The organism is Olsenella uli (assembly GCF_016900775.1).
Taxonomy (GTDB): Bacteria; Actinomycetota; Coriobacteriia; order Coriobacteriales; family Atopobiaceae; genus Thermophilibacter; species Thermophilibacter uli_A.
Map to the genome: position 1 here is coordinate 57,373 of NZ_JACJKN010000003.1, position 115,343 is coordinate 172,715.

The window sequence follows — 115,343 nt, forward strand, 5'->3', positions numbered from 1 at the left end:
CTACCTCAACTGCTCCGTGAGCCTCTCGCACAGCGCGGTGCGCGGCTTCTACGGCCGCATGTACGAGGCCAAGTTCCTGCTCGGCGCGCTCGCGGCGAGCCTCGCGGGCCACCACAAGGTGGGCTACGTGGCCGAGTCCCCGGTCTTCTCCACCGTCGCCGAGATCAACGCCTTCGCCATCGGCGCCGCCATGGTGGACCCCTACGTCACCGTGTACCTCAAGTGGTTCTCGGCCAAGGACTACGACTGGCGCCGCGAGCTCAAGGAGGAGGGCGTCCACATCATCTCCGGGCGCGACTACGCCAACCCGCTCGCGCCCAAGGAGTCCTGGGGCCTCTACCGCGTGGAGGACAATGGCGCCGAGACCCACCTCGCCGAGCCCGTCTGGATGTGGGGCCGCTACTACGAGCTGCTCGTCCGCTCCATCAGGAACGACACCTGGAAGAAGGAGGGCGAGAAGATCCAGGGGCAGTCGCTCAACTACTGGTGGGGCATGTCGGCCGGCGTGCTCGACGTGCGGCTCGCGGACGAGCTTCCGCGCGGCCAGCGCATGCTCGTGGACGTGCTGCGCCAGTCCGTGCTCTCCGGCCGCGTGCACCCGTTCACGGGCGAGCTGCGCGCCCAGGGCGGCGACGTGGTGCAGGGCCCGGAGGCGGGCCGGCTCACGAGCGAGCAGATCGTGCGCATGCGCTGGCTGAACGAGAACGTGGTGGGCCGCCTGCCCGAGCAGCGCGAGCTCGACCGCGACGGCCTCGTGGAGGTCGAGGCCGCCGGCGTCATCCCGGTGGACCCCTCGACTGTCCTGCTCAAGGACACGAGTCGCTAGGGGGCGGGGCGTGAGGATCCTCTGCATAGCCGACGAGGAGGAGGGCTGGCTCTACGACCACTGGGACGCCGAGCGCGTCTCCGGCGTGGACCTCATCATCTCCTGCGGCGACCTGCCCGCGGTGTACCTCGAGCACATCGTGACCCTCGCCAACGTGCCGCTGCTCTACGTGCAGGGCAACCACGACACCGCCTACGACCGGCACGCCCCCGAGGGCTGCGTCTCCATCGACGGCCACATCCGCGACTTCCGCGGCCTGCGCATCATGGGGATCGGCGGGTCCATCCGCTACAACGACCAGGTCCACGGCTTCACCGAGGCCGAGATGGGCCGCCAGGCGGCCCGCCTGACGCTGCTCGCCCAGGCGACCGGCGGCGTGGACCTGATCGTGACGCACGCGCCCGCGCGCGGGTACGGCGACCTCGACGACCTCCCCCACCGCGGCTTCGAGGCCTTCAACCGGCTCCTCGAGCGCACGCGCCCGCGCTACCTGGTTCACGGCCACGTGCACCTCACGTACGGCCGCATCGCGCGCGTGCGCGAGCACGCGTGCGGCACCACGATCGTGAACGCCTTCGGATCGCACGTCATCGAGATCCCCGACGGCGACATCCCCCAGCGCGGCGGCCTCTTCCGCCCCGAGGGCGTGTGATGGGGGCGGCGCGGCCGAGACCGCGCCGCCCCCTAAGGACGCGCTGGCGAGAAGAGCGATGCCGCCCTACGCCCTGCCGAGGCAGGCGGCGCCCGTCTGGCGGATGTTGGTGAGGTAGACGTTCTCGCGCCCGAAGTAGCCGGCCATATAGTCGACGTAGCCCGCGGTCTCGGCCTTGGGCAGCACGCACATGATCACGCCGGCAAATCCGCCGCCGTGCAGGCGGCATACGCCCGCGCCGATCTTGCGCAGGTAGAGCTCGGTGAGGGCAAGCGCCATCGGGATGGGCTCCTCGGCGGGCATGCCGGGGACCACGGCGTTTTGCAGCCACTCCCAGGAGCTGCGCCCGGAGGCGGTGATGAGGTCGAGCACGTGGGCCTTGTCGCCGGCGTTGATGGCCGCCTCGGCGGCCTCGACGCGACCCACCTCCTCGAAGTAGTGCAGGGCGCGCAGCACCGCGCGGTCGCCGCACTTCTCGCGCAGCTCCGCGAGGCGTGCCAGCACCGCGTCCTCGGTCGTGTCGCAGAGGTTCTTGACGCCGAGCTCGGCCGCCACGGCATGCATCTCGTTGGGGACGGAGGAGTACTCCTCGGAGAGGTCCGCGTGGCCCTTGCCGGTGTTCACGATCACGAGGTCGCAGCCCAGCTCGTCAAAGCCGAAGTCGACCCTCTCGTACTTGACGCCGTCCGAGAAGTCCAGAAGGATCGTGCCGCCCACGGCGCAGGCCATCTGGTCCATGAGGCCCGAGGCCTTGTCCCACCAGACGTTCTCGGCGTACTGTCCAATGCGGGCGTAGTCGGCGCGCTCGATGGCGTCGTCGTTGTAGAGGTGGTTGACCATCTCGCAGACGAGCATCTCGAAGGAGGCCGAGGAGCTCACGCCGGCCGACGGGATGACCTCGGAGGAGCACACGGCGTTGAAGCCGCCGATCTTGAAGCCGCGCTTGGCCGTGGCCTCGAGCATGCCGGCGACGAGCGTGGTGGAGCCGCCGCCGTGGGGGATCTGGTCGATCGCGGCCGTGTCCACGACGATGGCCTCGGGGTAGCCCTCGCTCCAGATGGTGACGATGCCGTCGTCCGTGCGCTGCGCGGCGCCGATGCTGTCCATCGTGATGGAGGCGGCGAGGATCTTGCCGCCGTTGTGGTCCGTGTGGTTGCCGATGATCTCCGTGCGCCCGGAGGCGGTGAAGAACTCGGGGTCGCCGGCGCCGAAGGCCTCATCGAAGCGCGCAGCCAGCGCCGAGAGGCGCTCGGCGGCGCGCGGCGCGTCCTCGCCGTAGACCTTGGTCAGTGCGTCGGTCGTGGGAATGCCCATGGGTGATCTCCTCTCATGCGTGGAAAAGTGACAGGCGCCTTTCCACCTAGCGCACGCCCGCGACGAAGCGCGCGAGCGCCGCCCTGCCCTGATCGTCGTCGGCGAAGACCGCGCAGTGCTCGAGCACCTGCGCGAAGACCTGGCCGATCTCCTCCTCGATGATGCCGTCGAGCGGCGCCGGGTCGGCCCCGGAGACGTTCTCCGGCGCGTACTCGGGGTGCCGCGCCAGGACCTCGGCCGCCCACGCCGCGTGGCTCGCGACCTCCGGCACCGCGGCCGGGTCCTCCCCCGCCAGGATGACCTGCTTCAGGCGGTCCATCTCGCCGAGCAGGCGCGCCGGCAGCACCGCGAGGCCCATGACCTCGATGAGGCCGATGTTCTCCTTCTTGATGTGGTGCAGCTCCTGGTGCGGGTGGAAGATGCCGAGCGGGTACTCCTCCGTCGTGCGGTTGTTGCGCAGCACGAGGTCGAGCTCGAAGCCCTCGCCGCGCCGGCGCGCGATGGGCGTGATGGTGTTGTGCGGGGTGCCGTCGGTCTCGGCGAGCACGCCCACGGAGGCGTCCGAGTAGCCGCGCCAGGCGGTGAGGATCCGGTCGGCCAGCTCCACGAGGCGCTCCGGGTCGTCGGCGTCCAGGCGGATGACCGACATCGGCCAGTCCACGATGCCCGCGCGCACGTCCTCGAAGCCCGGGAAGCCCACCTCCTCGCGCAGGCCCGCGCGCGCCATGGCGAACTCGTAGCAGCCGCCCTGGTAGTGCTCGTGGGTGAGGATGGAGCCGCCCACGATGGGCAGGTCCGCGTTGGAGCCCACGGTGTAGTGCGGGAACATCGTCACGAACTCGAGCAGGCGCTGGAACGTGGCGCGGCTGATCTGCATGGGCACGTGCTTCTCGGAGAGCACGATGCAGTGCTCGTTGTAGTAGACGTAGGGGCTGTACTGCAGGTACCACGGCTCGCCCGCCAGCGTGAGCGGGATGAGGCGGATGGTCTCGCGCGCGGGGTGGTCGAGCCTGCCGGCGTAGCCGAGGTTCTCGGGGCAGAGCTGGCAGCGCGGGTAGGGCTCGTGGTCGCTCTTCTTGGTGAGCGCGGCGGCGATGGCCTTGGGGTCCTTCTCGGGCTTGGAGAGGTTGATCGTGATGTCGAGGTCGCCGTAGCGCGTGGAGGTGACCCACTTGCGGTCGCGCGCGATGCGATAGGAGCGGATGTAGTCGGAGTCGAGCGCGAGCTGGTAGAAGTAGTCGGTCGCGCTCTTGGGGGACTCCTCGTAGCGCTCGCGGAACGTGCGGGTGACCTCGCTCGGGCGCGGGGTCACGCAGCCCATGAGGCGCGTGTCCAGAAGGTCGCGGCTCGCGATGCCGGCGTCGCAGACGCCGCGGGCCACGGCGTCGTCGAGCAGGCCCGCGAGGATCTCCTCGAGCGGCGGCAGCTCCCCGGACGCCGCGACGGCCTCCACGGCCTCGCGCGGGACGTACGAGCCCTCGGGCTCGTAGGAGAGCGCGTCGAGCATGAGGTTGGCGGCATAGGTGACGTCGTCCTGCCCGATGAGGCCCCGGCCGAGGGCGTAGGCGACGAGCTCGGCCACGCCCCTCTCGACGGCGCCTGCCTGGTAGTTGTCCATATTCCTGGGCTCCCTTCTCCGTGGGCTCCCCCCGAACCCCGCGTTCAAAAACAGACCTTTGGGAACGATACCGCAGTTGGGGCCTGGCGGGACCCACTCCCGTGAGCGGCGCAGCGGGCGGCACGCCCCGGCGGGGTCACAAGGGGCCGGCCGAGCATGCCCGGGCGCACGGCTCCTCTCGCCCGCCAGCGCTTTCCGTGCGCAGGGGCATGCTCGGGCCCGGGGCGCGGCCGCGGGGCGTCGCGAGTCCCCCGCGGGCCGGACGTGCGGGGGGCTCGCGACGGTCCTTCTCGCCAAAGCGTCGCCGGGGCCCCGCGCACGGGCCGTGCGGGGCTCCGGCGACGCCTCCCTCGGCCGACGGCCCAACAGGCGAGAAGGGCCACGGGGCGAGAAGAACGGCGAGCGGCGCAAATCCGCCCGCGAGCGGAAATCTCCGGTTCTTCTCCCCCGGCGGCGCAAGGTGCGCTATAGTTGCGCTCAAGCCGATTGGAAACGTTTCCAACCCATCCGCTCCCTCCTCTTCCCTTCCTGCTAGAATGGTTTGGAAACGTTTCCAATCGGCTCCGGGCACAAGGCGTCGGGGCGAAGGCAGGTGAGCCATGGACATCAGGGACATCGCGGGGCGCTCGGGCTACGGCGTCGGCACGGTCTCGCGCGTCATCAACGGACAGCCCAACGTGAGCGACCGCGCCCGCAAGCGCATCCTGGCCGTGATGGCCGAGTGCGGCTACGAGCCCAACTCCAACGCGCGCTACCTCAAGATGCGCTCCCAGACGCCCGTGGCGGTCTTTGTGATGGGCGTCGGCAACCGCATGTTCGACGACATCCTCGGGCCCCTGCAGGCGGCCCTCGCCCGCGAGGAGGAGGAGATCGTCGTCACCTACCTCACGGGCGAGGTCAACGAGGTCAGGGCCGCCATCGACTACCAGCACGCGCGCCACCCCAAGGGGATGGTCTTCCTCGGCGGCGAGCTCGAGAGCTTCCGCGCCTCGTTTCACGAGGTGGAGACGCCGAGCGTCCTTGTGACGGCGAGCGCCGAGGGCCTTGGCTTCGCCAACCTCTCGAGCGTCACCATCGACAACGAGGCGGCCGCGCGCCGGGCCGTGGGGCACCTGCTCGAGCGCGGGCACCGGCGCATCGGGATCGTCGGCGGCAACCGCCTTGGCGGCCAGATCGGCGAGCTGCGCCTGCGCGGCGCCGACGATGCCCTGCGCGCGCACGGCATCGAGCTCGACTACGAGCGCGACTACGAGCCCTGCGACTTCATCGAGCGGGCCGGCTACGAGGCCACGCGCCGGCTCCTCGCCCGCGCGGGGGACCTCACCGCCGTCTTCGCCCTCGGCGACGTCGTCGCCTTCGGCGCGCTGCGCGCCATCGTGGACCAGGGGCTCGGCGTCCCCGAGGACGTCTCGCTCGTGGGCTTTGACGACACCGCCTTCTCCCAGTACGCCGTCCCGCGCATCACGACGATCCGCCAGGACGCCGAGCGCCTCGCCGAGCGCGCCGCGCGCCTCCTGCTGGGCGCCATGCGCGACGGCTCCCCGGCAACCCACGAGCTCGTGGACTTCGAGCTCGTCGAGCGAGAGAGCGTCCGCTCCCTCTGAGCGCAGCGGCCGGCGGGACCGTCCCGCCGAGAAAGGAGGACGCATGAGAACCTCGGGCATCCTCATGCCCATCACGTCGCTCCCCTCCCCCTGGGGGGTGGGCACCATGGGCGGCGAGGCGCGGGCCTTCGTCGACTTCCTGGCGCGCGCCGGCGTGTCAATCTGGCAGGTGCTGCCCATCGTGCCCACGAGCTACGGGGACTCGCCCTACCAGTCCTTCTCGACCTACGCCGGCAACCCCTACCTCATCGACCTCGACGACCTCGCCGCCGAGGGCCTGCTCGAGCGCAACGAGTACGCGGGCGCGGACTGGGGGCGCGACCCGGAGCGCGTGGACTACGGCGCCCTCTACCGCGGCCGCTTCGACGTGCTGCGCCGCGCGGTGCGGCGCCTGCGCGACGCGCAGCCGGAGGCGCTCGCCCGCTTCTGCGAGCGCGAGGCCGCCTGGCTCGACGACTACGCCCTCTTCATGGCCCTCAAGGACCGCCACCACGGCGCCCCCTGGTCCACCTGGGCGGACCCCCTGCGCCTGCGCCGCACAGACGCGCTCGCCCGGGCGCGCGAGGAGCTCGCCGAGGACGTCGCGTTCTGGCAGGGCGTCCAGTGCCTGTTCTTCGAGCAGTGGGGGCGGCTGCACGACTACGCGCGCGCCGCGGGCGTGCGCATCATGGGCGACCTCCCCTTCTACGTGGCCGAGGACAGCGCGGACGTCTGGAGCCGCCCCGAGCAGTTCCAGCTCGACGCCGACCTCAGGCCCACCGAGACCGCCGGCGTGCCGCCCGACGGCTTCTCCGACATCGGCCAGCTCTGGGGCAACCCGCTCTTTGCCTGGGACCGCATGAGGGCGGACGGCTACGACTGGTGGTGCCGCCGCATCGCCTTCCAGCTCAGGCTCTACGACATCCTGCGCATCGACCACTTCCGCGGGTTCGACTCCTACTTCGCCATCCCCGCGGGCGCCACGACGGCGGCGGGCGGGCGCTGGAGAAACGGCCCGGGGATCGACCTCTTCCGAGCGCTGGAGCAGCGGCTCGGGCGCTGCGACATCGTGGCGGAGGACCTCGGCTACCTCACCCCCTCGGTGCACCGCCTGCTCGAGGAGTCGGGCTTCCCCGGGATGAAGGTCCTCGAGTTCGCCTTCGACACGCGCGACGGCTCGGGCGCCACGTACCTGCCCTTCGCCTACCCCACCAACTGCATCGCCTACGTGGGCACGCACGACAACGACACCGCGCTCGGCTGGCTTGAGACGGCGCCGGCCGGCGACGTGGCCCTCGCCCGCGAGTACCTGCACCTCGACCCAGCCGAGGGCGAGGGCTGGGGCATGATGCGCGCCATCTGGGCGAGCGCCGCGGACACCGCCGTGGTGCAGATGCAGGACCTGCTGGGCCTCGGCAGCGAGGCGCGGATCAACACCCCCTCCACCCTCGGCGGCAACTGGGTCTGGCGGGCGCGCCCGGGGTTCGCGAGCCGGGAGCTCGCCCAGCGCGTGCACCGGCAGATGGAGCTCTACCGCCGCCTGCCGCCCATCAAGGTCGTCCCCGACGAGTGCATGCGTGGGGCCGGCGGAATCTGGTGACGACCGCGCAGAGGTGCCGGTCACTTTTGCACGCCCAAGAAGAACGAGGAGGACCACGATGGACATCGAGAAGAACCTGGACCAGACGCTCGCCGAGCTGGGCACCACGCTCGATGAGGCAACGAACGCGCAGATCTTCTGCGCCCTGCTGCGCCTGGTGCGCGACCTGGAGACGGGCATGCGGCCGGCGGCGGGAGACCGCAAGCTCTACTACTTCTCCGCCGAGTTTTTGGTGGGGCGGCTCCTGCGCGCCAACCTCGTGAACCTCGGCCTGGTGGACGAGGTGGAGCGGATCCTCGCGGCGCACGGCACCACGCTCGCCGCCGTGGAGGACTGCGAGCCGGAGCCCTCGCTCGGCAACGGCGGCCTGGGCAGGCTCGCCGCGTGCTTCCTCGACTCCATCGCCTCGCTCGGGCTCCCCGGCGACGGCGTGGGCCTCAACTACCACTACGGCCTCTTCCGCCAGGACCTCGCCGCCGGCGTCCAGCGCGAGGAGCCCAACCCCTGGATCGAGCCCGAGTCCTGGCTGATCGACACCGGGCGCAGCTTCGAGGTGCCCTTCGGCTTTGGACCCCTCGCCGCGCAGATGTACGACATCGAGGTCCCCGGCTACGAGAACGGCGTGGTCAACCGCCTGCACCTCTTCGACGTGAGCGAGCCGGCGCCCGCCCCCGAGCACGGCATCGCCTTCGACAAGGGCGACGTGCGCCACGGCCTCACGAGCTTCCTCTACCCGGACGACTCCGACGAGGCGGGCCGGCTCCTGCGCGTCTACCAGCAGTACTTCATGGTGTCCGCCGGCGCGCAGCTCATCCTGGCCGAGCTCTCCGAGCGCGGGTTTTCGCCCGAGGAGCTCGACGCCCATGTGGCGATCCACATCAACGACACCCACCCCTCGATGGTCATCCCCGAGATGGTGCGCCTGCTCATGGAGCGCGGCATCGCCTTCGCGGACGCGGCCGCCATCGTGGAGCGCACCTGCGGCTACACCAACCACACCATCCTCGCCGAGGCGCTCGAGACCTGGCCCCTGCACTACCTCGAGCAGGTGGCGCCCGGCATCGTGCCCGTGATCCGCCAGCTGGACGCGCTCGCGCGCACCCGCACGGACGACCGTCGCCTGGCCGTGATCGACGACGGCGACGTCGTCCACATGGCCAGCATGGACGTGCACTTCAGCCACGCGGTGAACGGGGTGGCGGCGCTCCACACGCAGATTCTCGTGGAGTCCGAGATGCGCCCCTTCGCCGAGCTCTACCCCGAGAAGTTCTCCAACAAGACGAACGGCATCACGTTCCGCCGCTGGCTCATGGGCTGCAACCCGGCGCTGGCCGCGCTCGTGACCGACGCCATCGGCGACGCCTGGAAGCGCGACGCCGCCCGGCTCGAGGACCTTCTCGCCCTGCGCGATGACGCCGCCTTCGTGCGGAGCCTCCTCGACGTCAAGGTGGCCAACAAGAGGCGCCTGGCCGCGTGGCTCTCCGCCGAGCAGGGCATCCAGGTGGACCCGCACTCGGTCCTCGACATCCAGGTCAAGCGCATGCACCAGTACAAGCGCCAGCAGATGAACGCCCTCTACGCCATCTGGAAGTACCTCCAGATCAAGCGCGGGAACGTCCCCGCCCGCCCGGTCACGATGGTCTTCGGCGCCAAGGCGGCGCCGGCCTACACGCTCGCCAAGGACACGATCGCGCTCCTGCTGGCGCTCGCACGCCTCATCGCGGACGACCCCGAGGTCGCGCCGTGGCTCTCGCTCGTCTTCGTGGAGAACTACAACGTCACGGCCGCCGAGCACCTCATCCCCGCGGCCGACGTGTCCGAGCAAATCTCACTCGCGTCCAAGGAGGCGAGCGGCACCTCCAACATGAAGTTCATGGCCAACGGCGCGCTCACGCTGGGCACCCTCGACGGCGCCAACGTGGAAATCGCGGAGCTCGTGGGACGCGAGAACATCTACCTCTTCGGGCGCTCCTCCGAGGACGTGATCGGCCTCTACGCGCGCGGCGACTACCGGCCCTGGGACCTCTGGCAGGCGGACGGCGAGCTTGCCGAGGTGCTTGACTTCATCTGCTCCCCGGAGCTGCTCGCCCGCGGCGACGCGGGATGCCTCACCCGCGTCTACCGGGACTTCGTCGCCAAGGACTACTTCATGGCCCTGCTCGACGCGCGCGACTACGTGGGCGTCAAGGAGCGCTGCCTCGCCGACTACGAGGACCGCGCCGCCTGGGGCGAGAGGGCCCTCGTGAACGTGGCCAAGTCCGGGTTCTTCTCGTCCGACCGCACCATCCGCGAGTACGACCGCGACATCTGGCACCTCGCATGAATCATGACAAACGACCCTGTCACCCTTGTCAGGAAAGGAGCATGGAGATGACCGTCATCAACGGGAGCGAGGAGTGGTGGAAGCAGGCCGTGGTGTACCAGGTGTACCCCCGGAGCTTCTATGACGCCAACGGCGACGGCCTCGGCGACATCCAGGGCGTCACCGCCCACATGGACTACCTGCGCGCCCTGGGAATCAACGCCATCTGGCTCTCCCCGTTCTACCCCTCCCCGCTCGCCGACGGCGGCTACGACGTGGCCGACTACCGCAACGTTGACCCGCGCCTGGGGACGCTCGAGGACTTCGACGCGATGGCCGCCGCGGCCCACGCCGCGGGCATCAAGGTGATCGTGGACATCGTGCCCAACCACACCTCGACCGAGCACCCCTGGTTCAAGGAGGCGCTCGCCGCCGGCCCCGGCTCGCCCGAGCGCGACCGCTACGTCTTCCGCCCCGGCCGCGGCGAGCACGGCGAGCTGCCCCCCAACGGCTGGAGGTCCACCTTCGGCGGCCCCGCCTGGGAGCCCGTGGGCGACGGCGAGTGGTACCTGCACCTCTTTGCCGTGGAGCAGGCCGACCTCAACTGGAAGAACGCCGACGTCCACGAGGACTTCAAGCGGACGCTGCGCTTCTGGAGCGACCGCGGGGCGGACGGCTTCCGCGTCGACGTGGCGCACGCGCTGGCCAAGGACCTCGACAGCCGTCCGCTCGCCGACTGGCCGGACGACCCCGACCAGGGCGAGCCCGGCGACGAGAACCCGCTCTGGGACCGCCCCGAGGTCCACGAGATCTACCGCGAGTGGCGCCAGGTCTTCAACGAGTACGAGCCCGCCCGCTTTGCCGTGGCCGAGGCGTGGGTCGTCCCCGAGCACCAGTGGATGTACGCCTCCCCCGAGGAGCTGGGGCAGGTCTTCAACTTCCAGCTCTCCAACGCCGGGTGGTTTGCCGACGAGTTCCGCCGCGCCATCGAGAAGGGCCTCGCGGCGGCCGAGCAGTCCGGCTCCACCACCACGTGGGTCCTCTCCAACCACGACATGCCGCGCCACCCCACGCGCTACGGCCTGCCGCAGGTCCGCTCCGCGGTGCACCACCAGCTCGTGAACGACTGGCTGCTCCGCGACGGCAAGACCTACTACGAGGACCGCGACCTCGGCACCCGCCGCGCCCGCGCCGCGCTTCTCATGGAGCTGGGCCTTCCCGGCTCGGTCTACCTCTACCAGGGCGAGGAGCTGGGGCTCTTTGAGGTGGCCGACATCCCCTGGGGCGCGCTTGAGGACCCCGAGGCGGCCATGACGAGCCACGGCGACGCCATCAAGGGCCGCGACGGCTGCCGCGTGCCGCTGCCGTGGAGGGCCGTCGACGAGTCGGGCGACTTCGGCTTCTCCGCGCCGGTGGACCACGCGCCGGCGCACCTGCCCCAGCCCGCGTGGTTCGCGCAGCACGCCGTGGACGTGGAGGAGACCGAGAAGGACTCCATGCTCAAGTTCTACCGCCGCGCGCTCGCCGCGCGCGCCGAGCTGCTCACGGCCACCGGCGACACCTCGCTCACCTGGGCCGACGGCTATGACAACCAGGTCATCGCCTACGAGCGCCCCATGGCCGACGGCCGGGTGCTCACGAGCGTGACCAACTTCGGCGCCTCCGCCGTGGCGCTGCCCGCAGGCGAGGTCCTTCTCGCCAGCGCCCCGCTCGCGGACGGCGGCCTGCCCACCGACGCCACCGCCTGGGTCGCGCGGTAGCGCCTCTCCCGCAAGCCCCCTGCCGGGCCCCGGACGCCCTTGCCGAGAAGGGCGCCGGGGCCCGGCCTTCCCGTGCGCGCCGCCAGGCCGAGGCGTGCCGCCACGAGACATGCTCCACCACGAAAGACCCCCGCCACGAGGCCCCTGCCACGAAAGGCCCGCCATTGGGTATATGACAGCCCTCGCGTCGCCGCGAAGGCCTCCCCTGCGGGAAACTCCCCGCGACTGGGTGGCATCCTTGATGCTGGGTCGGCCCCGCAAGGCCATACGGGCCGCACGCAGGTCTTTCTCGCCACGTTCTTCATGCGACTGGGTGGCATCCTTGATGCCCGGAGGGACATTGCATCAAGGATGCCACCCAGTCGCGGCAGGTTTTGGCGACGCAGCGAGAGCGGCGAGAAGAACGTGGGGCCGGAGGTGTGCTGACAAAGGGGCCGGGGTCGTTTGTCATGAAAAACATGACAAACGACCCCGGCACTCTTGTCAGGTCAGGACTAGTCCACGCGCTCGAAGCGGTACATGAAGTTCTCGTACGGTGAGTTGGGCACCGTGAGCGGCAGGCCCATGTCCATGAGGGCGTCCGCGGAGAACTCGAGCCCGTTGCTCACCATACGGTACGTCGCGCCCGGCGTGAGGCCGCGCGGGACCACGTAGTTGGCCTTGGCGTAGCCGTCCACGCGCGTGACCACGGCGCAGACGAGGGCCTCGGAGCCGTCCTCGGAGACGAACTCCCACGCCGCCACGTCGGAGTACTTGGGGGCGGAAAGGCGGTAGAAGAGGCCCTTGCGGACGAGGTGCTCGATGTCGCGATAGGTCTTGACCTGCGTGCGGATGATCTCGCAGGCGCGGTCGGGCAGGTCCATGAGGTCGAGCTCGTAGCCGAAGGCGCCGCCCGCCATGGCCACGGTGCCGCGCGCGCCCAGGGGCACCGTGCGACCGGTGATCTCGTTGGGGCAGGCGGAGACGTGCGCGCCCACCGCCGAGCACGGGTAGCCGAAGGAGGTGCCGTACTGGATCTCCAGGCGGTTGCGGGCGTCGGTGTTGTCGGACGTCCAGATCTGCGGCGTGTAGTAGAGCATGCCGGCGTCAAAGCGGCCGCCGCCCGCGGAGCATCCCTCGATGAGCAGCTCCGGGTAGCGCGTGCGGACGCGCTCGAGCAGGTCGTAGAGGCCGATCATGTAGTCGTAGAGGACCTTGCCCTGGTCGGTGGCCACGCGGGAGTGCACGTCCACGATCGAGCGGTTGTAGTCCCACTTGACGTACTCGATGCCGCCCTGGTCGAGCACGGCGCAGAGCTGCTCGAAGAGGTTGTCGCGCACGTCGGCGCGCGAGAGGTCCAAGACGAGCTGGTCGCGGCCGAGCACGGGGGCCTTGCCCGGGATGGCGAGCGCCCAGTCGGGGTGCTCGCGGAAGAGGTCGGAGTCCTCGTTCACCATCTCGGGCTCGACCCAGATGCCAAAGCCCAGGCCCACCTCGTTCACGCGGCGCGCGAGGTCCGCCACGGAGCCGCCGAGCTTCTCCATGTTGGGCTTCCAGTCGCCGAGGCCGCGGTGGTCGTCGTTGCGGGCGCCGAACCAGCCGTCGTCCATGACGAGCATGTCGAGCCCGAGGTCGGCCGCCTTCTTGGCCAGCTCCACGAGCTTGTCGCCCGTGAAGTCGAAGTAGCAGGCCTCCCAGGAGTTGATGAGCACGGGGCGCGGGAAGTCGCGCCAGGGGCCGCGGCACACGCGCTCGCGGATGCAGCGGTGCAGGTTGTGCGAGATCTTCTCGAGGCCCGCCTCGGAGTAGGTCATGATGACCTCGGGCGCCACGAGCTGCTCGCCGGGCTCGAGCGGGTAGGAGAAGAGGTCGGAGGCCAGGCCCATCTGCATGCGGGTCTGCTCGTACTGGTCGCGCTCGACCTCGGCGAGGAAGCTGCCGCTGTAGACGAAGCTCATGGACCAGGCGCGGCCGGAGGTCTCGGTGGCGGCGTGGTCGCACAGGACCATCACCGGGTTGTACTGGTTGGAGGACATGCCGCGGCGGCTGCCCACGCTGAAGGAGCCGTTGCCCACGGCGTGGCGAGAAGGACGGCGCTCCATCGCGTGGCGGCCATCGAAGGTGATGACGTCGAAGTCGCCGGTCACGAAGTCGAGGCAGGCCGTCTGGGCCTTCTCCACCGTAAGGCGACCCTCGCCGACGTTTCTGATGACGGCGGCGCGGGTGATGACGTCGCAGGCGGGCATGACGCCGTAGAGGAGCTCGACCTCGAGGCCGATCCGCTCGTCGGCGAGGGTGATCGAGAGGGTCTGCGCACCGTCCTTCTCGCCCTCGTCGTAGACGGCGGGCAGGCCCGGCAGGCCGTACTTGCCGTCGCGCAGCTCGTGGGACTTGTAGCGCAGGTCGCACCCGAAGGTGCCGTCGGCGCCGCGCACCATGAGGAGCGGGCTTCGCATGTCGCCGGCGCCCTGGAAGGGGTACTCCTGCGGCAGGACGTCGAGCGAGTAGGTGCGGTCCGCCACGTCGTGCGGGCAGCCGCACATGCCGCTGCGGTCAGCGTAGGTGATGAGGTAGGACGTGTTGGCGGACGTCTTGGCGCCGTAGTAGAGATGGAGCAGGTAGCCGTGTTCGTCGACCCGCATCTGGTAGGTCGTCCGCTCGGTCGAGAGCGTGAAGATGCGCTCGGGGGCATCGTACGAAAGGGGCATGTGGCTCCTCGCTTTCTCTCATCGCATAAAAGTTCGGGCAGAGTGTAGCGCATGGCGCGAGGTCTTGGAATCGGTTCAGGGGACGCCCGGAACCCATCACAAAATGCATGGATTCCGGGCGCCAGGGGGAACGTTTCGTTACCCGCTCAGGGGAGCTGGGCTACTTCACGGCACCGTTGGTGACGCCGCCGATGATCTGCTTCTGCGCGATGATGTAGAAGATGATCATGGGGAGCATGGCCAGCAGGTAGGACGCGAAGGCCAGGTTGTAGTTCGTGGCGAAGGCCGTCTGGAAGTTCATCTGCGCGAGGGGCAGGGTGTTGACGCCCGAGCCGCCCATGATGACGAGCGGGGTCATGACGTCGTTCCACACGGCGAGGCCGGTGATGACGGCGACGGTGGCGTGCATGGGCTTCATGAGCGGGAAGATGACCTTCCAGTAGGTGGTCCAGGTGGAGGCGCCGTCCACGCGGGCGGCCTCCTCGAGGGCCGTGGGGATGTTCCTCAGGTAGCCCGTGTAGAGCATCATGTTCATCGGCATGTAGAACACGACGTAGAGGACCATGACGCCGACCATGTTGTCCAGGTGCAGGATGGCGGTCTGCTTGACGAGCGGCATCATCAGGATGGCGAAGGGCACGTACATGCCGGCCACGATGAAGTAGTAGGACGCCTTGAAGAGCTTCTTGGAGTCCATGTTGCGCCCGATCGCGTAGGCGGCGAGGCTGTGGACCAGGACGGAGATCACGACGGCCGCCACGGTGATGATGAGCGAGTTGAGGAACGAGTTGAAGAAGTCGGTAACCTGGATGGCCTCGATGAAGTTGTCAAGGGACCACGTGGAGGGCAGCGACAGGATGCCCGCGATGTCGTTGGTCATCTCGGAGGGGTCCTTGAAGGCGATGACCACGGCCATGTAGAGCGGGAAGATGATGGTGATGAGGCCGATGATGAGCAGGATGGTGATGGGCCAGTTGACCCGCTCCTTGACCTTGGTAGGAACAGTGTTGTTAGCCATTAGAGCTGCTCCTCCTTACTGTTCAGGAACTTGGTCTGGGCGATGGAGATCACGGCGATGACGATGAAGAAGATGACGGCGTTGGCGCACTGGAAGCCAAACTGGCTGTTGTTGAGGCCGTTCTGGTAGATGAGGTACGAAATGGACTCAGTGGACTGCGCCGGGCCGCCGGAGGTCATTGCCACGATCTGGTCGAAGGTCATGAGCATGTCCTTCATGACGAGGACCATGTTCGTGGTGATGGACGGCATGATGAGCGGGAAGGTCAGGTAGCGGAACTTGTCCCAGCCGGTCGCGCCGTCGAGCGCGCCCGCCTCGTAGACGTCCTCGGGAACGGAGGAGAGGCCGGTGATGTAGATGATCGTGGTCTGCGCGCAGGCCTGCCAGACGAGGACCACGACGATGGCCACCCACGCCCACTCCTTGCTCGCCAGCATCGACTCGGTGCCGGTGATGGCCGGGACGATGTAGGTGAAGAAGTAGCTGAACACGTAGCCGACGACGAGGCCGCCGAGGATGCGGGGCACGAAGTAGATGCCGCGCAGGGCGCTCTTGAACTTGATCTTGCTCGAGAGGCCGATGGCCAGCATGAGCGAGATCACGTTGACGAGGATCGTGGAGACCACGGAGATCTTGAACGTGAACAGGTACGAGTTGCCCACGCGGGCGTCCTGGAACAGGTCGATGTAGTTCTGCACGCCCACGATCTCGAAGGCGCCGTAGCCCTTGGAGTCGGTGAAGCTGTAGAAGAAGCCCGTGAGCAGCGGAATCGTGTTGAACGCGATGAACAGGACGAGCACCGGAATCAGGATTGCGAGGAAGGTGCGGTTCCTGTCAGAGCCCGCCTTTGAAGCGGCGATACTTGCCATGTGTCTCCCTCCTTATCCCTGAGTCGCCATGTACTCCGCGTACTTGCGGATGACGGTCTTGTTGTAGCGCTGCCAGAGGTTGTCCCAGTTGGCGAGGAACGCGTCGACGTCCTTGTCGAGGAGGAACGCCTGGAGCTGGGCGTCGCAGGCCATGCCCGAGGGGTACGAGTGGTCGGGGTAGTCGATGACCTTGCCCTCGTCCAGGAAGTCCTGGATGTCGTCGAACAGCGGGTCGAGCGTGAAGTCGCCCTCGATGCAGGGGATGGCCTTCTGGTCGTCGCAGTAGGTCTGGAGGTTCTGCGGCTCGTTGAGGAAGTCGATGACCTCGTAGATCTGGTCGCGGTGCTCCTCCTTGGCGGCCAGCATGTTCCAGCAGAGGTCCACGCCGGAGACGATGATGCGGTCGTCGGGGTTGTCGCAGGCGGGCATGGCAAACAGGCCGATGTTCATCTCCGGGTTGGCGGAGAGGATCTGCGGCACGGCGAAGGAGCCGCAGGGGAACATCGCGGACTGGCCGCGCGCGAAGGCGGTGCAGGCGTCCTCGTAGCTGTAGGCCATCGGACCGTCCTCGGCGTAGTCGAGGAGCTTGAGGAGCTTCTCGGCCGGCTCGCGGTAGTAGTCCGCGAACTTGGCCTCGCCGGCGTTGACCTTGCGGATGTGGTCGGACGGGACCAGCTCGACGAGCATGGAGTTCCACGGCGAGAGGATCGTCCAGGTGTCGAGGAAACCAAGGTAGAGCGGCAGGACCTCGCCCTCGGCCTTGATCGTCTCGCAGAGGTCGATGAACTCGTCCCAGGTCTCCGGGAGGTCCCAGCCCTTCTCGGCGAACATGTCCTTGTTGTAGAGCATGCCCGCGGCGTTGGCGATGTAGGGAACGCCGTAGATGCCGTCCATCGGGACGTAGGTGACGCTCTTCATGATCTCCTGGTAGGCCGGCTGGACCTTCTCCATCCCGGGGTAGCCGGAGACGTCGGCCAGGATGTTGGAGTCCACGAAGTCCGCGTAGGAGGCGTCGCCGCCGATGGCCACGACGTCAGGGTAGTCCTCGCGGACGAAGCGCGTCTTCATGATGGTGACGGCGTCGTTGGGGCTCGTGAAGTTGAGGTAGATGTGATCGTTGGACTCGTTGAACTTGGCCATGAGCGCCTCGAAGATGCTCACTGCCTCGCGCTTGTACGAGACGAACTCGATCTCGGTCTTTCCGTCGGAGCGCTCCCCATCGCAGCCCGTGAGCGCAAGTCCTGCGGCGACCGCGCCCGAGAGCCCGATGAACGAGCGACGTGTGAGTGCTCTTTTCTGCATAGGTGAGGCCCTCCTTCCCTAGTGGGCGATGGCCAGCTCGGTCTGCTTGTCGAACAGGTGGATCTTGGCGAGGTCCACGGCGCACTTGATCTTGGAGCCCGTGCGGACGGTGCTCGCGGCGGAGAGGTGCGCGGAGATCTGGCCGCCGTCGACGTCGGCGTAGATCATGGCCTCGGAGCCCAGGAGCTCGTAGACCGTGACGTTGGCCGGGAAGGACTCGGAGAGGGTGCGGCCCTCGGCGTACTCGTGCTCCTCGACGACGTCCTCCGGGCGGATGCCCATGATGACGACCTTGCCCACGTAGCCGCCCTTCTTGAGCGCGTCGGCCTTGGGGCCGGTGAGGGTGATGGTGTTGGCGCCGAAGGTGAGGGCCACGCCCGCGCCCTTCTCGCTCACCTGGACGTCGATGAAGTTCATCTGCGGCGAGCCGATGAAGCCGGCGACGAAGAGGTTGCAGGGCTCGTTGTAGAGCTTGGTGGGGGTGTCCACCTGCTGCATGACGCCGTCCTTCATGACGACGATGCGGGTGCCGAGCGTCATGGCCTCGGTCTGGTCGTGCGTGACGTAGATGATCGTGGCGCCGAGGCGGTCGTGGAGCTTGGAGATCTCGGCGCGCATCTGGACGCGGAGCTTGGCGTCGAGGTTGGAGAGGGGCTCGTCCATCAGGTAGACCTTGGGGGCGCGGACGATGGCGCGGCCCATGGCGACGCGCTGGCGCTGGCCGCCGGAGAGGGCGGACGGCTTGCGGTCGAGGAGCTTCTCGAGGTCGAGGATGCGGGCGGCCTCGCGGACGGCCTTGTCGATCTCGTTGGCGTCGACCTTGCGGAGCTTGAGCGGGAAGGCCATGTTCTCGTACACGGTCATGTGCGGGTAGAGGGCGTAGGTCTGGAAGACCATGGCGATGTCGCGGTCCTTGGGCTCGACGTCGTTAACCACGCGACCGTCGATCTTGAGGGTGCCGGAGGTGATGTCCTCGAGGCCGGCGATCATGCGCAGGGTCGTGGACTTGCCGCAGCCGGACGGGCCGACGAAGATGATGAACTCCTTGTCCGCGATCTCGAGGTTGAAGTCCTTCACCCCCTCATAGCCGTTGGGGTACTTCTTCCCAATGTGTTCAAGTGAGAGACTCGCCATTGCGAACCCTTTCTCCCTGCCCGGCCGCCTGCGGGGACGACCCGGGCCCCACCTTACGATGAGCTTATTGTAGGATGCTACTTTTGCGCTAAAATATGTTCTCAATGGTATGTTTTATCTCCTTTTGCGTGTTTTTGCAGGTAGACACTTGCTCATTTCTATTCACAATTAATTCACCGTTTCGCCGAGCGGGGGCGTTTGGCGGGCAAGCGGCAGGTGCGTTTTACAAAACCGCAGGTAAATAGGCATGCGTTCAGTTTCCCTGACCGGGAATCGATTCCAGTTTCGCTAATCTCCACTTATCTTAATGCGCCTTTTTGACGTTTCACGTATATACAGAATGCGTGAAACCATGCATAATACGACATAGGTAAATCTCCGGTGCCGCGCCGAGCACGCCGGGCCAGAAGACAGGGGGCGCCCATGCCCAGCCACGACCTCGAGTTCTCGACGTTCCCGAAGGCCCACTACGTCGACCTCATGCCCTACCAGTACGGGCGGGAGTCCTGCGAGCCTGGCCACGCCTTCGGCCCCGCGCGCCGCAGCCACTTCCTCTTCCACTACATCATCTCGGGGCGCGGCCTGCTCATGTCGACGAGCGAGGCCGGGGCGAAGAGCGACCATAGGCTCGGCGAGGGCGAGGGCTTCCTGATCTTCCCCAACCAGGTGAACACCTACGTCGCCGACCTCGACGACCCCTGGGAGTACATCTGGGTGGAGTTCGACGGCATCCACGTGCGCGACGAGCTCGAGCTCGCGGGGCTCACCGACTCCTCCCCCGTCTACCGCTCGCTCTCGAGCGAGCTGCGCGACCGCATGGTCGAGGAGATGCGCTACCTCGTCGCCAACCGCGACGCCTCGGCCCTGCACCTCATCGGGCACACCTACCTCTTCCTCGACTACCTGCTGCGCTCCGCCGACCGCGTGGCCGAGCAGCCCCCGAGCAAGATCCAGGGGTTCTACATCCGCGAGGCGATCGACTTCGTGAAGGAGTCCTACCAGGACGACATCACCGTCGAGGACATCGCCCGGCGCGCGGGCCTCAACCGGAGCTACTTCGGCAAGGTCTTCAAGCAGGCGACGGGCAAGTCCCCGCAGCAGTACCTCATCGGGTACCGCATGTCCAAGGCGGCCGAGCTCCTCAAGCTCACGGCCCTGCCGGTGAGCGAGGTGGGACGTGCGGTGGGCTACCCCAACCAGCTGCACTTCTCGCGCGCCTTCAAGGGCGCGTACGGCGTCTCCCCGCGCGAGTGGCGCCGCCAGAACGCGCACGTGTGACGCGGCCGCGACCGGCGCGGCCGGCGCGACTTGGCGAGAAGAGCGCAACGGCCCCGCATGGCTAACCGCACCCGCCGGCAGCCTCACGCAAAGCGGCGAAGGGTCCCCTCCCCGCGCTCGAAGGTCCACACGCCCGCAAAGCCCAGCTCCTCGAGCTCGCGGTAGGCCAGGCGCAGGTAGGAGCCCAGGTGCTCCGGCCGGTGGGAGTCCGACCCCACGCTCACCACGGTGCCGCCGAGGTCGCGGTAGAGCTCGAGGACCTGGCGGGAGGGCTGGAAGCCGCCGAGGCCGTAGCGGATGCCCGAAGTGTTGACCTCGATGCCCTTGCCGTCGTCGATCACGCGGCGCAGGATGGCCGCCACGAGGTCGCGCACGCGCTCGAAGGGGTAGTCGCCAAACGGGTCGTAGCGGCGGATGAGGTCCAGATGCCCGAGGACCGTGTAGTCGCGGAAGCACTCCACCACCGCGAGCAGCTCCTCGTAGTAGGCGCGGTTGATCTCCTCCTGGGTGCGGCCGCGCTGGTAGTCCCCGTTCCAGAACTCGCGGTTGTCCACCTGGTGGATGGAGCAGATGACAAAGTCGAGCCGCTCGCCCAGGGTGCGGACGAGCGCGTGGTTCTGCTTGACCGTGGAGGACTGCACGCCAAGCTCAAGGCCCGCGCGCAGGGTTATGCGGTCCCCCAGCTCCTCCCGAACGCGGTCGAGCTCGGTGAGATAGGGCACGTACGGGCAGTTGGTGACCGGATGGCCGTCCTCGAAGCGGGCGCCGTCCGGCTGGTTCCACTCGGGCTTCACGCCGTAGTCGACGTGCTCGGTGAAGCAGACCTCGTCGAGGTTGAGGCGCACCGCGTCGAGCGCCACCTGGCGAAGCGGGTACGTCGAGTCGTCCGAGAACCCGGTGTGGACGTGGTAGTCGGCGAGCATGCGGTCTCCTTTCTCCTGTGAGGCGAGGATACCAGCGCCCGCAGGGGACGCGCGGAGTTTGGACGTTCTTCTCGCCCCCGCGCCCCTCCACCGCCTCGCGGCGAGAAGAACATGCCACGCCGCCTCGCTCAGCGGCCGCCGGTGCAGCCGCCCGTGGCGACGATGCCCTCGTAGTAGGAGAGCCTGCGCGCGAGGTTGGCGTCATAGTCCTCCACGAAGACGCATGCGAAGAGGGCGTCGAGCACGAAGAGCAGCGACATCCCCGTGGCGAAGGGCGAGACCTTGCGCACGTGGTCCTCCTGCGGCGAGAGGGCCAGCTTGACCGTGGCGAAGCGGTCGAGCGGCGTGGAGCCGGCCGAGGCCACCAAAACGACGGGGACGCCGCGACGCGAGAGCAGCTCGGCCGCCGAGGGGGCCACAAACCCGCGGCCGCCGAAGGAGACGATGATCACGACGTCTTCCTCGCTCGCCGAGGAGGCCGCGAGCCGCTGCTCGTACTCGTCCACGGGGGCGCTGACCATGCGGCCGACCTCAGCCATCTGGAAGCGGAAGTTCTGGGCGAAGGCGGCGTTGCCCGCCGTGGCGAGCACGACGACGCGCCTGGCGGAGAGCACGAGGGCCGCCGCGCGGTCGAGCTCGTCTGGGTCGAGCACGTTGGCCGTCGCGGCGAGCGTCTGGGCGAGGTCGCGCTCTATGCCCGCCACCACCTGGCGCCCGCCCTGCCCCGCGCGGACGGGGAAGTTCACGTCCACGCCCGCGTTTTCACCGCGAAACGCCGGGAGCGCGGCGGCGATCCTGACCTTGAGATCGGCGAGGCCGCCGCAGCCGAGCTTCTCGCAGAGCCGGTAGACCGTCGCCTGCGAGACGTGCGCACGGCGGGCGAGCTGCTTGGCGCTCTCCCCCAGGGCAAGCTCCGGATCGGCGAGAAGGACCTCGGCGAGCGAGCGCTCGCCCTCTGAGAGCGTCTCCTCGAGCCGCATGCGCGTGAGCACGTTCATCATCGCCCCCTACTCCAGATAGCGGCCGCGCAGCTCGGCGAGGTCGGCGTCGGTGAGCCCCAGCGCCTCGCGCGCGTAGCCCTCGATGCCGCCGAACTCGCGCATCACCGCGGCCACCGCCGCGCGGATGAAGCGGACGTTTGCGGCCGTGCGCTCGTCGGAGGGGACGTCGGTGTAGAGGTTGGTGGCGAGGTAGTCCTCCTCCATCGTCTCCATGGGCACGCCGAGAAGGGCCTCCACCAGCATGCTCGCCATGCCGCAGCGGTCGCGGCCCACGTGGCAGTGCCACAGGACCGCGCCGTCCGCAGCCTCGAGGACGCAGCGCAGGAAGGTGCGATAGGCCGCGATGCCGGACTCCCCCAGCAGGATGTGCGGGTAGACCAGCTCCATAAAGCGCGCCGGGTCATCCTCGTCCGCGCGGGCGGCCTCGAGCTGGGCGCGCGCCTCGGCGCTCTGCGAGATGCCGGCGATCGCGTTGCGCAGCACGTCGGCATGCACGTAGCGAACGCCCGGCATGCGCTCCATGCGGTCGGGGAACTCGACGAGCTCGTCCTCGCCGCGCAGGTCCACCACGCAGCGCAGGTGATAGTCCTCCATGAGGCGCCGGCAGTCCGCCGAGGTGGCAAAGTAGAGGGTGCCCGAGCGCAGGAGCAGCCCGGGGCGCACGCGGCGGCCGTCCGCGGTGAGAAGGCCGCCCAGGTCGCGCGTGTTGGGCAGGCCCTCGAAGTCAATGAGGCCGTGCTGGGGTCGTGCGTCGCAGTGCGTGGCATCCATCATGTGCGTCCTTTCCGGGTTGCCCGGCGCCACATTATACGAGTCCGCCGTCACGCTCGCGTAAGGGGCCGGGCGTGCGCCATCTGTGACGTCAGGCGGGTCGTCGGCGGCGCGCCCTCCTTGGCATGTTGCGGGATTGCGGGTTGTGGCATTTTTCGGCCGGCCGGCGTCAACGAATTTGGGGTTATGGCACTGAGTGTCCTGCCATAACCCCAAATCCCGCAACATGCCGAGAAGAACAGCCGGTTGACGCCCCACCGCAGCTGCCACAACCCCCAAACGACAACACCCGTAGGCCGGAAACTGCCATGGCCTCGTTTTTGACAACGCACGGGAAGGGGCGGCGGCGCGCGCCCGCGCGAAGCCGGCGAGCCTCCGCCCCCTCCTTCGAGGGCAGCTCCTCCGGCGGCGTCAGACCTCGCCGGTCTCGAGGATGCGCTCGAGCGCGGCCTCGTCCAGCACGGGCACGCCGAGGGACTGGGCCTTGGTGAGCTTGGAGCCCGCCGCCGCGCCCGCCACCACGTAGCTCGTCTTCTTGGAGACCGAGCCCGTGACCTTGGCGCCGAGGGCCTCGAGCGCGGCCTTGGCCTCGTTTCGCTTGAGGCGCTCGAGCGTGCCCGTGAGCACGAAGGTGAGCCCCGCGAGCGTCTGCGGGCGCTCGGGCTCGCGGCGCTCCTCCTCCAGGACCACGCCCGCCTCGCGCAGGCGCTCCACCACGGCCACGTTCTTCTCGATGGAGAAGAACTCGCGCACGCTGGCGGCAATCTTGGGACCGATGCCGTCGACCTGGGCGATGTCCTCCTCGGTGGCGGCGGCGAGCGCCTGCATGCTCCCAAAGTGGGCGGCGAGCTGGCGCGCCACCGCGGCCCCCACGTGGCGGATGCCCAGGCCAAAGAGCACGCGCGCGAGGCCGCGGCCCTTTGACTCCACGACCTGCGCCATGACCTTGGCCGCGATCACGGGACCGATCACGATGTCCGAGCCGTCCACGGCCTGGCGGCCGGTCCAGACCTCGGCGAGCGCGTCCTCGGTGAGCTTGTCGTAGAAGTCGGCGACGTCGGCGAGAAGGCCCTGCTCCACCATGCGGGAGACGATCTCGTCCCCGAGGCCGTCTATGTCCATGGCCGTGCGGCTGCCCCAGTGGATGAGGCGCTCGGTGGCCTGCGCGGGGCAGTCGATGGAGACGCAGCGGTAGGCGACCTCGCCCTCCTCGCGCACGACGGGGCTGCCGCAGGAGGGGCAGGTCTCTGGCATGTGGAACTCGGGCGCGCCCTCGGGGCGCAGCTCCAGCACGGGGCCCACGACCTCGGGGATGACGTCGCCGGCCTTGTGGACCACAATCGTGTCGCCCACGCGGACGTTCTTGCGCGCGATCTCGTCCACGTTGTGGAGCGTCGCGCGGGCGATCGTGGAGCCGGCCACGGTCACGGGGTCGAACTCGGCGACGGGCGTGAGCACGCCGGTGCGGCCCACCTGCACGCGAATCTCGCGCAGGACGGTGCGCCTCTCCTCCGGCGGGAACTTGAATGCGATGGCCCAGCGCGGGGCGCGCGCCGTGAAGCCGAGCGCCTCCTGCTGCGCGAAGGAGTCCACCTTCACGACCACGCCGTCGATGTCGTAGTCGAGGTCATCGCGGTGCGCGAGGGCGCGCTCGCAGTAGGCGCGCACCTCGGCGGCAGAGGTGCAGCACTTGAAGTGCGGGTTCACGGAGAAGCCGCAGTCGCGCAGCCACTGGAGGAAGTCGTGCTGGGTGTGGACGTCGATGGGCGCCTCGTCGGCCACGGCGTAGATGAAGGTCTCGAGGTCGCGATGGGCCGTAACCTTGGGGTCCTTCTGGCGAAGGCTGCCCGCGGCGGCGTTTCTCGGGTTGGCGAAGGGCGCGGTGCCCGCAGCGTCCGCGTCCTCGTTCAGGCGCTGGAAGCTGTGGCGCGGCATGTAGACCTCGCCGCGGACCTCGACGGAGCGGCCGAGACCGCCGTCGGCCAGGCGCGCGAGGCCGGCGGGGGCCAGGGCGCGCGGAATGTCGCCGATCGTGAGGACGTTGGCCGTGACGTTCTCGCCCGTCGTGCCGTCGCCGCGCGTGGCGGCGCGCACGAACTGGGCGTCGCGGTACGTGAGCGCCACGCCGAGGCCGTCGATCTTGAGCTCGCAGGTGTAGGCCACCGGCCGCTCCGGCGTGGCACCGAGCGCCTCGTCCGTGCGGGCGAGCCACTCGTCCAGCTCGGCGAGGTCCATGGCGTCGTCCATCGAGTACATGCGCGCGGCATGCGTCACCGGCTCGAACTGCTCGGAGACGTAGCCGCCCACGCGCTGCGTGTAGGACTCGGGGCCCGCGAGCTCGGGGTGCGCGGCCTCCAGGGCGAGAAGCTCCTGAAGCAGCCGGTCGAACGCGGCGTCGGTCATCTCGGGGTCGTCAAGCGCGTAGTAGGCGTAGGCGGCGTGGCTGAGGATGCGGTTGAGCTCGGCGTGGCGGGCGCGCGGAGTCGTCGCCGGCTCCGCGGCCGCCGCGGGCCCCGTCGAGGCGCCATCCCCGAAGAGCGACGTCTGGACCTGCACGTTCTTCTCGTCTGCCATGCGTTTCCCTCCTGCGGGCACCGGGTTTCTCGGCCCTCAATGGTAGCGCAGGGAGCAGTTGGCGCGGCGCGAATCCCGGGAGACCGGACAACCTGGGGGCTGGGGCCACCCCCTGCCCCGCAGCCCGCTTCAAGAGTGCCAAAAATGCCGTGAAGTGCACCGCGCCGGCAGCGTACGTGGCGGTATATCATCTATAAAATCATTCTGACCTGCGCTTTCTCTTGCGCCGGCAGCGCATCGGAAAGCACCTCGGGCAAAATCCGGTGCACTTCATGGGAAATATGGCAGCTTCCTTTGGAACGAGAGCTCCCGACCAGGCGCCGGGCGCGCCCGGCCCCGGGCAACCGGGATCGGGCGCACGCGACCTGCCAATTGGGGACGTGTTTTTTCTTGCAAATGATTTGGAACAGGTTATGGGCCAGGGGGGCAGCCCCCTTTCCCTCACAAAGAGCGATGATGCGCCCCGGGCCGTCCGGAGGGCGACGGCCCGGGGCGGGCGCGAGGCGGGCGTGGTCCGGCCAAGCGCTACAGCTCGGCCCCGTTGGTCTCGATCACGTGCCGGTACCAGGCAAAGCTGTCCTTGGGGATGCGCGCGAGCGAGCGGATGTCGTCCTCGCCGCGGTCCACGTAGACAAAGCCATAGCGCTTGTTGTAGCCCTGGTGCGTGCTCACCAAGTCCATGAAGCTCCACGGGCAGTAGCCGATGAGGTCCACGCCGTCGCTCAGCGCCAGCCGGGCCTGCTCGAAGTGGCGGCGCAGGTAGTCGATGCGGTACGGGTCGTGCACGTGGCCGTCGGCCGTGAGCTCGTCGCGCGCGCCGAGGCCGTTCTCGGTGATGAGAATCGGCAGCCCGTAGCGGCTCGCCACGCGGCGCAGCGTAGTGCGCATGCCCACCGGGTCGATGATCCAGCCGTACTCGGTTGCCGTGAGGTGCTCGTTGGCCGCCGAGCGATACACGCCCTCCTCGCCCAGCATGACCTGCTGGTCGCCGGCACGCGGCGCGCAGTCGGTGCCGTCGTTGCGCGCGGCCGCGACGGTCGCGGTGGCGTAGTAGTTCACGCCCAGGTAGTCCGGCTTTGCCGCAGAGAGAAGCTCCGCGTCGCCGGGGGCGAACTCCGGAGCCACCCCCTTCTCGACCATGTACGCCCACGCGATGGGGTTGTAGCGGCCAAAGCACGCCACGTCGAGATAGTTCCAGCAGCGGATGGACTCCCAGTTGTCAGCCGCCACCACGTCCGCCGGGTCGCACGTGGCAGGATAGATGGCCGTGATGTTGGGCGCAGGGCCGATCTTGGCGTCCGGCCACATCTGGTGAAGCAGCAGCGTGGCCTTGGCGCTCGCCACGAACATGTTGTGGCTCTGCTGGTAGAGGCTCTTCTTCTCCGGCAGCACGCCCATCGCCGCGGGATACATCGCGTTGGGGTGGATCACCATGACGTTCTGCTCGTTGATGGTGAGCCAGTGCTTCACGCGGTCGCCGTAGCGCTCGAAGATCAGGCGCGCGTAGCGCTCGAAGGCGTCGACGGACTCGCGGCTGGCCCAGCCCCCGCGCTCGTGCACCGCGAGCGGCAGGTCAAAGTGGAACATCGTGGCCACCGGCGTGATGCCGTGCGCCACCAGGGCATCGATCAGGCGGTCGTAGAACGCGAGGCCCGCCTCGTTGGGCTCGCCAAATCCGTCCGGCACCACGCGCGCCCAGCTGATGGAGAAGCGATACGCCTTGAGGCCCAGCTCGGCCATGAGGGCCACGTCCTCCCCCACGTGATGGTAGTGGTCGCTCGCGACCTTGAAGTCCGTGACGCCGGCGGGCGGCTCATGCAGGTCCTGCAGGCTCATGCCCTTGCCGTCCTCGTCCCACGCGCCCTCGACCTGGTAGGCTGAGGTTGAGGCACCCCAGAGAAAGCCCTCAGGGAACGGCTTGAGGTCCTTGTAGAACATGGTTGCTCCTTTTCTGCGGCGCCCCGCCCGGGGACGGGGCGCCTCTTGGCGAGAAGAACGGTGGCTCAAAGGGGGTCGCCCCCTTTGAATCAGACCGTAAGGTCCAGAAGCTCGTCGCCAACGGCGACGGTACCGGAGGCCGTCGTGGCAATGGCGGAGAAGTCCGGCGTGTTGGTCACGATGACCATGGTCTCCGTCGAAAGTCCGGCTGCCTCGATCTGCGTCAGGTCGACGTCCATGAGCGGCTGGCCCGCGCTCACGCGGTCGCCGGGGGCCACGTGCGCCGTGAAGGGCCTGCCGCCGAGGTTCACCGTGTCGATGCCGATATGGATGAGAATCTCGGCGCCCTGGTCGGAGACGAGGCCCACGGCGTGGCCGGTGTCCGCGACGAGGCTCACGGTACCGGCGCAGGGCGAGACGAGCGCACCATCCGCGGGCACGACCACGCAGCCGTCGCCCATGCCCTTGCCGGCGAAGATCGGGTCGGAGCAGCTCTCCATGGGGAGCACCTCGCCGGCGATCGGCGCCACGAGCGTGCCGCTGGCGAGCGCGGGCGCCGGGGCCGGCTCGGCGGAGGCGGTCGGCTCGGGGAGCCCGCCCTTCTCAGCGGCGGGCTCGTCATCCCTCTCGAAGCGACCAAAGAGCACGAAGGTAAGCCCGCCGGAGACCACCACGGCGATGACCATGGCAATGATGATGTTGATCAGGTGCTGCATGGTGCCGTCGCCGATGTAGAGCAGGACCGCGGGAAGGCCGCCGGAGCCGGTGGCAAAGCGGTGGGTCTGCGTGAGACCGGCATAGAGGCCGCCGCACGCGCCGCCGATCATCGCAGCCACGAGCGGGTACTTCTTGGGCAGGTTGGTGCCGTAGAGGATGGGCTCGGTGATGCCCATGAAGGCGGTGATGGCACCGGGCATTGCCACCTTGCGGTCCTTCTTGGAGCGAAGCGCCACCACGAGACCGGCCGAGGCCTGGGCCATGTTGGAGACGATGTTGCCGGGGCCCCAGATGGAGTCGTAGCCGAGGTCGGCCATCTGGATGGGGCCGAGCGGGGCGATGCCGTTGTGAATGCCAAACATGACCATCACCGGGCAGAGGCCGCCGATGAGCACGGCCGGGACCCACGCGGCGTTCTCGGCAAGGAACGTGAAGAAGATGGAGAGCCACTCGCCCACGATATAGCCGATGGGGCCGAGAACGGAGAAGGCCAGCGTGCCCATGACCAGGAACGTGAGCATGGGGACGAAGACGAGGTTCACCGACGCGGGGACATGCCTGTTGAGCCACTTCTCCACGAAGGACTGGACGAACACGACCAGGATGATGGGGATGACGCTGGAGCCGTAGGAGGCCAGCGTGAATGGGATGACCTCAAAGAAGCTCACCGGCTCGGCCGCGGAGACAAACGCGCTCCAGCTGGGATGAAGCAGCATCGCGGCCACGCCGGCGGCGAGAACCGGGTTGCACTTGAGCTTCTGGGCCTCGGTGAAGGCGAGCAGGATCGGCAGGAAGTAGAACACGCCATCCGCAAAGATGTTGAGCATCTGGTAGGTCTGCGAGTCCGTGCTGATGAGCTCGAAGGTGGTGAGCAGCGCCATCACGGCCTTGACCATGCCGGCACCGGAGAGGGCCGGGATGATGGGCTGGAACGTTCCGGCAACGAAGTCGATCACCCGGTCGAAGGCGCCCTTCTTCTCCGCAGGGGCTTCGGCGTCCTTCTCGCCCGTGTCGACGAGCTTCTCAACCTCCTCGAAGACGTCGGCGACGTGCGGGCCGATGCACACCTGGAACTGGCCCGCCCCGTGGATGACGCCCACGACGCCGTCGTGCGCCTTGATGGCCTCCTCGTCGGCCTTGCCCTCGTCGGCGAGGGTGAAGCGCAGGCGCGTCTGGCAGTGGTACGCCTGCGTCACGTTCTCCTTCCCACCCACGAGCCGCACGATGTCTCGCGCCAGCCCCTCGTACTTCTTGGACATGGTCCCTCCTTGCAATCGTGGCGCGACCCGTGCCGCACCGTGTTGAGGGAGACAATAAAAGCGCTGGTAAATGGGCTCAATAGTTTCCGGAGACGATGGAACGAGGTTTCGCGGCGAGAAGGGCGGGCGGCCCGGAACGTGAAACGGGATGAAACTTTGCCGCTCGCCAGGACGGGACGTCGGCGAGCGGCGGGACGTCTCAGCGCCGCTCCGAGATCTCCTTGAGGACGGCAAGGCGCTCCTCCTCGAGCGCGTGGCCGCCGACGAGCTTGGTCTGGAGGTTCTTCTCGTACTCACGGGCAAAGTAGCAGGAGAACAGGACGTTCAGGAGATAGCTCACCGACTCTTCCGTGGAGAAGTTGGCGATCTTTGAGTACAGCCGCTCGCGCGAGGCGATGGTGAGTACGCACGGGACGGTCTTGCGCAGGTAGTTGTTGCCGCCGCTCGTGAGCACGATGAGCCGCACGCGGTTGGCAATCATTGCCCCGACCTGCGCCATGGGGTTGGCGTCGGCGTTGTTGCCCGAGTAGGAGATGATGATCGCGCAGTCGTCCGGGCCAAGGCTGCGCGCCACGATGCCCATCTCCCCGGGGCTCACCGCCGTCGCCTGCCTGCCGATGGCGAGGAGCTTGCGGCAGAAGGACTCGCCGCAGTAGTGATTGGGCGTGCGCCCGAAGACCCATACGCGCCCGGCTCGCTGGAGATGGCGCACGGCCATGGCAAGCATCCCGCGATCGAGCTGCGCGTAGGTGGCGGCCACGGACTCGGCCATGAGGTTGCCGATGTTCTCGAGGATGCGCGCGTCCGAGTCCTGCGCCGTGAACGGGAAGTTCACGTCCACGTCAGCCGCGTGCTGGCGCTCGAAGGCGTCCTCGCGCACGAACTCGCGGATGAAGTCGCGCCAGCCGTCGAAGCCGAGCGCCTTGGCAAAGCGCGTGACGGAGGCCTTTGAGGTGTAGGTCTCGCGTGCGACGTCGGCGATCGTGAGCTCGGGGAGCCGGGCATGCTCGCGCAGCGCGTACTCGGCGAGCGTCCGGCGCGAGTCGTCATAGGTGGCGGCGACTTCCTCGATACGATGGACGAGATACATGGGGACTCGCTTTCGTGGGTCAGCCCATGAGCGCCATGAGCACGGGGACGATGACGAACGACGCGATGGTGGAGACGATGGTGCCCTGGGAGAGCAGCTCGCCGGGACGGCCGTACGCGGAGGCGATCGCCGCCGCCATCGAACCTGTGGGCATGGCAAGCATCACGATGAAGACCCCAAGCGAGAGCGGGTCCGGCACCATCGGGACAAGCAGCAGATAACACGCTGCAGGCACGAGCAGAAAGCGTATGGCCGAGAAGCCCCAGAGGCGCCCGTTGCCCAGAACCCGCCGCAGGTCGGCCTCGGCGATGGCGAGGCCGACGAGCATCATGGCCAGGGGTGACGTCGCGCCGCCCACCATGTCGACGGCCTGGGCCACCGGGCCGGGCAGCGACACGCCCGAGAAGAACACGACAAGCGCAATGACGCTCGCGACCATGGGGACGTTGAGGACGTTCCTGAGCATGCCCGCCAGGCGAGAAGAGCGCGCGGAGGCCACGTTCTTCTCGCCGTTCTTCTCGACGTTCTTCTCGCCGCCTGAGGTCAGGACCCCGACGCCGATGCTGTAGAGGAAGACGTTGGAGACCGCGATGAAGATGCTCCCGAGAAACACCGACCCGCCCCCAAAGAGCGACTCGAGCACGGCAAAGCCGATGAAGCCGGTGTTGGTGAGGACCCCCATGAAGAGGTAGAGCGGCCGCTCGTCACGTGGCACCCGCAACGCGAGGCACGCCAGCGCGGCCGCGGCGAGCATCACGAAGAAGATCGCCGCGCCAAGGACGAACGACCAGGTGATCTGCTCGGTACCCGCCGAGCTGTCGACCTCGCCCACCGACGCCAGAATCGTGCACGGCAGGGTCACGTTGAAGATGAGCGCCGAGAGCTTGGGGCGCACCTCCGAGGTGAGAAAGCCCGCTCGTGCCGCAGCGTAGCCGATGAGCGTCACGAGCACGAGCGAGCCCATGCTCCCGATGACGGCGAGGGTGTCCATGCGCGGCCGGCCTACTTTGCGTTGGGGTTCGTGGTGCCCGCGAGGGGCCTCTCGCCGGGGCGGGCCGCCGGGCCCACGAGCTCGTGCGCCACGTAGGGCTCCTCGAGGTAGGCGACCTCGCCTGCCGTGAGTGTCACGTCGAGCGCGGCGACCGCGTCGTCCACGCGCCCGGGCTTGGAGCAGCCCACGATGGGCGCCTCCACGCCGCGCGCCCAGTGCCAGGCGAGCGCGATGCGCGACATGGGGACGCCGCGGCGCTCTGCCAGCTCGGCCACGCGCGCGACGATGGGCATGTCGCGCTCGCGGTCAGCGTCATACTTGTTGCGCATCGTGGCGTCGGTCGTCGAGCGCTTGGACGCGGAGTCCCACGTGGGGCGGCACAGGTGCCCGGACGCGAGTGGGCTGTAGGGCGTGAGCGCCATGCCGAACTGGCGGCAGACGGGGATCATCTCGCGCTCGTCCTCGCGGTAGAGCAGGTTGTAGTGGCACTGCATGCTCGCGAACGGGGTCCAGCCGTTCTGGACGGCCGCGACCTGCATGTTGTGGAGCTGGTAGGCGTACATCGCGCTCGCGCCGAGGGCGCGCACCTTGCCCGCGCGCACGAGGGCGTCGAGCGCCTCCATGGTCTCCTCGATTGGCGTCTCATAGTCGAAGCGGTGGATGATGTAGAGGTCCAGGTAGTCCGTACCCAGGTGCGCGAGCGTGCCGTCAATCTCACGGTTGATCGCCTCGCGCGAGAGCCCTCCCTCGTTGAAGAAGACCTTGCTGGCGAGAACCACCTGGTCGCGCGGCACGCCCAGCTCGCGTAGGGCGGCACCGATGTACTCCTCGCTCGTGCCGTGCGCATAGCAGTTGGCCGTGTCGATGAAGTTCACGCCCAGCTCGAGCGCGCGGGCAATCACCGCGCGCGTCTCGTCCGGGCCGATCGTCCACTGGTGGAAGTCCGCCGAGGGCGCGCCGAAGCTCATGCCGCCGAGGCACAGCCGCGGAATCCGGATGCCGGAGTGTCCGAGCGTCGTGTAGGTCATGTCTGCCATAGAGCTCACCTACGCCGGGTACTGCTCGTCGGTGACGGGCTCAAGCCACTCGTTCGTGCAGTTCTCGCCCGGCGCCTCGAAGGCGATGTGGGAGAACCAGGAGTCGCGCGCGGCGCCGTGCCAGTGCTTCACGCCGGCGGGGATAACCACGACGGTGCCCGGCGTGAGCTCCTGCGGGTCCTTGCCCCACTCCTGGTACCAGCCGCGGCCGTCCGTGCAGATGAGAATCTGCCCGCCGCCCTTGTCGGCGTGGTGGATGTGCCAGTTGTTGCGGCAGCCCGGCTCGAAGGTGACGTTGGCAAGCCCCACGCCGCACTCCGCGGCATTGGTCAGAGGCTTAAGGTACGAGTTGCCGATGAAGTACTGGGCGTACGCGTCATTGGGGTTGCCCAGGCCGAACATCGGGGTGAAGTCGTTCTTCTCGCTCATAGTTTCTCCTTTGCTGGGCGCGCAAAAGTGCCTGTCACTTTTGCGCGGCGTTGTCGATGCAGGTGAGGGCGTTCAGGCTGCGCGGGTAGCCGATGTAGGGCAGGATCTGCATGACCACGCGATACAGGAAGTCCTTCGCGCGCCCGAGGTTGAGGTTGGCCCCGGCGTGCGCGGTGGCCTGCGGCTCGCAGCCGCCCTGCGCCACGAGATAGCAGAACGTGACCATCTCACGGTCCAGGTCCGAAAGACCGCCGCGCGTGTAGTAGTCGCCGAAGCAGTTCTCCGCGAGCCAGCGGTTCACCGTCGCGCGCTCGGCGGGGCCGGTCTTCCAGCTCTCGCGCATGTGCCCGCCAAAGTAGTCGACCTGCTTCTGGTTGCCGGCGGCACCGCGGGTCTCCAGTGTCGTGGTGCCCTGCGCGGGCAGCGGGAGCCCCACGCCCCTCTCGGCAAAGACCTCGTTCATGGCCGAGAAGAACGGGCGGGTCCGGCCGATGCCCAGGTACGCCGTGCCCTGGTAGACGACCTCGCGGGCCTCGACGGGGGTCACGGCCTCGGCGTCGAGCGCCTCGGCCAGCGTGGCGCGGAACTGCTCTGCGCCCTGGCAGCCGAGAAGCGCCGCCAGAACCGCGAGGTAGCGCTCGCGCGCCGGAAGCTCGGCCGCGGGCTCGCCGGGGACCTCCTCGCCCGCGAAGTACGCGAGGCGCTCCGCGAACTCCGGGTCCGTCGGCGCCAGCTGCGCCATGCCGCAGGCCAGCGCGCCCGCGCCTTTCGTGCCTGCCGTGTCTGTCATGGCTGCTCCTCTCTCAGTCGCTTATTTGCTCGAATCAATGCGAACGTCGTGGGTTCCCGAGAGGTCGCGCAGCGCGTCGAGCGGGCCCGCCGCGCGGCCCAGCGTGACCTGGCCGCCGTAGCGCGCGGAGTTCTCCTCGTCATCGAAGAAGAGCGCGAGCCAGTCGCCCTCGGGCTTGTAGTTGAGGTCTCCGTCGCACCAGCCGGGGTGAACGTCGGTGGCGGGATGCGGCAGCGAGAAGGGCAGCTGGCCGCAGCACCCCACGCTCGAGACGCTCATGGGGAGCTCCAGCGGCAGACGGGCGACAAGCGCGCGCGAGGCGGCGGATCCGTCCAGCTCAACCGGCACGGCAACCTCGCCTATCCGCAGCTCAACCCTCACGTCCGCCTCCCGCGTGCAAAAGTTCCTGCCCCCTTTACACATTCTCCGTCGTGGGAAGTTGAGCTACAATTGCTTATATCGAATATCGTGATATGCCTTTCGGTAATGGACCTGCCATGGAACTCCACACCCTTCGCTACTTCCTCGCCGTGTGCGAGCACGGGACGATGTCGCGCGCCGCCGAGGCGCTGCACGTGACGCAGCCCGCGCTCTCCCGGCAGATCGCCGCGCTGGAGCGCGAGCTCGGGACCCCGCTCCTCGAGCGCCACAGCCGCAGCGTCACGCCCACCGAGAAGGGCCTCTACCTGCGTCGCCGCGCGCAGGAGATCGTGGGCCTCGCGGACCAGACCGCCTCAGACCTCACGCACGGCGAGGGAATCGTGGAGGGGGACGTCTTCATCGGCGCCGGCGAGTCCGAGGGCCTGCGCGTCATTGCCCGCCACGTGCGCGCCTTTCGCGAGAAGTACCCCGGCGTGCGCTTCCACCTGCACAGCGGCAACGCGCCGGACCTCATCGAGCGCCTGGAGCACGGCGTCGACGACTTCTCCGTGCTCATGAGCTACCCGGACGTGGACCGCTACGCCCACCTACGCCTCTCCCCCACCGACGCCTGGGGCGTCCTCCTGCGCGAGGACGACCCGCTGGTCGCGCGCGAGGCCGTGAGCCCGGCCGACCTGCTCGACGCGCCGCTCGTCGTGCCGGAGCGTCACGCCAGGGGGGACAAGCTCACCGGGCTTCTCGCCACGTGGTTCGGCGAGCGCGCCGGCGAGGCAACCATTGCCGCAACGTACAACCTCGCCTACAACGGCGCGCTGCTCGCGCGCGAGGACGTGGGCCGCATGCTCTCCTTCGATGGGCTCACGACGGTGGGCCCGGGCACGGGGCTGGAGTTTCGCCTGCTCTTCCCGCCGCTGGTCTCGGTCATCGACCTTGCCTGGAAGCGCGACGTCCCCCTCGGCGACGCCGCACGGCGGTTCCTGGAGCGCCTCCGCCCGTAGCCTCGCGGCGGCGCAGGCCCGAACGCAGGGCCAAGACTCACGCCGCGGCGATCGCGAGCGTGCCCGCCACCAGAAGCGCAAGACCACCAAGCTCGCGACGCCCCACCCGCTCGTGCAGCACGAGCGCGGAGAACGCCACCGTCACGAGGATGCTCAGCTTGTCGACGGGCACGACCACGCTCACGGGGCCGTTCTGGATGGCGTAGTAGTAGCAGAGCCAGCTCGCGCCCGTGGCCACGCCGGAGAGCGCGATGAAGGCCGCCTCTCGCCGATCGATGCCCCCGAGCTGGCGCTGCTTGCCGCGCGCGAGCACGATCGCCCACGCCATCACCAGCACCACGCCGGTGCGCAGCGCCGTCGCGAGGTTGGACTCCACGCCCTCCACGCCCACCTTGGCGAGCACCGACGTCAGCGCCGCGAACACGGCCGAGAGCACGGCAAAGACGGCCCAGCGCCGGTCGCGCGGGCCGGCGTCGCGAGGCGCGCCGTCCTTCTCGCCCGCCGTCATGAGGAGCGTCCCGGCCAGAAGCAGCGCCGTGCCCGCGAGCTTGAGGGCCAGCCCCTCCATCTCGCAGAAGAGCGCGATGGCGAGAAAGACGGTGAGCGCCGTGCTCGACTTGTCGATGGGCGCCACGCGGCTCACGTCCGCAAGCGAGAGCGCCCGGAAGTAGCAGAGCCAGCTCGCCCCGGTCGCAAGCCCCGAGAGCACGAGGAACAAAGCCGAACGCGGCGTGACCTGAGCGAGCGTGCCGGCAGAGCCCACCACAAGCACCATGAGCCAGGAGAAGGCCAGCACCACGCAGGTGCGCAGCGCCGTCACCAGGTCGGAGTCAGTCTCGCGCACACCGAGCTTGGCAAGGATCGCCGTCACGCCCGCGAAGAGCGCCGAGCCAACCGCCGCAATGAGCCACATGTCGCGCCTCCCCCAACGAGCCCACACCGTTGTAGCACACGACGTGGCGCTCGCGGGCGGCGGGACCGCACCTCCCTACAGCGAGCGCCCCAGCTCGAAGGCACGGCGCGGGGCGTCGGTCGCGCGCGTCATGGCCGGCGTGCCGCAGCCACGTCCGAGCACGCGCCCACAGTCGCGCATATCGAGGTAGCGCACCAGCGTTTCGTAATGCGCCTCGAGCGCGTCGAAGGTCCAGCTGTCCGCGTTCCACGCCACGGCGAGAAGGACGGAGCGCAGCCGCCGCGCCGTGATGGCCGAGTTCTCGGAGCAGAAGCGGTCGATGACGGTCTTGAGCTGGGCGGACATGCCGTAGTAGTAGAGCGGCGTCGCCAGGGCCAGCACGTCGGCCGCGAGGATCTTCTCGAGGATCGCGGCCATGCCGTCGCGCTGAACGCACGGGCGCGCGCCGTAGCCGCAGGCCACGCAGCCCGCGCACGCGTTCACGCCCGTCCGCGCTACGTCGATGCGCTCGACCGCGTGCCCCGCCTGACGCGCCCCACGCGCGAACTCCTCGCACAGGATCGCGGTCGAGCCGTCGCGGTTGGGGCTCCCCTGCAGGATGACGATGTTCATGTCTCCCCCTAGAGCCCGAGGCCGGCGGCCCACTCGGCCGCCTCGTCGCCAGCGCCGGCCGAGAAGCGCTCGCCCTCGCGCCATTCGCCGGAGCCCGCAAGCCCCGCGAGAAGCTCGGCGCTGCCCCCGATGCCCGAGGAGCCCGACGTGCAGAACGGCACCACGGTCTTGCCGGCAAAGTCATTGCCCTCCGCAAAGGTGCGCAGCGGCCAGGCCGCCTCGCCCCACCAGATCGGGTAGCCAAGAAGGACCGTGTCGTAGTCCGCCCAGCCGTCGGGTGTGACCTGGGCGAGCTCAGGCCGGGCGTCCGCGCGCTCGACGCTCGTGCGGGAGGCGTCATCGCCGTAGTTGAGGTCGGCCTCCGTATAGGGCTCGGCCGCCTCGATGGCAAAGACGTCCACGCCCAGGCGCTCGGCGATCGCGGCGACAACGCCCTCCGTGTTGCCCGTCGCCGAGAAGTACGCGACGAGCACGTTGCCCGCCGGCGCGGCATCCGCCGCGGGGGCGTCCTCGACCGGCTCCGTTGCCGGATTCGCCGCGGGCGCCTCGTCCTTCTCGCCAGAGCAACCGGCGAGCACCGCGGCCGCCGCGCCGGCGGCAGCTGCAAGGAAGTTCCTTCTCGTCAGCATGTTCTTCTCCCCTTCCGTCCGTGCGCTAGGTGCGCGTCACCTCGATGGTCCCCGCCATGCCCGCAATCGCCACCGTGCCCGCCGTGGCGTGCCCCAGCTCATAGAGGCTGCCGTTGCGGGAGAAGTCGTCGTAGAACATCACGACGTCGCCCCACGGCTCGTAGTAGGCGAGCACGCCGGCCCCGCCCGCGGCGAGCGGCGCGTCCGAGCAGTCAAGCGCCTCGGGCGGGTAGAAGGTCTGCTCGTTGCTGCCAAACGGCGTCACCTCGAGCGTCAACGGCAGCTGTCCCACGAGCCCGCGCGCCGCGACGCTGTCGTTAAGCTCGTAGGTCACCGTCTGACCTGCGCAGGTCACGTTGATGGTCATGGTCTCCTCCTCCGGGGCCTCGTCGAGGTCCACCAGCTCGTAGGTCTGCGTGCCCAGGCCTATGGCCTCGGCGTGGTCCAGCGTGTGGGTGCCGTTCCTGCTCTCGATGCGCTCCACGAGCGCCGCACCATCCGCCGCCGCATAGACGAGGTCCACGCACGCGCGGTCGAGCGCCACCGGGTCCGTCGAGGCCAGGATGCCGATGTCGGCCATCTCGGGCTCGGCGGGGTGGGAGTCGCAGTCGCAGTCCACCGAGAGGCGGTTCATCACGTTGACGTAGGCCATCGCGCCGCCCACGCCACCGAAGTAGTCGCTCACGGCCTTGGCCGCCTCGGCCATGGACTCGAGGAAGTCGTCCTGCGCGGGACTGCCCCAGCCCGTAGTGGAGGCGCCCGCGCTGTGGATGAGCATCTTGCCCTCGCGCGCCGCGATGCCGATGGAGCAGTTCTTGATGGCCCCGCCAAAGCCGCCCATCGCGTGCCCCTTGAAGTGCGCGAGCGAGACCACGGAGTCGTAGTTCGCCAGATGGGCGCCCACGAGGTCCTCCGTGAGGTGCGTCCCGCCCATGACGGGCAGGCTCATCGAGCCGTCCGCGTCCATGATGTCCACGCCCGCGATGGCCGTGAAGCCGTGGTCGGCGGCCGCCCGCAGGTGACTCTCCGTGGTGCCGCGCGCCCCTCCGTAGGCGGTGTTGCACTCCACGATCGTGGCGTCGAGGCCCTGCACCAGGCCGGCGATCAGGTCCGGCGAGAGGAAGTTGTGCCCGCCCGGCTCGCCGGTCGAGAGCTTCACGGCAACGTTGCCCGCGGGCGAGAAGCCCAGGGCGTCGAAGGCCCGGCGCAGGCCGGCGGGGCTGATGTCGCGCGTGAGGTAGACCGTCGCCGGTGCCGCGGCCTCGGGGGCAGCGGCGTTGTCAGCGGGCTCGGCCTCAGCCTCGGGCGCATCCGGCGCGGATGCCTCGCACCCCGCAAGAGCGGCCGTTGCCGCAACGCCGGCAAACGCTCCCATGAACGTCCTTCTCGTCAGTCCAGACATGTCGTCCCCCCTTCGGCGGGGCGAGAAGAACCACGAACTCGAGGTCCTTCTCGCCTGCTCGCGCTAGTCTGTGGCGGCCTCGCCCTTGCGAGCCCTGGCAAAGCTCAGGCAGTCGGCGACCTTCCCGCCCGTGCTCAGGTAGGTGTACGTGGGCATCTCAAAGAGCACGGGGCTGAGCGCCGCCACGTCCACCCTGCCGTCCTCGGTCACGATCGCGTCGTCCGCGTAGGTGCCAGCCACCGAGCAGATGAAGTTCTCAAAGTGGTCGACCTCGTAGACGTCCTCCACGCGGCACTCCATGGAGAGCCTGGCGTCGTCGATGAGCGGGGCGCCGGCCTCGCCCGCCGTCCAGGCGAAGACGTCGGCCTTGCTCTGGCGCGCACCGCTCACGCTGCCACAGAAGTCGGCCTTGGCCAGCCAGGACTCGTCCACCACGTTCACGGAGAGCACGCCCGTCTGCTTGATGCGGCCGTTGATGAAGTGCGCGGCTGCTAGGCTCACCATGACCTTGCTGTGGCTGGGGATGCCCGTGTGCGCGACGAGCGTCCAGGTGGGCTCGTCGCCGTTCATGGCGCCGACCACCACGACGGGCATGGGGTAGAGCGCAGGCTTGGATCCGATGTTTCGCTTCATGGCTTCCTCCTTTACGGGGGCGACCCCAGGCGAGGCCTGTCCCAAAATCTCTGAGAGAAAAACGCGTCCCCCTATTTACACTTCCCAGTTGATGTCGCCAAAGCCTCGGACGTCATCGGCGTAGACCGAGTGCTCGTGCCAGTCGACCTCGGGGTTTCCGCTCATCGTCCTAAAGATCCCGGTCTCGGAGTCGTACGAGGTCACAATCTCCGCGTGGGAGATCACCTCTCCCCCGGGAAAGCCGTCTGAGTAGTAGAAGAAGGCGATGTCGCCGGGGGCGGGCTGCCACTCGTCGCCGGGCAGCTCGTGGAAGCGGCCCTCCCACTCGAAGTACGCGGCCTGCCGCTGGGGATAGACCGTCATCTCGCCGTCGCAGAGGTACTCCGCGAGGCCCGCCTCGCGGAAGGACCACCACACGTACGTCGCGCACCAATAGCCGCGCTGGTAGCAGAGCTCCCCGCCCGCCTCGAGGAGGGCGTCCTCATAGCGCGTGCCGTCCGTGTTGCCCATCTCCCCCTCGGCGACCTCGAGGAGCCGCGCGACCTTCTCCTCGGCAGAATCGCCCGGCGCCTGCCGCGTGGCGGACTGGGGCCTACTCCTGACCTGCGGCGGAGGGGGCGCCCGCAGGGGTCGTCCCCGCGCAGCCCGAGCCAAGAAGCGCAAAGGCGAGCGCGCAGGCAAGCGGTCCCGCCGCGCGGCGCGTAGCCCCTCTCGTCCTGGTTCTTCTCATCCCATGGCCTCCCAACGCTGTGTCCCAAAGGGCCCGTCCCTTTAGTGACTTCCTGTCGCTTATAGATTACGTGACGTCACGTATCTTGTAAAGGGGTTAGATGAGGTCTGGGAACTTTTTCCAAGGCGGACGCTATACTAGGCAGAAGGAGACGTACGGAGGGTTCCATGGCCGATTTCATACGGGCGCGCAGCGCCGAGCAGAAGGGGCAGCGCCTCGAGGAGATCAAGGGCGCCGTCCGCGCCCAGTTCCAGACGCGGCCCTACCACGAGATAACGCTCACCACGATCGCCGACGAGCTCGGCTGGTCGCGCGCCAACCTCTACAAGTACGTGAGCACCAAGGAGGAGGTCTTCCTGCTCCTCGCCGGGGACGAGTGCGACGGCTACTTCGAGGCCCTTCTCGCCGCGCTCCCCGAGGGCTGCGGCCTCGCGCCCGACGTCGTGGCCGAGGTCTGGGCCGGGATCGCCAACGCGCACCAGGAGTACTTCCGCCTGGGCGACCTGCTCACCACGATCATCGAGACCAACGTGACGGTGGAGCGCCTCGCCTGCTTCAAGCGCGGGTACTACGCGCACGTCGGCGCGATGGAGGAGCGGCTCCCCCGCATTCTCGACATCAGGGCCGAGAGCGTCGAGCCGCTGCTCATGGCCATCTACTACCATGCCGTCGGCCTCGTCAGCGGATGCTGGCGCAACCCGCTCGTGGCGCAGGCGCTCGAGGCGATCGGCCGCGAGCGGCGCCAGATCGACTTCCGCGCCGAGATGCGCGACTTCATCGGGATGTGCCTCGCGCACTACGCGGGGTAGCCGCGGGGCCCCGGGGCTTGCCCCTCTCCCGCGCTTCCGCCCCCTCTGAGTGACTGATTTCGAACAAACAGGGGCCCTCAGGGAGGCTCGTCCGTTCAAACGCTGTCACTCAAACGCCGTCACTCAGGTGCGGCGGGCAGCAGGCCCACGCGCGAGGGGACGCGGAACGTCCCCGCCCCAAAGACGACAGGGCGGGGACGTTCTTCTCGCCGGGTTCTTCTCACCCAGCGCCTCCGGCTCGCGGCTAGGCGACGGCGGCCTCGTAGCCCGCCTCGACGACGGCGGCCACGAGGGCGTCGTCGGCCACGGAGTCGGCGGCCTCGACGGTGGCGGTGCCGGCCTCGAGGTTCACGTCCACGGCGCTCACGCCGTCGACGCCCTCGAGCGCCTTCTTCACGTGCGCGACGCAGTGCTGGCACATCATGCCGGTGACGTTCAGGGTCTTGGTCATGGTCTTATCCCTTCTCTCGGTCGCGGGCGCGGACGCGCCGGCGACGCTCTCAACGGACACGGCCACCTCGGTGGCCGGGGTTGCCTCGGACGCCGCGCGCTCGCTCGGCCTCCAGGTGCGCAGACGCAGCGCGTTGGTCACCACAAAGACTGACGAGAAGCCCATGGCGGCCGCGCCGATCATCGGGTTGAGCGTGATTCCCCAGGGCGTGAGCGCGCCGGCCGCCACGGGGATGCAGATCGCGTTGTAGAAGAGCGCCCAGAAGAGGTTCTGCTTGATGTTTCTCATCGTGGCGCGGGAGAGCTCCATCGCCGTGGCCACGTCGGCCGGGTCGGAGTGCATGAGGACCACGTCGGCCGAGGAGATGGCCACGTCGGTGCCCGCCCCGATGGCGATTCCCACGTCCGCGCGGGCGAGCGCCGGCGCGTCGTTGATGCCGTCGCCCACCATGGCCACGGTGCGCCCGGCCTCCTGGAGCTCGCGGACCTTGGCCTCCTTCTGCGCGGGCAGCACGCCGGCGATGACCTCGTCCACGCCCACCTGCCGCGCCACGGCGGCGGCGGTGCGCTCCTGGTCGCCGGTGAGAAGCACCGTGCGGGCCCCCATCGCGCGGAGCCGCGCGACGGCAGAGGCGCTCGTGCGCTTCACGGGGTCGGCCACGGCGACCATGCCGAGGGCGCGCCCGCCAAGCGAGAAGAACAGCGGGGTCTTGCCGTCATCCGCGAGCGTCGCCGCCGCGTTGGCGAGCGAGCCGAGCGCCACGCCACGCCCCTCCATGAGGCGGGCGTTTCCGGCGAGCGCGGGCGCGCCGTCCACCGTCGCCGCAAGGCCGCCGCCCGGGATCTGGTCGAACCCCTCGACGCGCGCGCCCCGCTCGGCGTCCGGGTCCTTCTCGTCCGCGTAGGCGCAGATGGCGGACGCAAGCGGGTGCTCGCTCCTGCGCTCGAGGGCCGCGGCCACGCGCAGCAGCTCGTCCTCGGAGACGCCCGGAGCGAGAAGGACGTCCGTCACGCGCGGCGCGCCCGCCGTCACGGTGCCCGTCTTGTCGAGCACCACGGCGTCCACGCTGCAGGCGGTCTCGAGCGCCTCGGCGGACTTGATGAGGATCCCGTTGGCGGCGCCGCGGCCGGTGCCCACCATGATGGCCGTGGGCGTGGCCAGGCCGAGGGCGCACGGGCAGGAGATCACGAGGATCGAGATGGCGTGCGTGAGCGCCGTTGCCACGTCGCCCGCGAGCGCGAGCCAGGCCACGAACGTCACCGCGGCGATGGCGATGACCACGGGCACGAAGACGCCGGCGATCCTGTCCGCCATGCGCTCGATGGGGGCCTTGGAGCTCGTGGCCTCGTCCACGAGGCGGATGATTCCGGCGAGCGTGGTGTCGTCGCCGACGGCGCGCGCCTCCAGGGCGAGCCAGCCGCGCGTGGAGACCGTGGCGCCGGTCACGCGGTCGCCGGGGGCCACCTCGCGCGGCACGCTCTCCCCCGTGATGGCGGACTCGTCGATGGCAGCCGTGCCCTCCACCACCACGCCGTCCACCGGCACCGACTCGCCGGCGCGCACGATCACGCGCTCCCCCACGACCACGTCCTCGGTGGGGATCTCGCGCTCCTCGCCGTCGCGGACGACCGTGGCCGTCTTGGGCGCGAGGTCCATGAGGGCGGCGATGGCGTCCGTGGTGCGCCCCTTGGCGCGCGCCTCGAAAAACTTGCCGAGCGTGATGAGGGTGAGGATCATGCCCGCGGAGTCAAAGTAGAGGTCGTGGGCGGCGGCGTGGAGCGCGGCGGCGTCGCCCGCGCCCGCGGCCCACGCCATGCGATAGAGCTGCGCCACGGACCAGGCGGCGGAGGCGGCCGACCCCAGCGCGATGAGCGAGTCCATGTTGGGCGCGCGGTGCCAGAGCGTGCGGAAGCCCGTTATGAAGTAGTGCCGGTTGACAAAGAGAATCGGCGCGCAGAGCAGAAGCTGCGTGAGGCCGAGGGCCATGAGGTTGGCCTCGCCCGCGAGCGCGGGCGGCTGCGGCCAGCCGAACATCGGGCCCATGGCCACGTAGAAGAGCGGCACCGAGAAGACCGCGGACACGATGAGCTGGTCGCGCCTCTCGCGGATGGCCTTCTCGGCCGCCGCGCCGAGGCGCTCGGCGGCCGCGGCGCCCCTCTCGCCCGGCCGCGGGCGCCGGGTGGCCCCGTAGCCGGACTCCTCGATGGCCGCCACCACCGCGGCCGCCGTCTCGGGCAAGCCGTCGTAGTCGAGCTCCATCGAGTTCTTGAGCAGGTTCACGTTGGCGCAGGTGACGCCGGGCACCTCGCCCGCCGCCCTCTGCACCCGGCTCGAGCACGCCGCGCAGGTCATGCCCGTGATGTCAAACGTCTCTCTCATCGTTTCCTCCACGTCCCGGGGTGTCCCAGTGAGGGACAGGACGCTTTTGGGACATCGGGTCCATGTCCCAAAAGCGTCCTGTCCCTCACTGGGACATCACATGAACTTGCGGAAGAGGTCCATGACCTCGTCCGTGACCTCGGTGTCGCCGGCCTGGATGCGCTCGACGACGCAGGTCTCCAAGTGGTCGCGCATGACCTCGCGCGAGATGGCCTTCACGGCCGACTCCACGGCCGCGAGCTGCGTGAGGACGTCGCCGCAGTAGCGGTCCTCCTCAACCATCTGCCGGATGCCGTTCAGCTGCCCCACCGCGCGGTTGATGCGCCGCGCAACGCTCGCCTTGAGCTCCGGCGAGCGCGGGGTATGCTTGAGCGCCCCGCAGTGCGGGCAGGCGCGCTGGTCGACGTTCTTCTCGGCGCTTTCCTCGGCCATGGCCGTCCCTCCCGTCAGATACCCCCCTGGGGTGTATGTCTCGATGTACTGTATACCCCATAGGGGTACTTGTCAAACAGCGGGCCGACAGACGGCGGCAATCTGCGTGCGCCGGGCGAGCGTCCCTGCGCACGCGGGGGCGGCGGATGTGCAATGCTGTGGTGAGCCGATTGGAGGACACCATGGCACAGCACCTCGAGACCACACGCCTGACCCTGCGCCCCTGGAGGGAGTCCGACGCCGCCGCGCTCTTCCGCTACGCGCGCGACCCCAGCGTGGGCCCGCGCGCCGGATGGACCGCGCACGGGAGCGTCGAGGAGAGCCGCCAGGTGATCCGAGAGGTGCTCGCCGTGCCGGAGAGCTACGCCATCGTGCTCAAGCGGCGCGCGGGGGACCTTCCCGTGGGCGCGATTGCCCTCATGTTTGGCGCGACGTCAGAGCTCGCGCGGTCGAGCCGGGAGGCGGAGCTGGGCTACTGGGTCGGCCGGCCCCTCTGGGGGCAGGGCCTCGTGCCCGAGGCGGCCGCGGCCCTGCTCGAGCACGCCTTCTCCGACCTGCGCCTCGACGCGGTCTGGGCGAGCTACTACGAGGGCAACGAGCAGAGCCGGCGCGTGCAGGAGAAGCTCGGCTTCGTCCCCGAGCGCATCATCGAGTCGCTGCCCCGGCCGCGCCTCGGCGACGCGGTGCGCGCCCACGTCAACGTGCTCACGCGCGAGCGCTGGACGCAGGTGCGCCACACGCACCGCGGCCTCATCGACGAGCAGCAGGCCGAGAAGCGCGACATCATAGGGAGCCGGGACCTGGTGGCGATCGTCCGCTCGGGCGGGCAGACCGGGGCCGACCGCGGCGCGCTCGACGCCGCGCGCGAGATGGGCGTCGCCCTTGGCGGCTGGTGCCCGGCGGGCGGCCTCGCGGAGGACCTCCCCGACGCGCCCGGCCTGCTCGTCCCCTACCCGGAGCTCCGGGAGACGCCGAGCGCGGGCTACATCCAGCGCACGGCCTGGAACGTGCGCGACTCCCACGCGACGCTCATCGTGTCCCCGGGCGGGCTCGAGCCCAAGAGCGGCACCGAGGCCACGGTCGACTTCGCGCGCGCATACGGGCGGCCCGTGCTCGTGGTCGAGGGCGCGGACGACGTGCCGCGCGCACGGGCGTGGCTCGAGGGCGTCGGCCGCGAGCTCACGCTCAACGTGGCGGGGCCGCGCGCGTCCAAGGCGCCCCAGGTCTATGACGTCACGCGCGAGGTGGTGCGCTCGCTTCTGGCGTAGGGCCGCACGCCGCCTGACCTGGCGAGAAGAACGAGGCGAGGCGCGCGCCGCGCGCCCCGCGGGCCGGCTACGAGCGCCGCGCGAGGACCGCGCCGCCCGCGGCGAGGGCCGCGCTCAGCGCTGTGGCGGGCACGAGCGCCGCCTCGGGCGCGGCCACGGAGAGCCCGAGGCCGAGCGCCGCGGCGCACCCGCACATGAGGGCCACGAGCGCGCCGAGCCTCCGCAGGTACGAGGCCTCGCGACCGAGCAGCCTCTCAACCATGACCATCGACCTCCCCGGACGTTCTCCGTACGTTGCCCATACGATAGGGGCGGCGCGTAACCCGCGCGTAAGCCCCGTGACAGGAAACGGCAAGCCAGACGGAGGCGCGGCGCACGCGCTAAGCTCTTCTCGGCACCCCGTTGAAAGGACCTCCCATGAACGACTTCACGTTCCTCTGCCCCACCAAGTTCGTCTTTGGCCGGGGCGTCACCGACCGCGTGGGCGCGGAGCTCTCCGCCCTCGGCAGGAGGCGCGCGCTCGTGGTCTATGGCCAGGGCTCGGTCGTGCGCACCGGCACGCTCGGCCGGGTGCTCGCCGCGCTCGACGCCGAGGGGATCGCCCACGAGGAGCTCCCCGGCGTCCGGCCCAACCCCGAGGTCGGCCTCGTGCGCGCGGGCGTGGGGCGGGCGTGCGACTTCCGGGCAGACGTCATCCTCGCCGTGGGCGGCGGCTCGGTCATAGACACCGCCAAGGCGATCGCGCTCGGCGTCCCCTACCCGGGCGACGTCTGGGACCTCTTCTCCGGCGCGGCCGCGCCCGTCGCCGAGGGCAAGCCGCCCGTCGCGTGCGTCCTCACCATCCCCGCGGCCGGCTCCGAGGCCTCGGCGAGCTGCGTCATCACCAACGACGAGCTGTGCCTCAAGCGCGGTCTCTCGAGCGAGCTCCACCGCCCGGCCGTCTCCGTCATGGACCCGGAGCTCACCTTCACCCTCCCCGCCTACCAGACGGCGGCCGGCGTCACAGACATGATCGCGCACGTGGTCGAGCGCTACTTCTCGGCGGCGGGGCCCGTCCCCGTGACGGACGGCATCGCCTGCGCGATCGTGCGCTCGCTCGTGGAGGAGGCCCCGCGGGCCCTCGCCGACCCAGCTGACTACGACGCCCGCGCGAACATCATGTGGGCGGGCATGCTCGCCCACAACGACATAGCGGGCCTGGGGAGAAGCGCCGCCCCCGGCGGCCGCGCGGGCGGCTGGGAGAGCCACGCCCTCGAGCACGAGCTCTCGGCGCACGACGCCCGCATCACCCACGGGGCGGGGCTCGCCGTCATCGTCCCCGCGTGGATGCGCCACGTGTGGCCCGCGGGGCCGGAGCGCTTCCTCTCGTTCGGGCGCGACGTCTTTGGGATCGAGCCCGTCGACCCCGCCGAGGACGGGGTGGACGTCACGCCCGAGGAGGCGCGCGCCGACGCCGTCACGGCGACGATCGACGCGCTGCAGGACTTCTTCGTCTCCCTGGGCATGCCGCGCACGCTTGCGGAGCTCGGCATCACGGAGGGACAGGTCCCCGCGCTCCTCGAGACGCTCGAGAAGAACAAGGGGGCGGCGTTCGGCGAGTTCCGGCGCCTGACGATGGAGGACGCGCGGCAGATCTACGAGTCGGCGCTGTAGGCAGCCTCCCGCGACCCCCCGGCCCGCGGCCACTCCCGGGGACCGCAGGCCTTTTTTCTGCTCTTGAGCTGCGACGATGCAAATCCTCTCAAAAACGACGGAGCCGTTTGCAGAGACCGTGGAGACGCACCGCCCACGGGCGAGAAGAACGCGCCTGCCGATAGGTTCTGCAACCAACCAACACCGGCGGGCGCCCCCACCTGCCCCGTCAGCCACCCGTCAGAGAGCGGGAAGACAGCGCCGCGACGCTCCTTGGTACGCTCGCCCGGCCCAACGGGAATCGATCGAGAGGAGCCTGCATGGAGCAGTTCAGGGCAATCGGCAGACAGCGGCGCGAGGGGGTGACGGGGGCCGTGAGGGTCGTCACCCTCGTGGCGGCACTCCTCCTTCTGCTCTGCGTCGCGTGCGGGGCGGCGCCGCAGGAGGCGCTGGCGATCGGCGACGCCGTGACCGTTCGCAGCACGCAGTCGCCGGACAACGTGGAGGGCTTTGACGCCGGCACCCACTACTTCGACGTCATGGACGGCACGGGCACCACCGTCGCCGTGGGCTACTGCATGAACCTCGGGCGGGTGAACCCCGAGGTGCTGGACTACGACGCCGGGTGGGAGTACGCCACGGGCGCGCTCGCCTACATCGCCTACCACGGCTACCCAGGCACCGGCGTCATCGCCGGGCACCAGCTGAGCGAGCTCGGCGCGCGCACCGCCACGGCGCTTGCCGTGTACATGCAGCAGGGCTACATCGAGCCCGGCGTGGAGTGCTACGTCCCGGTGGGCGCCTGGGAGGGCGGCGGGGGCTACAGCTTCGCCGACCGCGGCCCCACCAGCGTCGAGGTGCGCCAGGCCGCGCTCGACCTCTACCTCGAGGCGCAGGCGCACGCCGGCAAGGACGGCCCGTGGAACCGCGCGGTCCGCGTCTACCACGCGCCGCGTGGCGACGTGCAGAACATGCTCGTGATTGAGAGGAGCGCCTCCGCCACGCTCGTCAAGCGCGACGCCGCGAGCGGCGAGGCGCTGGCGGGGGCCGAGTTCGACGTCGTCGCACGGGAAGACGTCATCGCGCCGGACGGGGTCGTCCAGGCGAGCGCCGGCCAGGTCATGGCCCATGTGTCCACGGGCGCCGACGGCACGGCGCGCGTGAGCGGGCTGCCCCTGGGGTCGGGCTCCGCCACCTATGCCTTCATCGAGACGAAGGCCCCCGCCGGCCACGTCCTCGACGCGACGCCCCGGGAGTTCACGGTCTCCACGAACGGCCAGCAGGCCTCCGTCGTCACGGCGACGGTCGAGGCCGAGAACGAGAAGAACTCGCTCGTGGTGTCGAAGGGGGAGCTCGGGCGCGAGGACGTGACCCTTCCCGGGACCGAGTTCGTCTGGTGGAGCGCGGCCGAGGGCGACGACCCCAGCTCAGCGCCCAGCGCCCGGAGCCTCGTCGTGGGCGAAGACGGCACGCTGAGGATCGAGGGCATCGCCCCGGGCGAGTGGCACCTCCGGGAGAGCCGTCCCCTCCCCGGCTACCTGCTCGACACGACGCTCTGGACCGTGCGCGTGGACGAGGCGGGGCTCGTGTCCGGCGACTGGCTCGAGGGCGGCGCCCACGCCACCGCAACGCTCGCCAACGACTACACCAAGGTCGACGTCTCCAAGCGCTCCGTGACCGGGGAGGAGGAGGTTCCCGGGGCCACGCTCACCATACGCGACGAGGCGGGGGAGGTCGTCGAGACCTGGGTCTCCGGCACCGAGCCCCACCGCGTCGAGCGGCTCAAGCCGGGCACCTACACGCTGACGGAGGAGCTGACGCCCAGGGCCTACGACCAGGCGGAGACCGTCACCTTCACCGTCGAGGAGACCGGCGAGGTCCAGACCGTCGTCATGCGGGACGAGCCCATCGAGGTGAGCGGGCAAATCGACAAGCGGCAGGAGATAGCCGACCCCACGGCTCCCCGCACGGAGGCCAACGGCGACGGCGCCAACCGAGCCGGGGTCACGGTCTCCGAGGGCGGGTCGTACGAGTACGGAATCGACTTCAGGAGCACGAGCTCGACCTGGGCCGACGAGCTCACCGTGACCGACTCCCTCGCCGCGGCGGCCACGGGCCTCGCCGAGCTCACGTCGATTGTCACGCCACGCGCGGCCGGGGACTATGACGGCCTCATGAACGTCTGGTACCAGACCAACCTCACCGACCCCGGCCTCGTGGACGAGAGCGGCGCCAACGCCACGCGATCCGACGGCCATGACAACCCCTGGCTCGAGGGGGACGGGCGGCAGCTCGACTACGCGGGGTGGCGGCTCTGGCGCGCCGACGTCCCTGCCGACGAGGCCGTCGAGCTCCCCGTCTCCGAGCTCGCGCTCGCCGAGGGCGAGGTCGTGACCGGCGTGCGGCTCGAGTACGGGCGCGTCGAGGAGGGCTTCACCACCCGGACGGGCGATTGGGATCGGGGCGATATCAAGGACGCCCACGATGACGTCGATGACCTCGCCCCCTCCCATGACGACGGCCTCTCCCCCGCCGTCCTGCGCATGCGCGCCACGGAGGCATACGTCGAGGGGACCGCGCTCGACAACGCCGCGCACGTCGACCTCTACCGCAACGGAGGGGGCGAGGGCCTCGAGGCGCACGACGAGGACGCCGTGACGCAGGCGGCCGCCGCGACGCCCGATGTCCCCCAGGGCCTGCCCGGCACCGGCGAGGACGCGTTCCCCGCGCTGCTCGTCGTTCTTCTCGGCGCGTTCTGCGCGGCCGTGCCCCTGCTGCGCGGACGGCTCCTTCACCAGAGGTAGCCCCGGCGTCCCGGTCGCCCGCGGCCGGGACGCAACAGGTCGCGGACCTCGGGCGCGGGCCTCGAGCGCGGGCTCGCCCGCGCGTGACGGGCCAGGCTCGCGGGCAGCCCGCCGGGACGGGGGCTCGCGACCGCCGACACCGGAGGGGCGGACGGCCGCGGCCCCAGTTCTGTGCAATCGTTGAGTATTCCTCCGGGCTGCCCGGGGACTGGGATAATGTCCTCGTTTGTGCCGTCGAGCAGAAGGAGCCTCATGGAGGACGTCTTCACCAACCTCATCAGCCAGTTCGGCTACATCGGCGTCTGGTTTCTCATCTTCTTCGAGAACGTGTTCCCGCCCATCCCGTCCGAGCTGATCTTGCCCCTCTCGGGCTTCTTCACCACGACGACCGACCTCACGCTCCCCGGCGTCATCATCGCCGCCACCGTCGGCTCGATCACCGGCGCCTACATCCTCTACGGCGTCGGCCGCCTCCTCTCCCGCGAGCGCCTCATGACGTTCTTCGGCACGCGCCCGATGCGCCTTCTGGGCTTCAAGCCCGAGGACATCTCGAGCGCCGTCGACTGGTTCGACCGCAAGGGCCAGGTGACCGTGCTCATCTGCCGCTGCATCCCCGTCGTGCGCAGCCTCATCTCCATCCCCGCCGGAACCGCCAAGATGGGCGTCGTGCGCTTCTCGCTCTATACGCTCGTCGGCTCGGCCGTCTGGAACAGCGTGCTCTGCTCGCTCGGCGCCGCGGCCGGCAGCGCCTGGGAGACGGTGGCCGCCCAGGCGGAGTGGGTCTCCGACGTCGTCAAGTACGTGATCATCGCCATCGTCGTCGTGGCCGTGATCTTTTGGGTCGTCAAGCGCATCATCCCCGCCCTGCGCGAGCAGAAGGGCGCGTGACGCAGGGACGGAGGAGTTGCCTCCGCTCCGCCCCGCGCCACTCAGGCGGCTCCCGGACCCCCGCAGGGGAGGCGGTCCGGGAGCCGCCTTTTTTCTTTGGCCCGGCACATCGCCCCGCTCGGGGAGTCGGGGGCCTGCGACGCCTCCCCCCAGCCATAAAATGAACGTGTTCATAAGCGCCCGGCGAGAAGGGCGGCCATGCCCAAGATCATCGAGAACCTGCGGGAGCGCGTCCTCAAGACCGCGCGCGAGGCCCTCGTCACCGAGGGCTACCAGGCCCTCTCCATGCGCGCGCTCGCCCAGCGCGTGGGCGTTGCCCCCGGCACCCTCTACAACCACTTCCGCGACAAGGAGGAGATCGTCGCCACGCTCGCCCTGGCCGACTGGCAGGGCGCGCTCGCGCGCATGGACGCCGCCGCGGCCCGCGCGACCGACCTCGAGCGCGGCCTCGCCGCCCTCTGCGACGAGCTCAGCTCCTTCTCGAGCGCGTACCGCCCCACCTGGGAGCAGTACGAGGGAGGGCGCGCCGCGGGCTACCTCACGCGCTATCACCGCACGCTCCGCGAGCAGGTCGCCCGGCCCGCTCGCACCGTGCTCGAGCGCTCGGGGCGCGCCGACCTCGCGCCCCTCGCGGACGTGCTCGCCGAGGTCCTTCTCGTCTGCTCGGTCAACGAGGACCTCGGCACCGCATCCGTTGGCAAGCTGGCGGCCGCCCTCGCGGCGGGCGCCCAGGACGTGACAGGGGGACGGAGCGGCGACGACTCCCCCGTCCCCCTGTCGCACGACGAAGGAGGAGAGGAATCGTGAGCAGCTTCAAGGACCTGAGAATCGTCGACAACTTCTACCAGACGTCGGCCTTCTTCCCCATGCCGACGGTGTGCATCTCCACGATGAACCCCGACGGCTCCCTCAACATCGGCTCCTACTCGCTGTGCTTCCCGTACTACATCGCCGGCAAGGACCACTACGCGATGCTGCTGGAGTGCCGCAACACGTCCAACACCTGCGCCAACCTGCTCCGCACGCACAAGTGCGCCCTCAACTTCATCCCCGACGACCGCGAGAGCTTCAAGGAGGCCGTGCGCCTGGGATTTCCCGGCCCCTCCTCAGAGAAGATGGCCGAGCTCGCCTTTGAGATGGAGCCCGGCCAGGCCGACCCCGCAGACCCGCTGCGCCCGCCCGTGATCAAGACCGCGTTCCAGGTCTTCGAGTGCACCTGGGCCGCGGAGCTCGAGGGCGCGGACAAGTTCCGCGCAGAGGACATCGACGACGGTCACCCCGGCCCCTACAACGACTTCAACGGCATCACGTCCAGGTACGGCGCCCACTTCATCCTGCACATCGACAAGATCCTCATGAAGGAGCGCTACTACGACGCCATCGTGAACGGCGTCACCAAGACGAGCTTCCCGCCCGTGCCCGTGGACTACGGCTACCGCGACTCCACCAACTTCTGGTACACGCGCTTCCCCAAGCTCGCCAAGCCCATCGCAGAGCCCGTCCCCGCCCCCAGGGAGGTGGACATCGAGTCCATCCGCTACGCGGCCAACCGCGCGGACGACACGGTCAAGTTCACCGACGAGGCGCTCAAGAACTTCGTCAAGGTGCCGCGCCCGTTCCTCAAGACCGTCCTCAACGGCTGCGTGGCCTGGGCCAAGGAGAACGGCGTCACGCTCATCACCGACGAGCACGTCAAGATCATCAACGACAAGCGCCGCGCCGAGAAGGGCGGGCGCTGACGGCGTGGCGGGGGGACGGAGCGGCGACGGCTCCTCCGTCCCCCTGCCACGCGTGCAGCTTGCGTCGCCCATCCGACCGCTTGCGACAGGTCGGCCGCCCTTCTCGCCCCGCGCGCCTACGCTGGTGGCGTGAGGGCGAGCGCCAATCGTGTCCGCAGACGCGCCAATCGTGTCAGTGTTCCCGGCCTCGGGCTCGGCCTCAATATATTTGAGATGATGCCGAGCCTGTCGAAGGGGAGAGACATGAAACACGAGGACATCATCAGAAAGCTCTCGCTCGCCGAGAAGTGCGCGCTGCTCCAGGGCGGCACCACCTTCGGGAGCTGGCCCAACGAGCGCGCCGGAATCCCGGCGATCGAGTTCTCGGACGGCCCCTCGGGCGTGCGCCACCAGGCCGGCGCGGCCGACCACCTCGGCCTCAACGGCTCCGAGCCCGCCACGTGCTTCCCCACCGCCGTGACGATGGCCAACTCCTGGGACGTCGAGCTCGAGGAGCGCGTGGGCGCCGCGATGGGCCAGGAGGCGGCCGTCCAGAAGGTGGGGACGCTGCTCGCCCCCGGCCTCTGCATCAAGCGCAACCCGCTCTGCGGCCGCAACTTCGAGTACTTCTCGGAGGACCCGCTCGTCTCCGGCAAGATGGCCGCCGCCTTCGTGCGGGGCGTCCAGAGAAACGGCATCGGCGCCTGCCCCAAGCACTACGCCGTCAACAGCCAGGAGGCGCGCCGCCAGGCGTCGGACTCCGTGCTCGACGAGCGCACCCTGCGCGAGATCTACCTCGCCGGCTTTGAGACCGTGGTGCGCGAGGCCGACCCCATGACCATCATGAGCTCCTACAACCTCGTGAACGGCGTCTACGCCAACGAGAACGAGCACCTGCTCCAGGAGATCTTGCGCGACGAGTGGGGCTTCGACGGCGCCGTCGTCACCGACTGGGGCGGCTCCAACGACCACGCCGCGGGCGTGGCCGCCGGCTCGACCTTCGAGATGCCGGCGCCGGGCCTGGGCTCCACGCGCGAGCTCATCGCCGCCGTCGAGGCGGGCACCATCTCCGAGGCCGACGTCGACGCCCGCGTGGACGAGGTCATCGAGCTCGCGCTCAGGGTGACCCCGGCCGTCGAGGCGGCGCCGGCCTCCTTCGACGCGGACGCCCACCACGCGCTCGCCCGCGAGGCCGCCGCGGCCGGCTGCGTCCTGCTCAAGAACGACGGCCCCATCCTGCCGCTGCCCGCCCACGCCAAGGTCGCGCTCATCGGCGACTTCGCCAAGACCCCGCGCTACCAGGGCGCCGGCTCCTCCGCCGTCAACTGCACCAAGGTCGACAGCCTGCTCGAGCTCATCGGCGAGACCGACCTCGACCTCGTGGGCTACGAGCCCGGCTTCGAGCGCCACGGCGGCGAGAACGCCTCCAAGCGCGCGGCGGCGCTCGACCTCGCCCGCCACGCCGACGTCATCCTGCTCTGCCTCGGCCTCGACGAGATCGCCGAGTCCGAGGGCGCCGAGCGCCTCACCATGCGCCTGAACGAGAACCAGGTCGAGCTCGCCCACGCCGTCGCCGAGGTCAACCCCAACGTCGTCGTCCTGCTCTCCGCCGGCTCCTGTGTGGAGACCGACTGGGTGGCCGACGCGCGCGCCGTCCTCTACTGCGCGCTCGGCGGCCAGGCCGGCGCGGGAGCGGCGCTCGACGTGGTCACCGGCGCCGTCTGCCCCTCGGGCAAGCTCGCCGAGACCTGGCCCGTGCGCCTCGAGGACGTGCCCTCCTCGGCCAACTTCCCCTCCGAGGAGAAGAGCGCCGAGTACCGCGAGGGCCTCTACGTGGGCTATCGCTACTTCGACACCGCCCACGTGCCGGTGGCGTTCCCGTTTGGCTTTGGCCTCTCCTACACCTCCTTCGCCTACTCCGGCATCAAGGCCACGGCCGACGCGGTGAGCTTCACCGTCACCAACGCCGGCACGGTGGCCGGCGCCGAGGTGGCCCAGCTCTACGTGGCCAAGCCCGACCACGAGGTCTTCCGCCCGGAGCAGGAGCTCAGGGGCTTTGCCAAGGTCGAGCTCGCCCCCGGCGAGTCCAAGGTCGTCACCATCCCGCTCACCGAGCGCGCCTTCAGCTACTTCAACGTCAAGACCAACCGCTGGGAGGTCGAGGCGGGCACCTACGAGCTGCGCGTGGCCGCCGCCTCCGACGACGTCCGCCTCACCGCCGAGGTCGAGCTCGCCGGAACCGGCGCCCCCAACCCCTACGCCGGCATCGACGTGGCCCCCTACGAGACCGCCGACGTGCTCAGCGTGGACGACGCGCACTTCGCCGCCCTTCTCGGCCACGCCATCCCGACCAACGAGGCCACGATCGAGCGCAACATGTGCTTCCGCGACCTCAACCACGGCCGCTCCCTCATCTTCTGGGTCGTGTGGCTCGTCCTGCGCGCCCTGAAGAACGCCGCGGACAGGTCCGGCCACCCCAACCTCAACGTGCTCTTCATCTGGAACATGCCGCTGCGCGCCCTCGCCAAGATGACCAACGGCATGGTGGACATGGGCCTCGTCGACGCGCTCGTCCGCGAGGTCAAGGGCTACGGCTGGGCGGGCATCGTCCTTCTCGCCCTCTCGGTCGCGCTCGGCTGGGGCGTCGGCCTGGGCATCGCGCTCTGGCTGCTGTGGGTGCTCGCGCCCATCCTCGTTGCCTTCGTCACGAACCTCGTGCGCAACAACGCGCTCGCCAAGAAGATCGCCGACGCCTCGTGCGCCCGCTAGGCGGGGCCCGAGTATCAGAAAGGAACCTGCATCATGAGCTTTTGGTCCAACTTCGCCGAGAAGCACCCCTCCGCCGCGACCTGGATCCGCGAGGGCGGCCTCTTCGTCATCGTCTCCAACGTGATCACGGTCTTCAAGTACCTCATGCTCACGTTCCTGCCGGCCGCCTTCGCCTTTCTCGGCGACGCGTCCTTCGGCTGGCCCGGCATCCCGGTGACGCTGTTCGGCGAGACCTTCCAGTGGAACATCCTGGGCTATGACCAGGCGCACGGCGGCCTCGCCTACTTCTGCGCCTACATGGTCGCCATGGTGATCGGCGAGTGCATCAACTTCCCCATCCAGCGCAGCTTCGTCTTCCGCTCCAAGGGCAAGGTCGGCCCGCAGATCGCCTGGTACCTGGTGGCGTTCATCATCATCACGTGCATCGTGAACTCCATCAACTGCGTGTGGGTCGCCGTAGCCGGCATGTTCGTGCCCGACTGGATCTACAACATCGGCACCACGGTGCTCAACGGCGGCATCTCGATGGTGGTCTTCTTCTTCGTCAACAAGAAGATCTTCCCCGAGGGCGAGGCAAAGCCCAAGGAGAAGTAGGCTCCGCGCCCGCATCCCGGCTCCTTCCTCCTGGCGCCCCGACCACCCCGAGGTCGGGGCGCCCTTCTGTGCGCGGCGACGTCGCGCCCGGAGGCGCCGCCCGCCGCAGGGGCGTGCCGAGAAGTGCCTGTCATCTGCCGCGGTTATGTGTTTTGCTGGCGGTAAGCCTCAACTAACTTTTCTCAGCTCCATCAACTTCTCATATCTGGTAGTTTGAAGAGTGCCGTTATCCCGCGGTGGGCGCAACGTGCCCAACGTCAAAAAAAGGAGCGTGAGCAGTGAGTCAGCAGGAGGCCTGGGCCGGCTTTGTCGGCGGCAACTGGGAGCACGAGATCGACGTTCGTGACTTCATCCAGAAGAACTACACCCCCTACGACGGCGACGAGTCCTTCCTCGCCGAACCCACCGAGAACACCACCAAGCTCTGGGACGAGGTCATGGGCCTCTTTGCCAAGGAGCGCGAGGCGGGCGGCGTCCTTGACATGGACACCGACCTCGTCTCCACGATCATCTCCCACCCCGCCGGCTACATCGACCAGCCGCTCGAGAAGATTGTGGGCCTGCAGACCGAGAAGCCGCTCAAGCGCGCCCTCATGGTCAACGGCGGCATCCGCATGGCCGTGGCCGCCTGCAAGCAGAACGGCTACGAGGTCGACCCGGAGATCGTGAACATCTACACGAACTACCGCAAGACCCACAACGCCGGCGTCTTTGACGTCTACACGCCCGAGATGCGCGCGTGCCGCCACAGCCACATCATCACGGGCCTCCCCGACGCCTACGGCCGCGGCCGCATCATCGGCGACTACCGCCGCGTGGCCCTCTACGGCGTCGACCGCCTCATCGAGGAGAAGAAGGCCGAGCACGCCGGCACCCAGAAGACCATGAACGAGGCCACCATCCGCCACCGCGAGGAGCTCGCGGAGCAGATCCGCGCCCTCCAGGAGCTCAACCAGCTCGGCAAGATCTACGGCTTCGACATCTCCCAGCCCGCCAAGAACTTCCAGGAGGCCGTCCAGTGGCTCTACTTCGGCTACCTCGCCGCGGTCAAGGAGCAGAACGGCGCCGCCATGTCCATCGGCCGCAACTCCACGTTCCTGGACATCTACGCCGAGCGTGACCTCAAGGCCGGCGTCATCACCGAGGCCGAGGCCCAGGAGATCATCGACCACCTCGTCATGAAGCTCCGCATGGTCAAGTTCGCCCGCACCCCCGAGTACAACGAGCTCTTCTCCGGCGACCCGCAGTGGGTCACCGAGTCGATCGGCGGCATGGGCGTTGACGGCCGCTCCATGGTCACCAAGACCGCCTTCCGCTACCTGCACACCCTCGAGAACATGGGCACCAGCCCCGAGCCCAACCTCACGGTGCTCTGGTCCACCCGCCTGCCCGAGGCCTTCAAGCGCTACTGCGCCAAGATCTCCATCACCACGAGCTCCATCCAGTACGAGAACGACGACCTCATGCGCGTCTACCACGGCGACGACTACGCGATCGCCTGCTGCGTGTCCTCCATGCGCATCGGCAAGGAGATGCAGTTCTTCGGCGCCCGCGCCAACCTCGCCAAGTGCCTCCTCTACGCCATCAACGGCGGCCGCGACGAGAAGACCGGCGAGCAGGTGGGCCCGAGGTTCCGTCCGGTGGAGGGCGACTACCTCGACTACGACGACGTCATCGTCAAGTACCGCGACATGATGCAGTGGCTGGCCGAGGTCTACGTCAACTCCCTCAACATCATCCACTACATGCACGACAAGTACTGCTACGAGCGCCTGCAGATGGCCCTGCACGACGAGCACGTGCACCGCTGGTTCGCCACCGGCATCGCGGGCCTGTCCGTCGTGGCCGACTCGCTCTCCGCGATCAAGTACGCCAAGGTCAAGGTCATCCGCGACGAGACCGGCCTGGTCACCGACTACGAGGTCGAGGGCGACTTCCCCAAGTACGGCAACGACGACGACCGCGTGGACCGGATCGCCCACGACGTGGTCGAGGTCTTCATGAAGTACGTCCGCGAGACCGACACCTACCGCAACTCCGTCCCCACCACCTCGATCCTCACGATCACCTCGAACGTGGTCTACGGCAACGCCACCGGCAACACGCCCGACGGCCGCCGCGCCGGCGAGCCCTTCGCCCCGGGCGCCAACCCCATGCACCGTCGTGACACCCACGGCGCCGTGGCGTCGCTCGCCTCCGTCGCCAAGCTCCCGTTCAAGGACGCGCAGGACGGCATCTCCAACACGTTCTCCATCGTCCCGAACGCGCTCGGCAAGGAGGGCGCCGTGATGTTCGACGAGCTCGACCTCGACGCCCTCGGCGTTGACATCCAGATCGAGAACCCCGCCCCCGACTGCGGCTGCTGCTAGCCTTTTCGGGCGGATTCGGTAAATGTCACTGCTTTGGTGACACTTATCGGATACACTGTGGTTACAGGAGGGTCGCCCCGTCCCGGGGCGACCACGCGAGAAAGGACCCCATCATGAGCGCTTCTGCCGAGCAGGTCGACAACCTCGTCAGCATGATCGACGGCTATGTCGAGGAGGGCGGCCACCACCTCAACGTCAACGTCTTCACCAAGGAGACCCTGCTTGACGCCCAGGCCCACCCCGAGAAGTACCCGCAGCTGACCATCCGCGTCTCCGGCTACGCGGTGAAGTTCAACTCCCTCACCAAGAAGCAGCAGGACGACGTCATCTCCCGCACCTTCCACGAGGCGATGTAAGGTCAACCTGACCTGTCCTTGAGGCGGGCCGGGAGGTTGCTCCGCAGAGTGCTTCGCGCCTTTCGGCGCTCAGGAACTCTGCTTCGCAATCTCCCGGCCCGCTTCTGTCTATCATGGTTTCGTAACGTGTCTGGGTGGAAGGTGCGGATGTGAGCGATCGAACCGGCGAGAAGAGCGGCGAGAAGAACCTTGCGGTCGTGGGGAGGGCGCACTCCATCGAGTCGTTCGGGACGGTGGACGGCCCCGGGACGCGCCTGGTGGTCTTCTGCCAGGGCTGCCCGATGCGCTGCCAGTACTGCCACAACCCTGACACCTGGGAGTTCGGCCGCGCCGACGGCACCGGCCCCGGCACCGACGTCACCGTGGCGGAGGTGCTCGAACGCTTCGAGCGCAACCGCCCCTTCTACAGGTCGGGCGGCATCACCGTCACGGGCGGCGAGCCCATGGCCCAGCCGAACTTCGTGGCCGCCCTCTTCGAGGAGGCGCACGAGGCGCCTGCGGGGCGCATCCACACCTGTCTGGACACCTCTGCCGCCACCTTCTCTGCAGCGCACGCAGAGCGCTTCTCGCGGCTTCTCGACGCCACCGACATGGTTCTTCTGGACATCAAGACCTCGGACCCCGTCCTGCACGAGCGGCTCTGTGGCATGCCCGCGAGCCACGCGCTCGAGCTCGGCGACGAGCTGGCGCGCCGCGGCATACCCACGCTCGTCCGCCACGTCATCGTCCCCGGCCTCACGGACTCCGAGGAGGAGTGCGCCGCCGTGGGCCGCATCATCGGCGAGTGGGACAACGTCGTGGGGCTCGACTTCCTCCCCTACCACACGCTCGGCAAGTCCAAGTACGAGAAGCTCGGCATCCCCTACCCGCTCGAGGGCGTGAAGGCCATGGAGGCCGCGCGTGCAAAGGAGCTGCGCGAGGTTGCGCTGCGCGCCTTCGCGCGGCGCCGCTCGGAGCGCCGGGGAGGGCGACGCCCCGAACGGCGGGGCTAGGCCCGGAAGCTACGCGGCAGGCACGAGCGTGGCCGCGTGGGTCTCCTCCCCGCTGAGCGGGTCGCCCACGGCCCCCGAGATCTCGACGCTCACGACGTCGGAGACGTTGACCAGACGTGTGAACGTGTACTTTACGGTCCTATCCTCAAGTAGGTTGGCGGTGTAGTAGTTCATGTCTGCGGACTCATCGCCGTCGGACACGACCACATACGTGCTGCCGTCTGCCAGGTGCAGCACGACCTTGTCCGTGCCAGACTCCCCTCCCGCCTTCCACGCGGCGTCAACGTGAATGCTGAAGGGGCTCACCGTGGCAACGCTTCCGTCTTCTCCGGCGAACTCGCGCGCACCCACGACCTTGCTAGGGACGAAGGCATCCGAGCACTCCTCCAGGTTGGCGTAGTCGGGAGGCACGGCTCCGTTTTCGTCAACCTCACCCGTGTGCCACGAGAGCGACCAGAAGACGCCAGAGAGCACGCTGTCGAGCGATCCAAAGGTCGAGAAGTACACGGTTCCTCGGGCGGCGGTATCCGTGGAGAGCTCCTGGTCATAGACCCACCTCGCGTCAATGAGCCCGGAGACGCCCTCGCCGGTCGAAAACATGCCGAGAGAGTCGAGGGGGGCGTCATCGGCGGGCACAAACTCCACTGGCAGGCCGTACTCCGGGTTGTTCTGGAGCCCGTCCGGGTTCTCCAGCGTGAAGCTTGCCACACCACAGCCGTTCTCGTCGACGAGCATGTCCTCTATGGTGAGCGTGTAGCCGTTGCCCGTGACGGAGAGCCCCACGGCCTCCACGGAGGAGGCAAGGTCATCGGAAACGGCCGCGGGGTCGAGCGAGCCATACTCCTGGGAGTAGTTGTTGCCCATGTAGCTCCACTCGACCCTCCCGTCGGTGCCGTGATCGCCCCACACCCTGTCGAAGAAGTCTCCGCCGGCCACGGCATAGGCGACGCCCCCGGTGGCGAGCACCCCCGCCACCGCCACGCCGATCACCGCAGCCGCGGGCAACGGCCCCCTGCCTCGCCGACATCCCGCCGACGCTCGCTCCATCACGCGCTCGTAGGTGTCCTCGGCGGCGTGCATGCGCTCCATCGCCTCATGCAGCTCATTCTTCCTCATTGCACGACCTCCATCTCCCTATGGGGAATACCGTCGGCTTCCAGCATCTTCCGCAGGCGAGCCCGCGCCCGCGCGAGCCTCGTGCGCACCGTCGCGGCAGGCACGCGTAGCATGCTCGCAACTTCGCCGGTCGAGAATCCCGCGTAGTAGTGCAGCACCAGCGGGACGCGGTACTTCTCGGGCAGACGCATCACGCTCGTGAGCAGCTCGACGTGCCCGCGGCTCGGCATCTGAAGCGAGTTTGCGTACCGCTCGATGTCCTCGACGCGACGCCACGGCCGCCGGAAGAGCGACCGGCACTCGTTCACGCACACCCGCACGAGCCAGTTGCGCCGATGCGCCTCGCTCGCAAAGTCACCCTCATGCCGCAGGAGCTTGATAAAGACGTCCTGCGTCACGTCATCCGCGTCGGCCGCGTCGCGCAGATAGGTGTACGCGATGCGGAACACGAGGTCGCGGTTCTTCTCGACCGCTTGTCGAAACTCGTCGTCCTGCACGCATCCCCCTCTCTCGTGTCTTCCACCTTGGTCCCTCGCACGAGATACGCCTGGAGAGGGCGGATTGTTTCAGGCTGCCTCAAGTTTCCGGGGCAAGCGAAGCCAGACAGATGGGGCGCGGCCGGCCACAAGACCGACCGCGCCCCCTTCGGGCATATTCGGGCACGAGGCGCTACGCGCGCTCCGCGATCTCCTTCACCAGGCGCTCGGTCTTCTCCCAGCCGAGGCAGGCGTCGGTGATGGACTTGCCGTAGACGCTCCCGCCCACGGGCTGGTTGCCGTCCTCGAGGTAGGACTCGACCATGAAGCCGCGCACGAGGCCGCGAATCTGGGCGTTGCGCGCGCAGGAGTCGAGCACCTCGTGGCAGATGCGAATCTGCTCGAGGGGCCGCTTGCCGGAGTTGTCGTGGTTGCAGTCGATGATGGCCGCCGGGTTGGAGAACTTGTCGGCAGTGTACTTCTCCGCCAGGCGCTCGAGGTACTCGTAGTGGTAGTTGGGGTAGTTGATGCCGTCAAGCCCCACGTAGCCGCGCAGCACGGCGTGGGCGAGCGGGTTGCCCGTGGTGTTGACCTCCCAGTTGCGGAAGATGAAGGTCTGGCGCTGCTGGGCGGCGTAGATGGAGTTGAGCATGACGTCGGTGGAGCCGCCGGTGGGGTTCTTCATGCCCACGGGCATGGGGACGCCCGAGGCCACGAGGCGGTGCTCCTGGTTCTCCACGGAGCGCGCGCCCACCGCGATGTAGGCAAGAAGGTCGATGAGGTACTGGTAGTTGGTGGGATAGAGCATCTCGTCGGCGGTGAAGAGGCCCGTCTCCTCGACCACGCGCACGTGCATGCGGCGGATGGCCTTGACCCCCTCGAGCAGGTCGTCGCCGGACTCGGGGTCGGGGTTGTGGAGCAGGCCCTTGTAGCCGACGCCCTTGGTGCGCGGCTTGTTGGTGTAGACGCGCGGGATGACGAGGATGCGGTCCTTCACCGTCTCGGCGAGCTTGGCCAGGCGGCAGGCGTAGTCGAGCACGGAATCCTCGCGGTCCGCGGAGCACGGGCCGATGATGAGCAGCAGGCGCTCGTCCTCGCCGCGCAGGATTGCGGAGACCGCCGCGTCAAAGCCCGCCTTGCGCTCCGCCATCTCGGCGGAGAGGGGCATCTCGGCGCGGATGTCCTTGGGGATGGGCAGAAGGCGCTTGAACTTCATAGACATGCGAGTTTCCTCCATGGGGTCGGCTGCGTGCCCGTGCATTATCGCGCGCGGGGTCCTCGGGGCGCGGCGGCCCGGCGAGCTTGTCTTGAAAACGTAACCCCGGGCTCGTGAGGCACGTCCCGTCTGTGCAATCAGGCCCTTGGTGCGAAGGCCGGCCGCCGCGGTGCGCAGTCGGGCCCTTGGTGCGAAGGTCTTTTCCCGACCTGTCAGGTATGGCTACCTCTTCTACGAGCTAATTTAAAAGCTAGAGATTAACCATGCTCCCAAAACTCGCCAAAACCCGAAAAGAGGCTTCGCACCAAGGGCCCGACTGCGCACCGCGGCGGCCGGGCTTCGCACCAAGGGCCTGATTGCACACCCACGGTCCCGGACATCGCCGTCGCTGCCCCAAACCGCTACCATGGACGCGAAGCGGACCCGTCCCCGAGGAGGCACCATGCCCTGCACCACCATCCTTGTTGGAAAGCGCGCCAGCTACGATGGGTCGACCATCGTCGCCCGCAACGAGGACTCGTCGAACGGCGAGTTCTGCCCCAAGCGCCTTGTCTCGCGCCCGGCCCCCAGGGCCAAGGACGTCTATCGAAGCGTCATCTCCCACCTTGAGATAGAGCTCCCCGCAGGGGGTGTCCGCTACACCGCCCTGCCCAACGCCGACCTCAAGGAGGGGCTCTGGGAGGAGGCCGGCTTCAGCGCCCGCAACGTGGGCATGAGCGCCACCGAGACCCTCACCACCAACGAGCGCGTGCTCGCGGCCGACCCGCTCGTGCGCTACGACGAGAAGGCCGGGACGCCCGGCGGCATCGGCGAGGAGGACATGCTCACGCTCGTCCTCCCCTACATGACGAGCGCCCGCGACGGCGTCCTGCGGATGGGGGCGCTGCTCGAGGCCCACGGCACCTACGAGATGAACGGCATCGCCTTCTCCGACGCCGACGAGATATGGTGGATGGAGACCGTGGGCGGCCACCACTGGATCGCCCGCCGCGTGCCGGACGACTGCTACGTCACGATGCCCAACCAGCTCGGCATCGACGACTTTGACCTCGACGACGCCTATGGCGCGCAGGAGGAGCACCTGTGCTCCGCCGACCTGCGCGAGTGGATGGCCGCGAACCACCTTGACCTCACGATCGGCGTCTCGTCCGGGCACTTCAACCCGCGCGACGCCTTCGGCAGCCACTCGGACTCCGACCACGTCTACAACACGCCGCGCGCCTGGGCCATCCAGCGCGCCCTCAACCCGCACGCCGGCCCCTGGGACACCGCCGCGCCGGCCGCCGACTTCGGTCCCGAGAGCGACTCGATCCCCTGGTGCCGCGAGCCGGAGCGCAAGCTCACCGTCGAGGACGTGAAGTACGTCCTCTCCCTCCACTACCAGGGCACGCCGTACGACCCGTACGCCGGCGGGGAGGGGGCCGGCCGCTACCGCCCCATCGGTATCAACCGCAACAGCCAGCTCGCCGTCCTGCAGCTGCGCCCCTACGTGGCGCCCGAGCGCGCGGCGCTGCAGTGGGTCGCCTACGGCAGCAACGCCTTCAACGCGCTCGTGCCGCTCTACGCCAACGTCGACGAGACCCCGGCCTACCTCGAGGACACCACCACGCGCGTGACGAGCGAGAACTTCTACTGGGCAAACCGCCTCGTCGGCGCGCTCGCGGACGCCGCCTACGGCGCGTGCCTGCCGCATGTGGAGCGCTACCAGGAGGCCCTCACGTCCCGCTGCGCCGCGCTCGTCCGGGCCTGCGACGCCGAGGGCGGAGACCTCGTCGCCTGCAACCAGGCCATCGCCGACGAGTGCCGCCGACAGACGGAGGACCTGCTCGACAAGGTCCTCTACGAGGCGAGCATGCGCATGAGAAACGGATTCTCCCGCAGCGACAACTAGCCATCGGGCCGTCCCGGGAAAGCAGCGGGGCGAGAAGGACCGCCATCAGGTCCTTCTCGCCCCGTCTCTTGCCGCGTCGGGAGGCGCCCCGGGCCTACGCCATCACGCGGATGGCATGGTAGCCCTCGTGGACCGCGGTGAGAATCTTGCGCGGCGCCACGGCGTCGCCCACCACGGTAAGGTCGTCGACGAGGCCCTCGAGCTGGTCCTCGAGCTCGTTGTTGGAGCGATAGCCCGCTGCGATGATCACGGTGTCGGCCAGGACGCTCACGGTCTGCCCGTCCTTCTCGTAGACGACGGCGTCGTCGGTCACCTGCGTCACCTTGGCGCCGCACGCCTTGTTGACGCCGCGCTCCTCGAGCATCGCCTTGAGTGCCTGGTCGTTGTTCAGGCAGTGGCCGGCCGTGAGCAGGACGTCATCGAGCATCTCGACGATGGTCACGTTCTCGGCCTTCTCGGCCATGAACGCCGCGGTCTCGCAGCCCACGAGGCCGCCGCCGATGACCACGACGTCGCGGCCGGGCTCGCGCGTCCCCAGCAGGTAGCCGTCGGAGACCTCGGCGCGCTCGATGCCCGGGATGGGCGGCACGACGGAGCGGGAGCCGCACGCCAGGACGACCTTGTCGGCGCCGTAGGCCGCGATCTCGGCCGCGCTGGCGTCCTTGTTGTAGACCACGCGCACGCCGAGCTTGTTGACCTGCGTCTTCATGTAGTCGATGAGGCGCAGCACGTCGTGCTTGAACGTGGGCGAGCCGGCGGCCCAGAGGTTGCCGCCGAGCCGCGAGCTCCTCTCCCAGAGCTCCACGTCGTAGCCGCGCTCGGCCGCGGTGATGGCGGCCTCCATGCCGCCGGGGCCGCCGCCGATGACGAGGACGCTGCGCATGTCGTCGAGGTCCTCGACGGGCGCGGGCAGCGCGTAGTCGCGCTCGGCGTAGCACTGCGGGTTCACGGCGCAGTAGTAGTGCTTGCCGGAGAAGCCCGCGAGCAGGCACTCGTTGCAGCCGATGCAGGGGCGGATGTCGTCGGTGCGGCCCTCGCGGACCTTGTTGGCCCAGGCCGGGTCGGCGAGCGTCTGGTGCGCCAGCACCACGTAGTCGAGGGTGCCGTCCTCCACGGCGGCCTCGGCGCGCGCCGGGTCGAAGAGCTTGCCCTGCCCGAAGACCGGCACGCTCACGGCGTCCTTGATGGCGCGCACCACGCGCAGCTGGTGGCCCTCGGGCGCGTAGACCGTGGAGATGGCCTTGTACCACGCCTCGTAGCAGCCCACGTCAACGTGCAGCGCGTCCACGCCGGCACCCTCGAGGATCTTGGCCATCTCGATGCCCTCTTCGAGCTCGCGGCCGCCGGGCACGCCGTGGTACGGCGTGAACTTCACCTGGACGGGGAAGCCCGCCGGCACGTTCCTCTTGATCGCCTCGATGCACTCGAGCGTGAAGCGCATGCGGTTCTCGAGCGAGCCGCCGTACTCGTCGGTGCGGTCGTTCCACATCGTGGACTGGAACTGGTCGAGCAGGTAGCCGCCGTAGGCGTGCAGCTCGAGCGCGTCGGCGCCGGCCGCCACGGCCAGCGAGGCGGAGTAGCCCACGCGCTCCACCAGGTAGGCGATGTCCTCCTTGGCGAAGGGCTTGCAGATGAGGCTCGGGAACCAGAACGAGGGGCACGCGCCGGCGGAGTACGGCGGCGTGAAGGGGTCGGTGAACTGCTGGCGGCCGAGGCCCGGCGAGAGCTGCACGCACACCTTGGCGCCCCAGTGGTGGCAGCGGTCGACGAGCATGTTGAGGCGCTCCACGTGGTGGAAGTTGCTGAGCTCGGTGCAGGGGCGCGGCTCGTACTTGGTGGAGACCACGTTGGCGCCGGTGATGATGAGGCCGCAGCCGCCCTTGGCACGCTCCTCGAAGTAGTAGACGCCGTCCATGGTGTAGGCGCCGTCGGCCTCGCCGGTGGTGCCCATCGGGCCCATGACGATGCGGTTCTTGAGCCGCATGCTCCCGATCCGGGTCTTCTCGAACAGCCTGTTTGCCATGCTCGCCCCTTCTCTCGCTATTACTACAGTAACGCCATTCGTTACCTTGGTTAAGGGTACGACCCGCAGGGCGAGAAGAACGCGGCAGCGGGCACTTTTCGGCGGACGTCGCGTTCCGCGCCGCAGCCGTCATCTGGGGCGCACGCGGCAGGCGACGGTGTAAAGTGGGTCGGATAGCCCGCCGCACGACCGGCCCATCATGCGAGGAAGCACATGAACCGCACCATCATCTCCGCCCAGGCGCTCCGCCTCTTCCAGGAGCGCGGCTACGAGAACGTGACCGTCCAGGACATCTGCGACGCGTGCGAGATAACCAAGCCCACCTTCTACCGCTACGTGCCCTCCAAGGAGGAGCTCGTGGTGGAGGTCTACGACGACATCACGATCCGCCTCTCGCAGCGGCTGCTCGCCGTAGCGGGCTCGGGCAACTACTGGGAGCAGCTCGTCACCTGCTTTGACACCCTCTACCAGGAGAGCTCCAAGCTGGGGGCGGGCCTTTTCAGCCAGGCCATGATCGCCAACCTGCAGGAGGACCGCCACACCTTTGACATGCGCCCCTATCTCACCGAGGTCGCGGTGGACATCATCCGCCGCGCGCAGGCGGCGGGCCAGGTGCAAAACGCCGCACCGGCCGAGCGGCTCTACGAGGCGGCCTCGCACATGTTCAGCGGCTACGAGCTCCTCTGGTGCATCCGGCGCGGCGCCACCAACTGGCGCGACGACCTTCTCGCCAGCCTCGAGGCGATCTTCGAGGTGCCCGAGGAGTGGCGCGTGAGGTAGGCCCCGGCGCACCCTTCTCGCCTGCGTGACGCCCGCGCCTTCTCGCCCGCGCCTTCTCGCCGAAACAGAGCGAGCCGACAAAAACGTGTGCTCGGGGACGTCTTTTTGTCGATTGGCCCTGTCTGGGTGCCGGGGCATAGTCGGCTACGACCGGCCGAAGAACCGCCTCAGCAGCTCGGGGTAGTCCCGCGCCATCAGGCCCTCGTCCACGGCCGCGCCGAGCCGGACGCGCTTGCGCTCCGTCGGGACCATGCCGATAAACGCGCAGCCCGCCCGCAGCGAGGTCTCAAAGTCCCGCCGCGTGTCGCCCACGAAGACGGTCGTCTCCGGGCGGCCGCCCATCAGCTCGAGGACGCGGTCGACGCTCCACGTGTTGGGCTTCAGGCGCTCCGGGTGCGCGCCGTCTCGCCCCACCACCGGAAGCGGCCCGATGGACGTGCGCTCGAGGAAGGCGCCGACCGCGCGGGCGGAGTTGTTGGTCGCCACGCCGACCCGATACCCCGCGCCCCTCCAGAAGTCGACGGCCTCGGCCACGCCCGCGACCGCGGGGCCCGTCCCGGCGGCCGCCACCTCGGCGTCGGAGAGAATCTCGTCTGCCCTGAGCAGGGCCTCCGCGCGCTCCTTGGGACGGTCCGCGGTCTGCGCCAGCACGGCGTCGAAGGCGTCGAACGCGTCCAGCGCCTCGTCGAAGTCAATCGAGAGCCGCCCGAGCTCCTCACGCATCCTGTGCCTCGTTGCGGCGAGGTCATGGTTCTGGAAGAGCAGGCACATCGTCCCGTCGAAGTCCAGGATCACGCTTTCGCAGCCCCCGTGGCCAGCCCTGCGACCCACGGCCTACCTCCCCTCCCCCTCGGCGCCAGCCGGCAAGACCGGCTCCACGAGGTCGCGCTCCGACACCTCGCGAATCACGCGGCAGGGCACGCCGGCCGCGATCACGCCGGTGGGCACGTCCCGCGTGACCACGCTTCCCGCCCCGATCACGCTGCCGTCGCCGATGGTGACGCCGCCGCAGACGGTCACGTTGGCGCCCAGCCAGACGTTGTCGCCCAGCGTGATGGGGGCCGAGGTCTGGATGCCCGCCGCGCGCTGGGCGGGGTGCACCGCGTGGCCGGCGCAGGCGAGCACGCAGCCGGGCGCGATGAACGTGCCCTCGCCGATGCTGATGGGCGAGGTGTCCAGGAACGCGCAGTTGTAGTTCACGAGCGCAAAGCCATGGAAGTGGATGTTGAAGCCGTAGTCGCAGCGAAACGTGGGCTTGACCGTCGCGCGCGGGTGCCACGTGCCGAAGAGCTCGGCCAGGATCTCCGAGCGCGCCTCCGCGTCCGCGGGGTCCAGCTGGTTGAAGCGCCAGCAGAGACGCTGGGCGCGCGGCTGCAGGTCGTTGGGCATGTCGAGGTAGCTCACGGCATAGGGCGCGTCAGAGCGCATGAGGTCGAGCGCGGTCATGGGGGTCCGTTCTTCTTGGCGTTTCCGGCGCGGCCATTGTACAGCCCGGGGCGGGCGACGTGACGGCAGGCGTATCATTGGCGCAGGAGAACAGGTGGACCGCAACCGAGAGGGAGTGACCGAGATGGAGTTCACGGACGTCATCGCCAGGCGCTACTCATGCAAGAAGTATGATGAGGCCCGTCAGGTGGAGCCCGAGGCGCTCGAGAAGATCCTCGAGGCGGGCCGGCTTGCCCCTACCGCCAAGAACCTGCAGGAGCAGCGCGTCTACGTGCTGCAGAGCGCCGAGTCGCTCGCCGCCGTGGACGAGCTCACGCCCTGCCGCTACGGCGCGCCCACGGTCCTGGCCGTCGCCTTTGACACCACGAACGTCTACACCTATCCCGGCGACGCGCGCGACTCCGGCATCGAGGACGCGGCGATCGTGGCCACGCACATGGTCCTGGCCGCCTGCGACGCGGGCGTGGACAGCTGCTGGCTCAACCGCTTTGACCCGGACGTTGCCAAGGAGCGCCTGGGCCTGCCCGAGAACGAGGAGCTCCTTATGCTGCTCGACCTCGGCTACGCCGCCGAGGGCACGGGGCCGCTCCCCAACCACGAGAGCAGAAGACCACTGTCCGAGACGGTGACGTATCGGTAGGGAGCGTCCCCTATGAAGCAGCTCTACCTCATCGGCGGCACGATGGGCGTGGGCAAGACAACGGTCGCGCGGATTCTGCGCGACCGCCTGCCCGCCGCCGTCATGCTCGATGGGGACTGGTGCTGGGACGCGCGCCCCTTTGTGGTGACAGACGAGACACGCGCCATGGTGCTCGACAACATCTGCCACCTGCTGGGCAACTTCCTGCGCACAAGCACCTACCAGAACGTCGTCTTCAGCTGGGTCATGCACGAGCAGGGCATCATCGACCAGATCCTGCGGCGGCTGCCTATTGCGGAGCTGGGCTGCCGGGTGGTCTCCGTCTCCCTGACCTGCCGGGAGGACGTGCTCCGAAGCAGACTGGAAGCCGACGTGCGCGCGGGCCTGAGGGAGCCGGACATCATCGGGAGAAGCATCCAGCGGCTGTCGCTCTACCGAGAGCTCAGGACCGTACTCCTCGACACCTCAGACATGACGCCCGAGGATGTGGCGGAGGGCATCATCGAGATTGGCGCGGGGACGGGCGCGGGCTGAATTGGAGCCCGCACCCGTCCCCGTCGGTCCAACTCCCCAACTCAAAACAGTCCAACTCCCCAAGTTGCCCGTATTTTCCCAGTTAGACAGCATATACGGACGAGTGGCCAGCACTCACTTTCCCAATGGGAGCTTGAACGGAAGCATCTAGACACCTTTTCTCTCTTTCGCGGCGAATTGCTTCCTACGCGCATGGCCACAACACCGCTCGCGGATGAGTATCATCCGACTGCCGATACTATTTCAAATTATCGAGCTCGTTCTTATACCGACATCTGCGACGTCAGCAAACGGTCAGACGACGGAAAGACATCACGTGAGATTTGAGGAGGCGTGCAAGATTTGGAAAGACCCACTCTACTATCGTGTTTGTGTCTCCACAGAACCAGAGGAGCGCTGGCTCGCAGTTGGCAGGGTCTCCAAGTCGCTATACCTCTCCGCAATCATTACGTACCGAGGCGAGAACGGGGAGAGCGTCAGGATCATCTCCGCACGACGTTCCACGAAGCTTGAGATTGAGAGATACCATGGATAAGAGAATCAGCTCCCAGCAGGCAGAGGACATCTTCGACGAGGGCGGGGACGTCCTCCCCTACGCGGATGAGGCGACCTTCGAGCGGCCCCACCAGTCCCAGCGCCGCGTGAGCATAGACATGAACGAGCCCATGGTCGCTCGGCTTGACGGCTATGCGAGCGAATATGGCGTCACGCGCCAGTCGCTCATGAAGATCTGGCTGGCGGAGCGCCTTGACCAGGAGGACGATCGCAAGGCGAGAAGAACGGCGTCAGCGCCGCTCTAGCCGCAGGCCGCGCCGTCCTTCTCGCCTACTCCTCGTCCGGCTGCTGGCCGTCGTGGGCGGCCCAGGCGCACGGGCCCAGGTCAAAGCCGTCGAAGCGCGCCGTGAACGACGAGTCCTCCGGCGAGCACGCGTAGACGCCAAAGTTCACCTCGCCCGTCGCCGCCGCCAGGTGGCAGACGCGCATCTGCGAGAAGGTCACGCCGTCGCGCGAGCACTCAACGCGGAAGTCGTCCCCGCGGCGCGAGAGCCGGTACCACATCTGGCGCTCGTCCGCGGGAATCTCGGTGGTGGCCCAGTCGGACCAGCCGCCGTTGGTGACCACGCTCCCCAGGTGCTGGAAGCGCTCGTTCTCGTACTCGACGGACGCCTTGAGCCAGTTCTCCGAGTCCAGGTAGATCACGATGCCGCACTGGTCGAAGCGGCGGTGGCTCTGGGAGAAGTCCGTGCGCACCGTGAAGCTGAAGTATCTCTCGCCCGTGCGCGCCTGCAGGACGGGTGCGTTGTCGTTGCGGAAGTGGTAGTAGGTTCGCTGCCAGAGGTCGGTGTGCGGGAGCGTGGTGATCTCGAGCGCGCCGTCACGCACCGCGCACGCCGCCGGCTCGCGCGTCCAAGTGAAGTCTTTCAGGTCCATCTCCACCATGCCTCCTCCTCGCTCTCGCCCTTCGGGCTATTGTATCGTCCGCCGATGGAGGAGCGTGACAGGGGGACGGAGCGGTGACAACTCCTCCGTCCCCCTGTCACGCATCTAGAAGGCCTGGACGGAGGCGCCGAAGGTCTCCTGGAGGTATGTCGCGAAGTCGTCGCCCTTGAGGACCTCCACCAGCGCGGCGATACGCTCGTCGTCCTTCAGCTCGGGGCGCGTGGCGATGATGTTGACGTACTGCTCGCGGACGGCCGTGGAGTCGGCGTTCTCGGTCGCCACGGCGTCGTCGAGCGAAAGGCCCGCGTCAATGGCGTAGTTGCCGTTGATGATGGCAAAGTCCACGTCGGCGAGCGTGGAGGGCAGCACGGCCGCCTCCTGCTCCACGATCTTCAGGCCGTGGGGGTTGTCGGTGATGTCGTTGGCCGTGGCCGTGACGCCGGCGGCCTCGTCGAGCGTGATGAGGCCGAGGTCCTGCAGCAGGAGCAGCGCGCGCCCCTCGTTGGTGGGGTCGTTGGGCACGGAGATCGTGGCGCCGTCGGCAATGCTATCGAGGTCGTTCGAGCGGCCGGGGAAGATGCCGAACGGCTCGTAGTGGATGGCCCCGGCGTTCACGAGGTCGGACCCGTTCTCCTCGTTGTAGTTGTTGAGATAGTTGATGTGCTGGAAGTAGTTGGCGTCGAGCTCGCCGGAGATCACGTCCTCGTTGGGCTTGAGGTAGTCGGTGTACTCGACCACGTTGAGCGCGATGCCCCTCTCCTCGAGGCGCGGGGCGGCGAAGTCGTTGAGGATCTCCGCGTGCGGGCTCGGCGAGGCGCCGATGCGCAGCGTCGCGGGGCCGGCGTCGGCCGGGGCGGAGCCGGCGTCGCATGCCGCGAGCGAGCCTGCGGCCGCAAGCGCGAGGCCGGCGAGAAGGGAGCGGCGGGAAATGTTAGAGGTAACGAACTTCATGGTTCTTCTCCTTGGTCAGTTGGTTGGGGGCTGTCCCCCTGTGCGGAATCAGCTGTTGGAGCGATGGTCAACGCGGCGGGCCACCAGGTCGCACGCGCTCTGGATGACCTGTACGATGGCCACGAGGATGACCACCGCGGCGATCATGACGTCGGACTGGTAGCGGTAGTAGCCGTAGCGGATGGCGATGTCGCCCAGGCCGCCCGCCCCCACGGCGCCGGCGATGGCGGTGTAGCCGAGCACGGCGATGAGCACCACGGCCACGCCGCGCGTGAGCGACGGCAGGGCCTCGGGCAGAAGCGCCGAGAAGACCACACGCGGCACCGAGGCACCGCAGGCCTCCACGGCCTCGACGCTCTCGCGCGGGACCTCGGCGAGCGACTGCTCCACCATGCGCGCGATGAAGGGCGTGGCGGAGAGCACGAGCGGCGGGATGGTGCCCAGGATGCCCGAGCCCGTGCCCATGATGAGGCGCGTGAGCGGGATGACGGACACCATGAGCACGATGAACGGGAACGAGCGGCAGATGTTGACCGCCCAGCCGAGCACGGCGTTGAGCGCGCGCAGGGGGCGAAGCGACCCGGGCGCGGTGAGGTAGAGCACCACGCCGAGGGCGATGCCCAGCGCATAGGAGATGGCCGTGGGCACGAGCAGCATGACGAGCGTCTCGCCGGTGCCCCGGAGCAGCAGCTCGCCGTACTCGGCGAAAAAGTCGGAAAGGCTAGGCATCCCAATCAACCCTCTCGAGAAGGACCTTGGCGGCGTGCGACTTCGGGTCGGCGAAGACGCTCGCCACGCTCCCCCGCTCGACCACGCGCCCGTGCTCGAGCACCACGACGTTTCTGCAGATCTTCTCGACCACGCCCATGGAGTGCGTGATCACGATGACCGTGACGCCGGTCTCGCGGTTGATCTGGCGCAGGAGCTTGAGGACGGCGTTGGTGCTCGCCGGGTCGAGGGCGCTCGTGGCCTCGTCGCAGAGGATGTAGTCCGGGTCGCACGCAAGCGCGCGGGCGATGGCCACGCGCTGCTGCTGGCCACCGGAGAGCTGGCTCGGGTAGGAGTCCGCGCGGTCGCGCAGGCCCACGAGGTCCAGCAGCTCGAGCGCGCGGCGGCGGTTCTCGGCCGTGACGCGCCCCGCGGCCGCACGATACGGGAAGCACACGTTGGCGAGCACGGTCTTCTGGGCGAGAAGCCCGAAGTTCTGGAAGATCATCGCCACGCGGCGGCGGTACGCGCGCAGCGCCGCGCCCGAAAGGCCCGTGACGTCCTGCCCGTCCACGACGATCTGGCCGGAGTCCGGGCGCTCGAGCAGGTTGAGGCAGCGCACGAGCGTGGACTTGCCGGCCCCGCTCATGCCGATGACGCCCATGACGTCGCCGTCCGCGATGTCGATGGAGACGTCGTCCAGGGCATGCGGCGCATCCGGCGCGGCCCCGTAGGACTTGCAGAGGTTCTTGATGTGAATCATGCGAGAGGCTCCGCTCGATGAGTGGGATGGGTCTGGGCGGCCTCCCGCCGGAGGCAGCCCGCGAGGGCGCCCGGTCTCCTAGCGCCCGACCTCGCGGCATGGCGCGTCAGAGTGCCCGGGCTTGGGCATCTGCATGACCACCATGGCCATCATCGAAGTATGTGCGGCAGCAATGTTCATGCGGGCTACCTTATCAGCCCGAGGGCGGGGGCGAGAAAGACGTAACATTCTTGAAAAGTGTTACGAAAAGCGGGGACGCGCCCGCGCGCATCCCCGCCCCCTGCCTGTGCCCCGACCGGGGCCGCGCGCCTACTCGGCGGCAGGCGGCTCGGCGAGCACGGTCCCCTCCGGGAAGAGCGTGCGGAAGAGCCAGCGAGAGAGCGGGCCGGCCACGAGCAGGTTCCACGGCAGCGCGGCAATGAAGTTCCAGGGGATGTTGGCGAGCCACGTCATCGGCACGGCGGCGACGTCGCCCGTGTGCACGGCGGCCTCGAGCGCGCCATAGAGGGACATGAGGAGCACCATCGGGAACACCATGCACGTGCTGACGGCCAGCGTGATGGCGGTGCGGGAGCTCTTACCCGGCGTCACGAGGAAGCGGAACGCAAACCACTTGGCGGCGCGGCTCGCCACGAGGACGTCAAGCAGCATGGCCACCACGTAGGCCGGGGAAAGGCCCAGCCACGCCTGCGCCACCACGCTAGGGCCAAGCTGCCAGCCGTGGACGCGCAAGACGTTGTAGACGGACATCCAGAGCACCATGCAGAAGCACATGATGACGGTGAAGATGAGGCTCTCTCGCTTGTTGGTGGGCATGTGACACAGGGCCTTTCTCGACGGGACCCGCAGGCGCGGGCGGACACGAGGAGCTACCCTACCAAGTTTTTTGCCCTTCGTAAGCGGAGAGTCTGTGAACGCCGGGACGGCGAGGCTTGACATCCGACGCGCCCCTCCGGGACGTCACCTCACCGTGGCGCCAAACGGCAGCAGGGCGAGCTTTGCCATCTTGAAGAGCTGCAGGCCAAACGGGATGCCCACGACCGTGACGCAGAACGCGGCGCCCTCGGCAAGATAGCAGAGCGCCGACCACCAGCCACCGAGCAGCACCCAGACCACGTTGGCCACGAGCGACGGCGCGCCGCCCCCGTACTCGATCGTCTTGCCGAAGGGTGCGAGCGTGAGCGCCGCCATCTTGAACGCCTGGCGGCCGAGCGGGATGCCGACGATCGTGACGGAGCAGATCACGCCGGCAAGGAGAAACCCGAGCGCCGTGACCCAGCCTCCGGTGAGGATCCAGATGATGTTGAATACCACGCTGAGGCAGCCCATGTCGCTCCCGTCGACCGTCCTTCTCGATGCTCGAGTTCCTACCCGTCCAATCCGGATGATAATCCGACCCCTGAGTGCGATGGGGGCGGAAAGGCCGCCGTCGCGCCTCGCGGCGCGAAAAGTCAAGCGACCTTACAGAAGGATTGCCCGCGCGGGGCCAACCCTGACGCAGCCCGAGGAACCCTGACCCACGGAAGACCGGGACGAGAAGGGCGACTTACAGACGCGTTCAAGAATGAGGTGAGTTCTGTCATGGGACGCGACCAAAGGGGGACGCATGGAACAGGGCACGGAGCAGAAGACGACGGGCGGGGTCTCCCGCCGCGGCTTCCTCAGGCTGGTAATGACCGCGGGACTGGGCCTCGTGGCGGCGGGGGCGGCCCAGCCGGGAATCGCCTGGGCCGACGAGACGGGCCTCTCGCGCGAGGGCGTGCGGGCGCGCTTTCTCATTGGCTCGGACCTGCACATCCAGAGCGGGGTCGGCGGGAGCGAGGGCCGCGACGCAGACAAGAAGCTGCAGTTCGCCTTTGACACCATTTACCAAATCGATCCGCAGCTCGATGCGTTCTGCCTCGTTGGAGACGTCACCGACAACGGGTCGGACGCACAGTACGAGCACCTCATGGCCCTCATCAACGACGGCGGCGCGCACAACGTGGGCTACGCCGACGGCACGGGCCACACCAAGATGATCCTCTGCCAGGGCAACCACGAGACCTACGACTGGGGCGTCACGCTCGCGCGCTCCGTCTTCGAGGACCGAACCGGGCAGGCGGCAAACAAGGTCGTGGACGTCAACGGCGTGCGCGTCATCACGATGGGCCCCATGGGCGAAAGCGATGGCGACTACCGGCCCAACTACGACTGGTTCAAGCAGCAGCTCGAGGAGCAGGGCTGCGATGACGGCGTGCCGTTCCTCGTGCTGACCCACCACCAGATGAGCGGCTCCTCCTACACCTCGCCCGAGTGGCACGGCAACTTTGGCCAGGGCGAGGACAACGACTTCGCCGAGCTGATGGGCCGCTACCCCAACCTCGTCCAGGTCTCGGGCCACAGCCACGCCACCCTTGAGGACGAGCGCTCCATCAGCCAGGACCTCGGCTTCACCGCCATCCAGGACTCCACCATCGGCGCCTACTACGAGAACGAGACCGGCAAGGTCGACCCCGACTCCGGCAACGGCGCCTCCGTGCCGCCCCAGACCGCGCCCGCCTACACCGAGGGCAAGAGCGTCCAGGAGGCCTCGCAGGCCGTCCTTCTCGACTTCATGGAGGACGACACCGTGCGCACCTACCGCATCTCGCTCGTGCGCACCCGCACCGAGGGCGAGGGCGTCGTCTACCTGTACGAGCCGTGGGTCATCGACCCCAGCGACATGACCGCCTACACCACCGCGCGCGAGTCCACCGCCGCCCCCACCTGGCCCGCGGGCGCCGAGGTCACCGTCGACGAGGTCACCAACACCTCCGCCAAGGTGCACTTCCCCGCCGCCCAGCCCGGATCCGAGCGCGGCGATGACATGGTCCACGAGTACAAGCTCGTCGCCGAGGCCGAGGACGGCTCGACCGTCACCAAGCGCATCTTCGGCGACTACTTCCGCCCCGCCGCCTACGTCCGCAACTCCTGGGCCGTCGCCTTCAAGGGGCTCGTCGCCGACACCACCTACACCATGAGCGTCTACGCCCAGACCTCCTGGAACAAGGAGGCGGGCTCCGAGGGCTCCGGCACCTGGGCCGGCAGCACCGAGCCGGCGCCCAACTCCACCTCCCCGGCCATCGTCTCGGCAGCCTTCACCACCGGCTCCGCGCCCGTGACCCCGCGCGCGATCCTCGACATCGACTACCGCGAGGGCGTGACCGAGGACGCCATGGGCCACACGCCCAACCGCGAGCAGGGCATGGGGCTTGTGGAGGACGACGAGATCGGCTTCCAGGCGCTCGAGGCCAACGGCTCCACCGGCTGGGGCTATCGCCTCTCCGCCGCCGACTACGAGCAGTTCGTCGGCGCCTCCACGCACGAGTGCTACTTCAGGCTCGTCGACAACCAGGCCGACCAGTGCCTCTTCTCCAACCAGCAGTCGGCCGGCGCGGGCTTTGAGGTGGAGAACGGCAAGATCGAGTTCTGGTACAACAACGAGCAGGCCAGGCGCATCCTCGGCGCCCCCGTCAACACCGGCGAGTGGGTGCACGCCGTTGCCACCTATGACGGCGCGAACGTCACCCTCTACGTCAACGGCGAGCAGGCCGACCAGGCAAGCGCCGGCAGGATGAGCGTGCCGAGCCCCGACCGCTACTACGTCTGCTCCGACGTGAGCACCTCCAACATGCCGGAGATCTGCGCCAAGGCCGGCACCCGCGTCGCCTTCGCGCGCCTCTTCCCCTATGCCATGACGGCGGAGCAGGTCAAGACCGCCTACGCCGCGCGCCTGCTCCCACCCGCGCCGGAGAAGCTCCTCGACCTCGACTTTGCCGCCGTCGAGAGCGCGGACGGCATCGCCGACGCCGCCGGGCACGAGGCCGTCCACCCCGAGCTCTTCGAGGCGGCCGTCATCTCCTACGACGAGACCCTGGGCCAGAACGTCTTCGAGTGCGACGGAAAAAGCGCCTTCGGCTTTGCGTTTAGCGAGGACGACTACACCTACCTCGGCAACGAGCACGCCCTCGAGTGCGTCTTCATGGCGCATGACCTCGACGCCGACCAGTGCTTCATCTCCAACCAGCAGAGCTCCGGCGACGGCCTGGAGATCGCCGGCAACGGCGACACGCACGGCAAGATGGCCTTCTGGTTCAACTCCAACGGCTCCGGCACGCCCAAGCCGGCCGGCGCGGTGAGCGCCGACGTCTGGCACCACGCCCTCGGCGTCTATGCCTGCGGCAGGGTCCGCATGTACGTCGATGGCAGGCTCTGCGAGGAGCTCGACGCCAGAGGCGGCCTCAAGGTTCCGCCGGAGGGCTGCCGGAACTACTACGTCGGCGCCGACGTCTACAGCGACGGCGGGGCGCAGTTCTTTGCCCAGCCCGGCTCCAAGATCGCCCGCGCGGCCATCCTCTCCAAGGCTCCGTCCGAGGACGAGGTCAGGACGCTTGCCGCCGGCTTCCCCATCGACCCCAGCGCCGAGCCCGACACCGTCACGGTGAGCTTCGCGTGGGCGGGGAACGTCGCCCCCGCGGAGATCGCGCTTCCCGAGGGCATGACCGTGGAGAGGGGCTCTTCCGTGAGCCTTCCCGCCTCCCCCGCCAAGGGCGAGACCGTCAAGGGCGAGAAGGACGGCGTCGCCGGCACCTGGACCTTCGGCGGATGGGACCACGAGGACGGCTTCCTCGCGGAGGGCAACGTCATCGTGAGCGGCACCTGGGCCTTTGTCGCCGACGAGGTCATCCCAGCGGTCGACAAGACCGAGCTCCAGAACAAGGTGGACGAGGCCGCCTCGCTCAGCCAGGGCGACTACACCGCCAGCTCCTGGGCCGCCTTCGCCGCCGCCCTCTCGCAGGCCAACGCGGTTCTCGCCGACCAGGGCGCGAGCGAGAAGGACGTCTCCGACGCGCTCGCCGCACTCGACGCCGCCCGCAACGCGCTCGTGAGGAACTCTGGCACCGGCACCGGCTCTGGCACCGGCAGCGGCACCGGCTCTGGCGCGGGCGCCGGCTCAGACGGGGAATCCGACAACGAGCCGAGCTCCGGCTCTGCCGTCCCCGACACCGGCGACGCCACGTCGATGATCGGCTCCGTGGTGGGCGCGCTCGGCGGCCTCTCCCTCGGCGGCGCCGGCATCCTCTCGGGCATCAGCCGTCGCCATGCCAGCGACGACGTGATCATCTACGACGAGGACGACGCCGACCTCGTCGACTAGCGTGACGCAGGGGCGGGGCGACGGCCCCGCCCCCCCACGCATCACTCCCCAGATTCACCGAGACAGAGAATCCGGACAGAATCGACCTCCTAGGAGGCGATTTCTGTCCGGATTCTCTGTCTCGCTAGTGCTGGGGTACGGCGGGGACGAGGCAGCGACGGCTTTCCCGCCCCGCCTCGCTCGCTACTCCGTGCGCGTCTGGACGATCGAGCCCACGATGGTGAGCGCGATGGTGCCCACGAGAATGGGGGTCGCATAGGCCGCGGCGAAGTCCCCGCCAACGAAGGCCGTGAGGGAGTCGAAGGTCGCGAGCGCGTCGCCGGGCACCGCGCACGCGGCGAGCTGCCCGAAGGCCAGCACAGTGGCGAGCACGTTGGACACGAGGAAGGACGAGCCCGCCCAGGCGGTGCCGAAGCGCACGGCAGCATCGGCCCAGTGCACGGCCGCAAGACCGAGCAGGACGCCCGCCACGACCATGATGATGCCGAGGTAGTCGGTCGCCTCCTGGGGCAGCAGCATGGTGACGATGAAGCCGAGCGCCGCGCCGGCCAGCAGACCGACGATGAAGACGCCCGCCTTGTAGGCGTACTTGGAGAGCAGCGCGGCCACCACGCCGAGCACCGCGCCGATCGCGAGCGACACGGGCGAGGCGTCCGTGGAGCCCAGCGCCACGTTGAAGACGCCGATGAACACGAGCATGCCGAGCAGCACGTAGAAGAGCCTCTTGCCGAAGAAGCACGCCGCGGCGCCGGCGGCGATGTTGACGAGCAGATAGAGAATGACGAACTCCATGCGTTTCCCCTCCGCGAGAAGGACGGTCACGGGCGAAAAACAGAACTTCAAATTATAGCCGGCATAGAGAGGCGCCCCTCAACGCCCGCTTGACCCGCCCTCGTCAGGGAAGGTCTCGTCAAGCGGGCCGCCGACGCAACGCCCGGCGGCTACTCCGCGCGCTCGTCCGGAAGGTGCCTGGAGAGCGGCCCGCGCTTGGAGGCGTCTGCCGGCGCGAGGCCCAGCGCGTACAGGAACCCGAAGAACATGACCATGATCGGCGCCACCATCGTGACGTAGACGATCACGACCGTGGGGATCATGAGCGTCCCCGCGGTGTCCGGCGCAAGCGCAGGCACCCCGGCGAGCAGCACGAACGCGAGGGCGAGCAGCGCCAGCACGAGGCAGACCGTCCGGGCGACGCCCCCCATCCTGATGCGCTTGAACCACACGAGCAGAAGGCCGATGAGCACGCCAATCGCATAGAGCAGCAGCGGCGAGGCGAGCACGACCCCCAGCTGCACGAGCACGGAGTCACCGATAGCAGCGGAGACGACCTCGAAGTCGGTCATGTGATACCACGCGAGAAACGCTATGCCCAGCGCCGCCACGATGACCCAGGCGACAAAGTTACCAATGAACGTAGACTTCTTCACGACGTCCTCCCTCGACGCGCGTCGGGCTATGCTGTCCCCACGGCGCAACGACAGCGTGCAACGTGAGCATTATACCCGCGGCGCATGAGACCGGTCGTCAAGCTGCGGCACGAGCCATCTCAGGTCGACCAGCGCTGAGCGCGCGGCTCGCTAGACCAGGGAGCAGGCCTGGCTGCGCCGCAGAGCCTCCCTTGGCGATCCATCCTCGTTGTAGAACTGCGGCAGATAGTCCCTGTGCGCCTCGCAGAGCTCATCAAAGACCTCGTTGGCAACCGCGTCGGAGTCGCAGAGCTTGTTGGCGACCAGGGCCGCCACGGCAACGTCCTTGCTTCCGGTCACTGCGGCCTCGGCGACCATGCGCTCGAAGCTCTTGATCATCTGAATCGTGCCATTGATGGCCGGAGAGAGCTCTCCCACTGCGATGGGTTTGGGACCGTCACCGGTGATGACGCACGCGCACTCCACGGCGCTCTCGTAGGGCAGGCTCGTGACGGCACCCCTGTTCTGGACGTCGACGTACTGGATGTCGCCGCGGTCGTTCACGATGGAGTCGATCACGGAGCAGGCCGCGTCGGAGTAGTGGGCGCCGCCGCGCTCCTCGAGCTGCCTGGGCTTGACGTGCAGCTCGGCGTCCTTGTAGAGCTCGAAGAGCTCGGCTTCGACCTGCTTTACCACCTCGGCGCGCACGCCATGGGCCTGATAGTCCTTCTCGAGCTGCTCGAGCTCCTCGCGCGTGGAGAAGTAGTAGTTGAGGTAGCTCACCGGAATGGCGCGTAGGCCGCGGATGAGGCGCTTGGACCATGGGATAGCCATGATGTTCTTCATGGTGCCCAGCTCCTCAACCGGCAGCTCGCAGTAGCGCTCGAGCACCTCCTCGAAGTGGCTCCTCCCGTCGATGAAGACGTCGGTCACGAAGAAGTGGTGGTTGAGGCCGGAGAGCTCCATGCGCACGCGACCGGGGTCGACGTCCATCCACCTGGCGATGCCGAAGCGCATGGATATCGGGCAGTTGCACAGGCCGATAATCCTTCTCCAGCTGGTGTAGCGCAGCACCGCCTCGGTCACGATGCCCACCGGGTTGGTGAAGTTGACGAGCCAGGCGTCGGGGCAGAGCTCCTCCATGTCGCGGATGATGTCGAAGATCACCGGGATGGTGCGCAGGGCCTTGAACATGCCCGCAGCGCCGTTGGTCTCCTGGCCGATGAGGCCGTGCTTGAGGGCGATGCGCTCGTCCTTGATGCGCGCGTCGAGCTGTCCCACCCTGAACTGCGTGGTCACGAAGTCTGCGCCGACAAGCGCCTCGCGACGGTCAAGCGTGAGGTGGACCTCCATGGGCAGGCCCGCCGCCTCGACCATGCGCTGGGCGAGCCCTCCCACAATCTCGAGCTTCTCGCGCCCCTCCTCCACGTCGACGAGCCACAGCTCGCGCACCGGGCAGGAGTCGTAGCGCTTGATGAAGCCCTCGACGAGCTCGGGAGTGTAGCTCGAGCCTCCTCCGATGGTGGCGATCTTGATCGGGCGGCTTCCCTGTGCGCTCTCGTTCTTCTTGGCCATGCCTGGCTCCCTTCTGTCTGAAACGCTCCCCTTCTCAAAAGGGCGCTACCGTCTCCGGCAGCGCCCTTCAAAACACGATGTGCATGCGATTGTGCGTCTGTGGCGCAACCTAGCTAGGTGTCCAGCGCCAAGACGTTGTTTACATCCAAGTGGTGACAAATAGGGATGGCTCCCGCATGCTGTGAGTTGTCTAGGCTTGCAGCGAAGGGGGCCCTCCCATGTCCCAACATCCTAACGCAAGGCTCACCCCGAGGGGCCGTGAGACGCTCGTCTCCCGCATAGAGGCCGGCGCCGGCGTCGCCGAGGCCGCCCGCCAGATGGGCGTGAGCCGCCAGACCGCCAGCAAGTGGCTCGCCAGGGCCCGGCGGGGCGAGCCGATGTCCGACCGGCCGAGCAGGCCGCGCAGGCTCGCCAGGCTCACGCCGCCCGAGACCGAGGCCCGCGTCCGCGATGCGCGCTCGTCCATGCTGCTCGCGCCCCTCGCGCTCGCGGCCTCCACGGGCGTGCCGGCCCGCACCTGCGCCAGGATCGTGGCGCGCTCGGGGCTGCCGAGGCTCGCCGACGTCGACCGCGTCACCGGGGAGGTCCGGCGCCGCGGGCCCGTCACCCCGGTCCGCCACGGGCGGGAGCGCCCGGGCGAGCTCGTCCACGTCGACGTGAAGAAGGTGGCGAGGATACCGGACGGCGGTGGGTGGAGGGCGCGGGGCGCCTCCGTCCTCGCGCGCCCCGACTCCGGGGCGGGATACGCCTGCCCGCGCGTCGCCGTCGACGACCTCTCCCGCGTGGCCTACGCCGGGCTCCTCCCCGACGAGCGCAAGGGCACGTGCTCGGCGTTCATGGCCCGGTGCCTGGCCTTCTTCGCCGGGCTCGGCGCAGCGGTCGAGCGCGTCATGACCGACAACGGCCCCGGCTACCGGAGCCTCGAGTTCAACGCCCTGCTCGCCGCCGAGGGCGTACGCCACATATACACCAGGCCATACGGCCCGTGGCAGAACGGCAAGGTAGAGCGCATGAACCGCACGCTGGCGCAGGAGTGGCAGTACGGGAGGGCGTGGGAGAGCGAGGCGGGCAGGGCCGAGGCCCTGCCCGCCTTCATCGAGCACTACAATTGGGGACGTCCGCACAGCGCGTGCGGGGGTCAGCCGCCAATGTCGCGCGTCGCCGGCGTAAACAACCTATTGGCACACAACAGCTAGCCGAGAAGGGCGGCACGTCGTCGAGGATCTTCGGAGCGTTCATGCGCCCGTAGTCGACCATCGGGATGACGGTGACAGGGCAGCAGCCGGCGGCGGCCTTCTCGAAGTCACCCTTGGCATAGCCAATCTGGGGCCCAAGGAGGATAACGTTGGCCTCGCCGATGTGATCCATGGCCTCGTTCATGGGACGGGCCACGATGGTCACGTCCATGCCGCGGTCGGCAGCCTCCTTCTGCATCTTCTGCACGAGCAGGCTCGTGGACATTCCGGCGTTGCAGCACAGCATGATGTTCATGGTTCTTCTCGCTTTCTGCCGCGTCTTGCGGCTCCGTTGCCCCCGCGTCTCCCGGAGGCTGGGCCCGCCCGCAGGCGGGCCCAGAACGTTCCTTCAGCTACAAGCTATCCTCAGCGGGCCCTCTTCGGGACAACCTATCTCAATCGGTCGGCAGCTTGCCGACCAGCCGCTTCCGGGCCCTACTCCTGTCCCTCGGCAAGCTCGGACTGCTTGGCCGCCGAGCGCTCGGAGATTCGCATGAACGGCAGGTAGATAGCCATGCCGATGACGATTTGGAGCACCTGCCACACGGCAGCTCGCCAGTCGAAGCCGGTGGAGAGCAGCGCGGAGATGATCGGCGGGGTCGTCCAGGGCGCCTGCGCGATGCACGGGGAGATCCAGCCGGCGCAGGTGAGTCCGTAGGTAATGCCGATGAACAGGTCGGGGATGATCACGAACGGAATCATGAGCGGGAGGTTGAACACGATGGGGTACCCGTAGATGACCGGCTCGTTGATGTTGAAGAGGCCCGGCAGGACGGACATCTTGGACACGGTCTTGGTCGTCTTGGACTTGGAGAACAGGAGCGTGTCAAGCAGCAGGCAGAGGGTGCAGCCCGAGCCGCCGATGAGGGCAAAGCTGTTGATGATCTGCATGTTCATGTAGTGGTCGGGCTGGATGGCGCCGCCGGAGGCGTAGGTGGCCATGTTGTCCACGATGAGCATGGTGAGGATGGGCTCCACGGTGGCGCCGGAGATGGTGGACTGGTGAATGCCCACGCAGAACAGCAGGTTGGCCAGCGTGTAGATGAGGATGACGGCCCACGGGCCAGCGTTCATGATGCTCTTCAGAGGCTCGGCGATGAACGTGGAGATGATGGTCAGCAGGTCGGTGCCAGCGAACACGGCGAGCAGGGCGGCCACGACACCAAAGACCGACAGCGTGAGGAGCATCGGGATCATGACGTTGAACGAGTTGCCCACCGCCGGGGGCACGCCCTCGCCGAGGTTGACCTTGAGCTTGTCGACGCCGGAGATCTTGATGAAGAGCGTCACGGCGAGAAGGCCGATGATGATGGCGCCGAAGAGGCCGTTGGTGCCCGTGTTGCTGGTCGCGAGCACGCCCGTCACCTCTGCCTCGGTGAGCTCCTCGGTCAGAAGCGGCGAGGTGGCGGCCAGCGATGCCGTGATGGTCTGCGGCATCATGATGACGAAGGCGGAGATGCCCACGACCACGCATGCCAGAGCGTTGTCAAAGCGATTGTTGCGGGCGAGGCTGTAGCCGATGAGGCCCGCGAGGATCAGAGCCGAGACGTTGAGCGTTCCGAGCGTCAGGGCGTTGCCCCACGTCTGCACGTCGGCAAGAAGCTCGGGATTGGGGAAGAAGCCCGTCTCTCCCCAGAGGTAGCCAAAGAGCACGTTGTTCACGAGAACGGCGATGCCCGCCAGGATGTAGAGCGGCGTGATGGTGGCAAACGCATCGCGCAGCGACCTCAGGTGGACCTGGTTGCCCACCTTTGCAGACACCTCGGCGAACTTGTCGAGGAATGCCTGCCCCTTTCCAGATGCCATGGTTTCTCCAATCTGTCAGACGTTGCGTCTTATCTCCCAGCCGGGCGCGACCTGCCTGCCTCGCGACGGGTTGCGAGAGCCGTCACCCCCGGCCTAAACCCCAGCCGCTAGGCCACCACGTGCGTGGTCGCAACCTCCTTGAGCCAGGCAGCGGACTTCTTGGGCCTGCGCTCGTAGTTCTCCATGAGGTCGACCTCGACAAAGCCGTAGCGGTTCTTGAAGGCGTTGGACCAGGACCAGTTGTCGATGAGGCCCCAGTAGTGGTAGCCCACGCACCTGGCACCGTCGGCGATGGCGCGCGCGATCCACTCGAGGTGCTGGCGCACGAAGTCGACGCGATAGTCGTCGATGACCTGCTGGGTCTCCGGGTCCTTGTTGAGGTACTCGCGCTCGATGCCGATACCGTTCTCGGAGACGTACCACTCGAGCTCGGGGTACTCCTTCTTGCACTTCATGCCGAAGTCGTAGATGCCCTTGGGGTAGATCTCCCAGCCGCGTGACTCGTTCATGACACGCTCGGGTCAGATGTAGGGCTCGGCAAACAGCGGGTTGCCCCACTCGTCGTGGCTCTTGCTCGGCGCCTGGAAACGGCTCGGCTGGTAGTAGTTGCAGCCAATCCAGTCGACCACGCCCTCGGAGAGCACGGCGTCGTCGTAGGGACGCACGGGGAGCACGATGCCGAGGTCCTCGGTCAGCGTCTTGATAACGTCCTCGGGGAGCTTGCCCTTGGTCACGAGGTCGAGCCACCAGCGGTTGGTGAGGCCGTCGTTCATGCGCAGGGCCTCAAGGTCGGCCGGGGTGGGGTCGTCCTTGGTGTAGGAGGGCGAGAAGTTGCAGATCATGCCGATGCGCGCGTCGGGCAGCATGCGGCCCTCGGATACGGCCTGGCGGTAGCGAGCCACGGCCAGGGCGTGCGCGATCGAGATGTTGTACTGGGTGGTGCAGGCCTCCTGGAAGCTGTGGTGCTGCGGATACCAGATGGGGTGCCAGTAGCGGTTCTCGGACTCCACGATGGGCTCGTTGAATGTGAACCAGCAGCGGACCTCCTTGCCGAACTCGCAGAACGCCTTGTAGGCGTAGTTGGCGTAGGCCTCGCACACCTCGCGGTTCTCCCAGCCGCCGCGGCGGAAGAGGTAGGTGGGCATGTCAAAGTGGTAGAGGTTCACGAAGACCTCGAGGCCCGCCTCCTTGGAAGCGGCAAAGAGCTCATAGTACCACGCGGCTCCCTCGGGGTTGATGTTGCCGTCCTGGTCAAGCAGGCGGCTCCACTGGATGGAGGTGCGGTAGTTGTCCATCCCCATCTTCCTGAGGAGAGCGAGGTCGTCCTTGTAGTGGTGCATGAAGTCGTTGCCCACGTAGGACCCCACCTGGTTGTAGAACGAGCTGATGTCCTCGATGGACCACGTGTCCCAGAGGTTCTCCAGCTTTCCGCCCACGTTCCATCCGCCCTCCGTCTGCGGACCGGACATGGCGGCGCCAAAGAAGAAGCTCTTCGGCAGGGTAAGCTCTGACATAAGCCCTCCGTTCTTATCGACCGTCAATGCGAGCGTGATGCTTTTCTGACCATCTCGATTCTGAAAGGGGGCATCCGTGCTCAAGTACCAGTCCATCGCCTCGGACATTCAGCGAAGCATCGAGGCGGGCGCCCTAAAACCCAACGCGAAGCTGCCCACCGTGGTCGAGCTCTGCGAGGCGTACGGAGTGAGCAAGATCACCATTAAGCGCGCCATCGACCTGCTTACAGACCGTGGCCTCATCTCGAGTCGCCGAGGCTCGGGGGCTTACGTCGAGAACACCACCGAGCTCCTGGAGCAGACCGGGCTCGAGCCCGTCGACACCACGGCGAACTCCGGAGTCGACTCCTTCGCGTTCTCCCAGTCCGACCGCGCCGCAGGCTTCACCGAGGAGCACGCCTCCCTGGGAAAGAAGGTCAGCTCCGTTGTCTACGACTTCTCTATCGCCAACCCGCCCGCAGACGTTGCGCGCCACCTCAGCATCCATTCCGAGGATTTCACCTACCACATCTGCCGCGTTCGCTGCCTCGATGACGAGCCCATGGTCATCGAGTACACCTACATGCCGCTCGACCTCATCCCTGGTCTCAAACGAAGCCAGCTCTACCGTTCCGTCTACGACTATCTCCAGAACACGCTGGGCCTCAAGATCTCGAGCTTCCACAGGATCTTCCGCGCCGTACCCGCCACCGAGAAGGAGGCCGAGCGGCTCGGCACCACACCTGGCTCCCCAATGCTGGAGATAGCTCAGGTCGGCTTTCTGGACGATGGCACCCCGTTCGAGTACTCGGTGTCCCGCTACGAGGGGACCCGCGGAGAGGTTCGCGACATCAACGTCATCTGAGGAACCCCTGATGGCGCCGGAAGACAGTCGCCGGCGTCGACGACGGTCCGCAGTCACCCGGGCGTCCCGGGAGAACAGATAGGAGACAGCATGCGCATCGGAGCACTCGAAGCGGGCGGGACCAAGATGGTCTGCGCCGTGGCCACCGAGCAGGGCGAGATCTTGGAGCGGGAGTCCTTCCCCACCACCACGCCCGACCAGTCCATCCCATCGCTCACCAGATGGTTCAAGGAGCGCAGCGTCGACGCGCTGGGCATCGGTGCCTTCGGGCCCACCTGCGTGGACCCCGAGAGTCCCTCCTTCGGCACGATCCTCGAGACCCCCAAGCTCCCCTGGCGCGGGCACGCCCTTCGCGCGGCCTTCGTCGACGCGCTCGGGGTGCCCGTGGGCTACGACACCGACGTCAACGTGGCGTGTCTCGGTGAGGCCACGTTCGGAGACTCCCGCGGAATCGCCGACCTCGTCTACGTGACCATCGGCACGGGAGTCGGCGCCGGGGTCATGTGCGGCGGACACCTCCTGCACGGCATGCTCCACCCCGAGGCCGGCCACATGCTGCTCAACCGCATGCCGGGCGACGAGGGGCCCTGCGTCTGCCCAAGCCACGACAGCTGCCTCGAGGGTCTGGCGGCGGGGCCGTCCATCGAGCGGCGTTGGGGGGCCAAGGGAACCGAGCTCGCCGACCGGGCGGAGGTCTGGGAGCTCGAGGCGAGCTACCTCGCCCAGATGTGCCACAACCTCGTGCTGTGCTACTCGCCGCGTCGCATCATCCTGGGCGGCGGCGTCATGCACCAGGAGCAGCTCTACCCGCTCGTGCGTAAGAAGACCCTCGACTACCTGGGCGGCTACATCACCGCGCCGGAGCTCGAGGACATCGACTCCTACATCGTCGCCCCGAGCCTGAACGACAACCAGGGCGTGCTCGGCTGCGTCGAGCTGGGGCGGCGGGCCGCAGCCGGCGAGTAGGCCTTACGCCCCTGTTCCGTAGGCTGCCGTCGGGCGCCGTCCCAGCACGGGACGGCGCCTTTTTCGTGTGGGAAGGGGCCCGCGGCGGCTTCAGCATGGTTACCGATAGGAGTAGATTTCCCCGCAGGGGCCTCTTCCCGCCCCGGGAAGGGTATGCTTCGTTGGCATGGGTCGTCGCGTCCGGCGGACGGCCGGCCGCGCCAACCTGCGGGCACCCCGGCACCCCGACGGAGGGAGAGACATGTCAGAGGCAACCGACACAAGGCAGGACGTGCCAGGCGAGAGAAGCGTGCGCAAGCGGCTCTACTCGCTCGGCGAGGAGATCGCCAACTCGGTGAGCCACGGCGTGGGGGTCCTTCTCGCCATCGCGGCACTCGTGCTGCTCATCGTGGTCTCCGTCTCGCACGGCGGCGGGGTGCGGCTGGCGGCGGCCCTCATCATGGGGATCTCGCTCATCGTTGAGTACCTCTTCTCCACGCTCTACCACGCGCTCGCGCCCGAGAAGGCCAAGGCGGTCTTCCGCGTGCTCGACCACTGCGGCATCTACCTGCTCATCGCCGGGAGCTACGCGCCGTTCTCGCTGATCACGCTGGCCGATCGCGGCGGGCTTGTGCTCTGCTGCGCGGTCTGGGGCGTCGCCGTGGCGGGCATCGTCGCCGAGTGCCTGCTGCGCGAGCGCCAGCCCGCCTGGCTCACCGCGCTGGTCTACGTGCTCATGGGCTGGCTCGTGGTCTTCCACATCGGCGACCTCTGGGAGCTCCTGGCGCCGCCCGCGTTCTGGCTGCTTCTCGCCGGCGGGCTCAGCTACACCGTGGGAGCGGTCTTCTACGCCATCAAGAAGGTCCCCTACCTGCACTTCGTCTTCCACCTGTTCGTGCTTGCCGGCAGCGTGTGCATCACGCTCTCGGCGCTGCTCTTCGTGGTGTAGGGCGCCCCGCCCGTTCTTCTCGCCCGTTCTTCTCGCCGGGCACGCCCCGGCATGCCCCCTCGCCCAGACAGAGCGTCCGGACAAAAACGCCCCCGCGCGGGGAGGTTTTTGTCCGGACGCTCTGTTTCGGCGCGCAATGGTCCCCGGCGCCCGTCGTCATCCCCGGGCGAGACCCGCGCTAAGATGGACGTCGAGAAGGACGAACGCGCCGCGGCGCAGGACGCAAGGAGGGCACATGGTGGACGAGCAGTTCAAGCAGCAGGTGGACGCCTACGTGGACGAGGTGTGGGAGGACGTCGTCGCCGACATCGACCGCCTCGTGCGGCACGAGTCGGTGGAGGACCTCTCCGCCGCCGAGCCCGGCAAGCCGTGGGGCCCCGCCTCCAACGGCGCGCTCGTCGAGGCCGAGCAGATGGCCGCGCGCCTGGGCCTTGCGGTCACGGACGTCGACGGCTACCTGGGCTTTGCCGACGTTCCTGGCGCCTCCGGCCCCGAGCGCCACATCGCCACGATCGCCCACACCGACATCGTGCCGCTGGGCCTGGGCTGGAACTTCCCCGCGCTCGAGGTCACGCGCAAGGACGGCTATCTCGTCGGGCGCGGCGTGCAGGACGACAAGGGCCCCTTCGTGCTCTCGCTCTACGCGGCGCACTTCTTCCAGCGCCTCGTCGACGCTGGCCAGGAGCTGCCCTACACGCTGCGCTGCATCATCGGCAACAACGAGGAGACCGGCATGGGCGACGTGCCGTACTACCTCGAGCGCTACCCCGAGCCGCTCTTCTGCTTCTCCCCCGACGCCGACTTCCCGCTCATCTGCGGCGAGAAGGGCCTCTACCAGGGACGCTTCACCTCAGACCCGGTGGCGGGCGAGAAGATCGTGGAGCTCGACGGCGGCACCGTGCCCAACGCCATCTGCGGCCAGGCCACGGCCGTCGTGCGCGCGGACGCGGCGTCGCTGCCCGCGGCGGAGCGCATCGCCGTCGAGCCGGCCGGCGAGGGGCTCGTGCGCATCACGGCCACGGGCATCGGCGGCCACGCCTCGATGCCGGCCGGCACCGTGAACGCCATCGGCGTGCTCGCGCGCTACCTGCTGGCGCAGGGCCTCGCGGGCGCGGGCGAGCGCAGCTTCCTCGAGCTCCTGGTGACCCTCACCGAGGACGCCTACGGCCGCGCCTCCGGCATCGCCGCCGCCGACGACAAGTTCGGCGAGCTCACCTGCGTCGCCGGCACCATCCGCACCGTCGACGGCCGCTTCGTGCAGACCGTGGACTCGCGCTACCCCACCACCACGACCGGCGAGGCCATCACCGCGCGCCTGAGCGAGCTCGCCGCCGCGCACGGCTGTGCCTTTGAGCAGACCTCCGGCGACGCGCCGTTCTACATCAGCCCCGACAGCCCGGAGATCCAGGCGCTTCTCGCCACCTACGCCGAGTACGCCGGGAAGCCGGACGCCCAGGCGTTCACGATCGGCGGCGGCACGTACGCCCGCCACTTCGCCCGCGCCTGCGCCTTCGGGCCCGGCGACTTCGACCCCGACAAACCCGCCTGGGTGGGCAGCGAGCACGGCCCCGACGAGGCGGTCTCCGAGGAGGCCCTGCGCCGCGCGCTCAAGATCTACATCGTGGCGATCGCCCGCCTGATGGAGCTCGAGCTGTAGGCACGCAGAGAACGCGTAGCTCATGTTTTCCGGAAATCCCGGCTTGCGCATGGCGAGAAGGACGCGCAAGCCGGGATTCTTGGTCATTTGGAGGGGAAATCCCGGATTGCGCGTCCGATAGTTTCAGGTTTTGAACGCGTAAACCGAGATGTCCGGAAATCCCGGGCTACGCGTCCCTACACGCGCATCTCCTCGGTGTCCTCCGCGATCTCGCGCGCGATGCGGTGGAGCTGGCGATCGTTCTCCAGCGCGTCGGCCGTGCGCTCCGGCAGGTAGACGGAGAGGCGCCCGCCGAGGGTGCGGAAGGCGACCCAGCCCTCGGCGTCCACCGTGACGTCGTCCTGCTCGCCGATGACGCAGCCCCAGGTCTCGCCGGCGTGGCCCGCGCCCACGAACATGCGCTTCTCGCCGCCGTCACGGTCGGTGAGGACCACGGCCACGCCGCTGCCCGGATGCTCCTCGTCGCCCTCGCGCGTCCAGCCGATCACGTCCGGCGCGTCGAGGAAGTCGTGCTGCGGGCCATAGGCAAAGCGGCGGCGAATCTCCATGAGCAGCGGCAGCTCGCGCACCGCGGGGATGTTGCCGTCGTTGGGCATGCCGTAGAGGTCGCCGTAGAAGACGCAGGGGTAGCCGGCCTCGCGCAGGAGGATGAGCGCGTAGGCGGCGGGCTTGAACCACGTCTGGACGAAGGACTGCAGCGCCTGGCCCGGCTGCGTGTCGTGGTTCTCGGCAAAGGTCACCGCATGCACGGGGTCGCGCTCGACGAGCGTGCCCGAGAAGATCTGAGAGAGGTCCACGTTGCCGTTTGAGCAGCTCGCGCGATATAGGTTGTAGTGCAGCGGCACGTCGAAGAGCGAGAGTGCCTTCTCGGCGCCGAGATAGGCCGTGAGCTCGTCTGCCGTGCGGCCCCAGTACTCGCCCACGCAGAAGAGCTCGCGGCCGGCGTGGGCGCGCACGGCGTCGAGCCAGCGCAGGTAGAAGCCGCGGTCGATGTGCTTGAGCGCATCCAGGCGAAAGCCGTCCAGCCCGCAGGCGTCCACGTACCAGCAGCCCCAGCGCACGAGCTCGTCAAAGACGCGCGGGTCGTTCACGTCCACGTCCGCGCCCATGAGGTAGTCGTAGTTGGCGTTCTCCGTGCGGTCCACGGCGCTGTCCCAGTGCTTGCCGTCAAAGAGGAAGATCGCCTTGCGCTTGGCGCGGTCGTCCCAGTCCACGCCGTGAAAGCACGTCCAGTCCCAGGTGAAGTCCGAGTAGGCGCCCGCGCGGCCGGGGAACGAGAAGCGCGTCCACGCGGAGATGGTCTGCGCCTCGCCGAGCACGAGCTCGCGGTTGTTGGACTGCACCTCGCGAGCGACCACGTCCTCGCAGCCGTCCGCCCCGAGGCGCTGGTTGAGCACGACGTCCGCGAGCGCCTGGATGCCGCTTGCCTGAAGGGCCCGCACTGCGGCCTCGTACTCGGCGCGGGTGCCGTACTTGGTGCAGACGGTGCCCTTCTGGTCGAACTCGCCAAGGTCATAGGTGTCATAGACACCATAGCCCACGTCCTCGGCGCCCTTCTCGGCCTTGTAGGCGGGAGGCAGCCAGACGGCGGTGATGCCCTGGTAGGCAAAGTCTGCGGCCTGCTCGGCGATACGCCTCCAGTGCGATCCGTCGGCGGGCAGGTACCAGGAGAAGCCCTGGAGCATGGTCCCGTTAGTCATGAACGTCCTTTCCGGTGACGTGAGCCTGTCCCCCTGTCTCACTCCTCCTGGCCGGAGACGAGCGCGACGCCTGCGGCCGCGGCCAGCTCCTCGGGCGTGGGCTGGCGCATCACGCGGACGGCCAGGTAGACGCACACGGCCATGAACAGCAGGTCGAAGACGGCGTCAAAGGTGACGCCGAGGATCCCGCGCTCGAGGAACATGCCCACGACCTGCACGAGGTCGAAGGCGCAGGTGATCGACGCAAGCACGAGAAAGGGCGTGATCTTCTGCGGCCGGTTGGACCCCCGGATGCCAAGCCCGCCCGCGAGCACGCTCACGCCCGAGGAGAGCCCGCCGACGGCGAGCAGGGCGTAGAGCGTGTCGGAGACCGTCACCGGGACGCCCGAGATGACGGCGCGCTCCCCCTCCCCGTACACGACGAGCGCGGCGGCCAGCACCACGATCACCACGACCGTCACCACGCCCTTGAGGATGATCATCTCGGAGAGCAGGTGCAGGACGCGCTGGTGGCGCGAGCGCAGGAAGGTCTCGCCGCGCACGCCCTTGTCATGCTCCTCCTTCACCTTGTCCGCAAGGCGCGAGCAGATGAGCACGTAGACGATCGTGGTGGTGAGCACGATCGGGTTGAACAGGATGAACGAGCCCACGCCCCAGCCCCAGACGATGGCCACGAGCACGGCGAGCCCGACGAGGTAGCACAGGAACCGGTACGGCTCCACGCGCGCGGAGTTGTTGGACGCCGCGATCCCGAGCGCCGCCGTAAGGATGAGCAGCCCCGCCGCCACGACGATCATGACGCCAAAGGTGGCCGCGGTCCAGATGTCGCCGCCCGGCAGGAGCCCCATGACGTTGCCCACCAGCACCGCGATGCCGCCAAGAAGGACGAGCGCGCCGATGATCCCCATGAGGATGGAGACCATGCGGAGCACCGCCTGGGCCGGCGTGCGGGGAATCGAGGGCTCGAGGTCCTCCATGAGCTGCCACCTCCTGACGCTTGCCTGAACGTAGGGAGTATACCCAAACGTCGTGGAGGGGCCCTCGCCTTGCCACGGTCCTTCTCGCCAGGGGCCCAGCGCGAAAGGGCATGCGAGAAGAACGCGGGGCATGCTCGCCGTGCCCCGGCGGGCGGCGCCCCGTCAGGCGAAGGTGGCGGCCTCGTAGTCGGTGAGCTCGGCGAGATAGCCGCGCTCGGCGAGGGCGCGCCCTATCTCGTCGAGGTCCTGCTCGCTCCGGGCGCTCACGTGGTGGAAGTGATAGCCGCTCGTGACCTCCAGAAGCGGCGCGGAGACGCCCGAGGCGAGCTCCGCCATGAAGCGCCCCACGTCACGGCGGCTCCCGACGCCCAGCTCGGAGGAGACCTTGCCGTAGACGCGGTGGTTCACGAAGACGTCCTCCACGCACCCGCCCAAATCGACCACGCAGGTGAGCTCGTCGGCAGTCTGCTCGGCGGTGTGGCGACACTTGAACAGGCGCGTCGGCCGCCCGGGCGCGCCCTCGGCGGCCAGGACGTAGCCGCGGTTGGTGGAGACGATCTTCTCCCCGCGCGTGCGCAGGAGGGCGACGTCGGTCACCACCACCTGGCGGCTCACGCCGCACCGCTCGGCGAGGGCGCCGCCGGAGAGCGGGCCCTCGGACTCGCACAGGGCCGCGAGGATCTTCTCGCGGCGGGCCTCCCCGGAGTCGGCGCTCACCCCAGAACCTCCAGGTGCTTGAGCGAGAGGTCGAGGATCGACGCGGAGTGCGTGAGCGCGCCGCAGGAGACGAAGTCAACGCCCAGGTCCACGTAGCGGTGCACGTTGGCGGCCTCCACGTTGCCCGAGGCCTCGGTCTGCGCGCGCCCGTCGATGAGGGCGATCGCGGCAGCCATGTCGTCGTGGGACATGTTGTCGAGCATGATGATGTCGGCGCCCGCCTCCACGGCCTCGCGGACCATCTCGAGGCTCTCGCACTCCACCTCGACCTTGTCCACGAAGGGCGCCGTCGCGCGCGCCATGGCCACGGCCTCGGCCACGCCGCCCGCGGCGTCGATGTGGTTGTCCTTGAGCAGGACGCCGTCGGAGAGGCCAAAGCGATGGAGGCTGCCGCCGCCCAGGCGCACGGCCTCGCGCTCGAAGAGGCGCATGCCGGGCGTGGTCTTGCGCGTGCAGACGAGCGTGGTGGCCGTGCCCTCGAGCGCGGCGGCGATGGCGGCCGTGTAGGTGGCGATGCCGCTCATGCGCTGCAGGTAGTTGAGGGCGGTGCGCTCGCCCTCCAGAAGCACGCGGACGTCGCCCTCGACGGTGGCCACGTGCTGGCCGGCCGTGACGCGTGCGCCGTCCGCCACGTCGGCGGTGACGCGCGTGGCGGGGTCGAGCAGCGCAAAGACGCGCGAGAAGACCGCGAGGCCCGCGATCACGCCGTCGGCCTTGGCGATGAGCTGCACGCGCCCGGGGCGCGGCTCGGGCATCACCGCGGCGGTGGAGACGTCGCCGAAGGGCATGTCCTCGCGCAGGGCCGCGCGGATGTGGTCGTCCATCTGCATCTGGATCATGGGGTCGGTCATGGTCTCTCCTCTCGGGTCATGACAATGGTGTCAGGGTCGTTTGTCAGGTCGGGACCTGACAAACGACCCTGACACCATTGTCATCATACGGCGCCGGTGAGCAGCGCCACGTCGGTCACGTCGCGCGAGCCCGCCACGAAGCGGGAGCGCGCGCGGGCCGCCGCGGCGAGCTGGGCGGCGGTGTCCTCGGCAAAGCGGTCGCGCATGATCTTGTCGGCCGCCCGCTGCGCGAAGACGAGCGACTCGAGCAGGCTGTTCGAGGCCAGGCGGTTCCTGCCGTGCACCCCGTTGCAGCACGTCTCCCCGCAGGCAAAGAGGTGCGGCAGCGTGGTCTCGGAGTCGGAGTCCACGTGGATGCCGCCCATGAAGTAGTGCTGGGCGGGCACCACGGGGATCGGCTCCTCGCGGATGTCGTAGCCCTCCTCGAGGCAGCGCTCCAGGATGTGCGTGAAGTGGCCCTCTATGACCTCGCGCGGCACGCGCTCGAAGGAGAGCCACACGTGCTCGGCGCCGGTCCGGCGCATCTCGGCAAAGATGGCGGCCGAGACCACGTCGCGCGGCTGCAGCTCGTCACAGAAGCGCTCGCCGGCGTCGTTCAGCAGGACGGCGCCCTCCCCGCGGGCGGACTCCGAGATGAGGAAGGCGCGCCCCGGCCGCTCGCTCCAGAGCGAGGTGGGATGGATCTGCACGTAGTCCATGTGCTCAAGGAGCACCCCGTGCTCGGCGGCGATGCGGCAGCCGTCCCCGGTGAGGCACTCGAAGTTGGTGGAGCGCGAGTACAGGCCGCCCACCCCGCCCGTGGCAAAGACCGTGGCGTCCGCGCGGATCTGGATCGTCTCGCCCGCGGGGCCCGTGGCCACCACGCCCCGGCACACGCGCCGCCCGCTCTCCTCGAAGCCCTCGAGGATGTCGGTCATGCAGGTGTGCTCGAGGATGCGCGCGCCCGGGAGCTCGCGCACGCAGCCAAGCAGGCGCGTGGTGATCTCCTTGCCGGTTATGTCCTCGTGGTAGACGATGCGCGGGCGGGAGTGGGCGCCCTCGCGCGTGTAGTCCAGCTCCCCGTCCGGCCTGCGGGCGAAGCGCACGCCGCGCTTGATGAGGTCCTCTATGATGGGGCGGCTCGCGCGGATCATGAGGTCCACGCTCTCCAGGCGGTTCTCGTAGTGCCCGGCGCGCAGCGTGTCCTCGAAGAAGGCCTCGTAGTCGCCCTCGTCGTGCAGGACGCAGATCCCGCCCTGGGCGAGCATGGAGTCGCAGTGGTCCACGGCCTCCTTGGAGAGCAGGACCACGTTGAGCGCGGCCGGCAGGCTGAGCGCGCAGTAGAGCCCCGCCACGCCGCAGCCCACGATGACCACGTCGCAGTCGATCACAACATCAAACTTTTCTGTTAATTGGGGACTGTCCCCATTTGGCAGGCGCGGGGGCATCAGCGGGACCCCAGCTCGAGCATGCGCGTGAGCGCGGCGCGGGCGCCCGCGGCCACCTCGGCGGGCGGCAGGCCCACCTCGCCCGTGCCGTCGCGCAGGCACGCGACGAGCCCCTCCACGCCGATGCGGTCCATGTCCGGGCAGGCCGGGCGCGTGGCGGGAAAGTGGAAGCGCTTGCCGGCGCCGGCACACCGGCGCTCCAGCTCGCCGCGGACGCCGTCCACGGTGAGGACGATGTAGTCGCGCGCGTCGCCGGCCGCGGCGGCCTCGATGATCTGGGACGTGGAGCCCGCAAAGTCCGCGAGTGCCATCACCTCGGGGCCGCACTCGGGGTGCGCGAGCACCGGCGCCGCCGGAAACGCCGCCTTGAGGGCGCGGACCTCGTCAGCGGAGATGTCGCGGTGGATGGGGCAGCAGCCGTCGTTCAGGAGCACGTTCTTCTCGCCCACCTGGCGCGCCACGTAGCTGCCGAGGTGACGGTCCGGAACAAACAGGACGTTTGCCTGCGGCAGCGCGCGCACGATCTTGACCGCGTTGGACGAGGTCACGCAGACGTCGGACCACGACTTCACCTCCGCCGTGGAGTTGACGTAGCACGCGACGGCCAGGTCGTCCCCATAGCGCTCCCGCGCGGCGTCCACCGTCTCGCGGCGCACCATGTGCGCCATCGGGCAGTCGGCAGCCGGGTCGGGCATGAGGACGGTCTTGTCCGGCGAGAGGAGCTTGGCGCTCTCGGCCATGAAGCGCACGCCCGCAAAGACGAGCGTCCGGCACGGCAGCGAGGCCGCGAGCCTGGCCAGGGCGAAGGAGTCGCCCACGTGGTCGGCCAGCTCCTGGACCTCGGGCGGGACGTAGTAGTGCGCCAGGACCACCGCGTCGCGCTCGGCCTTGAGGCGCGCCACCTCGGCACGCAGCTCGTCTGTCAGCATGCTCGCTCCCCTCGTCGGCAAACCATGACAGTATACAGCCTGCTTGACAGGTGACAAGACAGTAAGGCGGAAGACGCAACATTCCGTGCGTCCCGACATGCTCGAGAGAGTCCCGGCACGACCGGGCGCTCGGCGAGAAGGACCCGGGCATGCCCCCGCGCACAGAACGCTCGAGCATGCCCCCGCGCACGGTCTTCTCTCCGCGAGGGCCAAAACCGTGCGCGGGGGCATGCTCGACGACGCTCCGCCGCACGCTCTTCTCCGCACGCCCGTTGTGGAGAACGCGTGGCGAGAAGGACCGTCCGCCCGCCGCGCCCTCCCGCCGGGTATCACCTAACACCGTAAGTATCTTCTAGTGTTAGGAGTCATATGGCATCTGACACCCACTACCGCGAGCTCGCGGAGGCGCTCATCGAGGAGCTGGGCGCCGTCGCGCGGGCCGTGGGCCAGCCGACGCTCAACGCCACGCGCGGCGAGATGGCCGTGCTGCACGCGCTCTACCGCGCCGACGGGCCGCTCACGCCCGGCGCCCTCGCGAGCGCGGGCGCCATGTCGAGCGCGCGCGTGGCCAACATCCTGCGCGCCCTCGAGGAGAAGGGATGGGTCGAGCGGCACCACGGCGCCCAGGACCGCCGCATTGTCGAGACGAGCCTCACCGCGGAGGGGCTCCGGGAGGCCGAGCGGCGACGGACCGAGGGCCTGCGCTGCCTTGCCGACATCCTGGCCGACCTCGGCGAGCCCGACGCCCGCGAGCTCGTGCGCCTCGTGGGCGCCGTCGGCGAGGTCGTCGCCCGCCGCGCGGGGGAGGTGGCCGAATGAGAATCCTCAGGCTCTTCAGGCACCACGTGCTCGCGCTTCTCGCCGTGACGGCGCTGCTCGTGGTGTCCGCCAACGCGGACCTGGCGCTGCCCACCCTCATGTCCGAGATCGTGGACGTGGGCATCCAGCAGGGCGGCGTCGAGAGCCCCGTGCCGGACACCATCCGCGCGAGCTCCCTCGACGACCTCGAGCTCTTCATGAGCGACGAGGACGTCGCCCTCGTGGAGGCCGCCTTTGCCCCGGCCGACGACGCCGGCATCCGCGCCTTCCAGGGGACGGACGCCGAGAAGGACGCGGACTCCGCGCTCGCCCGGGCGCTGGAGCTCCCGGAGGTCGCCGCGCTCGCGCTCGAGCAGGGCGTGGACGCCTCCGCGCTCGGCGACGACACGGCCCTTCCCGCCGGCGCCACCCTCACGCTCGACGCCCTCCACGCGGCCGTCGACGCGGGGCTCGTGGCGCGCGGCCAGCTCGCCAACGCCGCCGAGGCCCTCGGCGAGCAGATGGGCAGCATGGGCGGCTCGCTCGTCACCCAGCGCGCCATCTCCTACGTGAGCGCCGAGTACGCCGCGCAGGGCATCCCTGCCGCCGACGTCCAGAACGCCTACCTCGGCCGCACCGCGCTCGAGATGTTCGGCCTGTGCCTCGTCAGCCTCGTGGCCACGGTCCTCACGGGCGCCGTGGCCTCCCACACCGCGGCCACCATCGCGCGCGACCTGCGCCGGCAGACCTTCGCCCAGGTCATGCGCTTCTCCCCCGCCGAGGTCAACCGATTCTCCCAGGCCTCGCTCATCACGCGCTGCACCAACGACATCCAGCAGATCCAGATGGCCGTGACGATGTTCATGCGGCTCGTCCTTCTCGCCCCCATCATGGGCGTGGTGGCGCTCATGCGCGTGCTCGCCACCTCCACGGGCCTCGAGTGGACCATCGGCGTGGCCGTGATCGCCGTCTGCGCCGTCGTGGGCGTGCTCATGGGCCTCACGCTGCCCAAGTTCAAGCGGATGCAGCAGCTCGTGGACCGCGTGAACCTCGTGGCGCGCGAGATGCTCGACGGCATCATGCCCATCCGCGCCTTTGGCCGCGAGAAGCACGAGCTCGAGCGCTTTGGCCAGGCGAGCGCCGAGCTCATGGGCACGCAGCTCTTCACCAACCGCGCGATGAGCTTCATGATGCCGCTGCTCATGTTTGTCATGAACTGCGTCACGGTGATGATCGTGTGGTTTGGCTCCCACGGCGTGGCCGACGGCGTCATACAGGTGGGCGACATGATGGCCTTCATCTCCTACACCATGCAGATCGTCATGGCGTTCATGATCCTCACCATGGTCTCCGTTATCTTGCCGCGCGCCGAGGTGGCCGCCGAGCGCGTGGACGAGGTCATCTCCTGCCCGCTCTCCGTGACCGACCCGGCGCACCCCAAGCTCCCCGCCGAGGGCGCGCCGCGCGGCGAGCTCACCTTCCGCAACGTGAGCTTCCAGTACCCCGACGCCCGCAAGGACGTGATTCAGGGTGTGAGCTTCACCACGCGCCCCGGCCACATGACGGGCATCATCGGTTCCACGGGCTCGGGCAAGTCCACGCTCGTGCAGCTCATCCCGCGCCTCTACGACGTCACCGGCGGCGCCGTGCTGCTCGACGGCGTGGACGTGCGCGACTGGAGCCTCTCGGAGCTGCGCCGGCGCATCGGCTACGTGCCGCAGCAGGGCATGCTCTTCTCGGGCACCATCGAGACCAACCTCAAGTTCGCGGGCGACGCGGTGACCGACGACGACATGCGCGAGGCCGCCCGCGTGGCGCAGGCCGAGGAGTTCATCGAGGAGCGCCCCGAGGGCTACGACGCGCCCATCTCCCAGGGCGGCACCAACGTCTCCGGCGGGCAGCGCCAGCGCCTCGCCATCGCGCGCGCCCTCGCCAAGCGGCCGGAGGTCGTGGTCTTTGACGACTCGTTCTCCGCGCTCGACTACGCCACGGACGCCCGCCTGCGCGCCGAGCTCGCCCGCACCGTCACCGACGCCGCCGTCGTGGTGGTGGGCCAGCGCATCGCCACGATCATGCACGCCGACGAGATCCTCGTCCTGGACGAGGGGCACGTGGTGGGCCGCGGCACCCACGAGGAGCTGCTGCGGACCTGCCCCGCGTATCTTGAGATCGCCCAAAGCCAGCTCTCCGCCGAGGAGCTCGGCCTGGACGCGCAAGGGGGACAGGCGCTCTTGCACGCCGACGACACGAAGGGAGGCGAGCGCTGATGCCGCCCGTCAGAGGAGGCCGCGGACGCGGCGAGAAGCCCAAGGACTTCAAGGGCACCATGCTCAAGCTGCTGGGATACGTGGGACGGCACAAGCTCGCCGTTCTTCTCGCCCTGCTCTTTGCCGTGGGGTCCGTCGTCTTCAACATCGTGGGCCCGCGCGTGCTGGGCACCGTGACCACCAAGCTCTTCGAGGGGCTCGTGGCCACGGTCCAGGGCACGGGCTCCGTGGACTTTGCCTGGATCGGCGCCACGCTGCTGCGCCTTCTGGGCATCTACCTGGCAAGCTCGGCCGCGAACCTAGTGCAGGGCTGGCTCATGACCGGGGTCACCCAGAGGGTCTGCCACCGCATGCGCACGGAGATTGCCGAGAAGATCGCGGTGGTCCCCATGGGCTACTTCAACGAGCACAGCAAGGGCGACGTCCTCAGTCGCATCACCAACGACGTGGACACGCTGGGGCAATCCCTCAACCAGTCCATCACGCAGCTCATCACCTCTCTCACGCAGGTCGTGGGCGTGCTCGTGATGATGCTCTCCATCAGCCTGCCGCTCACGGGCGTGACGGTGCTCACACTGCCGGCGAGCCTTCTCATCGTGGGCGTGGTCGTGCACTTCTCGCAGCGCTACTTCCGCGAGCAGCAGCAGGTGCTGGGCACCGTGAACGGCATCGTGGAGGAGGACTTCGCGGGGCAGGGCGTGATCCAGGTCTTCGACCGCGCGGACGCCTCCGTGGAGGAGTTCGAGCGCGAGAACGACCGCCTGTTCACGAGCGCGTGGCGCAGCCAGTTCCTCTCTGGCCTGATGATGCCGCTCATGAGCCTCGTGGGCAACATGGGCTACGTGGGCGTCGTGGTGGTGGGCGCGGGCCTTTGCCTCTCCGGGCAGGCCGGCCCCGGCGACATCCAGAGCTTCATCCAGTACGTGCGCAACTTCACGCAGCCCATCCAGCAGCTCGCCAACGTGTCCAACACGATGCAGTCCATGGCGGCGGCCACCGAGCGCGTCTTCGAGTTTCTTGCCGCGCCGGAGGAGGAGCGGCCCAAGGACCCGCAGGTCCCGACGCGCCGGGAGGGGCATGTGGTCTTTGACCACGTCCGCTTTGGCTACGTGCCCGGCCAGACCATCATCCGCGACTTCTCCTGCGAGGCGAAGCCCGGCCAGACCGTGGCCATCGTGGGCCCCACGGGCGCGGGCAAGACCACGCTCATCAAGCTGCTGCAGCGCTTCTGGGACGTCGACGCGGGGTCGCTCACGGTGGACGGCATCGACGTGCGATACTGGGACCGCGCGGCGCTGCGCCAGGAGTTTGCCATGGTGCTGCAGGACACCTGGCTCTTCAACGGCACCATCCGCGAGAACATCCGCTACGGCCGGCCCGACGCCACCGACGAGGAGGTGGAGGCCGCGGCCCGCGCCGCGCGCTGCGACCACTTCATCCACACGCTGGCGGGCGGCTACGACTTCGTGATCAACGAGGAGGGGACCAACCTCTCCCAGGGGCAGCGCCAGCTCGTGACCATCGCGCGCGCCGTGCTGGCCGACCGGCCGGCGCTCATCCTCGACGAGGCCACCTCGAACGTGGACACGCGCACCGAGGAGCTCATCCAGCGCGCGATGGACGAGCTCATGCGCGGGCGGACGAGCTTCGTGATCGCGCACCGGCTCTCGACCATCAGAAACGCCGACGTGATCTTGGTGCTGCGCGACGGCGACGTCGTGGAGAAGGGCACCCACGAGGAGCTGCTCGCCAAGGGAGGCTTCTACGCGGAGCTCTACAACTCGCAGTTCGACCACGCGGCCTAGCGGGCGCGCGGGCGTGCCGTGGCGCGCGGCTCTTCTCGCCTGGGGCGGGAATCCGCGCGGCGCGGCACGCCCGGCGGCGCGGAATGACCGAGCATGCCCCCGCGCACGGTTTTTGCCCCCATGGAGGGCAATCCGTGCGCGGGGGCATGCTCGAGAGGCGAGAAGGACGGGCAAGAAGGGCCGGCGCCCCTAGTTGTTGACGCCGTGGTGGCAGACGAAGCTCTCGCGGTCGATGGCGCGGAACTCGTAGCCGCGCTCCTGGTAGAACTCGATGATCTGCGGCAGGGCGTCGACGGTGGTGTCCTTGGTCGCGGCGTCGTGGAAGAGCAGCATGACGTTGGTGTATCCCTCCACGCAGGAGGACTGCACGATGGTCTCCGCGGGGACGTTGTTGCCGGAGGCGTCCGCCGAGGTCACGTTCCAGTCGTAGAACTGGTAGCCGCGCGCGGGGACGTCCTCCACGAGCGCGGACATGATCCCCGTGCAGTAGTTGGCCGAGATGGTGTTGGAGGCGCCCCCGGGGAAGCGCGTGAGGTACGGCACGAAGCCGATCTGCTCCTTCACGACCTCCCCCACCTGCTCGAGGTCGGAGAAGAAGGCCTCCTCGGAAGCATAGATCTTGTCGTAGTCGTGCGTCATCGAGTGCAGGCCGATGCTGTGGCCGCGCTCGTAGGCGTCCTTGATGGAGGCGCGGTGGTCGGGCTCGCGCCCGGTGACGAAAAACGTTGCCTTGGCGCCGTACTGGTCGAGGACGTCGAGCACGCGGGCCGTGTTCTTGGAGGGGCCGTCGTCAAAGGTCAGGTAGACGATCTTCTCGCCGTTTGACTCGTAGCTCCAGTCCGCCTGGCGATCCGGGTCGAGCGCGAGCTCGGCGGCGCGCGCCTCCTCCGCGGGGTCGGCCTCGGGCTCTGGCGCCGGCTCGGGCGCCGCGGGCTCGACGATCGTGGGAAGCTCCCGCGCCGCGGCGGGGCCGCCGCCGGACGCCCCGGCCACCACGAGCGCGCTCAGCGCGCCCACGCCTCCGAGCAGCGCCACCACGAGCACCATCGTCACCACGAGAAGCCCCCGTGCGTGACGCTGCTGGTCCTGCGCGCTCGGCCGCCTTCCTGCCCTGCCTGCCATGGCCCTCCTCGCCCTCGCTTTTCCGGCAGGTCATTGTACGGGAGCCCGCAACGGCGAGACACCCCCTGAATTCGGGGTTGAAGCGCCCGGGCGGGCAGGGGACCTACGAGAGCACGATGCCGCCGAGCCAGCCGCACAGCGGCGTGGCGAGCGCGCTGTAGTAGCTCACCCAGGACGACAGGCTCATGTTCTGGATGAAGCCCACGTTGTGGCGCACGATGCCGTTGCCCATGTAGATGCCGATGTGGCCGTAGATGAGGCCGGCGGCACTCGCCGGCGAGGAGTTGACCGCGATGATCATGCCCGGCTTGATCTGCGAGGTGGCGGTGTGGCACCAGCTGTAGTACATGTCGTCCGCGTTGCCCCAGAAGGAGCCCAGCCCCGCGTACTGGAAGACGTCGGTAACCCAGGCGGCACACAGGCCCGTGCCCGGCGAGCCCACGGCATAGGCGGCGTTGAGCACGGCCTGGAGCGGGCCGGAGCCGCTGGTGGGGGCGTCCCCCACCCAGTTGGAGCCGCCGCCCTGCTGCTGGGCCTGCTCGCGCGCCGCCTCCTCCTGGCGCTTGCGCTCCTCCTCCTGGCGGCGGGCCTCCTCGGCCGCGCGCTGGGCGGCGAGGATCTCCTCGTCGCGCTGCTGCATGAGCTCCTGTACCTCGGCGGAGAGGCCGTCGACGAGGTCCTGGGCCTCCTGCTGCTTGGCGCGCGCCTCGGAGAGCTCCTGCTGCTGCTGGGCCTGCAGGTCCTCGAGGTCGGCGCGCTGGGCCTCGAGGTCCGCCTTCTGCGTCTCCAGCTCGGCCTTGCTCGTCTCGAGCTCGGCCTTGAGGGTCTTGACCTCGTCGATCATCTCGCGCTCGGCCTCGCTGACCTTGTCGAGGTAGAAGATGCTGCTCGTGAGCTCGTCGAAGGTCGTCGCCGAGAGGATGAGGTCGAGCGTGCCCTGCGCGCCCGACTTGTAGGCGGACGTCATGCGCTCGCCGAGCCGCTCCTGCTTCTCCTCGATCTGGGCCTGGCGCTCGTCGATCTCGTCCTGCTTGGACTCGATGTCGGCCTGCGTCTGGTCGATCTGCGTGTTGAGCTCGCTGATCTGGACCTGGGTCTCAGAGAGCCGCCCAGCGACCTCGGCGGTCTCCTGGCCGATGCGGTTGAGCTCGGCCTGGGCGTCGTCAAAGCTCATCTGGGCCGCGTCGAGCTTCTCCTGGGTGGTCTCGGCCCGCGCGACGGCGGGGAAGAACGTGGCGCAGATGCCCGCGCCCATAAAGAGCCTGAGGGCGTCCCGGCGCGTGACGCTGCGGGGCGTGATGCCGGCGTCGCCCATGCTGACATGCGTTCGGGGCATGGAGTGCCTCCTTGGGTACGAATAAGGTGCAGAAGAACGCCCCCCTATTCTATCCGTTCTCCTCTGGGGCCACGAGATGCACATGGGGCCAAAGCGGCATGCGAGCGGGGTGCGGGGCGTTGCGCAAATCGGAGTTGAGGCAGCGGACGGAGAGGACGAGCTGGGGTTCTTCTCGCCTGCGTTGCGAGAAAGGGGGTCATGGCAGCCCGATTCCTGCCATGACCCCAAACGGCGCAACGCCGGCACCGCGGCCATTGCCACAGGCCCGCTCTCCGCAGCGGCCTGCGAGCGGGCGGCCCGCTCGATATCTGCGCAGTTGCCGCCTTGGTGCGAAGCGCTTTCCCGTCCGCTGCGCAATCATCGCCTTGGTGCGAAGCGCTTTTCCGCACCCCGTCAGTACAGGATAACGATTAGAGTTTATTACTTAATTTATAAATTAACTCGATACGCGAACATCCCCTGAGAGGCTTCGCACGAAGGGCGTTTCTGCGCACGGGGCGGGCATTTCTTCGCACCAACGCGGGTTTTGCACACGATGGGCGCCCCTCGCAGAGCCCGCGCGCCCCGCTCCGGGAATCGCCCGGTCCCCTAGCGGTTCTCGATGCTCGCCACGTTGCCCACGGTGATGGTGATGCGCCCCTCGGCGTCCGTGGAGAAGTCGAGGTAGCCGGGCTTGGTGGCCAGGTCGGAGGGGAAGGTGATCTCCACGCCCGTGTCCGTGCGGATCTTGTGGCTGCGCGTGAGGCGGTTGGCCACGCCGCGGCGGACGGGCGCCTCCTCGGGCAGGGACGCCTCGCGGACGCGCTCCTCGAAGCGCTCCTGCAGGTCGGGCCGGTCCTGGAAGACCTCGCGCCCCACCTCGGCCGGCGTGAAGGACTCCTCCACCTCGGCGGCGCGGGCCACCACGGCCTTGGCGCGCGAGACCTCGACGGCCGGCGTGAGGCCGAACTCCTCGGCGACGTCGCGCACGATGACGTTGACCTCGTCAATCACCTCGTGGCTGGAGGCCTCGCTCGAGCACTGCAGGAACCGCTCCGGGATGAGCGAGACGCTCGTCCCGCCCACCGATCGCTCCTTGTCGTGGAAGTCGATGGCCCCGGTCTCGGCGTCCACCAGCACGTAGGAGGCCACCTTCTGCGAGGGGTTGGGCAGCGTGGCGTCCACGCGCGCGATGTCGTTGGCATCGCCGCCCACCTCGTGCACGAAGGCCTGCCGGCGCGGCAGCAGCAGTATCGAGAAGAAGCGGCGGCCCGCCGGCCCGTCAAAGGCGGCGTCCACCTCGGCGTCCGTGGACGCGCCGTCCACGCCGCCGGCGTCGGTGTCGCAGAAGTCCGCGACGAGCAGGTCGCACTGCTCGAGGTCCTCCGTGCGGCGCAGCTCCTCCCAGAACCACTGGGCGATCTCCACCGAGAACTCCACGAACTCGCGCTCGCCGGCGAGGTAGCGCTGGAGCTCCCCGGCAAAGCCGGAGTCCGGTGCGAACTCGCCGTGGCGGCTCTCCGCGTTGGACGAGATCTTGCGCAGATGGCGCTGGACGTAGGAGCGCGTGGCCCGCACCGTGAGGTCGAGCGGGCGCTCCGAGAGATACGTCGAGCCGGACTCGAAGTCGAAGACGTGCAGTATCGCGCGGTCTACCTTGAGCATGTGTTCCCCTCGTTCAAGAGCGCGCCGCGGCGGGTGACCCGCCGCGGCTGCGCGAAAGCATGACAGACGACCCTGTCACCTTTGTCAGGTTACTCCTTCGGGCGCTTGGCCTCGATGGTCTCGGCGAGCGCCTGCTCGCCGGTCATCTTCTTGCCGTCGGCGTCGCGCTCGAGCGCGGGGATGAGCATGCGGTAGGCGTTCTCGGTCGCGTTCTTGCGCGGCGACTTCTTGGCGTAGCGCTTGACGGCGGCGGCGGTGCGGTTGATGGCCTGGAGCGTGCCCGCGCCGGCGACGCATCCGCCCGGGCAGGCCATGCCCTCGATCAGGTAGCCGGGGTACTTGCCCTTGACGGCGTCCTTCATCATCTTGCGGCACTCGTCGAGCCCCTCCGCGTTGACCACGTTGACCTCGCGGTCCGGGTAGCGGCGCTTGATGGCGTTGACCACCGCGCTTGCCACGCCGCCCGCAACGGCGAACCCGCGACCGTCGGCCGACGCCACGCCAAAGTCCGAGCTGCCCTCGCCCTCGAGCTTGGTGTACTCGTCGATGCCGCGCGCCTTCATCATGCCCATCATCTCCTCGAAGGTGAGCACGAAGTCGACCTCGGAGCGGACGGACTTGCGCATGGCCTCGAGCTTCTTGGCCGAGCACGGCCCCACGAAGACGATCTTGGCGTTGGGGTGCTGCTTGCGCAGCAGGCGCGCCGTGAGCGTCATGGGCGTCAGGGCCATCGAGATGCACTCCGCGTGGTCGGGGAACTCCTTCTTCGCCATGACCGACCATGCCGGGCAGCACGAGGTGCCCATGAACGGGATCTTGTCGGGCACCTCCTCGATGAAGTCCTCCGCCTCCTGCACGGTGCAGAGGTCCGCGCCCACCGCGACCTCCTCCATGCCCGAGAACCCGAGCATCGTGAAGGCCTGGCGCAGCTTGTCCACGTTGCCCTTGCCGCCGAACTGGCCCACGAAGGCGGGCGCCACCTCGGCGATGACCTCGTCGCCCGCGTTGATGGCCTGGATGACCTGGAAGATCTGGCTCTTGTCCGCGATGGCGCCGAAGGGGCAGTTGATGAGGCACTGCCCGCAGCTGACGCACTTCTCGTAGTCGATCTGCGCGCGGCCGTGCTCGTCGGAGCCGATGGCGTTCATGCCGCACGCGTCCGCGCACGGGCGCACCTGGTGCTGGATGGCGTGGTAGGGGCAGGTGTTGAAGCACATGCCGCAGTGGATGCACTTCTCCTGGTCGATGTAGGCCTTCTTGTCCTTGAAGGAGATGGCGCCCTTGGGGCAGATCTCGCGGCAGGGGTGGGCGAGGCAGCCCTGGCAGCCGTCGGTCACGCGGTAGGTGTTGTCCGCGCACGCGTTGCACGCGAACTTGATGACGTTGATCAGCGGGGGCTGGTAGTAGGTCTCGGGGACGGAGGCATCGGCGAGGCCGTCGGTCAGGCTCTCGCGCTTGTCCACGCTCTGCAGGGGCAGGCCCATGGCCAGGCGGATGCGCTGCTCGACGATGGCGCGCTCGAGGAAGACCGACTCGCGGTACGTGGCCACGTCGCCGGGGATGATCTCATACGGGAGGTCGCGCAGCTTGCGGCGCGTGGCCTTCTCGTCGTCCTCCTTCATCTCGTAGGCGACGCTCGCCACGGAGCTGAAGACCTTGCGACGGATCTCGGTCAGGTTGGTGTACACGCCACGCATGGTGTCGGCCATCGTTGCCCCTCTCCCGGACGCTGTTCCGCGCTCCCCCTCAGAAGCGCCTCTAACCAATTAGTATCGCACACGTTGGCGGCTTCTCGCCAAGGGGCGCGGCGGACGGCGCGGAGGGCTCCCCCGCCGCCGCCCGGGGCCAAGACGTCGCGTGGGCCCCGCTCGCCCGCTCCGCGGGGCCAAGGTGACAGTCTGCCGAGAAGAACCGTCGCGGGTCCCCCGCAGCGCGGCCATGCGGGGGACCCGCGACGGTTCCGGCCCGGCGGCGGCGCGCCTACGGGCGGGCGGGCGGCGCCGGCCAGAGCCGCACGGGCCAGGCAGTCTCCAGGTGCAGGCGCTCGCCGGTCACGGGATGGTCCACCTCCTCGCGCCAGGCGTGGAGGAGCAGCCCCGCCGGGCTTCTCGCCCCGCCGTAGAGCTCGTCTCCCACGAGGGGAAAGCCGATCGACGCCAGGTGCACGCGGATCTGGTGGCGCCTGCCGGTGAGCAGCTCCACCTCGAGCAGCGTGCGGCCCCGCGCGCCGTCCACGCGGCGGACGAGCGTCCGGGCGGGCCTGCCCTGCCCCGGGCGGCACGCACGCATGCGCCGGGCGTCGTGGCGATCCCTCCCGATGGGACGGTCTATCAGGCGCTCCCCGCCCGGGAACGCCCCGCGTACCACCGCGAGGTAGGTCTTGCGCATGGCGTGGCCCGCCACCTGGCGGTCGAGCGCCGCCTGCGTGGCGCGGTCAAGCGAGAAGAGCACGAGCCCCGTGGTCCCCACGTCGAGGCGCTGCACGGCCTGCGGGCGCACGTCCGCGCGGCCCTCCGCCGCGAGGTGGCCCGCCACGGCGTCCGTGAGCGTGCGCGCCCCGGTGCCGTCCCCGTGCACGAGGATCCCCGCCGGCTTGTCGCAGGCGAGAAGAACGTCGTCCTCGTAGATGATGCGCGCGTCGTCCACGCCGGCCCCCTTTCGTCCCCACCAGCATACCCGCGCGGCGCGGAGGCCAGGCATGACAGCGCGGCGGGCCCCGAGCCCCCAAGCGTGACAGTATCGTAAGCTCTGCCGCTCACCTGCCGTTTTGCCGCCCCTCGCCGTGCTGGGACCTCCGCGCGGGATGGCGCCTCGGACGCGGATGGTCTACGCTCGGCCCATCTGTTCAGAAAGCCTTCAGGCTGCCGAGAGAGGCGGGCCCGCCATGACGCGCGATGACCTCAAGATGAAGCTCCCGACCACCGGCGCGCAGGACGCGCAGGGCGCCCCCGACAGCGAGGAGGACGTCGAGGAGCGGCTCGCCCTCGAGAGCCTCCAGCGGCACCGCCGGGCGCGGCGGCGCAAGAAGATCATCGCGGCCGGCGTCGCGGGCGCGGTGGTACTGGCGGCAGGGATCGCCTGGGCCGCCCTGACCGCGGCGCCCGGCGAGCCCACGGAGGCCGCGCCGCTCCAGACGGTCCCGCTCGCACGCGGCGAGTTCTCCGAGTCCGTGCAGGCCACGGGCACCGCCCAGCCGCTCACCTCCGTGGTGGTGACGCCCAGGGCCGACGGCGTCATCGAGTCCGTGGACGTGGCGCTCGACGACGCGGTCGCGGAGGGCCAGGTCCTTCTCACCATCAAGAATGACGAGCTCGACCGGGCCGTCAAGCAGGCCGAGCTCGACCTCAGGACCAAGCGCGCCGAGAACGACGCCGTGCAGAAGGCCTACAACGAGCTCTACTACGCGGCGCGCGAGTCCGGCGAGTGGGACGCCGCCAACGCCAAGCTCATCGAGCTCGAGACCTCGCGCCTCAACCTGGAGATCGCACAGGACGCCTACGACGACGCCGTCGACACGGCGGCCGGGCGCACCGTCACGGCCCCGGCGGCGGGCTCCGTCGTGGCGCTCAACGCCGTCGCGGGTGCGGCCGTCGGCGCGGGCGGGACGACGGCCTCGGGCGCCGAGGGCGGCGGGACGGGCCCGCTCGTGCAGATCGCCGACCTCTCCCAGATGACGGTCAAGGTGCAGGTGAACGAGGTCGACATCTCGCGCATCGCCGTGGGCCAGGCCGCGCGCGTGACCTTCTCGGCGCTCCCGGGGGTCATGCTCGACGCGCAGGTGACGCGCATCTCCACCACGGCGGCGGCCGACCCCTACGGCGGCTACGGCGGCGTGGTCACCTATGACGTGGAGCTCCTCATCCCCGACCCCGCGCCCGAGCTCAAGCCCGGCATGACGGCGAGCGTGGAGATCCTCATGCAGAGCGTGCCCGACGCGCTCACCGTGCCCACCTCGGCGCTCATGACCGACGACGGCATCTCCTACTACGTCTACGTGATGAGCGACCCCGAGACCGAGGCCGTGGAGCGGCGCGACGTGAGCGTGCCAGCGCAGAGCGACACCACGGCCGTGATCGAAGGCGAGGTCGCCGAGGGGGACCTCGTGGTGCTCGACCCGTTCTCCGTGGACCCGGCCGCGGTGGCGGGCGGCGGCGCCCCCGCCGAGGGGCCCTCCGACGCCGAGGACGGTGCCGGCGGCGCTGACGCCGAGGCCGGCGCGGCCCCCGCCGACGACGCGCCGGCGGCCTAGCCATGTCCGCCGTCATCGACGTCCGCGGCCTCTGGCGCATCTACGAGACGGCCGCCGGCCACACCACCGCCCTGCGCGGCGTCTCGCTCCAGGTGGCGCGCGGCGAGTTTCTCGCCATCATGGGCCCGTCGGGCTCCGGCAAGTCTACGCTCATGAACATCCTCGGCTGCCTCGACCGCCCGACGGCCGGCTCCTATCGGCTCGAGGGCGTGGAGGTCTCCGAGCTCACCGAGGACGACCTCGCCCACGTGCGCTCCAGCAGGCTGGGCTTCGTCTTCCAGTCGTTCAACCTGCTGCCGCGCGCCACGGTGCTGCGCAACGTCATGCTGCCGCTCGTCTACTCCGACGCTCCCGCGCGCGACCGCGAGCTCGCCGCCTGGCGCGCCCTGCGCTCCGTCGGCCTGCCGGAGGAGCACTACCTCCACCGCTCCAACGAGCTCTCCGGCGGCCAGATGCAGCGCGTCGCCATCGCGCGGGCGCTCGTCAACGACCCGGCCATCATCCTCGCCGACGAGCCTACCGGCAACCTCGACACCGCCACCGGGGAGATGGTCATGCGCACCTTCCAGCGCATGCAGCGGCGCGGCAAGACCATCATCCTCATCACGCACGACCCGGAGGTCGCCGCCTGGGCCGACCGCACCGTGCACATCCGCGACGGCCGGCTCTTCTCTGACGAGGAGGAGCGCGCCTACCTTGCCGACCTCGCGCGGCGCGAGGGCGCGTCCGGAGAGAAGGACCCGGGCGAGAAGGACCCGGGCGAGAAGGACGGGCCCGCCGCCGGCCCCTCGCCAGCCGCGCCCGCCGCTCCGAAGAACCGCTCACGGCTCCTGGGGGTGCCCTGCCTATGAAGCTCCGCGACCTCGCCTACGAGACCTCGTCCGCCCTTCTCGCCAACCGGGCGCGCAGCCTCCTCACCATCCTGGGCATCGTCATCGGCATCGCGGCCGTCATCGCCATGACGGCGCTCATCGACGGCGTGAAGGCCCAGCTCGTGGGCCAGCTCGGCCTCAACATGTCCCGCACGGTGAGCATCACCTGCTGGCCGCCCGGCAACCAGCCCCTCGACCAGGACGACATCGAGGAGATCGGCCAGGCGCTCTCGAGCGACTACGAGTTCGTGACCGGCTTCACGCAGACGGGCGTCAACCAGGCCTCGAGCCAGACCGCCTCCCTCGAGTACCTGGGCGTGGTCGCCTGCGAGCCCGAGTACTTCTCGGCCATGGGCTACGAGGCCGCCCGGGGCCGGCTCTTCGACGCCGAGGAGGCCGAGGAGGGCGCCACGGTCGTCGTGCTCGGCGGGAGCTCGGTCAAGAACCTCTTTGGCTCGCCCGACGCGGACTGCGTGGGGCAGAGCGTGCGGATAGGCAGCAACCAGTACACCGTCATCGGGGTGGTCGACGAGGGCTTCTCCTACGACAACGACATCTGCTACCTGCCCGCCGAGACCGCCGTCACGCGCCTCATCGGGCAGGGCGGCTACAGCTCCTGGCAGATCCTCGGCTTTGCGCGCGAGGGGTCGGACATGTACGCCGTGGCGGCCAACACCGAGAGCTATCTCTACCAGCGCTACAACATCCCCTACCCCGAGGAGGGCCAGACGAGCTTCAGCAGCGACGAGGGCTACGTCTACGTGCAGACGGCCCAGGCGCTCATCGACCAGCTCGACGCCACGACGGCCACCTTCCGCATGCTGGCGCTCGCCGTGGCGAGCATCTCGCTTCTGGTGGGCGGCATCGGCATCATGAACATGATGCTCACCAACGTGACCGAGCGCATCCGAGAGATCGGCCTGCGCAAGGCGCTCGGCGCCCGCCGCGGCGACATCACGGGCCAGTTCCTGCTGGAGAGCGTGACCATCTGCATCGTGGGCGGCGCCATCGGCGTGGGCGTGGGCTACGGCGGCGCGTGGCTGCTCGCGAGCGTGGCCGGCTCGGCGCTGGGCTCGATGCTCGGCGCGGGCGGCGAGATAGCGCCCGTGATCTCCCCCGCGACCGTGGCCGCGGCAACCGGCATCTGCGTGGGGATCGGCGTCGTCTTTGGCTGGTACCCGGCCCGCCGCGGCGCCAGGATGGACCCCGTGGAGGCCCTGCGCTACCAGTAGGCAAACGCCGCGCCGCCGGAGCGGGCGGCGCGGCGGACAACGGCGCTACAGGCGCGCCGCCACCGTGGGGGCGAGCTCGGCCATGGGCACCTGCACCTGCTCGTGCGTGCCCATGTCGCGCAGCGTGGCCACGCCGGCCGCCACCTCGTCGCCCCCAAGCACCACGCAGAGGCGCGCATGCAGCTTGTCCGCCTGCTTGAACTGGGACTTGAGCGAGCGGCCCTGGTAGTCGGCCTCGGTGCGCACGCCGGCCGCGCGAAGGGCCAGGCACGCGTCGAAGGCCGCCGCACGCTCCGCCTCGCCACCGGTGCAGGCCACGTAGACGCACGCGGGCTCCGCGCCGCCCATCTCCACGCCCGCCGCCGCGAGCGCAAGGGCGATCCGCTCGAAGCCCACCGCAAAGCCGAGGCCCGGCGTGGGCTTGCCGCCCTCGAGCTCCACGAGGCCGTCGTAGCGCCCGCCGCCGCCGATGGCGCCCACGCCCGCGCCCACGGCCTCCACCTCGAAGACCGTACGGGTGTAGTAGTCCAGGCCGCGCACGAGCGTGGGGTCCTCCACATAGGCCACGCCGGCCGCGTCCAGGTAGCGCTTCACGGCCGCGTAGTGGGCGGCGCACTCCTCGCAGAGGTTGTCCGGCGCGAGCGGGGCATCCCTCATGACCTCGCGGCAGTGGTCGTTCTTGCAGTCGAAGGCACGCAGGGGGTTGATCTGTGCGCGCTCGAGGCAGTCCTCGCACATCTCGTCCGCGTGGTCCAGGATGAACGCGCGGACCTTGTCGCGATAGGCGGGGCGGCACGCGGCGTCGCCCATCGAGTTGATCACGAGGCGCAGGCCCTCGCGGGCAAAGCCCAGGCGCTCGAAGTACTCCATCAGCATGATGATGCACTCGGCGTCGGCCGCCGGGTCGCTCGCGCCCAGCCACTCGACGCCCACCTGGTGGAACTGGCGCAGGCGCCCCTTCTGCGGGCGCTCGCCGCGGAACATCGCCTCGGCGTACCAGAGCTTGGCCGGGGCCGCCCCCTGCGGCACGAGGTTGTTCTCCACCGCGGCGCGCACCACGCCGGCCGTGCCCTCGGGGCGCATGGCCATGCGCTGGCGCGGCTTGAGGTGGCTCTCCGAGCCGCGCTCCAGCAGGTCGCCGAAGAGCGCGCCCGAGACCACGCGGAACATCTCCTTGCGCACCACGTCCGTGGACTCGCCGATGCCGTGCACGAAGGTGTCCACCTGCTCGATGGCCGGCGTCTCGATCATGTCGAAGCCGTACGCGCCAAAGAGCTCGCGCGCCACGTCCTGCATGCGCTGCCAGGCGCGCATGTAGCCGCCGTAGAGGTCCTCGGTCCCCTGCACCTTCTGAGCCATCGTGCGATTCCCTTCTCGCGCCGGTTTTCCAATCGTCCAGTATACCCCCACGGGCGGCCCGTTCTTCTCGCACGCCCCGCCGAGGGCGTTGCAGAGGGCGGGGCTATGGCAATCTCCGCTCGCGGGGCGTTGCCTAAAAATGGGTTGTGGCAGCGCGCCAGAACAGCCATTTGGGCTTTTGTGGCGTCACGTTGCGAGAAGCGGGGTCGTGGCAGCCCCAGCCCTGCCACAACCCCATTTTCTGCAACGCCCCGTCGAGCCGGGCTGCCACGACCCCGAAAACCGCAGCGCCCAGCCCGTACGCGCCGCGAGAAGGACGTGCCGTCCGGCCCCGCTGCTACAATGTGGCCACGCCACCGCCCTGTAAGGAGGCGCCCATGGGACGCGCGCGCTCCGCTCTTCTCGCCCTGCTTGCCGCCTGCTGCCTTGCCTCCTGCGGCGTGCCCATAGACACCCCGGCCCCGAGCGAGGCGGAGGTGCTCGACTACGCCACGCTCCAGTGCCCCAACGAGGACTTCGAGGTCGTGTCCTCCGAGGAGGTGCGCGCGGTGCCCCAGAAGGTCGTGTACACGCTGCGCTCGACCGAGCGCGACCTCACCTTCACCGCCGCCGGCGAGATAACCGAGCCCGTGGGCGGCAAGTTTCCCTCCGGGCCCAAACCACGCGTGTCCTGCGACTACGCCTCCGCCGTGCTCGGGCTCTACTACGACGACGTCGTCAGGGAGCTGTCGGAGCGGGTCGCCGAGCAGGGCGAAGCGGGCATTATCTTCTCGCCCGACTGGCCCGGGCTCTACGTGCGCAACTACGCCCAGCTCGAGGAGGCGCTCGCGCTGCTCGAGGAGGTCGACGCCCTCTACGAGCCCGAGCTTGCGCACAACCCCGCCTCGTGGGTCCGCGAGAACGCCTCCACGAGCGTGGCCATCCGCTGGTTCGACGGCACCCTCTCGCCGGATGACGGCGAGCCCGCGGGCTGGAGGCAGCTGGGGGACGTCGCGCTCTACGGCGAGCTTGACGCCGAGGGGGACCTCGAGGAGCTCGCGGGCGCCTATGCCCAGCTCATCGTCGACGGCGTGGCGCCGGCCGACGCCACGCTGCCCGAGCGCCACCTGGAGGCGCGGCACCGCACCGCCATCGACCGCATCACGGTGCGCGGCGAGGAGGTCCCCTTTGGCCTGGGCGAGACCTCCTGGGGAGACGCCACCAACCCCTACCAGCGCGACCACATCTCGGAGGGCGGGGGCGTCGTCGCCCACTGGAGCGACGAGCGGAGCTGCTACCTCGTGCGCGTCAACATGGACGGCACAGACCCGCGCGACGGGGACGAGGGCGGCTCGTGGCTCGTCCAGCAGGTGGCCCGGCTCGCGGGAGGCAGCTACGAGGAGGATGCGACCGGCTTCTCGTGGGAGGTCGGCGACGTGCGCGGACACATGGAGTACCTCGGGGCGGAGGACGGCCGGAGGGTCGCGCGCCTGGAGCTCAACGGCCGCACCCGTATGATTAGCTGCGACTCCGAGGAGGCGGGCCTCTCCGACGCGGTGGCGATGCCCGCTGACGACTTCGCCGCCCTCTTCGGCCTTGCGGCCCACGTCGACGAGGCGGAGGGCGTCATCCGCCTGGAGAAGGCCTCGCGCCTCCGGGTACGTACACCTCCCGCCCGGATACGTACACGACTCCCAGGCTGAGGTCCGGGAGCGCGTGGCAAATCCGCAGGTAGAGACCGTGGGGCTAAAAAATCAAACCTG

General features: G+C 68.8%; 95 protein-coding genes and 3 pseudogenes (1 of these 98 running past the window's edge). 39 read left to right on the top strand and 59 right to left on the bottom strand.

Annotated elements, in window-relative coordinates; genetic code table 11:
• Together H6A23_RS02945 and H6A23_RS02950 are read left to right on the top strand one after the other, a co-directional pair.
• Positions 1-826 carry the 3' end of a BMP family ABC transporter substrate-binding protein gene (locus H6A23_RS02945; RefSeq protein WP_204830710.1) on the top strand. The gene continues 1,136 nt to the left of window position 1, outside the view, so only the last 826 of its 1,962 coding nucleotides appear in the window; its start codon lies off the left edge, out of view; its stop codon occupies positions 824-826.
• A gap of 10 nt (positions 827-836) precedes the next feature.
• Complete coding sequence (locus tag H6A23_RS02950) at positions 837-1,478, top strand: metallophosphoesterase family protein (protein ID WP_204830711.1); 642 nt, start codon at positions 837-839, stop codon at positions 1,476-1,478.
• A 66-nt stretch (positions 1,479-1,544) separates the two neighbouring features.
• Here H6A23_RS02950 and H6A23_RS02955 read toward each other — a convergent pair whose 3' ends face one another.
• Entirely contained in the window at positions 1,545-2,792 is a 1,248-nt protein-coding gene (locus H6A23_RS02955; RefSeq protein WP_204830712.1) for a galactokinase, read from the bottom strand.
• Between the two features lie 46 nt (positions 2,793-2,838).
• Positions 2,839-4,410 (bottom strand): UDP-glucose--hexose-1-phosphate uridylyltransferase, encoded by a 1,572-nt coding sequence (locus H6A23_RS02960; protein WP_204830713.1) that lies wholly within the window; start codon positions 4,408-4,410, stop codon positions 2,839-2,841.
• A 599-nt stretch (positions 4,411-5,009) separates the two neighbouring features.
• On the opposite strand from H6A23_RS02960, the gene H6A23_RS02965 reads away from it, so the two are divergent.
• Genes H6A23_RS02965 through H6A23_RS02980 form a run of 4 tightly spaced genes read left to right on the top strand, consistent with a single transcriptional unit; the run spans position 5,010 to position 11,655 of the window.
• A complete protein-coding gene (locus H6A23_RS02965) occupies positions 5,010-6,014 on the top strand; it encodes a LacI family DNA-binding transcriptional regulator (protein WP_204830714.1) in 1,005 nt (334 codons plus the stop codon).
• Positions 6,015-6,057: 43 nt separating this feature from the next.
• On the top strand, positions 6,058-7,593 hold the full coding sequence (malQ, locus tag H6A23_RS02970) for a 4-alpha-glucanotransferase (RefSeq protein WP_204830715.1): 1,536 nt from the start codon (positions 6,058-6,060) through the stop codon (positions 7,591-7,593).
• Between the two features lie 58 nt (positions 7,594-7,651).
• Positions 7,652-9,916 carry a glycogen/starch/alpha-glucan phosphorylase gene (locus H6A23_RS02975; RefSeq protein WP_204830716.1) on the top strand — a complete coding sequence of 755 codons (2,265 nt, stop codon included), beginning with the start codon at positions 7,652-7,654 and terminating at the stop codon, positions 9,914-9,916.
• A 47-nt stretch (positions 9,917-9,963) separates the two neighbouring features.
• Entirely contained in the window at positions 9,964-11,655 is a 1,692-nt protein-coding gene (locus H6A23_RS02980; protein WP_204830717.1) for a glycoside hydrolase family 13 protein, read from the top strand.
• Between the two features lie 494 nt (positions 11,656-12,149).
• Here H6A23_RS02980 and H6A23_RS02985 read toward each other — a convergent pair whose 3' ends face one another.
• The 5 genes from H6A23_RS02985 to H6A23_RS03005 form a co-directional block, all read right to left on the bottom strand.
• Positions 12,150-14,342 (bottom strand): alpha-galactosidase, encoded by a 2,193-nt coding sequence (locus H6A23_RS02985; RefSeq protein ID WP_204830718.1) that lies wholly within the window; start codon positions 14,340-14,342, stop codon positions 12,150-12,152.
• A gap of 160 nt (positions 14,343-14,502) precedes the next feature.
• Entirely contained in the window at positions 14,503-15,360 is an 858-nt protein-coding gene (locus H6A23_RS02990) for a carbohydrate ABC transporter permease (protein ID WP_087322930.1), read from the bottom strand.
• Entirely contained in the window at positions 15,360-16,229 is an 870-nt protein-coding gene (locus H6A23_RS02995; protein ID WP_087322934.1) for a carbohydrate ABC transporter permease, read from the bottom strand. Before H6A23_RS02995 ends, H6A23_RS02990 begins: the two co-directional genes overlap by 1 nt.
• Before the next feature lie 12 nt (positions 16,230-16,241).
• A complete protein-coding gene (locus H6A23_RS03000) occupies positions 16,242-17,531 on the bottom strand; it encodes an ABC transporter substrate-binding protein (RefSeq protein WP_204830719.1) in 1,290 nt (429 codons plus the stop codon).
• A gap of 18 nt (positions 17,532-17,549) precedes the next feature.
• Complete coding sequence (locus H6A23_RS03005; protein ID WP_204830720.1) at positions 17,550-18,665, bottom strand: ABC transporter ATP-binding protein; 1,116 nt, start codon at positions 18,663-18,665, stop codon at positions 17,550-17,552.
• 423 nt (positions 18,666-19,088) lie between these two features.
• Here H6A23_RS03005 and H6A23_RS03010 point away from each other — a divergent pair, with 423 nt between their 5' ends.
• Positions 19,089-19,943, top strand: coding sequence for an AraC family transcriptional regulator (locus H6A23_RS03010; protein WP_204830721.1), 855 nt, complete (start codon positions 19,089-19,091; stop codon positions 19,941-19,943).
• An 83-nt stretch (positions 19,944-20,026) separates the two neighbouring features.
• On the opposite strand, the gene H6A23_RS03015 is transcribed toward H6A23_RS03010, so the two are convergent.
• The 12 genes from H6A23_RS03015 to H6A23_RS03070 all read right to left on the bottom strand — a co-directional run bounded on the left by H6A23_RS03015 (position 20,027) and on the right by H6A23_RS03070 (position 33,844).
• The gene (locus H6A23_RS03015) at positions 20,027-20,866 is read right to left on the bottom strand and encodes a histidinol-phosphatase HisJ family protein (RefSeq protein ID WP_204830722.1); all 840 of its coding nucleotides are present in this window, start codon (positions 20,864-20,866) and stop codon (positions 20,027-20,029) included.
• A gap of 128 nt (positions 20,867-20,994) precedes the next feature.
• On the bottom strand, positions 20,995-21,864 hold the full coding sequence (locus H6A23_RS03020) for a MurR/RpiR family transcriptional regulator (RefSeq protein ID WP_204830723.1): 870 nt from the start codon (positions 21,862-21,864) through the stop codon (positions 20,995-20,997).
• Positions 21,865-21,873: 9 nt separating this feature from the next.
• Positions 21,874-22,641, bottom strand: coding sequence for a tyrosine-protein phosphatase (locus H6A23_RS03025; protein ID WP_204830724.1), 768 nt, complete (start codon positions 22,639-22,641; stop codon positions 21,874-21,876).
• Between the two features lie 408 nt (positions 22,642-23,049).
• A complete protein-coding gene (gene ligA, locus H6A23_RS03030) occupies positions 23,050-25,212 on the bottom strand; it encodes an NAD-dependent DNA ligase LigA (protein ID WP_204830725.1) in 2,163 nt (720 codons plus the stop codon).
• Between the two features lie 525 nt (positions 25,213-25,737).
• Positions 25,738-27,150, bottom strand: coding sequence for a glycoside hydrolase family 1 protein (locus H6A23_RS03035; protein ID WP_204830726.1), 1,413 nt, complete (start codon positions 27,148-27,150; stop codon positions 25,738-25,740).
• Positions 27,151-27,239: 89 nt separating this feature from the next.
• Positions 27,240-29,126, bottom strand: coding sequence for a beta-glucoside-specific PTS transporter subunit IIABC (locus tag H6A23_RS03040; protein WP_204830727.1), 1,887 nt, complete (start codon positions 29,124-29,126; stop codon positions 27,240-27,242).
• 199 nt (positions 29,127-29,325) lie between these two features.
• Positions 29,326-30,216 (bottom strand): MurR/RpiR family transcriptional regulator, encoded by an 891-nt coding sequence (locus H6A23_RS03045; RefSeq protein WP_204830728.1) that lies wholly within the window; start codon positions 30,214-30,216, stop codon positions 29,326-29,328.
• 19 nt (positions 30,217-30,235) lie between these two features.
• On the bottom strand, positions 30,236-31,207 hold the full coding sequence (locus H6A23_RS03050; protein ID WP_204830729.1) for an AEC family transporter: 972 nt from the start codon (positions 31,205-31,207) through the stop codon (positions 30,236-30,238).
• A gap of 11 nt (positions 31,208-31,218) precedes the next feature.
• Entirely contained in the window at positions 31,219-32,244 is a 1,026-nt protein-coding gene (locus H6A23_RS03055) for an aldo/keto reductase (protein ID WP_286165768.1), read from the bottom strand.
• A 9-nt stretch (positions 32,245-32,253) separates the two neighbouring features.
• On the bottom strand, positions 32,254-32,673 hold the full coding sequence (locus H6A23_RS03060; protein WP_204830730.1) for a cupin domain-containing protein: 420 nt from the start codon (positions 32,671-32,673) through the stop codon (positions 32,254-32,256).
• A gap of 34 nt (positions 32,674-32,707) precedes the next feature.
• Positions 32,708-33,463, bottom strand: a complete 756-nt coding sequence (locus H6A23_RS03065; RefSeq protein ID WP_286165769.1) for a carboxymuconolactone decarboxylase family protein — start codon at positions 33,461-33,463, stop codon at positions 32,708-32,710.
• A gap of 21 nt (positions 33,464-33,484) precedes the next feature.
• The gene (locus H6A23_RS03070) at positions 33,485-33,844 is read right to left on the bottom strand and encodes a cyclophilin-like fold protein (RefSeq protein WP_204830731.1); all 360 of its coding nucleotides are present in this window, start codon (positions 33,842-33,844) and stop codon (positions 33,485-33,487) included.
• A gap of 116 nt (positions 33,845-33,960) precedes the next feature.
• Here H6A23_RS03070 and H6A23_RS03075 point away from each other — a divergent pair, with 116 nt between their 5' ends.
• A complete protein-coding gene (locus tag H6A23_RS03075) occupies positions 33,961-34,842 on the top strand; it encodes a LysR family transcriptional regulator (protein WP_204830732.1) in 882 nt (293 codons plus the stop codon).
• Positions 34,843-34,879: 37 nt separating this feature from the next.
• On the opposite strand, the gene H6A23_RS03080 is transcribed toward H6A23_RS03075, so the two are convergent.
• The 6 genes from H6A23_RS03080 to H6A23_RS03105 form a co-directional block, all read right to left on the bottom strand.
• Complete coding sequence (locus H6A23_RS03080) at positions 34,880-35,755, bottom strand: EamA family transporter (protein WP_204830733.1); 876 nt, start codon at positions 35,753-35,755, stop codon at positions 34,880-34,882.
• A gap of 75 nt (positions 35,756-35,830) precedes the next feature.
• Positions 35,831-36,367, bottom strand: coding sequence for a flavodoxin family protein (locus H6A23_RS03085; RefSeq protein ID WP_204830734.1), 537 nt, complete (start codon positions 36,365-36,367; stop codon positions 35,831-35,833).
• Between the two features lie 8 nt (positions 36,368-36,375).
• Positions 36,376-36,996, bottom strand: coding sequence for a flavodoxin (locus tag H6A23_RS03090; protein WP_204830818.1), 621 nt, complete (start codon positions 36,994-36,996; stop codon positions 36,376-36,378).
• A 25-nt stretch (positions 36,997-37,021) separates the two neighbouring features.
• A complete protein-coding gene (locus tag H6A23_RS03095; protein WP_204830735.1) occupies positions 37,022-38,398 on the bottom strand; it encodes a cyclophilin-like fold protein in 1,377 nt (458 codons plus the stop codon).
• A gap of 63 nt (positions 38,399-38,461) precedes the next feature.
• Entirely contained in the window at positions 38,462-39,031 is a 570-nt protein-coding gene (locus H6A23_RS03100) for a flavin reductase family protein (RefSeq protein WP_204830736.1), read from the bottom strand.
• A 75-nt stretch (positions 39,032-39,106) separates the two neighbouring features.
• A complete protein-coding gene (locus tag H6A23_RS03105) occupies positions 39,107-39,541 on the bottom strand; it encodes a CHAP domain-containing protein (RefSeq protein ID WP_204830737.1) in 435 nt (144 codons plus the stop codon).
• 387 nt (positions 39,542-39,928) lie between these two features.
• On the opposite strand from H6A23_RS03105, the gene H6A23_RS03110 reads away from it, so the two are divergent.
• Positions 39,929-40,570 (top strand): TetR family transcriptional regulator, encoded by a 642-nt coding sequence (locus H6A23_RS03110; protein WP_204830738.1) that lies wholly within the window; start codon positions 39,929-39,931, stop codon positions 40,568-40,570.
• Positions 40,571-40,814: 244 nt separating this feature from the next.
• Here H6A23_RS03110 and H6A23_RS03115 read toward each other — a convergent pair whose 3' ends face one another.
• On the bottom strand, positions 40,815-43,400 hold the full coding sequence (locus tag H6A23_RS03115) for a heavy metal translocating P-type ATPase (RefSeq protein ID WP_204830739.1): 2,586 nt from the start codon (positions 43,398-43,400) through the stop codon (positions 40,815-40,817).
• 96 nt (positions 43,401-43,496) lie between these two features.
• Positions 43,497-43,832: a metal-sensing transcriptional repressor gene (locus H6A23_RS03120; protein WP_204830740.1), complete on the bottom strand. Its 336-nt coding sequence runs from the start codon at positions 43,830-43,832 to the stop codon at positions 43,497-43,499.
• Between the two features lie 182 nt (positions 43,833-44,014).
• On the opposite strand from H6A23_RS03120, the gene H6A23_RS03125 reads away from it, so the two are divergent.
• Positions 44,015-45,100, top strand: coding sequence for a GNAT family N-acetyltransferase (locus tag H6A23_RS03125; RefSeq protein ID WP_204830741.1), 1,086 nt, complete (start codon positions 44,015-44,017; stop codon positions 45,098-45,100).
• 67 nt (positions 45,101-45,167) lie between these two features.
• On the opposite strand, the gene H6A23_RS03130 is transcribed toward H6A23_RS03125, so the two are convergent.
• The gene (locus H6A23_RS03130; RefSeq protein ID WP_204830742.1) at positions 45,168-45,362 is read right to left on the bottom strand and encodes a hypothetical protein; all 195 of its coding nucleotides are present in this window, start codon (positions 45,360-45,362) and stop codon (positions 45,168-45,170) included.
• A gap of 155 nt (positions 45,363-45,517) precedes the next feature.
• Here H6A23_RS03130 and H6A23_RS03135 point away from each other — a divergent pair, with 155 nt between their 5' ends.
• From H6A23_RS03135 to pflA, 10 genes are all read left to right on the top strand, one after another.
• The gene (locus H6A23_RS03135; RefSeq protein ID WP_204830743.1) at positions 45,518-46,753 is read left to right on the top strand and encodes an iron-containing alcohol dehydrogenase; all 1,236 of its coding nucleotides are present in this window, start codon (positions 45,518-45,520) and stop codon (positions 46,751-46,753) included.
• A gap of 299 nt (positions 46,754-47,052) precedes the next feature.
• Positions 47,053-49,536: a SpaA isopeptide-forming pilin-related protein gene (locus H6A23_RS03140; RefSeq protein WP_204830744.1), complete on the top strand. Its 2,484-nt coding sequence runs from the start codon at positions 47,053-47,055 to the stop codon at positions 49,534-49,536.
• Positions 49,537-49,788: 252 nt separating this feature from the next.
• Positions 49,789-50,424, top strand: a complete 636-nt coding sequence (locus H6A23_RS03145; protein WP_204830745.1) for a DedA family protein — start codon at positions 49,789-49,791, stop codon at positions 50,422-50,424.
• 198 nt (positions 50,425-50,622) lie between these two features.
• Positions 50,623-51,231, top strand: a complete 609-nt coding sequence (locus H6A23_RS03150; protein ID WP_204830746.1) for a TetR/AcrR family transcriptional regulator — start codon at positions 50,623-50,625, stop codon at positions 51,229-51,231.
• Entirely contained in the window at positions 51,228-52,163 is a 936-nt protein-coding gene (locus H6A23_RS03155; RefSeq protein ID WP_204830747.1) for a hypothetical protein, read from the top strand. The genes H6A23_RS03150 and H6A23_RS03155 overlap by 4 nt, the downstream gene beginning before the upstream one ends.
• A gap of 243 nt (positions 52,164-52,406) precedes the next feature.
• On the top strand, positions 52,407-54,911 hold the full coding sequence (locus H6A23_RS03160; protein WP_286165771.1) for a glycoside hydrolase family 3 C-terminal domain-containing protein: 2,505 nt from the start codon (positions 52,407-52,409) through the stop codon (positions 54,909-54,911).
• 33 nt (positions 54,912-54,944) lie between these two features.
• Positions 54,945-55,505: a GtrA family protein gene (locus H6A23_RS03165; protein ID WP_204830749.1), complete on the top strand. Its 561-nt coding sequence runs from the start codon at positions 54,945-54,947 to the stop codon at positions 55,503-55,505.
• Positions 55,506-55,783: 278 nt separating this feature from the next.
• Complete coding sequence (pflB, locus tag H6A23_RS03170; protein ID WP_204830750.1) at positions 55,784-57,874, top strand: formate C-acetyltransferase; 2,091 nt, start codon at positions 55,784-55,786, stop codon at positions 57,872-57,874.
• A gap of 113 nt (positions 57,875-57,987) precedes the next feature.
• Positions 57,988-58,230: an autonomous glycyl radical cofactor GrcA3 gene (gene grcA3, locus H6A23_RS03175; RefSeq protein WP_072369518.1), complete on the top strand. Its 243-nt coding sequence runs from the start codon at positions 57,988-57,990 to the stop codon at positions 58,228-58,230.
• Between the two features lie 149 nt (positions 58,231-58,379).
• Positions 58,380-59,222 (top strand): pyruvate formate-lyase-activating protein, encoded by an 843-nt coding sequence (gene pflA, locus H6A23_RS03180; protein WP_204830751.1) that lies wholly within the window; start codon positions 58,380-58,382, stop codon positions 59,220-59,222.
• A gap of 9 nt (positions 59,223-59,231) precedes the next feature.
• Here pflA and H6A23_RS03185 read toward each other — a convergent pair whose 3' ends face one another.
• From H6A23_RS03185 to H6A23_RS03195, 3 genes are all read right to left on the bottom strand, one after another.
• On the bottom strand, positions 59,232-60,338 hold the full coding sequence (locus H6A23_RS03185) for a DUF4179 domain-containing protein (protein WP_204830752.1): 1,107 nt from the start codon (positions 60,336-60,338) through the stop codon (positions 59,232-59,234).
• The gene (locus H6A23_RS03190) at positions 60,335-60,835 is read right to left on the bottom strand and encodes an RNA polymerase sigma factor (RefSeq protein WP_204830753.1); all 501 of its coding nucleotides are present in this window, start codon (positions 60,833-60,835) and stop codon (positions 60,335-60,337) included. Before H6A23_RS03190 ends, H6A23_RS03185 begins: the two co-directional genes overlap by 4 nt.
• 172 nt (positions 60,836-61,007) lie before the next feature.
• Entirely contained in the window at positions 61,008-62,036 is a 1,029-nt protein-coding gene (locus tag H6A23_RS03195) for a 3-deoxy-7-phosphoheptulonate synthase (RefSeq protein ID WP_204830754.1), read from the bottom strand.
• A gap of 436 nt (positions 62,037-62,472) precedes the next feature.
• On the opposite strand from H6A23_RS03195, the gene H6A23_RS03200 reads away from it, so the two are divergent.
• A complete protein-coding gene (locus H6A23_RS03200) occupies positions 62,473-63,921 on the top strand; it encodes a C69 family dipeptidase (protein WP_204830755.1) in 1,449 nt (482 codons plus the stop codon).
• Positions 63,922-64,015: 94 nt separating this feature from the next.
• Here H6A23_RS03200 and H6A23_RS03205 read toward each other — a convergent pair whose 3' ends face one another.
• Positions 64,016-65,944 (bottom strand): NAD(P)/FAD-dependent oxidoreductase, encoded by a 1,929-nt coding sequence (locus H6A23_RS03205; RefSeq protein ID WP_204830756.1) that lies wholly within the window; start codon positions 65,942-65,944, stop codon positions 64,016-64,018.
• Positions 65,945-66,157: 213 nt separating this feature from the next.
• Here H6A23_RS03205 and H6A23_RS03210 point away from each other — a divergent pair, with 213 nt between their 5' ends.
• Positions 66,158-66,724 carry a TetR/AcrR family transcriptional regulator gene (locus tag H6A23_RS03210; RefSeq protein WP_204830757.1) on the top strand — a complete coding sequence of 189 codons (567 nt, stop codon included), beginning with the start codon at positions 66,158-66,160 and terminating at the stop codon, positions 66,722-66,724.
• 144 nt (positions 66,725-66,868) lie between these two features.
• Here the strand turns inward: H6A23_RS03210 and H6A23_RS03215 are convergent, their stop codons facing one another.
• The 3 genes and pseudogenes from H6A23_RS03215 to H6A23_RS11785 all read right to left on the bottom strand — a co-directional run.
• Positions 66,869-67,555: an HAD family hydrolase gene (locus H6A23_RS03215; protein ID WP_204830758.1), complete on the bottom strand. Its 687-nt coding sequence runs from the start codon at positions 67,553-67,555 to the stop codon at positions 66,869-66,871.
• A gap of 113 nt (positions 67,556-67,668) precedes the next feature.
• A pseudogene (locus H6A23_RS11780) lies at positions 67,669-67,774 on the bottom strand (DapH/DapD/GlmU-related protein); the annotation flags it as partial.
• 240 nt (positions 67,775-68,014) lie between these two features.
• Positions 68,015-68,314: pseudogene (locus H6A23_RS11785) on the bottom strand (maltose acetyltransferase domain-containing protein); the annotation flags it as partial.
• On the opposite strand from H6A23_RS11785, the gene H6A23_RS03225 reads away from it, so the two are divergent.
• The 4 genes from H6A23_RS03225 to brnA all read left to right on the top strand — a co-directional run bounded on the left by H6A23_RS03225 (position 68,265) and on the right by brnA (position 70,144).
• Positions 68,265-68,810, top strand: a complete 546-nt coding sequence (locus H6A23_RS03225) for a nitroreductase family protein (RefSeq protein ID WP_353652998.1) — start codon at positions 68,265-68,267, stop codon at positions 68,808-68,810. The pseudogene H6A23_RS11785 and the gene H6A23_RS03225 overlap by 50 nt on opposite strands.
• Positions 68,811-68,822: 12 nt before the next feature.
• Positions 68,823-69,344, top strand: a complete 522-nt coding sequence (locus tag H6A23_RS03230; RefSeq protein ID WP_204830759.1) for an AAA family ATPase — start codon at positions 68,823-68,825, stop codon at positions 69,342-69,344.
• 214 nt (positions 69,345-69,558) lie between these two features.
• Positions 69,559-69,879: a BrnT family toxin gene (locus H6A23_RS11640; protein WP_353652999.1), complete on the top strand. Its 321-nt coding sequence runs from the start codon at positions 69,559-69,561 to the stop codon at positions 69,877-69,879.
• Positions 69,872-70,144, top strand: coding sequence for a type II toxin-antitoxin system BrnA family antitoxin (gene brnA, locus H6A23_RS03240; protein WP_204830761.1), 273 nt, complete (start codon positions 69,872-69,874; stop codon positions 70,142-70,144). Before H6A23_RS11640 ends, brnA begins: the two co-directional genes overlap by 8 nt.
• 25 nt (positions 70,145-70,169) lie before the next feature.
• On the opposite strand, the gene H6A23_RS03245 is transcribed toward brnA, so the two are convergent.
• From H6A23_RS03245 to H6A23_RS03270, 6 genes are all read right to left on the bottom strand, one after another.
• Positions 70,170-70,784, bottom strand: coding sequence for a DUF1349 domain-containing protein (locus tag H6A23_RS03245; protein WP_286165773.1), 615 nt, complete (start codon positions 70,782-70,784; stop codon positions 70,170-70,172).
• A 105-nt stretch (positions 70,785-70,889) separates the two neighbouring features.
• Positions 70,890-71,735: a MetQ/NlpA family ABC transporter substrate-binding protein gene (locus H6A23_RS03250; RefSeq protein WP_204830762.1), complete on the bottom strand. Its 846-nt coding sequence runs from the start codon at positions 71,733-71,735 to the stop codon at positions 70,890-70,892.
• Positions 71,736-71,783: 48 nt separating this feature from the next.
• Positions 71,784-72,464, bottom strand: coding sequence for a methionine ABC transporter permease (locus tag H6A23_RS03255; protein ID WP_204830763.1), 681 nt, complete (start codon positions 72,462-72,464; stop codon positions 71,784-71,786).
• Positions 72,457-73,206 carry a methionine ABC transporter ATP-binding protein gene (locus tag H6A23_RS03260; protein ID WP_204830764.1) on the bottom strand — a complete coding sequence of 250 codons (750 nt, stop codon included), beginning with the start codon at positions 73,204-73,206 and terminating at the stop codon, positions 72,457-72,459. The genes H6A23_RS03255 and H6A23_RS03260 overlap by 8 nt, the downstream gene beginning before the upstream one ends.
• A 309-nt stretch (positions 73,207-73,515) precedes the next feature.
• Positions 73,516-74,022 carry a DUF2798 domain-containing protein gene (locus H6A23_RS03265; RefSeq protein ID WP_204830765.1) on the bottom strand — a complete coding sequence of 169 codons (507 nt, stop codon included), beginning with the start codon at positions 74,020-74,022 and terminating at the stop codon, positions 73,516-73,518.
• Positions 74,023-74,166: 144 nt separating this feature from the next.
• The gene (locus H6A23_RS03270) at positions 74,167-74,535 is read right to left on the bottom strand and encodes a YccF domain-containing protein (protein WP_204830766.1); all 369 of its coding nucleotides are present in this window, start codon (positions 74,533-74,535) and stop codon (positions 74,167-74,169) included.
• A gap of 277 nt (positions 74,536-74,812) precedes the next feature.
• On the opposite strand from H6A23_RS03270, the gene H6A23_RS03275 reads away from it, so the two are divergent.
• Entirely contained in the window at positions 74,813-78,385 is a 3,573-nt protein-coding gene (locus H6A23_RS03275; protein WP_204830767.1) for a LamG-like jellyroll fold domain-containing protein, read from the top strand.
• Between the two features lie 183 nt (positions 78,386-78,568).
• Here H6A23_RS03275 and H6A23_RS03280 read toward each other — a convergent pair whose 3' ends face one another.
• The 3 genes from H6A23_RS03280 to H6A23_RS03290 all read right to left on the bottom strand — a co-directional run bounded on the left by H6A23_RS03280 (position 78,569) and on the right by H6A23_RS03290 (position 81,366).
• Positions 78,569-79,177, bottom strand: a complete 609-nt coding sequence (locus H6A23_RS03280) for a hypothetical protein (RefSeq protein WP_204830768.1) — start codon at positions 79,175-79,177, stop codon at positions 78,569-78,571.
• 149 nt (positions 79,178-79,326) lie between these two features.
• Positions 79,327-79,812 carry a hypothetical protein gene (locus H6A23_RS03285; protein ID WP_204830769.1) on the bottom strand — a complete coding sequence of 162 codons (486 nt, stop codon included), beginning with the start codon at positions 79,810-79,812 and terminating at the stop codon, positions 79,327-79,329.
• A gap of 150 nt (positions 79,813-79,962) precedes the next feature.
• Positions 79,963-81,366 (bottom strand): 6-phospho-beta-glucosidase, encoded by a 1,404-nt coding sequence (locus H6A23_RS03290; protein WP_204830770.1) that lies wholly within the window; start codon positions 81,364-81,366, stop codon positions 79,963-79,965.
• Between the two features lie 218 nt (positions 81,367-81,584).
• On the opposite strand from H6A23_RS03290, the gene H6A23_RS03295 reads away from it, so the two are divergent.
• Entirely contained in the window at positions 81,585-82,562 is a 978-nt protein-coding gene (locus tag H6A23_RS03295) for an IS481 family transposase (RefSeq protein ID WP_204830771.1), read from the top strand.
• Here the strand turns inward: H6A23_RS03295 and H6A23_RS03300 are convergent.
• From H6A23_RS03300 to H6A23_RS03310, 3 genes and pseudogenes are all read right to left on the bottom strand, one after another.
• Positions 82,459-82,857 carry a PTS sugar transporter subunit IIB gene (locus H6A23_RS03300; RefSeq protein ID WP_204830772.1) on the bottom strand — a complete coding sequence of 133 codons (399 nt, stop codon included), beginning with the start codon at positions 82,855-82,857 and terminating at the stop codon, positions 82,459-82,461. The two genes, H6A23_RS03295 and H6A23_RS03300, sit on opposite strands and share 104 nt — an antisense overlap.
• A gap of 179 nt (positions 82,858-83,036) precedes the next feature.
• Complete coding sequence (locus tag H6A23_RS03305; RefSeq protein ID WP_204830773.1) at positions 83,037-84,407, bottom strand: PTS sugar transporter subunit IIC; 1,371 nt, start codon at positions 84,405-84,407, stop codon at positions 83,037-83,039.
• Positions 84,408-84,514: 107 nt separating this feature from the next.
• Positions 84,515-86,029: pseudogene (locus H6A23_RS03310) on the bottom strand (glycoside hydrolase family 1 protein).
• Between H6A23_RS03310 and H6A23_RS11645 the strand changes: the two are divergent.
• The 4 genes from H6A23_RS11645 (at position 85,998) to H6A23_RS03330 (ending at position 90,316) form a co-directional block, all read left to right on the top strand.
• Positions 85,998-86,765, top strand: coding sequence for a GntR family transcriptional regulator (locus H6A23_RS11645; RefSeq protein ID WP_204830774.1), 768 nt, complete (start codon positions 85,998-86,000; stop codon positions 86,763-86,765). The pseudogene H6A23_RS03310 and the gene H6A23_RS11645 overlap by 32 nt on opposite strands.
• A gap of 90 nt (positions 86,766-86,855) precedes the next feature.
• On the top strand, positions 86,856-87,731 hold the full coding sequence (locus H6A23_RS03320) for an ROK family protein (RefSeq protein WP_204830775.1): 876 nt from the start codon (positions 86,856-86,858) through the stop codon (positions 87,729-87,731).
• Positions 87,732-87,972: 241 nt separating this feature from the next.
• On the top strand, positions 87,973-88,659 hold the full coding sequence (trhA, locus tag H6A23_RS03325) for a PAQR family membrane homeostasis protein TrhA (protein ID WP_204830776.1): 687 nt from the start codon (positions 87,973-87,975) through the stop codon (positions 88,657-88,659).
• 235 nt (positions 88,660-88,894) lie between these two features.
• The gene (locus H6A23_RS03330; RefSeq protein ID WP_204830777.1) at positions 88,895-90,316 is read left to right on the top strand and encodes a Sapep family Mn(2+)-dependent dipeptidase; all 1,422 of its coding nucleotides are present in this window, start codon (positions 88,895-88,897) and stop codon (positions 90,314-90,316) included.
• A gap of 176 nt (positions 90,317-90,492) precedes the next feature.
• On the opposite strand, the gene H6A23_RS03335 is transcribed toward H6A23_RS03330, so the two are convergent.
• From H6A23_RS03335 to nadA, 6 genes are all read right to left on the bottom strand, one after another.
• Positions 90,493-92,016, bottom strand: a complete 1,524-nt coding sequence (locus H6A23_RS03335; RefSeq protein WP_204830778.1) for an alpha-amylase — start codon at positions 92,014-92,016, stop codon at positions 90,493-90,495.
• Positions 92,017-92,054: 38 nt separating this feature from the next.
• On the bottom strand, positions 92,055-92,993 hold the full coding sequence (locus H6A23_RS03340) for a hypothetical protein (RefSeq protein WP_204830779.1): 939 nt from the start codon (positions 92,991-92,993) through the stop codon (positions 92,055-92,057).
• Between the two features lie 162 nt (positions 92,994-93,155).
• The gene (locus H6A23_RS03345) at positions 93,156-93,710 is read right to left on the bottom strand and encodes a transcription repressor NadR (protein ID WP_204830780.1); all 555 of its coding nucleotides are present in this window, start codon (positions 93,708-93,710) and stop codon (positions 93,156-93,158) included.
• Positions 93,707-94,561: a carboxylating nicotinate-nucleotide diphosphorylase gene (nadC, locus tag H6A23_RS03350; RefSeq protein WP_204830781.1), complete on the bottom strand. Its 855-nt coding sequence runs from the start codon at positions 94,559-94,561 to the stop codon at positions 93,707-93,709. The genes H6A23_RS03345 and nadC overlap by 4 nt, the downstream gene beginning before the upstream one ends.
• An 83-nt stretch (positions 94,562-94,644) precedes the next feature.
• Positions 94,645-95,931, bottom strand: coding sequence for an L-aspartate oxidase (locus tag H6A23_RS03355; protein ID WP_353653000.1), 1,287 nt, complete (start codon positions 95,929-95,931; stop codon positions 94,645-94,647).
• 56 nt (positions 95,932-95,987) lie between these two features.
• Positions 95,988-96,917: a quinolinate synthase NadA gene (nadA, locus tag H6A23_RS03360; protein WP_286165774.1), complete on the bottom strand. Its 930-nt coding sequence runs from the start codon at positions 96,915-96,917 to the stop codon at positions 95,988-95,990.
• A 369-nt stretch (positions 96,918-97,286) separates the two neighbouring features.
• On the opposite strand from nadA, the gene H6A23_RS03365 reads away from it, so the two are divergent.
• From H6A23_RS03365 to H6A23_RS03375, 3 genes are read left to right on the top strand one after another with little or no spacing between them, the layout of a single operon-like run.
• Positions 97,287-97,736 (top strand): MarR family transcriptional regulator, encoded by a 450-nt coding sequence (locus H6A23_RS03365; RefSeq protein WP_204830784.1) that lies wholly within the window; start codon positions 97,287-97,289, stop codon positions 97,734-97,736.
• Positions 97,733-99,982 (top strand): ABC transporter ATP-binding protein, encoded by a 2,250-nt coding sequence (locus tag H6A23_RS03370; protein ID WP_204830785.1) that lies wholly within the window; start codon positions 97,733-97,735, stop codon positions 99,980-99,982. The genes H6A23_RS03365 and H6A23_RS03370 overlap by 4 nt, the downstream gene beginning before the upstream one ends.
• Complete coding sequence (locus tag H6A23_RS03375) at positions 99,982-101,787, top strand: ABC transporter ATP-binding protein (RefSeq protein ID WP_204830786.1); 1,806 nt, start codon at positions 99,982-99,984, stop codon at positions 101,785-101,787. Before H6A23_RS03370 ends, H6A23_RS03375 begins: the two co-directional genes overlap by 1 nt.
• A 189-nt stretch (positions 101,788-101,976) precedes the next feature.
• Here the strand turns inward: H6A23_RS03375 and H6A23_RS03380 are convergent, their stop codons facing one another.
• The 5 genes from H6A23_RS03380 to H6A23_RS03400 form a co-directional block, all read right to left on the bottom strand.
• Complete coding sequence (locus H6A23_RS03380) at positions 101,977-102,909, bottom strand: polysaccharide deacetylase family protein (RefSeq protein WP_204830787.1); 933 nt, start codon at positions 102,907-102,909, stop codon at positions 101,977-101,979.
• 103 nt (positions 102,910-103,012) lie between these two features.
• Positions 103,013-104,245 (bottom strand): coiled-coil domain-containing protein, encoded by a 1,233-nt coding sequence (locus H6A23_RS03385; protein ID WP_204830788.1) that lies wholly within the window; start codon positions 104,243-104,245, stop codon positions 103,013-103,015.
• 588 nt (positions 104,246-104,833) lie between these two features.
• The gene (locus H6A23_RS03390; protein ID WP_204830789.1) at positions 104,834-105,889 is read right to left on the bottom strand and encodes a nucleoid-associated protein; all 1,056 of its coding nucleotides are present in this window, start codon (positions 105,887-105,889) and stop codon (positions 104,834-104,836) included.
• 89 nt (positions 105,890-105,978) lie between these two features.
• On the bottom strand, positions 105,979-107,598 hold the full coding sequence (locus H6A23_RS03395) for a 4Fe-4S dicluster domain-containing protein (RefSeq protein ID WP_204830790.1): 1,620 nt from the start codon (positions 107,596-107,598) through the stop codon (positions 105,979-105,981).
• Positions 107,599-107,869: 271 nt separating this feature from the next.
• Entirely contained in the window at positions 107,870-108,535 is a 666-nt protein-coding gene (locus H6A23_RS03400; RefSeq protein WP_353653001.1) for an RluA family pseudouridine synthase, read from the bottom strand.
• A gap of 238 nt (positions 108,536-108,773) precedes the next feature.
• Here H6A23_RS03400 and H6A23_RS03405 point away from each other — a divergent pair, with 238 nt between their 5' ends.
• Genes H6A23_RS03405 through H6A23_RS03415 form a run of 3 tightly spaced genes read left to right on the top strand, consistent with a single transcriptional unit; the run spans position 108,774 to position 112,242 of the window.
• Positions 108,774-110,138 carry an efflux RND transporter periplasmic adaptor subunit gene (locus H6A23_RS03405; RefSeq protein WP_204830792.1) on the top strand — a complete coding sequence of 455 codons (1,365 nt, stop codon included), beginning with the start codon at positions 108,774-108,776 and terminating at the stop codon, positions 110,136-110,138.
• Between the two features lie 2 nt (positions 110,139-110,140).
• Entirely contained in the window at positions 110,141-110,989 is an 849-nt protein-coding gene (locus H6A23_RS03410; protein ID WP_204830793.1) for an ABC transporter ATP-binding protein, read from the top strand.
• On the top strand, positions 110,986-112,242 hold the full coding sequence (locus tag H6A23_RS03415) for an ABC transporter permease (RefSeq protein WP_204830794.1): 1,257 nt from the start codon (positions 110,986-110,988) through the stop codon (positions 112,240-112,242). The genes H6A23_RS03410 and H6A23_RS03415 overlap by 4 nt, the downstream gene beginning before the upstream one ends.
• Before the next feature lie 45 nt (positions 112,243-112,287).
• Here H6A23_RS03415 and hisS read toward each other — a convergent pair whose 3' ends face one another.
• A complete protein-coding gene (gene hisS, locus H6A23_RS03420) occupies positions 112,288-113,601 on the bottom strand; it encodes a histidine--tRNA ligase (protein WP_204830795.1) in 1,314 nt (437 codons plus the stop codon).
• Between the two features lie 377 nt (positions 113,602-113,978).
• On the opposite strand from hisS, the gene H6A23_RS03425 reads away from it, so the two are divergent.
• Positions 113,979-115,283 (top strand): hypothetical protein, encoded by a 1,305-nt coding sequence (locus H6A23_RS03425; protein ID WP_204830796.1) that lies wholly within the window; start codon positions 113,979-113,981, stop codon positions 115,281-115,283.
• The last annotated feature ends 60 nt before the right edge of the window (positions 115,284-115,343 follow it).

Coding starts and splice junctions, on each gene's coding strand:
- H6A23_RS11640 (WP_353652999.1), top strand. CDS start 69,559: ATGAGTATCATCCGACTGCCGATACTATTTCAAATTATCGAGCTCGTT.
- H6A23_RS03065 (WP_286165769.1), bottom strand. CDS start 33,463: ATGACAGACACGGCAGGCACGAAAGGCGCGGGCGCGCTGGCCTGCGGC.
- H6A23_RS03110 (WP_204830738.1), top strand. CDS start 39,929: ATGGCCGATTTCATACGGGCGCGCAGCGCCGAGCAGAAGGGGCAGCGC.
- H6A23_RS03145 (WP_204830745.1), top strand. CDS start 49,789: ATGGAGGACGTCTTCACCAACCTCATCAGCCAGTTCGGCTACATCGGC.
- H6A23_RS03085 (WP_204830734.1), bottom strand. CDS start 36,367: ATGAACATCGTCATCCTGCAGGGGAGCCCCAACCGCGACGGCTCGACC.
- nadC (WP_204830781.1), bottom strand. CDS start 94,561: ATGACCGACCCCATGATCCAGATGCAGATGGACGACCACATCCGCGCG.
- H6A23_RS03130 (WP_204830742.1), bottom strand. CDS start 45,362: ATGGTTGAGAGGCTGCTCGGTCGCGAGGCCTCGTACCTGCGGAGGCTC.
- H6A23_RS03050 (WP_204830729.1), bottom strand. CDS start 31,207: ATGGACACCCTCGCCGTCATCGGGAGCATGGGCTCGCTCGTGCTCGTG.
- H6A23_RS02960 (WP_204830713.1), bottom strand. CDS start 4,410: ATGGACAACTACCAGGCAGGCGCCGTCGAGAGGGGCGTGGCCGAGCTC.
- H6A23_RS03010 (WP_204830721.1), top strand. CDS start 19,089: ATGCCCAGCCACGACCTCGAGTTCTCGACGTTCCCGAAGGCCCACTAC.
- H6A23_RS03335 (WP_204830778.1), bottom strand. CDS start 92,016: ATGACTAACGGGACCATGCTCCAGGGCTTCTCCTGGTACCTGCCCGCC.
- ligA (WP_204830725.1), bottom strand. CDS start 25,212: ATGGCAGACGAGAAGAACGTGCAGGTCCAGACGTCGCTCTTCGGGGAT.
- H6A23_RS03295 (WP_204830771.1), top strand. CDS start 81,585: ATGTCCCAACATCCTAACGCAAGGCTCACCCCGAGGGGCCGTGAGACG.
- H6A23_RS03185 (WP_204830752.1), bottom strand. CDS start 60,338: ATGAGGAAGAATGAGCTGCATGAGGCGATGGAGCGCATGCACGCCGCC.
- H6A23_RS02975 (WP_204830716.1), top strand. CDS start 7,652: ATGGACATCGAGAAGAACCTGGACCAGACGCTCGCCGAGCTGGGCACC.
- H6A23_RS03330 (WP_204830777.1), top strand. CDS start 88,895: ATGGTGGACGAGCAGTTCAAGCAGCAGGTGGACGCCTACGTGGACGAG.
- H6A23_RS03160 (WP_286165771.1), top strand. CDS start 52,407: ATGAAACACGAGGACATCATCAGAAAGCTCTCGCTCGCCGAGAAGTGC.
- H6A23_RS03270 (WP_204830766.1), bottom strand. CDS start 74,535: ATGGGCTGCCTCAGCGTGGTATTCAACATCATCTGGATCCTCACCGGA.
- trhA (WP_204830776.1), top strand. CDS start 87,973: ATGTCAGAGGCAACCGACACAAGGCAGGACGTGCCAGGCGAGAGAAGC.
- H6A23_RS03045 (WP_204830728.1), bottom strand. CDS start 30,216: ATGTATCTCGTCCATCGTATCGAGGAAGTCGCCGCCACCTATGACGAC.
- H6A23_RS03075 (WP_204830732.1), top strand. CDS start 33,961: ATGGAACTCCACACCCTTCGCTACTTCCTCGCCGTGTGCGAGCACGGG.
- brnA (WP_204830761.1), top strand. CDS start 69,872: ATGGATAAGAGAATCAGCTCCCAGCAGGCAGAGGACATCTTCGACGAG.
- H6A23_RS03020 (WP_204830723.1), bottom strand. CDS start 21,864: ATGAACGTGCTCACGCGCATGCGGCTCGAGGAGACGCTCTCAGAGGGC.
- nadA (WP_286165774.1), bottom strand. CDS start 96,917: ATGCTGACAGACGAGCTGCGTGCCGAGGTGGCGCGCCTCAAGGCCGAG.
- H6A23_RS03320 (WP_204830775.1), top strand. CDS start 86,856: ATGCGCATCGGAGCACTCGAAGCGGGCGGGACCAAGATGGTCTGCGCC.
- H6A23_RS02990 (WP_087322930.1), bottom strand. CDS start 15,360: ATGGCTAACAACACTGTTCCTACCAAGGTCAAGGAGCGGGTCAACTGG.
- H6A23_RS03040 (WP_204830727.1), bottom strand. CDS start 29,126: ATGTCCAAGAAGTACGAGGGGCTGGCGCGAGACATCGTGCGGCTCGTG.
- H6A23_RS03380 (WP_204830787.1), bottom strand. CDS start 102,909: ATGGCAGGCAGGGCAGGAAGGCGGCCGAGCGCGCAGGACCAGCAGCGT.
- H6A23_RS03375 (WP_204830786.1), top strand. CDS start 99,982: ATGCCGCCCGTCAGAGGAGGCCGCGGACGCGGCGAGAAGCCCAAGGAC.
- H6A23_RS02985 (WP_204830718.1), bottom strand. CDS start 14,342: ATGCCCCTTTCGTACGATGCCCCCGAGCGCATCTTCACGCTCTCGACC.
- H6A23_RS03265 (WP_204830765.1), bottom strand. CDS start 74,022: ATGCCCACCAACAAGCGAGAGAGCCTCATCTTCACCGTCATCATGTGC.
- H6A23_RS03385 (WP_204830788.1), bottom strand. CDS start 104,245: ATGCCCCGAACGCATGTCAGCATGGGCGACGCCGGCATCACGCCCCGC.
- H6A23_RS03410 (WP_204830793.1), top strand. CDS start 110,141: ATGTCCGCCGTCATCGACGTCCGCGGCCTCTGGCGCATCTACGAGACG.
- H6A23_RS03230 (WP_204830759.1), top strand. CDS start 68,823: ATGAAGCAGCTCTACCTCATCGGCGGCACGATGGGCGTGGGCAAGACA.
- H6A23_RS03035 (WP_204830726.1), bottom strand. CDS start 27,150: ATGTTCTACAAGGACCTCAAGCCGTTCCCTGAGGGCTTTCTCTGGGGT.
- H6A23_RS03370 (WP_204830785.1), top strand. CDS start 97,733: ATGAGAATCCTCAGGCTCTTCAGGCACCACGTGCTCGCGCTTCTCGCC.
- H6A23_RS03025 (WP_204830724.1), bottom strand. CDS start 22,641: ATGATGGATGCCACGCACTGCGACGCACGACCCCAGCACGGCCTCATT.
- H6A23_RS02955 (WP_204830712.1), bottom strand. CDS start 2,792: ATGGGCATTCCCACGACCGACGCACTGACCAAGGTCTACGGCGAGGAC.
- H6A23_RS03015 (WP_204830722.1), bottom strand. CDS start 20,866: ATGCTCGCCGACTACCACGTCCACACCGGGTTCTCGGACGACTCGACG.
- H6A23_RS03200 (WP_204830755.1), top strand. CDS start 62,473: ATGCCCTGCACCACCATCCTTGTTGGAAAGCGCGCCAGCTACGATGGG.
- H6A23_RS03125 (WP_204830741.1), top strand. CDS start 44,015: ATGGCACAGCACCTCGAGACCACACGCCTGACCCTGCGCCCCTGGAGG.
- H6A23_RS03055 (WP_286165768.1), bottom strand. CDS start 32,244: ATGGCAGACATGACCTACACGACGCTCGGACACTCCGGCATCCGGATT.
- H6A23_RS03005 (WP_204830720.1), bottom strand. CDS start 18,665: ATGGCGAGTCTCTCACTTGAACACATTGGGAAGAAGTACCCCAACGGC.
- H6A23_RS03395 (WP_204830790.1), bottom strand. CDS start 107,598: ATGGCCGACACCATGCGTGGCGTGTACACCAACCTGACCGAGATCCGT.
- H6A23_RS03000 (WP_204830719.1), bottom strand. CDS start 17,531: ATGCAGAAAAGAGCACTCACACGTCGCTCGTTCATCGGGCTCTCGGGC.
- H6A23_RS03090 (WP_204830818.1), bottom strand. CDS start 36,996: ATGCTGACGAGAAGGAACTTCCTTGCAGCTGCCGCCGGCGCGGCGGCC.
- H6A23_RS03195 (WP_204830754.1), bottom strand. CDS start 62,036: ATGTCTATGAAGTTCAAGCGCCTTCTGCCCATCCCCAAGGACATCCGC.
- H6A23_RS03425 (WP_204830796.1), top strand. CDS start 113,979: ATGGGACGCGCGCGCTCCGCTCTTCTCGCCCTGCTTGCCGCCTGCTGC.
- H6A23_RS03405 (WP_204830792.1), top strand. CDS start 108,774: ATGACGCGCGATGACCTCAAGATGAAGCTCCCGACCACCGGCGCGCAG.
- H6A23_RS03365 (WP_204830784.1), top strand. CDS start 97,287: ATGGCATCTGACACCCACTACCGCGAGCTCGCGGAGGCGCTCATCGAG.
- H6A23_RS03150 (WP_204830746.1), top strand. CDS start 50,623: ATGCCCAAGATCATCGAGAACCTGCGGGAGCGCGTCCTCAAGACCGCG.
- H6A23_RS03245 (WP_286165773.1), bottom strand. CDS start 70,784: ATGGTGGAGATGGACCTGAAAGACTTCACTTGGACGCGCGAGCCGGCG.
- H6A23_RS03210 (WP_204830757.1), top strand. CDS start 66,158: ATGAACCGCACCATCATCTCCGCCCAGGCGCTCCGCCTCTTCCAGGAG.
- H6A23_RS03300 (WP_204830772.1), bottom strand. CDS start 82,857: ATGAACATCATGCTGTGCTGCAACGCCGGAATGTCCACGAGCCTGCTC.
- H6A23_RS03275 (WP_204830767.1), top strand. CDS start 74,813: ATGGAACAGGGCACGGAGCAGAAGACGACGGGCGGGGTCTCCCGCCGC.
- H6A23_RS03135 (WP_204830743.1), top strand. CDS start 45,518: ATGAACGACTTCACGTTCCTCTGCCCCACCAAGTTCGTCTTTGGCCGG.
- H6A23_RS02965 (WP_204830714.1), top strand. CDS start 5,010: ATGGACATCAGGGACATCGCGGGGCGCTCGGGCTACGGCGTCGGCACG.
- H6A23_RS03105 (WP_204830737.1), bottom strand. CDS start 39,541: ATGGGCAACACGGACGGCACGCGCTATGAGGACGCCCTCCTCGAGGCG.
- H6A23_RS03250 (WP_204830762.1), bottom strand. CDS start 71,735: ATGAAGTTCGTTACCTCTAACATTTCCCGCCGCTCCCTTCTCGCCGGC.
- H6A23_RS03415 (WP_204830794.1), top strand. CDS start 110,986: ATGAAGCTCCGCGACCTCGCCTACGAGACCTCGTCCGCCCTTCTCGCC.
- H6A23_RS03390 (WP_204830789.1), bottom strand. CDS start 105,889: ATGCTCAAGGTAGACCGCGCGATACTGCACGTCTTCGACTTCGAGTCC.
- H6A23_RS03280 (WP_204830768.1), bottom strand. CDS start 79,177: ATGGAGTTCGTCATTCTCTATCTGCTCGTCAACATCGCCGCCGGCGCC.
- H6A23_RS03290 (WP_204830770.1), bottom strand. CDS start 81,366: ATGGCCAAGAAGAACGAGAGCGCACAGGGAAGCCGCCCGATCAAGATC.
- H6A23_RS03205 (WP_204830756.1), bottom strand. CDS start 65,944: ATGGCAAACAGGCTGTTCGAGAAGACCCGGATCGGGAGCATGCGGCTC.
- H6A23_RS03100 (WP_204830736.1), bottom strand. CDS start 39,031: ATGAAGCGAAACATCGGATCCAAGCCTGCGCTCTACCCCATGCCCGTC.
- malQ (WP_204830715.1), top strand. CDS start 6,058: ATGAGAACCTCGGGCATCCTCATGCCCATCACGTCGCTCCCCTCCCCC.
- H6A23_RS02995 (WP_087322934.1), bottom strand. CDS start 16,229: ATGGCAAGTATCGCCGCTTCAAAGGCGGGCTCTGACAGGAACCGCACC.
- H6A23_RS03080 (WP_204830733.1), bottom strand. CDS start 35,755: ATGTGGCTCATTGCGGCGGTTGGCTCGGCGCTCTTCGCGGGCGTGACG.
- H6A23_RS03140 (WP_204830744.1), top strand. CDS start 47,053: ATGGAGCAGTTCAGGGCAATCGGCAGACAGCGGCGCGAGGGGGTGACG.
- H6A23_RS02980 (WP_204830717.1), top strand. CDS start 9,964: ATGACCGTCATCAACGGGAGCGAGGAGTGGTGGAAGCAGGCCGTGGTG.
- H6A23_RS03060 (WP_204830730.1), bottom strand. CDS start 32,673: ATGAGCGAGAAGAACGACTTCACCCCGATGTTCGGCCTGGGCAACCCC.
- H6A23_RS03165 (WP_204830749.1), top strand. CDS start 54,945: ATGAGCTTTTGGTCCAACTTCGCCGAGAAGCACCCCTCCGCCGCGACC.
- H6A23_RS03095 (WP_204830735.1), bottom strand. CDS start 38,398: ATGTCTGGACTGACGAGAAGGACGTTCATGGGAGCGTTTGCCGGCGTT.
- H6A23_RS03340 (WP_204830779.1), bottom strand. CDS start 92,993: ATGGAGGACCTCGAGCCCTCGATTCCCCGCACGCCGGCCCAGGCGGTG.
- H6A23_RS03305 (WP_204830773.1), bottom strand. CDS start 84,407: ATGGCATCTGGAAAGGGGCAGGCATTCCTCGACAAGTTCGCCGAGGTG.
- H6A23_RS03115 (WP_204830739.1), bottom strand. CDS start 43,400: ATGAGAGAGACGTTTGACATCACGGGCATGACCTGCGCGGCGTGCTCG.
- grcA3 (WP_072369518.1), top strand. CDS start 57,988: ATGAGCGCTTCTGCCGAGCAGGTCGACAACCTCGTCAGCATGATCGAC.
- H6A23_RS03120 (WP_204830740.1), bottom strand. CDS start 43,832: ATGGCCGAGGAAAGCGCCGAGAAGAACGTCGACCAGCGCGCCTGCCCG.
- H6A23_RS03260 (WP_204830764.1), bottom strand. CDS start 73,206: ATGATTCACATCAAGAACCTCTGCAAGTCCTACGGGGCCGCGCCGGAT.
- H6A23_RS03255 (WP_204830763.1), bottom strand. CDS start 72,464: ATGCCTAGCCTTTCCGACTTTTTCGCCGAGTACGGCGAGCTGCTGCTC.
- hisS (WP_204830795.1), bottom strand. CDS start 113,601: ATGGCTCAGAAGGTGCAGGGGACCGAGGACCTCTACGGCGGCTACATG.